At 41.5% G+C, this 97335-nt stretch carries 87 protein-coding genes and 1 pseudogene (1 of these 88 running past the window's edge); 24 read left to right on the forward strand and 64 right to left on the reverse strand.

From position 1 onward, the window contains the following. From M1P97_RS13490 to ppdK, 14 genes and pseudogenes are all read right to left on the reverse strand, one after another. Nucleotides 1–701: the beginning of an NADH-ubiquinone oxidoreductase-F iron-sulfur binding region domain-containing protein gene (locus M1P97_RS13490; RefSeq protein ID WP_249389358.1), read on the reverse strand. The gene continues 1093 nt to the left of window position 1, outside the view; 701 of the gene's 1794 nt are visible here — the first part of the coding sequence; it begins with the start codon at nt 699–701; its stop codon lies beyond the left edge, outside the window. Nucleotides 702–725: 24 nt separating this feature from the next. After that, the gene (locus tag M1P97_RS13495; RefSeq protein ID WP_249389359.1) at nt 726–1124 is read right to left on the reverse strand and encodes a (2Fe-2S) ferredoxin domain-containing protein; all 399 of its coding nucleotides are present in this window, start codon (nt 1122–1124) and stop codon (nt 726–728) included. Nucleotides 1125–1225: 101 nt separating this feature from the next. Further along, a complete protein-coding gene (locus M1P97_RS13500) occupies nt 1226–2113 on the reverse strand; it encodes a serine O-acetyltransferase (protein ID WP_195372844.1) in 888 nt (295 codons plus the stop codon). Between the two features lies 1 nt (nt 2114). Continuing rightward, nucleotides 2115–4292: a Kelch repeat-containing protein gene (locus tag M1P97_RS13505; protein WP_249389360.1), complete on the reverse strand. Its 2178-nt coding sequence runs from the start codon at nt 4290–4292 to the stop codon at nt 2115–2117. A gap of 11 nt (nt 4293–4303) precedes the next feature. After that, on the reverse strand, nt 4304–5245 hold the full coding sequence (locus M1P97_RS13510; RefSeq protein WP_249389361.1) for a hypothetical protein: 942 nt from the start codon (nt 5243–5245) through the stop codon (nt 4304–4306). Between the two features lie 8 nt (nt 5246–5253). Further along, complete coding sequence (locus M1P97_RS13515) at nt 5254–7113, reverse strand: serine/threonine protein kinase (RefSeq protein WP_195372841.1); 1860 nt, start codon at nt 7111–7113, stop codon at nt 5254–5256. A 45-nt stretch (nt 7114–7158) separates the two neighbouring features. Further along, nucleotides 7159–7962, reverse strand: coding sequence for a PP2C family protein-serine/threonine phosphatase (locus M1P97_RS13520; RefSeq protein WP_195372840.1), 804 nt, complete (start codon nt 7960–7962; stop codon nt 7159–7161). Between the two features lie 14 nt (nt 7963–7976). After that, on the reverse strand, nt 7977–8492 hold the full coding sequence (locus tag M1P97_RS13525; RefSeq protein WP_249389362.1) for an FHA domain-containing protein: 516 nt from the start codon (nt 8490–8492) through the stop codon (nt 7977–7979). Further along, the gene (locus M1P97_RS13530) at nt 8489–8731 is read right to left on the reverse strand and encodes a hypothetical protein (protein WP_075557468.1); all 243 of its coding nucleotides are present in this window, start codon (nt 8729–8731) and stop codon (nt 8489–8491) included. The genes M1P97_RS13525 and M1P97_RS13530 overlap by 4 nt, the downstream gene beginning before the upstream one ends. A gap of 132 nt (nt 8732–8863) precedes the next feature. Continuing rightward, on the reverse strand, nt 8864–9517 hold the full coding sequence (locus M1P97_RS13535) for an FHA domain-containing protein (protein WP_075557467.1): 654 nt from the start codon (nt 9515–9517) through the stop codon (nt 8864–8866). Beyond that, on the reverse strand, nt 9507–9905 hold the full coding sequence (locus M1P97_RS13540; RefSeq protein WP_195371279.1) for a LytTR family DNA-binding domain-containing protein: 399 nt from the start codon (nt 9903–9905) through the stop codon (nt 9507–9509). Before M1P97_RS13540 ends, M1P97_RS13535 begins: the two co-directional genes overlap by 11 nt. 212 nt (nt 9906–10117) lie before the next feature. Beyond that, a pseudogene (locus M1P97_RS26450) lies at nt 10118–10512 on the reverse strand (fimbrillin family protein); the annotation flags it as partial. Between the two features lie 87 nt (nt 10513–10599). Then, nucleotides 10600–10818: a hypothetical protein gene (locus M1P97_RS13545; RefSeq protein ID WP_195371281.1), complete on the reverse strand. Its 219-nt coding sequence runs from the start codon at nt 10816–10818 to the stop codon at nt 10600–10602. Between the two features lie 177 nt (nt 10819–10995). Next, nucleotides 10996–13716, reverse strand: a complete 2721-nt coding sequence (gene ppdK, locus M1P97_RS13550) for a pyruvate, phosphate dikinase (protein ID WP_249389364.1) — start codon at nt 13714–13716, stop codon at nt 10996–10998. Nucleotides 13717–13908: 192 nt separating this feature from the next. Between ppdK and rlmD the strand changes: the two genes are divergently transcribed. Both rlmD and M1P97_RS13560 read left to right on the forward strand, forming a co-directional pair. After that, on the forward strand, nt 13909–15324 hold the full coding sequence (gene rlmD / locus M1P97_RS13555; RefSeq protein ID WP_195371285.1) for a 23S rRNA (uracil(1939)-C(5))-methyltransferase RlmD: 1416 nt from the start codon (nt 13909–13911) through the stop codon (nt 15322–15324). Between the two features lie 11 nt (nt 15325–15335). Continuing rightward, a complete protein-coding gene (locus tag M1P97_RS13560; RefSeq protein WP_249389365.1) occupies nt 15336–16727 on the forward strand; it encodes an MltF family protein in 1392 nt (463 codons plus the stop codon). Nucleotides 16728–16733: 6 nt separating this feature from the next. Here M1P97_RS13560 and M1P97_RS13565 read toward each other — a convergent pair whose 3' ends face one another. The 6 genes from M1P97_RS13565 to M1P97_RS13590 are packed head-to-tail and all read right to left on the reverse strand — an operon-like array spanning nt 16734 to nt 20504. Then, nucleotides 16734–17258, reverse strand: coding sequence for an ATP-binding protein (locus M1P97_RS13565; RefSeq protein ID WP_249389366.1), 525 nt, complete (start codon nt 17256–17258; stop codon nt 16734–16736). 3 nt (nt 17259–17261) lie between these two features. Next, on the reverse strand, nt 17262–18011 hold the full coding sequence (locus M1P97_RS13570; protein ID WP_249389367.1) for a PHP domain-containing protein: 750 nt from the start codon (nt 18009–18011) through the stop codon (nt 17262–17264). After that, complete coding sequence (locus M1P97_RS13575) at nt 18008–18346, reverse strand: DRTGG domain-containing protein (RefSeq protein WP_249389368.1); 339 nt, start codon at nt 18344–18346, stop codon at nt 18008–18010. The genes M1P97_RS13570 and M1P97_RS13575 overlap by 4 nt, the downstream gene beginning before the upstream one ends. After that, entirely contained in the window at nt 18333–19712 is a 1380-nt protein-coding gene (locus M1P97_RS13580; RefSeq protein ID WP_195371294.1) for a [Fe-Fe] hydrogenase large subunit C-terminal domain-containing protein, read from the reverse strand. The genes M1P97_RS13575 and M1P97_RS13580 overlap by 14 nt, the downstream gene beginning before the upstream one ends. A gap of 6 nt (nt 19713–19718) precedes the next feature. Beyond that, nucleotides 19719–20141, reverse strand: a complete 423-nt coding sequence (locus M1P97_RS13585) for an ATP-binding protein (RefSeq protein ID WP_195371296.1) — start codon at nt 20139–20141, stop codon at nt 19719–19721. 18 nt (nt 20142–20159) lie between these two features. Next, on the reverse strand, nt 20160–20504 hold the full coding sequence (locus M1P97_RS13590; protein ID WP_195371298.1) for a hypothetical protein: 345 nt from the start codon (nt 20502–20504) through the stop codon (nt 20160–20162). A 113-nt stretch (nt 20505–20617) separates the two neighbouring features. On the opposite strand from M1P97_RS13590, the gene M1P97_RS13595 reads away from it, so the two are divergent. After that, a complete protein-coding gene (locus tag M1P97_RS13595; RefSeq protein WP_195371299.1) occupies nt 20618–21991 on the forward strand; it encodes an aminopeptidase P family protein in 1374 nt (457 codons plus the stop codon). Nucleotides 21992–22479: 488 nt separating this feature from the next. Here the strand turns inward: M1P97_RS13595 and M1P97_RS13600 are convergent, their stop codons facing one another. The 3 genes from M1P97_RS13600 to M1P97_RS13610 all read right to left on the reverse strand — a co-directional run bounded on the left by M1P97_RS13600 (nt 22480) and on the right by M1P97_RS13610 (nt 26330). After that, nucleotides 22480–24783, reverse strand: a complete 2304-nt coding sequence (locus M1P97_RS13600; RefSeq protein WP_195371301.1) for a family 20 glycosylhydrolase — start codon at nt 24781–24783, stop codon at nt 22480–22482. Between the two features lie 103 nt (nt 24784–24886). Continuing rightward, nucleotides 24887–25387: a thioredoxin-like domain-containing protein gene (locus M1P97_RS13605; protein WP_129733669.1), complete on the reverse strand. Its 501-nt coding sequence runs from the start codon at nt 25385–25387 to the stop codon at nt 24887–24889. Nucleotides 25388–25808: 421 nt separating this feature from the next. Then, nucleotides 25809–26330 (reverse strand): hypothetical protein, encoded by a 522-nt coding sequence (locus M1P97_RS13610; RefSeq protein ID WP_195371303.1) that lies wholly within the window; start codon nt 26328–26330, stop codon nt 25809–25811. Between the two features lie 156 nt (nt 26331–26486). On the opposite strand from M1P97_RS13610, the gene serB reads away from it, so the two are divergent. Genes serB through M1P97_RS13625 form a run of 3 tightly spaced genes read left to right on the forward strand, consistent with a single transcriptional unit; the run spans nt 26487 to nt 28516 of the window. After that, on the forward strand, nt 26487–27713 hold the full coding sequence (serB, locus tag M1P97_RS13615) for a phosphoserine phosphatase SerB (protein ID WP_195371304.1): 1227 nt from the start codon (nt 26487–26489) through the stop codon (nt 27711–27713). Between the two features lie 17 nt (nt 27714–27730). Further along, nucleotides 27731–28033, forward strand: coding sequence for a Dabb family protein (locus M1P97_RS13620; protein WP_195371306.1), 303 nt, complete (start codon nt 27731–27733; stop codon nt 28031–28033). A 9-nt stretch (nt 28034–28042) separates the two neighbouring features. Next, the gene (locus tag M1P97_RS13625; protein ID WP_195371308.1) at nt 28043–28516 is read left to right on the forward strand and encodes a C-GCAxxG-C-C family protein; all 474 of its coding nucleotides are present in this window, start codon (nt 28043–28045) and stop codon (nt 28514–28516) included. Nucleotides 28517–28520: 4 nt separating this feature from the next. Here M1P97_RS13625 and M1P97_RS13630 read toward each other — a convergent pair whose 3' ends face one another. Then, nucleotides 28521–29225, reverse strand: a complete 705-nt coding sequence (locus M1P97_RS13630) for an MgtC/SapB family protein (protein WP_195371309.1) — start codon at nt 29223–29225, stop codon at nt 28521–28523. A 143-nt stretch (nt 29226–29368) separates the two neighbouring features. Here M1P97_RS13630 and M1P97_RS13635 point away from each other — a divergent pair, with 143 nt between their 5' ends. Further along, nucleotides 29369–30544: an MFS transporter gene (locus M1P97_RS13635; RefSeq protein ID WP_249389369.1), complete on the forward strand. Its 1176-nt coding sequence runs from the start codon at nt 29369–29371 to the stop codon at nt 30542–30544. Between the two features lie 56 nt (nt 30545–30600). Here M1P97_RS13635 and M1P97_RS13640 read toward each other — a convergent pair whose 3' ends face one another. The 6 genes from M1P97_RS13640 to M1P97_RS13665 form a co-directional block, all read right to left on the reverse strand. Beyond that, a complete protein-coding gene (locus M1P97_RS13640) occupies nt 30601–32760 on the reverse strand; it encodes an alpha-galactosidase (protein ID WP_195371313.1) in 2160 nt (719 codons plus the stop codon). 91 nt (nt 32761–32851) lie between these two features. Then, complete coding sequence (locus M1P97_RS13645; protein WP_195371322.1) at nt 32852–33763, reverse strand: dihydroorotate dehydrogenase; 912 nt, start codon at nt 33761–33763, stop codon at nt 32852–32854. Next, nucleotides 33751–34533 carry a dihydroorotate dehydrogenase electron transfer subunit gene (locus M1P97_RS13650; RefSeq protein ID WP_249389370.1) on the reverse strand — a complete coding sequence of 261 codons (783 nt, stop codon included), beginning with the start codon at nt 34531–34533 and terminating at the stop codon, nt 33751–33753. The genes M1P97_RS13645 and M1P97_RS13650 overlap by 13 nt, the downstream gene beginning before the upstream one ends. Nucleotides 34534–34596: 63 nt before the next feature. Further along, nucleotides 34597–35046 (reverse strand): helix-turn-helix domain-containing protein, encoded by a 450-nt coding sequence (locus M1P97_RS13655; RefSeq protein ID WP_195371326.1) that lies wholly within the window; start codon nt 35044–35046, stop codon nt 34597–34599. A 914-nt stretch (nt 35047–35960) separates the two neighbouring features. Further along, the gene (holA, locus tag M1P97_RS13660; protein ID WP_195371328.1) at nt 35961–36983 is read right to left on the reverse strand and encodes a DNA polymerase III subunit delta; all 1023 of its coding nucleotides are present in this window, start codon (nt 36981–36983) and stop codon (nt 35961–35963) included. A 16-nt stretch (nt 36984–36999) separates the two neighbouring features. Further along, the gene (locus tag M1P97_RS13665; protein ID WP_195371330.1) at nt 37000–37776 is read right to left on the reverse strand and encodes an AMP nucleosidase; all 777 of its coding nucleotides are present in this window, start codon (nt 37774–37776) and stop codon (nt 37000–37002) included. 58 nt (nt 37777–37834) lie between these two features. Between M1P97_RS13665 and M1P97_RS13670 the strand changes: the two genes are divergently transcribed. Next, on the forward strand, nt 37835–38290 hold the full coding sequence (locus tag M1P97_RS13670) for a type I restriction enzyme HsdR N-terminal domain-containing protein (RefSeq protein ID WP_195371332.1): 456 nt from the start codon (nt 37835–37837) through the stop codon (nt 38288–38290). Between the two features lie 820 nt (nt 38291–39110). On the opposite strand, the gene nqrF is transcribed toward M1P97_RS13670, so the two are convergent. Genes nqrF through M1P97_RS13700 form a run of 6 tightly spaced genes read right to left on the reverse strand, consistent with a single transcriptional unit; the run spans nt 39111 to nt 44966 of the window. Further along, nucleotides 39111–40400, reverse strand: coding sequence for an NADH:ubiquinone reductase (Na(+)-transporting) subunit F (gene nqrF, locus M1P97_RS13675; RefSeq protein WP_394803914.1), 1290 nt, complete (start codon nt 40398–40400; stop codon nt 39111–39113). A gap of 27 nt (nt 40401–40427) precedes the next feature. Further along, a complete protein-coding gene (gene nqrE / locus M1P97_RS13680) occupies nt 40428–41045 on the reverse strand; it encodes an NADH:ubiquinone reductase (Na(+)-transporting) subunit E (RefSeq protein WP_122352772.1) in 618 nt (205 codons plus the stop codon). 25 nt (nt 41046–41070) lie between these two features. After that, nucleotides 41071–41700, reverse strand: coding sequence for an NADH:ubiquinone reductase (Na(+)-transporting) subunit D (locus M1P97_RS13685; protein WP_122352771.1), 630 nt, complete (start codon nt 41698–41700; stop codon nt 41071–41073). A gap of 3 nt (nt 41701–41703) precedes the next feature. Beyond that, nucleotides 41704–42369, reverse strand: coding sequence for an NADH:ubiquinone reductase (Na(+)-transporting) subunit C (nqrC, locus tag M1P97_RS13690; RefSeq protein WP_195371334.1), 666 nt, complete (start codon nt 42367–42369; stop codon nt 41704–41706). Between the two features lie 22 nt (nt 42370–42391). Then, nucleotides 42392–43594: an NADH:ubiquinone reductase (Na(+)-transporting) subunit B gene (locus M1P97_RS13695; RefSeq protein ID WP_195371336.1), complete on the reverse strand. Its 1203-nt coding sequence runs from the start codon at nt 43592–43594 to the stop codon at nt 42392–42394. Nucleotides 43595–43616: 22 nt separating this feature from the next. Continuing rightward, nucleotides 43617–44966: a Na(+)-translocating NADH-quinone reductase subunit A gene (locus tag M1P97_RS13700; protein ID WP_195371338.1), complete on the reverse strand. Its 1350-nt coding sequence runs from the start codon at nt 44964–44966 to the stop codon at nt 43617–43619. A gap of 132 nt (nt 44967–45098) precedes the next feature. On the opposite strand from M1P97_RS13700, the gene M1P97_RS13705 reads away from it, so the two are divergent. After that, nucleotides 45099–46367 (forward strand): type IX secretion system plug protein, encoded by a 1269-nt coding sequence (locus tag M1P97_RS13705; RefSeq protein WP_249389371.1) that lies wholly within the window; start codon nt 45099–45101, stop codon nt 46365–46367. 74 nt (nt 46368–46441) lie between these two features. Here M1P97_RS13705 and M1P97_RS13710 read toward each other — a convergent pair whose 3' ends face one another. Then, nucleotides 46442–47278 carry a class I SAM-dependent methyltransferase gene (locus M1P97_RS13710; RefSeq protein ID WP_249389372.1) on the reverse strand — a complete coding sequence of 279 codons (837 nt, stop codon included), beginning with the start codon at nt 47276–47278 and terminating at the stop codon, nt 46442–46444. A 794-nt stretch (nt 47279–48072) separates the two neighbouring features. Between M1P97_RS13710 and M1P97_RS13715 the strand changes: the two genes are divergently transcribed. Further along, nucleotides 48073–48297, forward strand: a complete 225-nt coding sequence (locus tag M1P97_RS13715; protein WP_195371342.1) for a putative signal transducing protein — start codon at nt 48073–48075, stop codon at nt 48295–48297. Between the two features lie 22 nt (nt 48298–48319). Further along, nucleotides 48320–49294 (forward strand): 4Fe-4S binding protein, encoded by a 975-nt coding sequence (locus tag M1P97_RS13720; RefSeq protein ID WP_195371344.1) that lies wholly within the window; start codon nt 48320–48322, stop codon nt 49292–49294. On the opposite strand, the gene guaD is transcribed toward M1P97_RS13720, so the two are convergent. From guaD to M1P97_RS13735, 3 genes are read right to left on the reverse strand one after another with little or no spacing between them, the layout of a single operon-like run. Then, on the reverse strand, nt 49259–50599 hold the full coding sequence (gene guaD, locus M1P97_RS13725) for a guanine deaminase (RefSeq protein ID WP_249389373.1): 1341 nt from the start codon (nt 50597–50599) through the stop codon (nt 49259–49261). The genes M1P97_RS13720 and guaD overlap by 36 nt on opposite strands. 60 nt (nt 50600–50659) lie before the next feature. Continuing rightward, nucleotides 50660–51211, reverse strand: coding sequence for a DJ-1 family glyoxalase III (locus tag M1P97_RS13730; RefSeq protein ID WP_249389374.1), 552 nt, complete (start codon nt 51209–51211; stop codon nt 50660–50662). Next, nucleotides 51208–52860 carry a hybrid sensor histidine kinase/response regulator gene (locus M1P97_RS13735; protein ID WP_249389375.1) on the reverse strand — a complete coding sequence of 551 codons (1653 nt, stop codon included), beginning with the start codon at nt 52858–52860 and terminating at the stop codon, nt 51208–51210. The genes M1P97_RS13730 and M1P97_RS13735 overlap by 4 nt, the downstream gene beginning before the upstream one ends. Nucleotides 52861–53066: 206 nt before the next feature. Between M1P97_RS13735 and M1P97_RS13740 the strand changes: the two genes are divergently transcribed. From M1P97_RS13740 to M1P97_RS13765, 6 genes are all read left to right on the forward strand, one after another. Further along, the gene (locus tag M1P97_RS13740; RefSeq protein ID WP_195371351.1) at nt 53067–54368 is read left to right on the forward strand and encodes a phenylacetate--CoA ligase family protein; all 1302 of its coding nucleotides are present in this window, start codon (nt 53067–53069) and stop codon (nt 54366–54368) included. Between the two features lie 31 nt (nt 54369–54399). Next, on the forward strand, nt 54400–54825 hold the full coding sequence (locus tag M1P97_RS13745; protein ID WP_195371353.1) for an acetolactate synthase: 426 nt from the start codon (nt 54400–54402) through the stop codon (nt 54823–54825). 14 nt (nt 54826–54839) lie between these two features. Next, complete coding sequence (locus tag M1P97_RS13750) at nt 54840–54980, forward strand: symporter small accessory protein (RefSeq protein ID WP_195371355.1); 141 nt, start codon at nt 54840–54842, stop codon at nt 54978–54980. Then, complete coding sequence (locus M1P97_RS13755; RefSeq protein WP_195371357.1) at nt 54977–56536, forward strand: sodium:solute symporter family protein; 1560 nt, start codon at nt 54977–54979, stop codon at nt 56534–56536. Before M1P97_RS13750 ends, M1P97_RS13755 begins: the two co-directional genes overlap by 4 nt. Nucleotides 56537–56754: 218 nt before the next feature. After that, on the forward strand, nt 56755–57672 hold the full coding sequence (locus tag M1P97_RS13760; RefSeq protein ID WP_249389376.1) for a substrate-binding domain-containing protein: 918 nt from the start codon (nt 56755–56757) through the stop codon (nt 57670–57672). Further along, nucleotides 57669–59042, forward strand: a complete 1374-nt coding sequence (locus M1P97_RS13765) for an ATP-binding cassette domain-containing protein (protein ID WP_249389377.1) — start codon at nt 57669–57671, stop codon at nt 59040–59042. Before M1P97_RS13760 ends, M1P97_RS13765 begins: the two co-directional genes overlap by 4 nt. Here the strand turns inward: M1P97_RS13765 and M1P97_RS13770 are convergent. Further along, nucleotides 59035–60543: a PAS domain-containing sensor histidine kinase gene (locus M1P97_RS13770; RefSeq protein WP_195371378.1), complete on the reverse strand. Its 1509-nt coding sequence runs from the start codon at nt 60541–60543 to the stop codon at nt 59035–59037. The genes M1P97_RS13765 and M1P97_RS13770 overlap by 8 nt on opposite strands. Before the next feature lie 285 nt (nt 60544–60828). Then, nucleotides 60829–65166: a leucine-rich repeat domain-containing protein gene (locus M1P97_RS13775; protein WP_249389378.1), complete on the reverse strand. Its 4338-nt coding sequence runs from the start codon at nt 65164–65166 to the stop codon at nt 60829–60831. Between the two features lie 764 nt (nt 65167–65930). Between M1P97_RS13775 and M1P97_RS13780 the strand changes: the two genes are divergently transcribed. Continuing rightward, entirely contained in the window at nt 65931–68057 is a 2127-nt protein-coding gene (locus M1P97_RS13780; RefSeq protein ID WP_249389379.1) for a Tex family protein, read from the forward strand. Nucleotide 68058: 1 nt separating this feature from the next. Continuing rightward, the gene (gene ybaK, locus M1P97_RS13785) at nt 68059–68541 is read left to right on the forward strand and encodes a Cys-tRNA(Pro) deacylase (RefSeq protein ID WP_075557418.1); all 483 of its coding nucleotides are present in this window, start codon (nt 68059–68061) and stop codon (nt 68539–68541) included. A 74-nt stretch (nt 68542–68615) separates the two neighbouring features. On the opposite strand, the gene M1P97_RS13790 is transcribed toward ybaK, so the two are convergent. From M1P97_RS13790 to M1P97_RS13830, 9 genes are all read right to left on the reverse strand, one after another. Then, nucleotides 68616–69014, reverse strand: a complete 399-nt coding sequence (locus M1P97_RS13790; RefSeq protein WP_195371382.1) for a lipocalin-like domain-containing protein — start codon at nt 69012–69014, stop codon at nt 68616–68618. A gap of 9 nt (nt 69015–69023) precedes the next feature. Beyond that, nucleotides 69024–70151 (reverse strand): bifunctional histidinol-phosphatase/imidazoleglycerol-phosphate dehydratase HisB, encoded by a 1128-nt coding sequence (gene hisB / locus M1P97_RS13795; RefSeq protein WP_249389380.1) that lies wholly within the window; start codon nt 70149–70151, stop codon nt 69024–69026. A 2-nt stretch (nt 70152–70153) separates the two neighbouring features. Then, nucleotides 70154–71185, reverse strand: a complete 1032-nt coding sequence (hisC, locus tag M1P97_RS13800; RefSeq protein ID WP_195371386.1) for a histidinol-phosphate transaminase — start codon at nt 71183–71185, stop codon at nt 70154–70156. Further along, nucleotides 71182–72462 carry a histidinol dehydrogenase gene (gene hisD, locus M1P97_RS13805; protein ID WP_249389381.1) on the reverse strand — a complete coding sequence of 427 codons (1281 nt, stop codon included), beginning with the start codon at nt 72460–72462 and terminating at the stop codon, nt 71182–71184. The genes hisC and hisD overlap by 4 nt, the downstream gene beginning before the upstream one ends. Nucleotides 72463–72465: 3 nt before the next feature. Next, nucleotides 72466–73317: an ATP phosphoribosyltransferase gene (hisG, locus tag M1P97_RS13810; RefSeq protein ID WP_249389382.1), complete on the reverse strand. Its 852-nt coding sequence runs from the start codon at nt 73315–73317 to the stop codon at nt 72466–72468. Between the two features lie 249 nt (nt 73318–73566). After that, nucleotides 73567–73884: a DMT family transporter gene (locus tag M1P97_RS13815; RefSeq protein ID WP_075557412.1), complete on the reverse strand. Its 318-nt coding sequence runs from the start codon at nt 73882–73884 to the stop codon at nt 73567–73569. 9 nt (nt 73885–73893) lie between these two features. Further along, nucleotides 73894–76443, reverse strand: a complete 2550-nt coding sequence (locus tag M1P97_RS13820) for a M1 family metallopeptidase (protein WP_249389383.1) — start codon at nt 76441–76443, stop codon at nt 73894–73896. 6 nt (nt 76444–76449) lie between these two features. Then, nucleotides 76450–76905, reverse strand: coding sequence for a DUF4268 domain-containing protein (locus M1P97_RS13825; protein ID WP_195371394.1), 456 nt, complete (start codon nt 76903–76905; stop codon nt 76450–76452). A 2-nt stretch (nt 76906–76907) separates the two neighbouring features. Then, nucleotides 76908–79772, reverse strand: a complete 2865-nt coding sequence (locus M1P97_RS13830; RefSeq protein ID WP_249389396.1) for a M16 family metallopeptidase — start codon at nt 79770–79772, stop codon at nt 76908–76910. A gap of 204 nt (nt 79773–79976) precedes the next feature. Here M1P97_RS13830 and M1P97_RS13835 point away from each other — a divergent pair, with 204 nt between their 5' ends. Both M1P97_RS13835 and M1P97_RS13840 read left to right on the forward strand, forming a co-directional pair. Then, nucleotides 79977–81146 carry a mechanosensitive ion channel family protein gene (locus tag M1P97_RS13835; protein WP_249389384.1) on the forward strand — a complete coding sequence of 390 codons (1170 nt, stop codon included), beginning with the start codon at nt 79977–79979 and terminating at the stop codon, nt 81144–81146. Nucleotides 81147–81234: 88 nt separating this feature from the next. Beyond that, nucleotides 81235–82506 (forward strand): mechanosensitive ion channel family protein, encoded by a 1272-nt coding sequence (locus M1P97_RS13840; protein ID WP_195371398.1) that lies wholly within the window; start codon nt 81235–81237, stop codon nt 82504–82506. A 108-nt stretch (nt 82507–82614) separates the two neighbouring features. On the opposite strand, the gene M1P97_RS13845 is transcribed toward M1P97_RS13840, so the two are convergent. The 5 genes from M1P97_RS13845 to sucC are packed head-to-tail and all read right to left on the reverse strand — an operon-like array spanning nt 82615 to nt 89002. Next, nucleotides 82615–84144, reverse strand: coding sequence for an MBOAT family O-acyltransferase (locus M1P97_RS13845; RefSeq protein WP_195371400.1), 1530 nt, complete (start codon nt 84142–84144; stop codon nt 82615–82617). Continuing rightward, nucleotides 84134–85519, reverse strand: coding sequence for a GDSL-type esterase/lipase family protein (locus M1P97_RS13850; protein ID WP_394803917.1), 1386 nt, complete (start codon nt 85517–85519; stop codon nt 84134–84136). The genes M1P97_RS13845 and M1P97_RS13850 overlap by 11 nt, the downstream gene beginning before the upstream one ends. Next, nucleotides 85494–86942 (reverse strand): SGNH/GDSL hydrolase family protein, encoded by a 1449-nt coding sequence (locus M1P97_RS13855; protein ID WP_195371402.1) that lies wholly within the window; start codon nt 86940–86942, stop codon nt 85494–85496. Before M1P97_RS13855 ends, M1P97_RS13850 begins: the two co-directional genes overlap by 26 nt. 41 nt (nt 86943–86983) lie before the next feature. Further along, entirely contained in the window at nt 86984–87847 is an 864-nt protein-coding gene (sucD, locus tag M1P97_RS13860; protein WP_195371404.1) for a succinate--CoA ligase subunit alpha, read from the reverse strand. Nucleotides 87848–87862: 15 nt separating this feature from the next. Further along, nucleotides 87863–89002, reverse strand: coding sequence for an ADP-forming succinate--CoA ligase subunit beta (sucC, locus tag M1P97_RS13865; protein ID WP_249389386.1), 1140 nt, complete (start codon nt 89000–89002; stop codon nt 87863–87865). Nucleotides 89003–89090: 88 nt separating this feature from the next. Here sucC and M1P97_RS13870 point away from each other — a divergent pair, with 88 nt between their 5' ends. From M1P97_RS13870 to M1P97_RS13880, 3 genes are all read left to right on the forward strand, one after another. Further along, nucleotides 89091–89651 (forward strand): NUDIX hydrolase, encoded by a 561-nt coding sequence (locus tag M1P97_RS13870; RefSeq protein ID WP_195371407.1) that lies wholly within the window; start codon nt 89091–89093, stop codon nt 89649–89651. A 101-nt stretch (nt 89652–89752) separates the two neighbouring features. Next, the gene (locus tag M1P97_RS13875; RefSeq protein WP_249389387.1) at nt 89753–90577 is read left to right on the forward strand and encodes a hypothetical protein; all 825 of its coding nucleotides are present in this window, start codon (nt 89753–89755) and stop codon (nt 90575–90577) included. Between the two features lie 111 nt (nt 90578–90688). Further along, complete coding sequence (locus M1P97_RS13880; RefSeq protein ID WP_249389388.1) at nt 90689–90910, forward strand: hypothetical protein; 222 nt, start codon at nt 90689–90691, stop codon at nt 90908–90910. Between the two features lie 212 nt (nt 90911–91122). Here the strand turns inward: M1P97_RS13880 and M1P97_RS13885 are convergent, their stop codons facing one another. The 8 genes from M1P97_RS13885 to M1P97_RS13920 form a co-directional block, all read right to left on the reverse strand. Then, a complete protein-coding gene (locus M1P97_RS13885) occupies nt 91123–91986 on the reverse strand; it encodes a D-Ala-D-Ala carboxypeptidase family metallohydrolase (RefSeq protein WP_394803915.1) in 864 nt (287 codons plus the stop codon). Then, entirely contained in the window at nt 91970–92176 is a 207-nt protein-coding gene (locus M1P97_RS13890) for a hypothetical protein (RefSeq protein ID WP_028726708.1), read from the reverse strand. Before M1P97_RS13890 ends, M1P97_RS13885 begins: the two co-directional genes overlap by 17 nt. 31 nt (nt 92177–92207) lie before the next feature. Further along, nucleotides 92208–92654: an HU family DNA-binding protein gene (locus M1P97_RS13895; RefSeq protein ID WP_195371417.1), complete on the reverse strand. Its 447-nt coding sequence runs from the start codon at nt 92652–92654 to the stop codon at nt 92208–92210. 168 nt (nt 92655–92822) lie between these two features. Further along, on the reverse strand, nt 92823–93317 hold the full coding sequence (locus M1P97_RS13900; protein ID WP_195371419.1) for a hypothetical protein: 495 nt from the start codon (nt 93315–93317) through the stop codon (nt 92823–92825). Nucleotides 93318–93397: 80 nt separating this feature from the next. Continuing rightward, nucleotides 93398–94537, reverse strand: coding sequence for an OmpA family protein (locus M1P97_RS13905; RefSeq protein ID WP_249389390.1), 1140 nt, complete (start codon nt 94535–94537; stop codon nt 93398–93400). Then, nucleotides 94534–94821 carry an HU family DNA-binding protein gene (locus tag M1P97_RS13910; protein WP_249389391.1) on the reverse strand — a complete coding sequence of 96 codons (288 nt, stop codon included), beginning with the start codon at nt 94819–94821 and terminating at the stop codon, nt 94534–94536. The genes M1P97_RS13905 and M1P97_RS13910 overlap by 4 nt, the downstream gene beginning before the upstream one ends. 198 nt (nt 94822–95019) lie before the next feature. After that, complete coding sequence (locus tag M1P97_RS13915) at nt 95020–95898, reverse strand: Rpn family recombination-promoting nuclease/putative transposase (RefSeq protein ID WP_249389392.1); 879 nt, start codon at nt 95896–95898, stop codon at nt 95020–95022. Between the two features lie 568 nt (nt 95899–96466). Further along, nucleotides 96467–97335, reverse strand: an 869-nt coding sequence (locus M1P97_RS13920; RefSeq protein WP_317242868.1) for a BACON domain-containing protein, incomplete at its 5' end; no start/stop codon positions are given.

Consider the following 97335-nt stretch of genomic DNA (forward strand, 5'->3'; position numbering starts at 1 on the left):
ACCAGCCCTTTGCTGGCTCCGGTACAGTATCCGTTGATAGCCATTGCTTCAACAATGGAGTGCGGATCGCCTTCCAGGATGGAACGATCCATGAATGCACCGGGGTCTCCTTCGTCGGCATTACAGACTACATATTTCTGAGGAGCTTGTACCTTGCGGGTGATCTGCCATTTAAGTCCGGTCGGGAAACCACCGCCGCCCCTGCCACGCAGTCCGCTGGCGATGATCTCTTTGATCACTTCATCGGGTGTCATTTCCGTCAGGGCTTTACCCAGGGCGATATAACCGTCGCGGGCAATGTATTCGTCGATGTTCTCAGGATTGATAAAGCCACAGTTACGCAAGGCAATACGTAATTGTTTTTTATAGAAGTTGATATGTTTGGAATCGAGTATCAGTTCTTTTGTTTCCGGATTTACGTAGAGCAGACGTTCTACTTTTCGCCCTTTTACCAGATGTTCGTTCACGATATCTTCCGCATCTTCCGGTTTGACTTCTACATAGAAAGTGTTATCCGGTATCAGTTTTACGACAGGACCTTTCTCACAAAAACCGAAACAACCGGTCCGGATCACCTGTACGCTCTCCTGTAAACCGTTTTGCCTGACTGCTTCCTTTAAGTTTTCCAGTATAAGTTCGCTTTGCGATGCACGGCAGCCTGTTCCTCCGCACACCAGAATATAGTTGCTAAATTGTGCCATTATGTAAGTATTTGGATAGGTTTGTTATTCGGGACCGACCGAGTTATAATTGACAGGTATGATGTCATCTACTAAAATACCTTGTTTGATATAATTAGTAACGATCTCGTCAACTCTTGTCCTATTGACACGCCCGAAGACGATCGGTTCTTTACCGGGAATAGTAATTTCGACTGTGGGTTCTGCATAGCAATATCCCATACATCCGGTTTGGGTAACCAGTGCATCCACACGTTCACGATCGAGTACTTCAATAAAGTAACTCATCACTTCTTTGGCACCCGCCGCTATTCCGCAGGTGGCCATCGCGACCTTGATCTGAACCATTTGTTCGGGATTATTACTTTTCTCGCGTAAATCGAGGGAGGCGCGTAAGGACTCGCGCATCTTCCGAAGGTCATCTAACGTTTTTACTTTGCTCATCACGTATGCATTTAAGGTATTAGACCCTGTCAGGGTATAACGCAAACATACGTATTTCTCTTTAATTTACGGTAGTGTTTTGACCTAAAAAAAGAAAAAGTTTACTTATCTTCAACGGCTCGTGACTGAAGAACTTTTGAGTTCGGAGGTACACTATGGGTCAGCCAAATGTTACCTCCTATCACTGATCCTTCTCCAATCGTGATGCGTCCAAGTATCGAAGCATTGGAGTAAACAGTTACATAATCTTCAAGAATAGGATGCCGGGGGATATCGAGAGGTAATCCTTCATCGTCCAATGTAAAGTTTTTCGCCCCCAAAGTGACTCCCTGATATAAGCGCACATGATTTCCAATAATGGCAGTCTGGCCGACAACGATACCGGTTCCGTGGTCTATACTGAAATACTCACCGATCTGTGCTCCCGGATGAATATCGATCCCGGTATCTGAATGTGCCATTTCTGTAATGATACGTGGCAGAACAGGCACTCCGAGTTTCAATAATTCGTGGGCTACACGTTGATGCAGGATGGCACGTACTGCCGGATAGCAAAAGATGATTTCGCTAATACTCTTCGCTGCAGGATCACCATCCAGGATTGCTTTAATATCTGTCGAAAGCAAATATTTGATGTGCGGTATCTGATTGATAAAGCTGATCGCGATCTCCGAAGAACGGTCTTTGGAGTCGCAGCAACGATCTACTTCAAAACATAATCCATTGTATATCTGTTCCTGCAACAAATCATATATCTGCTCCAGATATACCCCTGTATAATATTGTATAGAATCGAACTGTGCCTCCTGCTCAGAACCAAAGAACCCCGGGAAGATCACTTTCCGCAGTAACCGCATGATCTCCTGAAGCGAATGAACGGAAGGTGACGGCTTCTGATGCAATGGAATGTATTTATATTCCGGCAAATCGGAAGCCGACAAACGTTCTACGTTTTTTTGTATCTGGTTTAATATATCGGCTCTAGTCATATTAGTTGTCCCATGATGGGTCGTAGGTCATAAATTCATTTGCATAAATGTCTAATCCTAAGATATAGATGGTATCATTCAGAACGAATATATCAAAGTTTCTACTATTTCCTGAACAAGTAGAACGTTGAAACCAAACTTTGTCATCTATACTATATTGCCAGATTACACCAAATTCGTCTACAACATATATGCTTCTGTTATAGATTACTCCAGTAGAGATATTACCCATTTTTCCGGGAAGTTCTTCTACTAATGGTTCCCAAGTAGTAAAATCACCTCCATTAGACTTCCAGAATCCGCGATTCGCCGTCTTTTCGCCTAAACCGATATATACATCATCCTCAAAAATTAAGGCAATGCCATCACTTAGTGGTGTTTTGAAATTACCGAAATCATGCCATTCGTTTTTGTTAATATCATAAGCGCAAATGGTATCAGTAGCTATAGAATTTATTTTTCCGCCAACTAAATAAATATAATCATTATAATAAAAAGCAACCGCCTTATTACGTACATTCCCATTTTCCAATGGAGCCAAAGGAGTCCAAATATTATCCTTATATGAATTACACTTAGTGATATTTTGAGTAAGTGTATTTCCACCAAATACATAAGCTGTATTACCATTTGTACAAACAGCCATATTCATCACTTCAACTTCATAAGGCTCAAGAGGTTTCCATATATTACTGCTAGCTCTATAGCCGTATAATTCATTTGTTCTACTGCTCCCTAAATCTCCTCCAAGAATAAAGACCTGATCATCTAATGTGAAAAGAGAATAATTCGTACGGCCAGTTCGATTATCATCCTTTTTTATAAACTTCTCCAGATTATCTGTAGTGAAAATAGGTGGCGTGATAAACGAAACCGCACTACTTGATCCCGTACCAAATTTATTTTTAGCATAAGCTATTACATAATACTTTTGATTTCCTTTTAGTTTAGGAAATGATACTTCAAATTTATTATCTGCATCTAGTTCATCTCTGTTTAAGGTTATTTTTCCATCACATTTTTCCGGATTTGGAGTAGCTGATAATGAATAGCAGATAACTATTTCTGAAACACTATCCCTACCATCATCCTTTAAAACACCACTCATTGTAACATTTCCATCTTTCATTACATAGTTTGATGCTTCATCCATAAAAATAGTAGGAGCATCACTTTTCGCAGAAAATTCAATGCTATCCGGAGTATAAACAGTACCAAAAGCATTTACTGCATAACTATGTACAAAATATTGCGTCTGTGCTTTCAGGTTAGGTATTACACCTACAAAGAATCCGTCTTTGTCTACAGTACATTTTATGGTTGAATCCTCTTTAATATTAGGCCTGCCAACTGCTTTAACATCACTCCAACAAAAGCCTATAGAGTCTAACTCTCCATCCCCTTTTTTCACTAATTTAGCTCTAACCGTTACCTGCGTATAATCAGTTTCAATTACTGACAGGAAACCAAGTTCAGGATGTCCGTCCAGAGTTTTAAAACTTTGTCTGTCGGTATTGAATTGTCCAAAACTATTTTCCACAATCGCTTCAATAACATACTCTGTTTCAGGATCCAGCTCTGTTAACATATGGATAAATGTAGAATCTGTCGGCATTTCATCCATATCAATCTTGATAATTGAATCTAATTCAGAGTTCTTATATAAATTGAAACCGATCATTTTGATTTCGCCTTCACCTTTATCTTTAATTAAACCTCCCACTACGGCAGAAGTAGCTGTAACATCTGTAACTTCAGAGGTAATGACACTACCAATACCAGCCTTGGTATTAATACCTAATGTATCTCCATAGGTTATACCTTTCTTATTCCTTGCAAATGGACTAATGTAATAAACAGTATCATTCTTTAATCCCTCTATTTCCTGTTTGAATTCTCCTTTCCCATTTTCTACATTAGTCTCTTTTTTAGTCTCAACTTTGTCAGTATTTTTCAACCAATAGATAAAACCACGCTCTGTGACCGGATCACCATTTTCTTTTTTCACTGTAGCTCTTGCAACAATCGTCGTAGCTGTGATATCAACGTTAGCTGGTGTAAATTTCTCTAACTCCGGAGCAAAAGCATTTTGGAGACTCGGATCCATATCCGGTTCTTCCAGACATCCGGATAAACTTATAGCAAACAAGGTGAATAATAGTAAGTATAATTGTTTCATGTTATTATCAGTTAAAAGAATACACCAATACCGGCATTAAGATCAATATATTTAAAATTCAGAGTATTACAACCTGCACTAACAAACACAGGCCCGAACTTTACCATAAAATCCAAATCAACAACGACTCCTTCATAGGAATAGTCTGTGTTCTTAGCCCAGAATATATTTTTATTATTGGAATCGAAATGATCAGTAGTTATATATTCATATAGAAGTTCTCTCTTTCCATATCCTAATCCAACAGAAGAGTATAACCAGGGAGCACATTTAATAACTAACCCGGCCGAAGCTGCTATATTGTTGGATTTCTTCTTATTGGTGAAATTTACGGAAAAATCATCCGGCGGAGGAAGCAATTCACGATCTCCCCGACACTCACCCGTATAATCATCAAACGACATATTCGTCCTGAACCTGGCATACCATCCAAATCTTTCACCTACCCCTCCTACTGTCAGACCATAAGGTGCTTCAATAGAAAAAGCATATCCGGCGAAGAACTTCATTGGTTCTCTCGGCTTTCTCTCTTGTATGGGAACATAGGTTATCGGTTCTACCGGTTTACGAAGTTCTTCCAACCGGTCACTCCAATAGGAAGCCAACTCGTCACTGATAGGAGTTCCTATACCTTCGTTATAGTATATTATTAGTTGAGCAACTGCTATCGAGTCATTGTCTGTTGCTTTTACAGTCAGACAATTCAAACATTTGGTCATTAAACTGCGCATAGAGGCACGCATTTTTTTATTTGTCTTCCATATAGCAGTCAACTGATCGATACTGTATGAATCGCAATTGCTGATCCCTTCTTCGTACCACATCCTTGCATCACTATAATCCTGGCGCTTCATTGCTTCGTCGCCTTTTCTATTGTATTCTGTCCGTTGTTGTGCCAGTAAACATTCCGGAAGCACAATAACTAGTAAGATAAGTATCCAAAGTCTTTTCATAAACACATTTAATAATACGGTACACCTTGATTAATCAACACTCCTTCTGTATTATATATGTCAAACAAACCGTCGGCACGCTCAAATGCCCGTCCATTATCTGCTTTTCCTACATTCTTGTAATTACAAGGAATGTGCTCCATCGCTTCAGCATCAATAGCGCCATAATTCCCCGTTGATTTCTTTCGTACAATTGTATATTTTCCAAAAGACATCTTTTCTTCATATTGGGCTTTTCGCTTTGCCAGATTACTTTCGTTTTCTTTGAGTTTACAATCTCCAATAAGATCGAATAACTCCTGCGTCATTTTGATCTCTGAAGCCTTGGTAAAATCAGCTTTTGCACCAGAGAAATCAGCAGTTGTCATCTTCTCTTTTCCTGAATTGATCAAAGATAGATATTCAGCATTAATTTCTTCCTTTGAGCGTTCCGGTAACCTGGTTACCGGTTGTTCAACATTTCTCACTTCGGGCTTAACCTCCGGTTTTACAGAAGCCGGCTGTTGTGCAACAACCTCAGGCTTAATCTCCGGTTTGGTTTGGACTTCCTGTTGATCTTTATTTGTTTTACCATCGTTTACACTTTCAGTTTTTGTTTTTTCTTCAATAACTTCGGGTGCATTACTTTCTTCCATCATATTCGATATAACCGGATCCTCTACAGGATCTGTCTTCCCTTCCGGGGTCGCATTTACCATCTCTGCTACCGGAAGTGTCGGTTTATGCCGTTGTACAAAGAGAGCTACCGCCGAACCTATACTTGCAAATATAATAATAAGTAAAGATATTAACGTAACTTTTCTTTTTTTCTTTTTAGGCACAACGGGTATATCAACGTTATTCAATACCGTTTCATCGTCTTCCACTCCTTTTGATTGAGGCAGACGAGTTGTAAATAAGATTGTTGTCTCGTCTTCCTCAAAATACTCGGGTGACGATATATTTTTCTTTACTGTCTCGTCTTCAATCTGGGGAAAGTCTAGTTCCGCAAGCATTTCCGATACAGACTGGAAACGGTCTGCCGGAATAATTTGCATCGCTTTGATAATGGCGGCCTCTGTCTTAGCAGAAATGGTCGGATTCAGTTCACTGGGAGCCGGTAAGGGACGTGTTGCCCGCAGAATAGATTCTGTTGGTATCTTTCCGGTCAAGAGATTATACATCGTTGCCCCTAACGAATAAATATCCGGACATGGAGAAAAATTTTGGGTACCTTCATTGTCGTATTGCTCTATAGATGCAAAACCTTTCGATAAGGTTAACATAGTGGTACTTGTTTCCTGCTGTTCGATATCATATCGTTTACTTACACCGAAATCAATCAGTCGGGCTTTCCCATTCTGATCAATCAATATATTACTGGGCTTGATATCCAGGTGAAGAATATTTTTCTCATGAACAAACTGTAGAGCCTCCCCGATCTGATGAACATATCTCAACACTTTAGCTTCAGGCAAAACTCCTTCCTTATCCATCATATATTTAAGGCTATTACCCGAAATATACTCCATAGCAATATAGGCAGTATCATTTTCTTCAAATACTTCCAATACATTAACAATATGGGGATGATGAACTTCAGATAATATCTTCGCTTCTTTGATCAGCTTTTCTTTGAACTTATCAAAAAGAGCCCTTCCCGTTTCAGAATGCACCCTGACAGCATAAGACTCAGGATCTCTGTAACAGTAATCTTTGAAAAAATATTCTTTTACGCATATAGGAACCTCGGTCTTGATAGTTCCCAGCGGTCCTTTAACCTCTGTAAACCAAACGCCTTTGTAAGTTATACCAAAGCCGCCCTGACCAACTATATGGGTAAGCCTATATTTTCCATTTTGAAGAAGATGTCCGTTTGGCAAATTCATAACTTCTCGTGCAATTCTCTTTTTAATCTGCCAAAATTACGTTATTTATATAAAAGAATAAAGGAAAGAGAGAATATTTTGTTTTATTCCGATAGATTCACCAACATTTTGAACTGGTAAAATATAAAAGGAAAAGTTATCCCTGGTTTTTCCGCAACAAGAGGCCATGATAGCATCTTTTATGTCTTCCGGATTACTGTGAGTGGAAAAGATATATGATAAATCCTCATTCTTAAGGCGTTCCAACACACCATCGGTACACATAAAAAAGAAATCGCCAGCTTGTATATCGTTTAATAAGGCTACATCAGCTTCTGTTGGATGTTCTGTTCCCTGTATAGCACGAATAATTACATTTTTCTGAGGATGGGTGACTGCTTCTTCTTTACTAATTTTTCCTAACTTGACGAGGGAATTTACCAATGAATGATCTTCTGTCTGGTAGATAATCTCCCCACGGCGAAACTGATAAATCCGGCTGTCTCCGATATGAGCAAGCGTTATACCTGAAATTCCAACAGACACCATAGTTAATGTTGTGGCCATTCCTTTAGCCTCCGGATGTGAATTTACATAATCGTCAAAACGTGCTTCTGTATACCTGATCGCTTTATTGATAAATTCTTCCGACGGTTCTTCTTCCAGAAAAGTAGAGAAAAAACTTTGAAAAGATTCGCAAGCTAATGAGCTGGCAATCTCTCCTTTTTCCGATCCGCCTACTCCATCGCAGACCAGAAATAACTTTTGATTGGAATTTACCATTTCTGGTAACGGATAGATAGAATCCTCGTTGTTTTGTCTGCCGCCTTTTTCACAAACGGCCCAAGGTTTACCAATCGTTATAATCATAGCACGAACAAATTTTATTCATTAAATCGAAGAACAGTATGGCCGATAATGATCTCGTCATTATTTTTTAGCACTACTACTTCTCCATTCTCCAGGTAATTGCTATTATATAACGTATGGTTCTTACTATTATTGTCAGAAAGATAATGTTTATACCCCCCTTTAGGGTCTTTTTTAACTTCTATTCGTATATGCTCCCGGCTCATTGATTTGTCAGCGGTCACGATTCCTATTGTTGCACTGGATGCATTAGACTTACGACCAACGATTGCAATACCTTCGTAGAGAGGAAAAATTTGCTCGGGAGTTGCCGGATCACTCACAACTGTTAGTTGTCCCGTACTGTTCGATACAGGATTAACAAGAATTGTATCCTGATCAGCATCAATATCATTCTTTCCCAGTTGAAGCAAAGAGACAGGAATCGGCTGTTTGCACTTCGGACATTTAAAGGAGGTAAGATCGAGGGGTAATTTCCCCTCGTCTACCTTTAATCCTACGTGACAATGTGGACATCTTACTGAAATCATAGCATAAATGATAAATCAGCTTCATCGATATCAGTAGAGAAAGTATCATGCATATCAGCATCAGACAACATTATAGTATCATCAGATAATGTAATAAAATCTGAAACATCCATACTATCATTGTCGATAACCACGACATCAGATAAATCATTTTCCCCATCCACATCTACAACTACCGCATCACTAAATACGGAGTCGTCACCGTCGAGTGTAACGAATGTGTATTCCTCCTCTTGCATACTGGTTTGATATTAAATAATCTTTCTGGAAACAAAAGTAGGAAAAGTAATGGATTAATAAATATCTAATTCTCTCTTATAATCAAAGGATTGGGTTTTCTGTACAAACGGTGCCCTTTTGAGATACGAAACTTATTCATTGACCCACTTCGCTTTACAGGAAGAAACAGGACATTGCTTTCTGTTTCTTAGCGATTCCCAAGGTATTTCACCAAGAAAAGTACCACATTTAGGGCAAACATAATCTATTTTGAATTGGTTTGCTATATCTTGCAGCTGCTGTGGGGTCTTGGATGCTTGCTTCGCACCCAGATAGATACCTACTGTCGGTGCACAAATGGTAATGAACAAACTCAATCCAAACAACTCAGGACTCCCCTTACCTAAAAAACCTATTATAACGCCTATTATACCAGGTAAAGCAAAAGGTAACGACTGGAATAGTCTTGTTTTGAATTGGTTAGCAGATTGTATCTTAACTTTTGCTTGAATATAATTATCATATACATTCTTTAATGCTGCAAATTCTTCACTATAATCATTATTAGATTTCGATGCTTCAGACAAGTTCAATATATATCCGGTTCCAAGCACGATCTTATCTGTCGGTGTAACACGCTTTTTGACGATCTGTGAGCCATTGACGAAAGTTCCGTTAGTAGAGCCGAGATCTTCCAACAACCAACAGCCATGATCCTCACGAACCAGACAAGCATGATGTCTACTTACATGAGGATCATTAACTATAAAATCATTATCTTCAGCTTTACCAATTTTAATCTTCATCTTTAATTTCTTTTGGTTCTTCTGATTTACCCATCTCCCTTTCCAACGATTCTTTTAGCACTTTTAAAGGATCTTTGGATATTATAAGTTCACGAGGTTTACCCTCTTCAGTTAATAATAGCAGTTTTTGTTTAGGTAAATTGATCTGCAAAATATGATTTTTATTGATAATATGACTTTTCCCAACTCTCATTAATATCTTGTTACAGCCGGCTACCTGCTTTTCAAGAATTTCTTCTATTTTACCAATATTAATAGCAAACGTAAATTGGATCCCATTGGATAATAGTAATTTAGTATAATTTCTGTCAGCTTCAAAGTAGAGTATCTGCCCTATCTTTATTCGTAACAACTCATCCCTCGTCTTAATTATTAAATACCGCTCCATACGTTGATATTGTTTTTTTATTTCATCAAGTAACAAATATACGGTATTTTATCTTTATACCGGCAATAATTTATAAAGAAATATAAATGGAAAGAGGAACATTTATCTGAAATATTTCTCTTTTATTCTTGAATCTTAAGTCGTTTGACAAAGATTAGTTAACGTTTAAATTTCAATCGCTCTACCCGAAAGAGGCAAACGAAGGAGCTATATTACTTCAAAGTAGGATAAAGAGGGTTTCCCGTTTCATCCACTTCAGTCCAGTTTTTTACATTTACACTTGAAAATGTAACTGTATTACCATCTATTATTGCATTAAACAAATAGGAATCACCAGCTTTTAGCTCTCCTCCCGGAACCGGAACATCCACAGTATAAGATTTTCTCCATTAACCATCACATCCATCGCCCCGGGTACGGAGGAGTAATCATTGCTGAAACCAGTTTATTCAATTTAATTCCATCTCCTTCCGTTACTTCAATAACAACCTGGGTTGCTGGTTGAGAAATTATCAGACACTGCATAAAAATCGAAAGCACAATTTTCCAGATACATTTTGTATCCATTTACTCCCATCAATACTCACGGAGAAGATGTTATATACAATCAAGTGTGGGATATGAGGCTTATTAACACAAAAGAAGGATATTCTGAAATAGAATATCCTTCTTTAACAGGTATAAATACGAAGTTTTATCCTTTTAGTTTTGCTTGAATTACGCGTAATAAACGAGCCTGGATTTTCATTAATGTTGCAACTTCTTCACTTTCGAAGTCGATATCGGATATTTTTATTTTCTGTTCTACCACGACATCTTCATTCTTAGAACCATTCTCAATTTCTACAGATAACTCATCCAGCTGAGCTTTGATTTTCTCGATCTTCTTTGAAAAATTTACTTTACGTGCCATAAGTCTTTACTATATTAATAGATAAAATGAAATATTTAATACAAATGTAATTATAATTTGAAGATAACGAAATAAATACCTTATAATAGTATATATTTTAAAACGAATTAAGAAGGATATTCAAAAAGAATACCCTTCTTAATTTATCGATTTATCACTTATTTATTACAGTAAATCTCAATCTTCTATCGCTGCCTGCGCCGCTGCGATACGTGCAATAGGCACGCGGAAGGGTGAGCAGGAAACATAGTTCAAACCTACTCTGTGGCAGAACTTAACAGAAGAAGGTTCACCTCCATGTTCACCGCAAATACCACATTTCAGATCCGGACGGATAGCACGACCTTTTTCTGTAGCCATTCTTACGAGTTGACCAACACCATTCTGGTCTAACACCTGGAATGGGTCTACCTTCAGGATCTTCTTTTCCAGATAGATAGGAAGGAAAGAGGCGATGTCGTCACGAGAATAACCGAATGTCATCTGAGTCAAGTCGTTTGTACCGAATGAAAAGAATTCGGCAGAAGAAGCGATACGATCGGCAGTCAAAGCAGCACGCGGAATTTCGATCATTGTACCAACTTTAAATTCGATACGATCTCCTGCTTCAGCAAATAACTTTTCTGCGGCGTCACGGATTACTTTTTCCTGTTCTTTAAACTCATACAAGATACCTGTCAGCGGAACCATAATTTCCGGTTTAGCAACAATGCCTTCTTTCTTCAATTCCAGTGCTGCACCTAAGATGGCACGTGTCTGCATTTCTGTGATTTCAGGATATGTATTACCCAAACGGCAACCACGGTGACCCAACATCGGGTTATGTTCACAAAGCGATTCAACACGCTGCTGGATAGTCTTTACAGAAACTCCCATAGCAACAGCCATTTCTTCCTGGCCTTTCAGATCGTGAGGAACAAACTCGTGCAAAGGAGGATCGAGCAGGCGGACAGTGACAGGCAGATCATGCATAGCCTTAAAAATACCCTTGAAGTCAGCTTGCTGATAAGGTAAGATTTTCTTCAATGCATTCTTACGTCCTTCTGCATCTTCTGCCAGGATCATTTCACGCATTGCCTTGATCTTTTCACCTTCAAAGAACATATGTTCCGTACGGCATAATCCGATACCACTGGCACCGAATGCACGGGCTATTTCTGCATCATGAGGAGTATCCGCATTGGTACGAACCTGTAGTTTTGTATATTTGTCAGCCAACTTCATCAATTCTGCAAAGTCATCGGAAAGTTCAGCTGCAGTCGTTTCTATTTTGCCTTCAAATATTTCTCCGGTAGAACCGTTGATAGAAAGGAAATCACCTTCTTTCAGCGTAACACCTCCTACTTCGATTGTCTTTTTCTTATAATCGATATTCAGGCCACCTGCACCGGATACACAGCATTTACCCATACCACGGGCAACTACGGCTGCGTGTGATGTCATACCACCACGGGCTGTCAGGATACCTTCGGCTACAGCCATACCGGCAAGATCTTCAGGAGATGTTTCGATACGAACCAATACAATCTGTTTTCCGGCAGCATGCCATTCGGCAGCATCTTCAGCAAAGAACACGATCTGGCCGGTAGCAGCTCCCGGAGAAGCAGGTAATCCTTTAACCAATACTTTTGCTTTTTTCAGAGCAGCCTTATCAAATACAGGGTGAAGCAGTTCATCCAACTTATTCGGTTCAATACGGGCCAATGCTGTTTTTTCGTCAATCATACCCTGGTGGAGCAGATCCATAGCAATCTTAACCATAGCAGAACCGGTACGTTTACCGTTACGAGTCTGAAGGAACCACAGTTTGCCTTCCTGTACAGTAAATTCCATATCCTGCATGTCACGGTAGTGATTTTCCAGTTTCGTCTGCAAAGCATCCAGTTCCTTATAGATTTCGGGCATAGCCTCTTCCATAGAAGGATACTTAGCGACTCTTTCTGCTTCAGGAATACCTGCACGTTCGGCCCAACGTTGTGAACCGATCTTTGTGATCTGTTGCGGAGTACGGATACCGGCCACAACATCTTCACCCTGCGCATTGATCAGATACTCACCATTAAACAGGTCTTCACCGTTACCGGCATCACGAGAGAAACATACACCCGTAGCAGAAGTTTCACCCATATTACCGAACACCATAGCCTGAACAGTAACCGCTGTTCCCCATTCGGCAGGAATACCTTCCATCTGGCGATAGAGGATAGCACGTTCGTTCATCCATGAGTTGAATACAGCGCAAACAGCACCCCACAATTGTTCATAGGCACATGTCGGGAAGTCTTTTCCGGTTTGTTTCTTAACGGCAGCTTTGAATTTAGCCACCAATACTTTCAAGTCGTCAACGGTCAGTTCGTTATCCAACTTCACGCCTTTGGCCTCTTTTACTTCTTCGATGATGGCTTCAAACGGGTCGATATCCTCCTTACTGGTCGGTTTCATACCCAAAACAACATCACCGTACATTTGAACAAAACGGCGATAAGAGTCCCATGCAAAACGAGCATTACCTGTTTTACGTGTCAACCCTTCTACTACTTCGTCGTTCAATCCCAGGTTAAGGATCGTATCCATCATACCCGGCATAGAAGCGCGTGCTCCTGAACGGACAGAAACCAATAATGGGTTTTCTACATCTCCGAACTTGGAGTTCATCAACGTTTCTACATTAGCGATAGCCTTTTCAACGTCCGACTTCAGTAACTCTACTACTTTTTCCTGGCCCAGTTCATAATATTCCGAGCAGACATCTGTAGTGATTGTAAATCCCGGAGGAACCGGAACACCAATTAAATTCATTTCGGCAAGGTTTGCACCTTTACCACCCAGCAGATTTCTCATATCCGCTTTTCCTTCGGCTTTTCCATTTCCGAATGTGTAAACTCTTTTCTTTTCCATGTGTCAGACAGTTTTTATTTATTAGATTTCAGTTTTGCTATCTCTACATTGCAATGGTGCAAATATATGCTATTTGCGAGTACACAGGATATGGAAAGTTAATTAATTTTATATGTTTTATAACCATTCCTTAGTATTCATATCAGCTAAATATGTACATTTGCGTGGCGAAAATTTTAAACACAGATAAAATTGGCAAGAAATAAGAAGCAGTTACCCTTGTTGGAAAAGGTAACAATTACAGACGTAGCCGCTGAAGGTAAAGCGATTGCACGAGTGAATGACAAAGTGGTTTTTGTTCCTTTCGTCGCTCCCGGCGATGTTGTCGATATCCAACTCACCCGTAAAAAGAATAGTTATGCCGAAGGTAAAGCAGTATACTTTCACGAGTATTCAACGGAACGCAGTACCCCTTTTTGTGAACATTTCGGTGTTTGCGGCGGGTGTAAATGGCAACATCTCCCCTACAAGGAGCAGTTAAAGTATAAGCACAAGCAAGTAATCGACAATCTGACCCGTATCGGAAAGATAAAAATGGAAGAGATTTTCCCTATCCTGGGATCTGAACGCACCACTTTCTACCGGAACAAACTTGAATATACTTTCTCCAATAAGAAGTGGCTGACGGAAGAAGAAGTAAAGTCCGGAGCTACATTCGATTGCATGAACGGTGTCGGTTTCCATATTCCCGGAATGTTCGACAAAGTGCTCGATATCAACAAATGTTGGTTGCAGGATGATATTTCAAACCGTATTCGTCTTTGTATCAAGAACTATTGCCTGACACACGAAGGATATCCTTTCTATGATCTTAGAAATCAGGAAGGTTTCCTGCGTACATTAATGATCCGCACAGCATCGACTGGCGACCTGATGGTTGTCGTTGTATTCTATCATGAAGACAAAGAGCGCCGGGAAGCTTTATTATCCCATGTCGCTGAACAGTTCCCGGAAATCACTTCCTTATTATATGTAATAAATGAAAAGTGTAACGACACGATCACCGATCAGGAGATTTGTGTTTTCCGTGGTAAAGACCATATCATCGAAGAGATGGAAGGCCTTCAATTCAAAGTCGGAGCAAAATCATTCTATCAGACAAACAGCGAACAAGCCTACAACCTATATAAGGTAGCCCGTGAATTTGCCGGACTGACCGGAAACGAAATGGTGTACGACTTATATACAGGAACCGGAACGATCGCTAATTTCGTATCACGCCAGGCAAAGAAAGTCATTGGGATAGAATATGTTCCTGAAGCCATTGAAGATGCAAAAGTAAATTCAGCCCTGAATAAGATTGAAAACACACTTTTCTATGCAGGCGATATGAAAGATATTCTTACTGCCGATTTCATAAACCAACACGGCCGTCCGGATGTTATTATTACTGATCCGCCACGTGCCGGCATGCACGATGATGTAATCAACACCATCCTCTTTGCCGAACCGGAGCGTATCGTCTATGTCAGCTGTAACCCGGCAACACAGGCACGCGACTTAAGCCTGCTCGATGTGAAATATGCCGTAAAAAAGGTACAACCTGTAGATATGTTCCCACATACGCATCATGTGGAAAATGTAGTATTACTGGAAAAGAAAGAATAACATATATAATAATGTATAGGAAAATCGTCTCCCTTTTGTATATCGCTTTGCTTTTGAGTAGCTGTTCCGGCAATAAGCAACAAGAGCAAAAGGAAGACGATTTGGTGTCTATGGACCTTCCCCAATTGAAGGCTGCCGGCGAGATCACCGCCGTCACGCTTTACAGTTCCACCTCTTACTTCCAGTATAAGATGGAACCGATGGGATACGAATACGATCTGATCAAAGACTTTGCACGTTCCGAAGGCTTAAAGTTGAATATCAAAGTGGCGGAAAACGCAACCCGCCTGATCGAAATGCTCGAAGCCGGTGAAGCTGATGTCGTAGCTTATCCTATCCTGGTGAACAATAAATTGAAAGAAAACTATCTTTATTGCGGACGTGAAGAACAAACCAGCCAGGTATTGGTGCAGCGTGCCAACAAAGGCGACACAATCCTCACAGACGTAACACAGCTTATCGGTAAAGACATCTATGTAAGGCCGGCGACCAAATACTACCAACGTTTGAAAAACCTGGATGAAGAATTGGGTGGCGGTATACATATAAAAGATATAGAAAAAGATACGATTACCACCGAAGACCTGATATCGATGGTTTCGCAGGGAGAGATCCCCTACACTATCAGCGACGATAACATCGCCCGCCTGAATAAGACTTATTTCTGGAACATCAACGTTTCACTGAAAGTCAGCTTTATGCAACGCTCTTCCTGGTTGGTTCGTAAAACCAGCCCGAAGCTGGCAGAAGCAATCAATGCCTGGGCCTCCGATAAATCAGGCTCACATGTCTATAAGGCTGCGATGAAGCGATATTTCGAGTTAAGTAAGCAACCGCTGACCACCGATCTGCCCCCCGTAAAGAACGGACATATCTCCCCATACGACGACCTGTTTAAAAAGCATTCCAAGAATATAGGATGGGATTGGCAACTGATCGCTTCCATTTCTTATCAGGAGTCACATTTCAATCCTTCGGTTGTTTCATGGGCAGGCGCCGAAGGTTTGATGGGCATTATGCCGAACACAGCCCGGGCACTTGGTGTTACTCCGCACGAACTGAAAGATCCCGATATCGGTATCCGTACCGGAGTGGACTGTTTGCGAAAGTTTCGTCAGGGCTTTTCAGAAATAACAGACCCACAGGAAAAGATCAAATTTACACTGGCTTCTTACAATGCAGGGATCGGACATGTTTACGATGCACAACGCCTGGCTGAGAAATACGGAAAGAACCCATTAATCTGGGAAGATAATGTGGCAGAATATATTCGTCTGAAAAGCGATCCGGAATACTATAACGATCCGGTCTGCAAACATGGTTACCTGCGTGGATCGGAGACATTCAACTATGTCCGCGAAGTATTACAACGGTTCGACTATTACAAATCAAAGACCAGCTAACATCAATCAGTCCAGATTTTCTGCTATCATTTCTTTTATGGCAAGTATGACTCTCGGATGATTGAGCGGAATGTCCTCAAAAACACTTAGAAGTTCTTCCGTACTCAATTTAAATTCCTGCTCTCCTTTTTTATACATAAAATACACATTGATCCCCGGATTACCGGTTATCAACATAGCCACTGTCCCAGGCAAGTCCCCCCAGGGCGGGCAGTCTATATGGGAGGTATTAAAACATGCCGTAACCTCTGTACCTTCCCCCGGTTGGGATATGATCTTTACACTCCCGCCTGTCTGTTCCGCATTCTGAATAAGGAAAGGTATTCCCAATCCGAATTTACGGGTTGTACGGGTTGTATAAAACGGACTGGTAACACGTGAGACTGTTTCGGCATCCATTCCACAGCCATTATCGGCAATACGGATCGTTTCGGTATCTTCATCGATACTGATCGCCAAAAGAATACGGGTTGCTCCGGCACGTACACTATTGGAAGCTATATCGGTAATATGGAATGTAAGCGTATTCATTTATTATAGCGGATTAGCGGAATATATTGCATGGCCCCGGCTCTTACTGTAAGCCATCTTCAGATTATCGAATAAAGGTTCCGAGGCCTGTATCAAACAAGGTTTAGTTCCTATCTGCTCCGGATAGTGAGCATCGGAAGCCGGATACGACGTATAGTTCGAAAGATACTTCTGTTCGGATCGTAAACGGGCAAAACGTGAAGCATCCGTATATTCTATAGCATCTAAAGGCAATGACGGATCGATAAACCCCAACTGGCTGATCAGGCTAAAGGAAGGCCGCTCCACATGCGCTGCAATAAAGAGCCCTCCCAATTTTTTAACAAAGGCAGCTACCTGATTTACATTTTGGTCGAGTGCAGAGATCAGAAGATATGGGGCCTCTCCCATTATTTCATCGTTCCGGTTCACCCAAACCTGATCACCGAAACGTTCGGGATCATTCAGGACAGTCGGAAGATGCCGGTCGAGATATTCCTGAAAAGCAGACCGGGAATCCTCAGTTCCGAACAGAGCCAGACAATGCGCTTCCTCACGCGTGCAAACTTCCGCCCCGGCAAACACCGTCAGTCCGGCTTCTACCCCCAAGGCCTGTATTTCGCGACATTGCAAAGTACTGTTATGGTCGGTTATGGCAATGATATCCAATCCACGGGCAAGTGCAGTTTCGACAATGACCGTAGGACTCATATCCAGACTTCCGCAAGGCGAAAGACAAGTATGAATGTGTAAATCAGCCCGGTAAAGCGTCATCTGTTTTGTAGGAGTTGATAGATCTTACCGGAAGCGATGAAAGCAGAAAGCGATGTACCCAATACGGGAATCCCTTCATCTCTGCCCTTCTGCAATGTTTCTTCATCCGGTGAAGCACCGTTGACTACCAAAACGGCTGCCGCATCTTTCAGTGTGCCGACAGCTACGATATTCTGATGGGTTTGCATGGTTATCCATAGCATCCCCTCTTCCATATGTCCCATTACGTCACTCAACAGATCACTGGTATAACCACCTTTTATCTCCGTATCCAGATTCTCTTCGCCACAGAAAACAGTAAGTTCCAGTTCTTTTATCAGATCACTGACCTTCATATTTTGCTCCTTTCTTATAACAATCTTTATTTAAACGATCTTTCCCCCAGGTTTTTTCAATCAGACGAAAGGCATGTTCCTGATCCAGTTTACCATGCTTCTCCATGTTACGCTGCATAAAGACACAGTCGCTGAACTGAGCTTCATGGCGTACTATATCTTCAGCCAGGCTCTGGCAGTTCGGATTTCCGCAAGCCCCGCAATCGATACCCGGCAGGTAACACATCAGGCGACGTACCTGTTCCATCTTCTTCAATACTTCTTCGATACTGCCATCATAAAGCAGTTTCGGATTAGGCTGAAGCGGACGGATGGTAATGTGCTGTTTCAAATAAGCCAAGGCACCGAAACGTTCGGAGGCGTAGATAAGCGGAGCTTTGTCGCGCTTCATCGACCGTTTCATGATTCGTTCGGAAGTCAGGAAGCGGTTAGCAACGGCAAGCACACCTCCGGCACAGCTACGGTCGCAGGCTCGAAGCTCGAGAAAGTCAACATTGCGAACCTCGTTGGTGGTTTCCATCCGTTCCAGGAAATCGATCACATTATGTATTTCATCGATGGCAAGACAACGTCCGGAGAAGTGTTTAGCCTCCCCTCCCGTTTGGCTCCACCGCATTTCTTTCTTAGTAAGTGCCGGCGGAAGAACACATTCGGGTTTATAGCCCTTCGGACGGTTTTGCAGGATATGATATACCTTATTATATAATGTATCCATATTAATCACCCCGTTGATCGTGGAAGAATACCCATCTTCCCCTTTCAGGGCTGCAATCTTGGCGGCACAAGGCGTGACGTAAAAGAGGCCGATCTGCTCCGGCTCGTATCCTTCTTCCGTCAATACCTGGTGGTAATAGGTTGCCGTAGCATTCACCGGGGTCTTCACCAGCAGGATATTATCGACCAATGCCGGGAAACGGATCTGTATCAGACGCACAATAGCCGGACAGAAAGAACTGATCACCGGCTTCTCTTCGGCAAGTTCCATTTGCCGGAGCATTTCGCGATGGATCATGTCGGCTGTGAATTCTACCTGATAGACATGAGTAAATCCAAGCTCATACAGCGCACTGAATATCTCTTCTTCTGTCGTATATTTTGAGAACTGACCGATAAAAACCGTAGGAACCAGGGCCACACGGCACTCGTAACCAAATATTTTCTGAAAGTCATCCTGTTCCACAGAGATCGCTTCCGTCGGACAAGCTTTCAGGCATTCACCGCAATCGACACACCAGTCTTTGCGGATCACGGCTTTTCCATCGCGGATACGGACTGCCCGTGTAGGACATTTCGTCATACAATGGGTACAGCCGATGCAACGATCGTTATCGATCTTCAGTGCATGATAAAATTTGGTTTTCTCCATGATGCATTACTCCTTTGTTGCGAACCAGGTAATCATGCGTACGGTCGTTCCTACGCCTACCTTGCTCTCTATTGTTAGTTCGTCCACATTTTTCTTCATATTAGGAAGCCCCATTCCGGCACCGAATCCCATCTCCCGTACAGCCGGTGAAGCAGTAGAAAAACCTTCCTGCATGGCCTGGGATATATCGGGAATACCGGGGCCTTCGTCTTTCAGGACCAGAGTGATCTTGTCGGCATCCAGCGTAGCAGATACATTTCCCCGCCAGGCATGGGCTACCACATTGACTTCGGCCTCATATAAAGCGACAACGATCCTTTTTATGATACGGGAATCGATTGATAATTGCTTTAATACCTTCTTTATCTGGCTGGATGCATATCCGGCTTTCGAGAAGTTTCCCCCTTCGAGTTCAAAACTAAATTGCATGCTGATTTCCTCCTATCTTTAAAACACAGGCAAAAGGCCGCTGCTATACAACTCCCCCACTGTATGATACATGGAATGTTCCGTCTCCAGCAGAATCATATTGTTCTCCGCCGCCACTGTCAACATCTCGTCTGTCGCCCGTTTTCCTCTGACGAAAAGGATACAGGAGACATCTGCCATTTCGGCCGTACGGATCGTTTGCAGATTGCATAGTCCGGTGATGAGAATTACTTCATTACAATCCACCGTCAGCACATCACTCATCAGGTCGCTGGCAAAAGCGCACTGCACTTCATGGTCTAGCTTATCGCTTCCGCATGCTACGGTCGCTTCGGTAAGTTCTTGTATCTGCTGAATCTTCATAATGTATGCAAGGTTTAATTTCGTGACGCCAATGTAAGAAATATTTTTTAATAGATACCTGTTAGTTTATATTAATTACTATCTTTGGTAGCAATAAATAAAATTCTAAAGTTATGTTTAGCAAAGAAACGTATATGGCCCGCAGGGCTAAACTGAAACAGACTATCGGTTCAGGTTTGTTGCTTTTCCTCGGAAATGATGAATCGGGTATGAACTATGCAGATAATACATACCACTTCCGCCAGGATTCCACCTTCTTATATTTCTTCGGACTTTCCTACGCCGGATTGTCTGCCATCATCGATATTGACAACGATAAAGAAATTATTTTCGGCGACGAACTGACCATCGATGCAATCGTATGGATGGGTACGCAGCCTACCCTGAAAGAAAAGAGTGAAGCTGCCGGTATAACCGAAGTTCGTCCGTTTAAAGAAATAGAAACTTATCTGAAAGCTGCACAGCAGAAGAGCCAGCGCGTTCATTACCTGCCTACTTACCGTGCCGAACATCAGATCAAGCTGTTCCAGTGGCTGGGTGTAGTACCGGGCGCAGAACAACCTTCCGTTCCTTTTATCATGGGCGTTGTTAACCAGCGTAATTATAAGACAGCCGAAGAAATCGTTGAAATAGAAAAGGCTTGTACGGTAACAGCCGATATGCATTTGACTGCCATGCGTACCGTTCGTCCGGGAATCCGGGAAAGCGAAGTGGCAGCAGCTGTTGCTGAAGTGGCTTTTGCAAACGACTATCAACTTTCTTTCCCTATTATTGCAACAATCAATGGCCAGACATTGCACAACCACGACCATAGCAATATGATTAAGAGTGGCGATATGCTGTTGTTGGATGCCGGTGCAGAAACGGAAATGGGTTATGCCGGTGATATGTCGTCTACCATTCCTGCCGACTCAAAATTCACTACCCGCCAGAAAGATATTTATGATATCCAGGTAGCTGCACACGAGGCTGCTGTGGCAGCACTGCGTCCGGGCATTCCTTTTGTAGATGTTTACGAGTTGTCTTGTAAAGTGATCATGGAAGGTCTGAAAGATCTTGGTTTCGTTAAAGGTGATCCGATGGAAGCAGTAAAGGCAGGTGCTCACGCTATGTTCATGCCGTGTGGATTGGGTCACATGATGGGATTGGATGTACATGATATGGAAAATCTGGGTGAAGTATATGTAGGTTACGACGGACAGCCGAAGAGTACGGAATTCGGCCGTAAGTCCCTCCGCCTGGGACGTAAACTGGAACCGGGCTTCGTTCTTACTATCGAACCGGGTGTTTACTTTATCCCTGAACTGATGGATTTATGGAGAGGCCAGAATAAATTCACCGAATTTATCAATTACGAAAAACTGGTCACTTATAAAGATTTCAGCGGTATCCGTAACGAAGAAGATTACCTGATTACCGAAGACGGTGCCCGTCTGCTCGGTAAAAAGATACCTTTGCACACGGAAGAAGTGGAAGCACTGAGATAAGCATTATGCAGTTGCCTGGAATAAATGAACTTGTTTTATCACTCGTTCTTTACTCTACATAGTAGAAAACAACGTTCAAACTGTTCACCGTTCACCCATCAGAGGCTAATGCGTTGTAAAACAGTTAATAAAACGTTTAAAATACAGGTGAAGGGGTTCCTGAAAAGGTGAAGGGTTGGCTTAAACCCTTCACTTTCATTTTTTTCATATTACTTATTATTAGTACTTATACTTATGCCCATTAGTCCGTAAGTCAGGACCGATTAAGCCAAACATTATCTCCTATTCGCTTAACGACCTGGGTCGTTAAGCTTACCGAGCACCGTCATCAAGCTTACCGACAATGGTCTTTCAGTTTATAAGTTATAACTAAAGGATTAGTTGGTAGTAGGTTTAAAGATAATAGACAATAAGAGGAATAATAGAAAATCCCCGTAAAGAAGTTATTACCTTTCTTTACGGGGATTTTCTATTACTCCTTATCTTTCTTAATAAGCAAACATATCAGCGTTAACAGGTATTTCTTTACCATCGGCAGTCAGTACCTTCAATTGAAGCAGGCCGCCGTTGCTGTCGAAGTATTTCACCTGGATCGGATGCAAACCTTTCGCTAATGCTTTCTGGCCTACCACTTCACGCGGAGAGTGAGGGCCGTCATTATCGACAACCATTTCCCCGTCGATCGTCAGCGTACTTCCATCGTCGGACATCAGGTTGAAGGTGTAAATGCCATCTTCAGGGGCATTGAAATAACCGGATACAACCAGGCCGATGTTACCTTTTACATCAGCCGGGATAGTTACTTCAGACACTTCATAAGTGCCATTGACCGGAGCCTTTTCAATATCTGCACATTTATTGCCTTTGAACTCATGCCATACGGCCTGCAAACCTTTCTTTGAAGGAGTTGCTTCTACGGCCGGAGCATATTCGCTCTTGATATAACGGGTCTTTACGATATCGCCTTTCTTTCCGTTCGGACGGAAAGTGCGGAAGGTAAAGTCTGTTGTTTCCGTTACTTTGATCGGTTCTGTATACTGCGGAGACTCTAATGTCGGGATACTACCGTCGGTTGTATAATGGATTTCTGCACTCGGATCAAGACAAGTTATCGTTACGGTTCCTTCGCCAATGAAAGCATTCGTATTGTTGAAACCTTCCAGGTCCGGCATACGATAATTCACATTCATGATGTTCAGGCGTGGGAACTGTTTCACCATTCTTTCCTTGAAGCCGTCCCAGTTCTTTACGGAAGGATCGCTCCATGCCAGTTCGGCCATTGCCATCATACGGGGCATAATCATGTACTGTACACGTTCGAACGACGGAATCCATTCACACCACAGATTAGCCTGAATACCCAGGATCAAAGCCTTTTGTGCATCATTCAACGATTCGAGCATCGGATTGAAGTTGTAAACGCCCGGCAGGGAATTTTTATCCTGTTGATAGTCGAAGTAAAAATTAGCGTTCGGTGAAAGGATAGCATGGTTACCTTGTGCCGTTGCATCAGGAACCGATTGCGGATGCCAGGTACGCCACCACATGATTGTTGCCGTCGGAGAAAGTCCGCCTTCCAGGATTTCATCCCAACCGATCATTTCTTTTCCGTTTTCGTTGAAGAATTTCTCCATATTATGAACGAACCAGGCCTGCAACTCTTCTTCTGTTTTCAGTCCGTTATCTTTCATCCGTTTCTGGCAATCCGGGCATTTCTTCCAGTTTGTCTTTTCCACTTCATCCGCACCCAGATGGACATATTTATAAGGGAAAAGAGGGATTATTTCGCTGTAAACATTTTTACAAAATTCAAGGGCCGAGTCTTTACCCGGACAAACCGGAGAAGAGAAAATAGATCCCCACCCTGTTTCATTGAAACAGGAAACACCTGAATAGTTGCTTACAGCAGCCAACATGTGTCCCGGCATATCCACCTCGGGAATTACATCGATACCACGAACGCCGGCATATTCTACGATCTCTTTAATATCATCCTGTGTATAAAAACCTCCATATAAAGTATCGCCCTGTGTTATACGTAACTTCCCGGCCGGTAATTCAAAGTCCGGATTATCCTCCGCTTTAGCCCGTCTCAAGCATTCGCGATCCTGACTGTTAAAGGTACGCCAGGCTCCTTTTTCCGTAAGCAACGGATATTTCTTTATTTCGATACGCCAACCCTGGTCGTCGGTCAGATGCCAGTGGAATTTGTTCAGCTTATAGAGAGCCATCATATCGAGCAATTCTTTCACTTCTTCTTTTGTTGAGAAATGACGTGACACATCCAGCATCATCCCTCTCCACCCGAAACGCGGTGCGTCTGTGATCTGGACGGCCGGAACACCCCAGGTAATATCCGCTACTACTTCCGGTGATTCGATCTCTGCCGGCAGAAGCTGGCGAAGCGATTCGATACCGGAGATTACGCCACCATATGTATTTCCTTTGATCTGAATTTTACCGGAAGACACATCCAAAGTATAGGCTCCTTCGTTTTGCCCTGCAATATCACTGACTGCAAGGGAAATGTCGCCATCTCCTTCGCGTACATTATATATATAGCCGGTTGCACGGGATAACAAGTCGGAAAGATAGTTGGCTGCCGGTAATAATTGTTTGTCGGCAACACCGATATTCATACCGTCTTTCAATGTGAACTCGCCATTGACATTCTTGATCTGTTTGGGGATAGGAATAATAGATACATCATGTGCCACAGGCGTTGTGGGCGAACATGCACTCAGCAATAATGCTCCGGTAAGGGAACAAGCTGCAAAAAATTGTTTATACATTTTTATTGTGTTTATTTGTTTGGTAATAAATTGGAAGCAAAAATACAAAAAAAGAGCTGTTCTTGTTGGGTAGAACAGCTCTTTTTAAATAATAATCTACTGATTAAATCTTATTCATAACTTCAGCCAATTGATCCGGAGTTACATTTGCGGCAATGATCACTCCTTTGTCGTCTATCAGAAAGTTCTTCAAACCCTTTTGCAGGTTAAACTTACCATACAACTCTGACTTTTTTCCCAGTTCTTCACGAAATTGCTTTGTGCCGCTAAGCTTGTCTGCCTTTACCGTCTCGGTAAAGATTGATTCTTTCTCATCGAGAGAAACAGAATACATGGCAATTTTATCCGAACTTAGTTTATTAACTTCATTCCATAATTGAACGTTACGGGCTCGCGATTCAGCATCGTAAGCTGCCCAGAAATTCAGCAACGTGTAACGCCCGGAATGATTTTGGAAACTAATATTACTTTCATTTCCTAAAGACTCTATTCTCGGAGCCAGATCACCAGGATTAGTACCCACGGTAGGTCTCGCTTCTTTTGTAGCGGACGACATTGTTGCCAATGCAACCGTTACAATGAGAACATAAGCTCTTACCTTCATAATGTAATTTTTACGTTAAACTTAATCGGAACATAATCTCCTACGGATAATTACCGGTCTGCAGGCGGTTCTTTGTCAGTTTTCCTTTATGTCCGACTCCTGATTTTCAGGAAAGTAAACAAGTGCTTTTCCTTCGCTAAGGAATTGCGTTCTTGTTTTTAACGGTGGCAAAGATACAGGTAAAGAGTCTCTCCTTCCAAACGATATAACATAAATCGAGTGAAATACAAGGTTTTTTATATGTTTTATTGCATGAAAATCTAGGAAAATAGCTGTTTTATAGCAGGTGGTTAACAATAATTTGCTTTTAAAACAGGGGTAAAATAGATGTTATTTTAACATGAGAAGGAAAAACAAGAACATTAAGTCTGGTTTTAAGGAGATAAAGTCCGACTATAAATCGGACTTTATCTTAGTTTTGTTATTCTTTATAAGGAGAAGGCATAGGCATTCCCTCTTTTATATATTCATCGTAAACGATCGTCGGATGGTCTTGCAGTGATGTCGTATTATATTCCGCTTTGAAATTATCCCGACGGAAATTCTTCAACTTCAGGTTTTCCGTACTGTAAGTACGCAACGTTTCCTTTTTGTTTCCTGTCAATGAACTTTCCACAACTACGGAATCGAGAATGTTCATTTTGGGAGTCAATGTAGGTAGTAACGTCTGCTCCAGCAACCCGCGGTAAGCGCCGATATATTCACACCAGTAAGCGTTGCCTTGCTTAAAAACACGATACGTGTAGTTAGACCATGCTGTTCGGATGTGAATCTCATGTTCCCAGATTTCAATACATGCTTCTGAATCATAGTTAGGATCTTTAATCGTAACTCTTTCCAAGCCATGTGTTTTTTCAACTACTTTGGTTCGCCATTTGTCTGAATGCCGTATTTCGGCAATAATCTCAGGCAGCTTTTCCTTAATTTCAAACTGAATTTTCATCTCGATTTGCCTGCCAGTCAGGACTTATTAAGGTTGCCAGGTTCTAAATTAAATATAACGCGTCTCTAAAAATAACAATTTCATTTGAATTTTTGTTTATTTATATGGCGGAATTTGCATATAACTTGTTTACCTTTGCCTTATAAAACAAAAAACATGGGACTAAAAGACGAAATTATACTGATAAATATAAACGGGGCTGACCGCCCGGGTGTCACCGCCGCCCTTACCGAAATTCTGGCAAAGAATAATGCTGTCATTCTTGACATCGGTCAGGCTGATATTCATAACAACTTATCATTAGGTATTCTTTTCCAGAGTTGTGGAGGAAATTCAGGTGATATTTTGAAAGAATTACTCTTCAAAAGTTATGAATTGGATGTAAATATTCGTTTTAATCCTATTACAGAAGAAGAATATTCCAAATGGGTGAATATGCAGGGAAAGAACCGGTATATTATAACCATTCTGGGACGTATGCTGACGGCAAAGCAAATAGCGGGTGTCACTCGTATTGTTGCCGACCAGGGAATGAACATCGATGACATCAAACGTCTGACAGGACGTATTCCTTTGGATGAAAACTCACGGACTCCGAAGGCGAGTGTGGAATTTTCCGTTCGCGGCACACCGCGTGATAAAGAACTGATGAAGGCTGAGTTCATGAAACTCTCCTCCGAACAGGTAATGGATATCTCTTTCCAGGAGGAAAGTATGTATCGCCGTATGCGCCGTCTTATCTGTTTTGATATGGATTCGACCCTGATCGAAACGGAAGTGATCGACGAGTTGGCTATCCGTGCCGGTGTTGGCGACCAGGTTAAGGCTATTACGGAATCGGCTATGCGCGGAGAGATAGATTTCAGCGAAAGTTTCCGGCAACGTTGTGCCTTATTAAAAGGATTGGATGTCTCTGTTATGCAAGACATTGCAGAAAATCTGCCTATCACAGAAGGGGTTGATCGCCTGATGCGTATTCTTAAAAAGGTGGGCTTCAAGATCGCAATCCTTTCCGGGGGATTTACTTATTTCGGAAACTACCTGAAACAGAAATACAATATAGATTATGTATATGCAAACGAGCTTGAAGTGGTAGACGGTAAGCTGACCGGACGCCATATCGGAGATATCGTCGATGGTAAACGGAAAGCTGAATTGCTTCGTTTGATCGCTCAGGTTGAAAATGTGGATATCCGTCAGACCGTAGCGGTTGGTGACGGTGCCAACGACTTGCCTATGATCAGTATAGCCGGTTTGGGCATTGCTTTCCATGCGAAACCAAAAGTAAAAGCAACCGCCAAACAGTCGATTTCAACGATCGGGCTGGACGGAATATTATATTTCCTGGGATACAAAGATTCATATTTGGAAGAACAAATGTAATTTAAATAAAAGCGTTTATGATAAGACACATTGTAATGTTTAAACTGACAGAGTTTGCAACTCCGGCCGACAAACAGGCTAAAATGCAGGAAATTAAAACAGGTTTGGAAGCTTTGATCGACAAAATCGATGTATTGCGCATGATCCGTGTCGATTTCAACGTAAATCCGGAAGAAACCTGGGACGTTATTCTTACAACGGAACTCGATTCACTGGAGGATGTGAAGACATACGCAAACCACCCCGAACACGTAGCAGTCTCAAAGGGCATTATCGGTCCGGTAAAAGCAGACAGAGCTTGTGTTGACTACGAGTATTAATAAGGCTTTATGAAAGATTTTGATATTGAAGAGCGGGTAAAAAACGCTGTTCAGAACTTTGAATCGGGATACAACTGCGCACAGTCTGTGTTCCTGGCCTATTCGGATGTTTTCGAACTGGATCTGAATATGGCAAAAAAAATGTCTGTCTCTTTTGGCGGCGGTGTAGGCCGGATGCGGGAAGTATGTGGAACGGTAAGTGCTATGGCTATGCTGGCCGGGTTTAAATATCCTGTATTGGACCAGAATGACCAGGAAGCCAGAACAAAGAATTACGCAATGGTGCAGAAAATGTCTAACATGTTTAAGGAAAAGCATGGTACGATTATTTGCCGCAGTCTTTTGCCTGCTGCTGAAGCCAACCAGACTGTTCCTACCCCTTCCGAAAGAACAAAAGAATATTATGCCAAACGTCCTTGCAGCAAATATGTGGCTGATGCAGCCCGGATAGCAGGACGAATGCTGAAAGATGAATTGGATTGATGGCTCAGGCCATCAATCTTATTTGAGAAACATACCCCAGGGTTCTTATTTCACTGAATAAGTTCATGTAAGATGATTGTGCCTTAACATTTACTTTATAGGTGATGATCGCCTTATTCAGCTCATACATAGATTCAAACGAAACACTTACGATATAAATGTTTTTCCCTTCCAGTATTTTACGGACTGCTTTCAGATCCGGAGTCGACGTTGTACAAATAATTGTCAATATTTTATTTACACCGTTCAGGAACATCCTTCTTTCAAGTCTTTCCAGGCTGACTAATATAACGAGTGTCAGTCCCGTACCAATTAATGCCGGAACATACATCCCTGCTCCCACAGCCAGTCCGATAACTGCAACGACCCAGATACAAGCCGCTGTAGTCAGTCCGTGAATACTTCCGTGACTCTGCATAATAGCCCCCGCTCCCAGGAAACCGATTCCGGTAAGTACCTGTGCCGCAATACGTCCCGGATCTCCATTCAGAAAGTCAGGATAACATTGGGGTATCCAGATGGAAATAAGCATGGCTGCCGCTGAACCCATACAAATCAAGGTAAAGGTGCGCATTCCAGCCTCACGACGACGAAACTGGCGTTCTATACCAATAACAGCTCCCAGCAAAAAGCTGACAAATAGTTTTACAGCCGCAGTAGCCGGTGTAATGGTTGTATTTTGGAGTATCTCGTTAATTTGATCAAGCATATTTATTTTCCGTTTTAGTTATTGGCAAATATAGCTAATTATTTGAATATCTCTATATACTTGCCGGGATGGTATATCAGATAAGATAAAGACTTCGGAATTTCAACTATTTGGGGTAAATTTGTCGCATAAAAAAGTGGTATATGAAACAAACATTGAAAGAAAACGGAGGCCTTCCTCCATTGATATTATGGACATTATCTATTGTAGCCGGCATTTCGGTAGCCAACCTTTACTATAATCAGCCACTTCTGAACATGATACGTCAGGATCTTGACGTATCCGAATTTACCACCAATCTGATTGCTATGATTACACAGATTGGTTATGCATTGGGCTTATTGTTCGTTGTGCCATTGGCTGATATGTATAAACGTAAAACGATCATTATTACCAACTTCACTATCCTGACCGTATCATTGCTGAGTATTGCTTTGGCTCCCAATATTCAGATCATTCTTATTGCATCCTTGTTTACAGGAATCTGTTCAATGATACCGCAAATATTTATTCCTATAGCAACTCTTTACTCCAAACCGGAAAATAAGGGACGAAATGTAGGGTTGGTAGTCTCCGGATTGCTTTCCGGGATATTGGTATCGAGGGTAATAAGCGGGCTGGTCGGTGACCTGTTTGGCTGGCGGGAAATGTATTATATTGCAGCTGGCCTGATGGTTGTATGTGGTATTGTCGTAATTACGGTTCTACCTGATATACAGCCTACTTTTAAAGGGAAATACTCGGAACTTATGAAATCCTTGTTTTCGCTGTTGAAAGAATTCCCCTCTCTGAAGATTTATGCAATCCGGTCCGGATTCGCATTCGGTTCTTTTCTGGCCATGTGGTCGTGCCTGGCATTTAAGATGGGACAGGCTCCTTTTTTTGCAAATAGCGATGTTGTCGGGATGTTGGGACTTTGCGGGGTAGCCGGGGCTTTATCGGCTTCACTTGTAGGTAAATATGTGAAAAAAGTGGGTGTCAGGCGTTTTAATTTCTGGGGATGCGGGTTGATCCTGTTTTCCTGGTTATTGCTTTATTGGGGTGGAAACTATTATACTTCTATTATAGCAGGTATAATTATTATCGATATAGGTATGCAATGTATCCAGTTAAGTAACCAATCAAGTATTTTTGAATTATGTCCGTCTGCCTCAAACCGGGTCAATACGATCTTTATGACTACTTATTTTGTAGGAGGTTCGTTAGGCACATTTTTTTCCGGTACGGCTTGGCAGATGTTCGGTTGGGCAGGAACAGCCGGCGTTGGAGTATTACTATGTTGCGCCTCTTTAAGTGTGACTCTGCTGGCGAAGAAATAAAAACGGAGAGGTTTATCTGGGTAAGCCTCTCCGTTTTGTTTATCAACTTATATTGATTACTTTACTTTCGAAATTTCAATAACCCGGCTTGTCAGTTGCTTGCCCGAGAACACTGGAATACCCACTTTCATAAGCAGTTCCCCGGAAAAAGTCTTTCCGTTGCATCTCAGGATAGACTCTGTACCCGGCACCAGGTTGATTTCCTTTACTTCATACTGTGTCTCAGGATTCAATCCCTGCAGACGAACCGGCTGTAAAATCTCACCGTAACGGGGATGAACATCAAATGCAAAAAGAACAGCCTTATCTGTTGTTTCATTAACATACATAACTGCTGAATGATTGCCGTCATAAGGAGAGACCAAACGATACAGGTCACCGTCCATAAGCGCACCACTTAAGCGATTGAAATTCTTAACCGCTCCTCTACAATACTCTTGCTCTGCCGGAGTCATCTCATGAGTGCGGATATCAAATCCGAGTTTACCCATCATGGCCACATCAGTACGGAACTTTATACTGGCACTCTTATTCCAGCTTGTAACATGTGCAGCCATTGTCTTTGAAGGAAAGAAATGAGAATATCCCCATTGGATAAAGATACGTTCAACAGGATCGGTATTATCGCTCGGCCAGAATTCCGTGAAATACTTCAGAGCTTCATAATCGGTACGTCCACCACCACCGGAACAAAGCATCATCGGCAGGTTTGGATATTTGGCCTTAACACGTTCAAGCACATTATAGAATCCTCTTACATGTTCGATATAAAGATGAGATTGTTGATCTTTCAGATACGGAGAATAAATATTAGTGATCGGACTGTTACAATCCCATTTGAAATAGGCGATACCCGGATATTTTGTCATCAGGTTGTCGACAATTCCAAATACATAATCCTGCACTTTCGGATTACTAAGATCCAATACAAGCTGGTGTCTGAAATAATATTCGTCTCTGTTTGGCAAATGAATGACCCAATCTTTATGTTTTTCATACAATTCGCTCTTCGGATTAACCATCTCCGGCTCGATCCACAAACCGAATTTAATGCCTTTATCAGTTGCTTCCTTCACCAGTTTACCGATACCGTTCGGTAATTTTTCTACGGTTTCTCCCCAGTCTCCTAATCCCTGACGATCGCTGCTACGGGGATATTTGTTGGCAAACCAACCATCATCCAATAGGAACATATCGACACCCAACTCCTTCGCTTCATCCATGATATCGACCAGCTTGTCTTCATTAAAATCGAAATAGGTAGCTTCCCAGTTATTCAGTAAAGTAAGACGTGATTTATCTCCATCTTTTACCTGATATTTGCGAGCCCATTTATGAAAATCACGACTGGCTTTACCCTTTCCTTCAGCACTGAAGGTAAAAATAAATTCAGGGGTACGGAATATCTCATTGGGTTTTAGTGAATATTCTGATGCATAGTCATTTATACCGGATAGGATACGTAATTTGTTTTCGTTGTCAACCTCGAATGTAAAACGAAAATTTCCAGTCCAACCGATCGTTCCGAAAAGAACTTCTCCTTCATTTTCCCTGGCATTTTCTTTCAGAGACAATAAAAAGAATGGGGAATTAAACATATTTGCACGGCTTCCAAGCTTTGTATCCAATACTTTTTTCCCAAATGAAAGTTGTTGTTCGGTCATATTTACTTCATGTGCCCAATCCCCAGCAAATTCAGTCAGGAAGTATTTTTCACTATTCATATGGAGAAGTGAAGAAGCATAGTTATATAGTGTAACGGGCTTTTTCTCCTGGTGCGAAATCTCTGTAAAAGATTTGATGATATTTTCTTTTGCATAAGAAACAAAGTGAAGATCGACGGTTACAGGGTATATGTCATCCTTAAGTTTGATGATTGTTTCCGTTACGTCCGGCTGAATTTGTTTAGTCTCATAAGAGATATATTTTAGCAATAAAGAAGGGTTACCATCATTATGCAAAACACGGATAGCCGGTTCAAAATAGTCTTCCATACCATGTGTAAGATAGGCTTCACCACCCAGAGGCAGTTGATCGATATCACTATTGAACCGGAGCTTCTGGCCTAGATACGATTGATATAAACGGCCATTGTTACCAACCTTATATATAAGGCTGATATTATCGGTCGAAATTGGAATAATAACGTTGTCACCTGCTTTTAGCGACATAGATATGACCAGTAGGCATATCAAAGAGAATAGTCTGTTTTTCATGTTCTTTTTTTACTTGATTGTGGTCTATATTTTACTAAAACGAAGAAAAGTGCCTGTTTTGGTTATAACAGACACTTTTCTTATTGAAATATCATATTTCTAAAGCTCCAATAAGTTCTCTCGCGGATTTAAATCCATGTCTGTCGAGATACTCATTCATACCGTCAATCACTTTTATCGATACGGTTGGATCAACAAAATTGTAAGTTCCGATCTGTATCGCCGTGGCCCCGGCCAACATAAATTCCACCGCATCCTTCCAGTTTGAAATACCTCCTAAACCGATGACGGGTATCTTTACCGCCTTGTATGTTTGCCATACCATCCGGAGGGCAACCGGCTTTACACAGGGACCGGACAGACCACCAGTTATTGTAGATAATATAGGTTTACGCTTCTCTGCATCAATAGCCATTCCAAGCATGGTATTGATAAGCGAAACAGAGTCTGCACCTTCGGCTTCGACTGCTTTTGCAATCTCAGTTATATCGGTTACATTAGGAGAAAGTTTTACAATAAGGGTCTTGGGATAAACCTTACGAACCGCCTTCACAACTTCGGCCGCACCGCAGGTCGTTACGCCAAAAGCCATACCGCCTTGCTTCACATTCGGGCATGAAATATTGAGTTCGATAGCCGGAATTTTATCCAGTCCTGCTATCTTTTCTGCACATTCCACGTATGTTTCGACAGACGATCCACTTACATTTACGATCATATTTGTGTCAATATCCTTAATTGAAGGATAAATGTGATCCACGAAATATTGGGCTCCTTTGTTTTGCAGACCTACTGCATTCAACATCCCGGAAGGTGTTTCCGCCATACGGGGATACAGATTTCCTTCGCGTGGTTGGATGGTTGTTCCCTTTACAAAAATACCACCCAGTCTTGAAATATCCATAAAGTCTGAATATTCGACTCCGTATCCAAATGTACCCGAAGCAGTCATTACCGGGTTTTTCAACTGCAAATTACCTATGTTTACATTTAACTCTGCCATGTCAATTTCTCTATATTAAATACAGGACCTTCAGTACAAACACATACATGACCTTCTTTTGTATTCTCCACACAGCATAGGCAAGCACCTATACCACAGGCCATTGTATTTTCAAGCGAGGCTTCGCATGTGATCGATTCAGTAGCGGCATATCTGGCAACAGCTACCATCATCGGCTTCGGTCCACATGTGTAAATTCTATCAAAATGAATGTTTTTCAATACGGAATGGTTTGTTACATAGCCTTTTTCACCGAGAGAACCGTCTTCGGTAGTTATGTGAACAGTTCCTATCTTCGTAAACTCATCCAGTTGTAATACATCATCCTTAGAGCGTGCTCCTAACAGGAATACAGGTTCAAAACCGGCATTCTTTAAGGCTGATCCCAAACATAGCATCGGAGCAGTACCAACACCACCACCAATCAACAGAAACTTCTGATTTTTACTTTCACCGGTAGGAATTGTAAAACTGTTACCCAACGGCAACATAATATTAACAATATCTCCCGGACGGTATTCTGCCATACGACGTGTTCCATCGCCAACCAACTGGATAAGCAACCACAATTCATTGGTTGTTCTATCTATAAAGTTAATTGAAATAGGTCGGCGAAGAAATGTTGTAGGAGAGTTATCCACCAGCACCTGAACGAACTGACCGGGAAGCATTTCCGGCAAAGTATCGTCGCTGGTTAATTTTAGCAGGCAATAATTTTTATGAAGGCGGTTGTTTTCAGTAACCTTCATATCTAACATGTACTTCTTCATATAATATGATTACTCAATTTCTATACAAAGATACATGAATAAGATGTATATAGCAATGCTGACCTAGTCTTTCTTGTTTTTTTCAGGAGTAAAAGTCTCAAATGTATTATCTGAATAGAATATCATTATTTTACTCACATTTCTGGATGGTTGTTCAGGAAGCACAATTTGTTCTATTACAGGCTGTTTAGGCATATTTACAGGTGTCTCAACCCTAATTTCCTTGCGATATTCCGGAGAATCCGATAGAATGGACGGTTTTATCGTCGTATTTGTAAACAAATCGGGCTCAGTTAACACATGTTCGCGCATCATATTGCCTTTGCCGAATAAAAGCCAGTCGGAATCTACATACGTAAACCGTTCCAGAATTTTTACCAGCACATCCAGGCTGGGATTATTTCTACCGGATATAATATGTGACATAGCTGATCGCTGGATACCGATTGCTTCGGCAAATTTGGAAGGAGTTAGTCCTTCATGTTCCATTACTGCTAAAATACGATCTTTCATAATCAAAATATGGATTATATATCAAAAATAGCTGCCAATATGACTGTTTACAAAAATTCAATACAGAATTAAACCATGACACAAATATAACATATTATTTCCAATTGTGCAATTTATATTTATAATCACGAACAGGTAGAATTGTAACTGTAGATAAACATTTGTATCTGATACGTTTGTAAACCTATACAAAATGGCACAAAACAAGGTTAAAGTAGTGTTAATGAATTTATATAATAAATACCTGTTATACAATTGGTTATCACATCATTTATTGTAAAATAAAGAAGCTATTTCACATTTATATACGGAATCATTGACAAGAATTAATGTATACAATTAATATACTGGGGTAATGAGCTGGTTTTTGATATATTATCATATATATTTACTGTAACAGTATTTAAACCTATTTTTATTGATTTATATTAGTAATGTATACTGAAACATTTGTACCATCACGCTATGTGACACAAAAGTAATTATTAAAAGTGTTTAAATGTATACACATCCCTTTGATTACAAATGTACCACCTTAGATATTGTACACATTTATAAATTAGTATCTTTTACTTAGAGGACCCCGCTGTCAATATGTCTTGTTTTTTGTTACAACTCTTTCTCTACGTGATATGCTTTTGTATCCTACACCCTAAAAGCTTATTTTTTCGTGATATTTGTAAACAACTATACGAGAAGATATAAATATTAAATTCTCAAAGGGGTAAAACACAGGTGAAATCATTGAAAAACAAGAAAGGCACCCTGCTTTTTTATGTTCGAAAATCTGACTGTTCTAGAAAAATAAGGACAAAAAGCCGTTGTTAGGACTTGTTACGGCCAGAAAAGAAAAAACTGCACATGGCGAATTCTGAAGTTATCGCCATGTGCAGTTTACACTACTGATTCTATTTTTAATGAAGTATTTTATATAATAATTCTTTGAGTAAATCAGCATCCGAAACAGAAGAATTGTCTACTCCTTTTGATCTGGCATCGGTTGTTCGAATGTCGCTGATCAAATTAAAAACTTTCATGGCCGGATAATTTCTTAATCCAGTCATATAATCCTTCACCTGAAAAGTTCCCCTTAAACCTAAAGCCGTCATTAAACCAGCTTCCGATCTGTCCTTTGTATAATAACAGATCAACAGGTTTGAGAAATAATTAAAAATTACAGGAAGGGTCATCTGTATCGGATTACTTTTCGGATTCTTTTCGAAATACTGAACAATCCGGTTTGCTTTTAATATGTCCTTTACTGCAATCGCTTTTATTAACTCGAAGTTATTGTATTCTTTACTTATTCCAATATTTTGTTCGATCAACTCCGGAGTGACGCGTTTTGAGGCCTTTTCAGGCAAGATCAGTGCCAGCTTGTCCAATTCCTTACTTAGGCGGCTTAAATCGTTACCAAGGAAGTCGGAAAGCATTTGAGCAGCCTTTGGATCAATCCCGATGGAATGCTGTTGCATAAACGAAACGATAAACGCCGGCATTTTATAATCCGGTATTTTTTTCGATTCAAACAAAACGCCTGTTTTTTCAGTCGCTGCAGCCAGTGACTTTCTTCTGTCCAGGTTCTTATATTTGTAATTAACAACCAGTACCGTCGAATTAAGTGGATTTTTGACATAGTTGGTAAGCAATTCTATGTCGCGGACCAGTTGTGCTTCACGTACGACTACCAACTGATATTCCGACATCATCGGAAACCGACGGGCTGCATTTATAATCATAGCCGCATCCGTATCGGCCCCATACATTACCATTTGATTGAAATCCCGCTCAGATTCACCCAACACATTTTCTATGAGCAGATCTGTTATCCTGTCCATAAAAAAAGGTTCTTCGCCCATTAATATATAAACGGGCTGAAACTTTTTAGCAACGATATCCCGGCATATTTCCTCAAACGTATTTTCTTTTTTTGCCATAATAAAGCATTAAATATTACCAACTGAACCGAATATGACGGACTGTTTTTTTATCATCTATAATTTGATGAAGGGCTTCTATCCCTAATTTTACATGTTCCGGAGCAAAATTGCGGGTAACTGCCCGGTCGCTTGCCTCTGTTTTAACCCCATCTTCTTCTAAAGGTTTATCTGATATCATCAATAAAGCCCCCGTTGGAATTTTATTGGCAAAGCCTGCCGTAAGCAAGGTTGCTGTTTCCATATCGATACCGGTGGCATGCGTACGCTTCAGATATTCCTTGAATGAAGTGTCGTATTCCCAAACACGGCGGTTTGTTGTATAAATCGTACCGGTCCAATAATCTTTTCCCTGGTCGCGAACAGCAGAGGAAATAGCACGCAACATTGAAAATGCAGGAAGCGACGGAACTTCTGCCGGCAGATATTCGTTGGAAGTTCCTTCACCACGGATTGCAGCGATCGGCAAAACATAATCACCCAGATTATTGGCTTTCTTTAGTCCACCGCATTTACCGAGAAACAGAACCGCAGTTGGACTAACAGCCGACAACAAATCCATGATCGTTGCCGCATTTGCACTTCCCATTCCAAAGTTAATAATGGTAATGCCTTCGGCCGAAGCATTCGGCATAGAGCTTTTCAACCCAAGTATCGGGACATTAAAATTTTCAGCAAATAGCTCGACATATTTGGTAAAGTTTGTGAGTAAGATATACTTATCAAAATCTTCCAGCCTACGCTCGGTATAACGAGGTAGCCAATTTTCAACGATTTCTTGTTTTGTTTTCATAAATCATTACCTTTGAGGGTAGAATTATAGTGTATAATATAAACGACAAATATAATAAATGCTATCATTAAACCTGCCAACATTCGCAGCGAAAGTAAAGGAAAAAGACGGGAAACCTGTTATATTCGATCCTGTACGCCGCAAATATGTAGCTCTGACGCCCGAAGAATGGGTGCGTCAGCATTTTGTCAATTATCTGATAACAGACAAAGGATATCCGAAAGAACTTCTGGCGAATGAAGTTCCCCTGAAACTGAATGGAACATCCAAGCGATGTGATACAGTTGCATATAACCGTTTTTTAGCTCCTTTAATGATTGTGGAGTATAAAGCCCCCACCATAGAGATAACGAAGGCTGTTTTCGACCAAATAGTACGTTATAACATGGTATTGCGCGTACGTTACCTGACAGTCAGTAATGGCATCAACCATTTTTGCTGCAAAATCGATTATGAAAACCTTACTTATTCTTTTTTGGATGGGCTTCCCGAATATGGGATTCTGGAAGTCTGAAAATTGAAAGGAAAAGGCAATAACATCATTCTTATTTACCTGAAAAGGGTACAGATAAACAAGTATTTAGTTTCTTCCACAAAGCCTCTCCCCTTATCCTTCAGCATATCTCTGTCGGATAAGGGTTCATCCCCCCAATCGGTACCTGGAATTTTTTATCAGATATTTGCTACGTGATGTATGAGGAATAATGATCATTTTATCCCCTGCAAAACTGTCCTGCTTCCCCGCAAAAACAGAATCAGAAATAACCGGAATAATACAAATCACATTATTAATTCGAGGTAGTCGGTTTATCTTACCGGCCAATACCGGCAAACACAAAAAAAACAATACTCCAAGGAGCATAGCTATCCAAAAATCAGAAGTATATATGGTGATAAAAGAATGTAACATTTCCGTATATTAAGAATTATACGGAACAAACATAGCAATATTTATTTAAAAAACAAACTTTTGTCGAATAAATATTGCTATTATGAGTAGTTTTCTTAAAAAAGGTCTATAACGCGTATGCTGTTCTGTCGCGATATATTTCAATAGAGTCAATTCGCTGTGTATCTGTTTTTTGAATATACACGGAATTGTCAACACCATGGATAGGCTGCTGAATCTCTTCTTTTTCATTGAAAAGAAGAGAATAACCTAGTATTACTGCGAAAAAAGATAGAATCAACAACTTCATAATCTTGCTCAATTTTATGTCTATATTAGCTAAGATGTAATAAGAACGGAAAATGCTGCATGATATTACAAAAAAAGGGAAGAAAATATTATTTCTTCCCTTTTTATTTATTGAGGCTTGTAAATACCTACTGTTTTATGCACCAAAATCATCGAAGTGTAACATTTCGCGAGGTACACCCAGGTTGTCAAGCATATTTTCTACCGCTTTCGACATCGGGCCCGGACCACACATGTAATATTCGATATCTTCCGGAGCTTCGTGATCCTTCAGATAAGTATCGTAAATTACTTGGTGAACAAAACCAGCTGTATACTTCACGCCTGCTGCATCAGCTGCTGGATCAGGACGGTCAAGTGCCAAATGGAATTTAAAGTTCGGGAATTCTTTTTCTATTTCCAGGAAGTCCTGCAGATAGAATACTTCATTCAATGCACGAGCACCATAGAAGTAAGACATCTTACGATCTGTAGTCTTCAATGTCTTAGTCATATGCATGATCTGAGCACGCAACGGAGCCATACCGGCACCACCGCCGACCCACATCATTTCTCTCTTAGAGTCGAAGATCGGATGGAAATCACCGTAAGGACCGCTCATTATTACCTTATCACCCGGTTTCAGGGTAAAGATATAAGAAGAAGCGATACCCGGCATGATATCCTGGAAGCCAGGACCCTGATCTTTCGGTTTGAAAGGAGGAGTTGCGATACGCACTGTCAACATGATACGGTCACCTTCTGCAGGATAGTTGGCCATTGAGTAAGCACGGATAGTCGGTTCAGTGTTCTGACATTTCAGACCGAACAAACCGAAGTTCTTCCATGCCGGCAGATAACCTTCACCGATCAGGTCTTTATCGATATCCTTGTCATAATCCATAGAATATGCAGGGATCTTGATCTGTGCATAAGAACCCGGAACGAAGTCCATGTGTTCACCCTTAGGCAGAGCAACAATAAACTCTTTGATAAAGGTAGCCACGTTCTTGTTGCTGATTACTTCGCATTCCCATTCTTTTACACCGAATACTTCATCAGGAACTTTGATCTTGATATCTTCTTTTATCTTGGTCTGGCAACCCAGTCTCCAATGATCTTTTATTTGTTTACGAGAGAAGAAACCAACTTCCGTAGGAAGAATGTTTCCGCCACCTTCCGGCACCTGACAACGGCACTGTCCACAGCTACCGCTACCACCACAAGCAGACGACAGGAAAATACCTTCACTCTGAAGCGTATTCAATACAGTTCCCCCGATGGGAACTTCGTATTCCTTTTCTCCGTTAACAACCATCCTCACATTGCCCGATGGTATTAATTTTGCTTTCGCAAATAAAAGCGAACCAACAAGGATCAGTGTAATCACAAGGAAAACAACAGCTCCGACTGCAATGGTAAGTCCGCCCGACATTAATATAATCATCTTTATTCTTGTTTAATGCGTTAATACTTAGATCTTAAGTCCTGAGAAGCACATAAATGCCATACCCATCAGACCGGTAATGATAAAGGTAATACCCAGACCTTTCAAAGGCTTCGGTATATCCGAATAAGCCAGTTTTTCACGGATAGCAGCCATACCAACGATAGCCAGCATCCAACCGATACCAGAACCTAAGCCGTATACAGTAGCAACTCCTACATTAGGAAATGCCTTTTGTTGCATAAACAGAGAACCACCCAGGATCGCACAGTTCACAGCGATAAGCGGCAAAAAGATACCCAGAGATGCATACAGTGCCGGAGCAAATTTTTCTACGATCATTTCAACCAACTGCGTAAATGAAGCAATGATGGCGATGAAGATGATCAGAGAAAGGAAACTCAGGTTTACTCCTGCATATTCAGCGCCTAACCAACTCATGGCGCCTTCTTTCAATATATAATTTTCGAGCATATAGTTGATCGGTAACGTACATACCAGGATGAACGTTACAGCCATACCCAATCCTAAAGCAGTCTTTACGTTCTTGGAAACAGCCAGGAAAGAACACATACCCAGATAGTATGCGAAAATCATGTTGTCTACGAAGATCGAGCGGACAAACGTGCTTAAATATTCTTCCATTCTATTATTCGTTTAATAGTTTGTATTAATTTTCTTGAAGCTCTTTGTTCTTAGAACGGTGAACCCATATAATCACGGCAATCACGATCAAAGCCATCGGAGGCAGAATCATCAAACCGTTGTTTACATAGCCGAAATCGTAGAATGCCTGCGGGATCACCTGGAATCCAAGTAATGTACCAGAACCCAATAATTCACGGAAGAAACCTACGATCACCAGAATCAAACCATATCCCAGACCATTACCGATACCGTCCAGGAAAGATTCCCATGGGCCGTTACCCAGGGCGAACGCCTCCAGACGTCCCATCAGGATACAGTTGGTAATGATCAGACCAACGAACACAGAAAGCTGCTTATTTACATCATAGGCAAATGCTTTCAATACTTCACTTACAATAGTTACCAATGCGGCAACAACCACCAACTGTACGATAATACGGATACGGTTAGGAATTGTATTACGCAGTAACGAAATAATCACGTTAGCAAAAGCCACAACAGCCGTTACGGAAATACCCATTACGATAGACGGCTCAAGCTTGGATGTTACAGCCAGTGCAGAGCAGATACCCAACATCTGTACGATGACAGGGTTGTTTGTGCTCAACGGGCCTAACAATACTTCTTTATTTTTACTTGACATTAATCCCATCTCTTACTGATTTTGTGAGGTTAAAAACTTAACATAACCGTTCAGGCTATTGAATAACATGTGATCTACCCCCTGGCTGGTAATTGTACCACCGGAAATACCGTCTACATAATCCTGACCGGCAACACTCTTACCCGGCTTAACAATCGCTACGGATTTGAATTCGCCGTTTACAAACAATTTCTTACCCTTAAATTCATTGCTGAAAGCAGGTTTGGCAATTTCAGCACCCAACCCCGGAGTTTCCCCCTGATGGCTGAAGTCTGTACCAAAAATTGTATTTTTGTCATTATCAACGGAAAGATATCCCCACAGAGGTCCCCACAAACCAGCACCTGACAAAGCCATGATGTATTTGTTTTGACCATCTACACTGGCTACGAATACCGGATGTTGTTCAGGTGTTGCAGTAAATGCGTCACCTTCTACCTTTTCTCCATTTTCATTCACAAGGAAAGATTCTTTGATCAATTCATTGTATTTTGCTTCAGCTTCATTGGCCGGAACAGATACGTTGATTGAACGCAGGATCTGTTGTCTCTTGTCGTTATCTTCATTCTTTTTCTGGAAACTTCTCAGCGACTGCGAAGTGAAAGCTAACACAACAGCAACCAGAAGAACCATTACAGAAGCGTATACTACGGTATATACATTACTATCTCTATTCATAATTCTACTTCTTATTATAATGTTACTTCACTGCTCTTTTCAAACGACGTGTGATGTTGCTTTCTACCACATAGTAGTCGATCAGCGGAGCAAATACATTCATTAACAGGATAGCAAGCATCATACCTTCAGGATAACCCGGGTTCAGTGCACGGATAATGATAGCCATCGCTCCCACTAAGAATCCATAAATATATTTACCTGTTTCAGTACGCGCTGATGTTACAGGGTCGGTTGCCATAAACACGGCGCCAAAAGCAAAACCACCCAGGAACAAATGATCGATCGGAGATACACACATTGCAACTGTAGTACCGATCATATTGAAGATAGCCGCCATCAATGCACCACCTACAAATACAGACAGCATTGTCTTCCAGCTTGCGATCTGAGTATACAGAAGGATAACAGCACCGATCAGGATAGCCAATACGGATGTTTCACCGATTGAACCCGGAATCAATCCCAAGAACATATCCCATGTAGACAGTGGGTTACCCAACACGTCAACAGTCTGGAATGAACCGATCATGTCTTTACCGGCAATAGAAACCTGCCCCAGCGGAGTAGCTCCGGAGAAACCGTCTACTACTGTTCCTGCACCCAGTCCGAATGTATCGGCTGTGCGAACGAATACCTGGTCGCCAGACATGGCAGCCGGATAAGCAAAGAACAGGAATGCACGTGTTACCAATGCAACGTTAAATACGTTATAACCTGTACCACCGAACACTTCCTTGGCAAAAACAACTGCAAAAGCAGTAGCTACAGCGATCATCCACAGTGGAGTATCGATAGGAACGATCATCGGGATCAATATACCGGAAACCAGGAAACCTTCCTGAATTTCTTCTTTTTTCACCTGGGCTACAGCAAATTCGATACCCAGACCTACTACGTACGAAACAATAATTTTAGGCAGTACAGCCAGGAAACCGAAGATGAATGTCATCAAAAATCCGGGATCAGCACCAACAGCCAGATTGTGTTGATAGCCGACATTGTACATACCAAAAAGCAAAGCAGGCAACAAAGCGATAATAACCACAGTCATTGTACGCTTAGAATCGATATAGTCGTGAATATGCACGCCTGATTTCGAAGTGGTGCTCGGAACAAATAAGAATGTTTCAACACCTTCGAATACAGAACGGAACATCGCCAGCTTTCCGCCTTCCTCAAAGTTAGGCTTAATCTTGTCGAGGTAATTCCTTAACGCTTTCAATGTATTCTAATTTTTTATGTTATTAATTCATTTCCTTGTATAACAGATCCAATCCCTGACGTACGATCTTCTGGATCTCGATCTTGGAAGTGTCAACAAATTCACAAAGTGCAAAATCTTCCGGGGCAACTTCATAGATACCCAGATTTTCCATTTTATCGATATCGAAAGCGATAATAGCTTTCAGCAGGTATTCGGGATAGATGCTCATCGGGAATACTTTTTCGTATTCGTTCGACATGATCATTGCGCGTTTACCTCCTTTGATACGTGCATCGATTACATATTCTTTGCTCTTAGGAGCCAACCAGGTAAAGAAAGAATGGCTTACACTGTATTTTCCGAATCCCGGAGTTGCCCAACCGAAGAAGTCATAAGTTTTGTCTCCTTCAGGGATTACCGTGATCTGATTATCGTAAGCACCCAGATATTCGTCTTTACGAACTTTCGTTCCGGTCAGCACATTTCCGCTGATGATACGAAGATCTTCCTTGCCCTCCAGGATCTTTCCTGCAACCAGACTGTCGATCGTACAACCGGAAATAGTTTTAACGTATCCTCTTTCTGTTGTTTCAGAACCTGTGATAGCAACCAAACGGCTGAAATCAGCTACACCTTTGTTGAACAGACGACCGATAACGATCACATCTGCAGGGTTTACCACCCAAACTACTTCGAGTTTGTTCACCGGTTTGATATGGTTGATCTGTACCCCTACATTACCTGCAGGATGCGGTCCTTCAAACTCTACAGTTTCAACTCCTTTCACATTTACGGAAGAACCTTTTCTGACGCCGACATACACTTTACCTTTGGTAAGTTTTGCCAGTGCATCCAACCCGGTCTGGAAATCAGCTTCCTGTCCTTTCAAAATGAAATCGAAATTCGGAGCCAACGGTGCAGAATAGAATGCTGACACGAAAATGTCACGCGGTTCATCTGTCGGCGTTGCTACGATATCGTACGGACGCTGTTTGATAAAAGGCCACATACCACCATTGAGCAGGGCTTCTTTTACCTCTTCACTTTTCAGTGAAGACACATTTTTCTTACCGAAATCCTCGTACTCGATCTGCGTGTCCGGCTTAACAACGATGCTAAGCACTTTACGCTTCTCTCCTCGGTTTACGGCAGTTACTTCACCGCTAACGGGTGAAACGAACTTGATCTCCGGGCGGTTCTTGTCTATCATCAATACAGAACCGGCTTTGACTTTTTCTCCTACTTTGGCAACAACTTTGGGGGTAATACCGTTATAATAATCGGGAACGATAGCATAACTGTCGCTTTTCCCGGTGTTTAACAGTACGTCCGAAGCTTTACCCTTCAGATTAATGTCTAAACCCTTTTTAATCTTAATCACATTTGCCATGATACAACTAAAATTGTTTATATGTAATTTTCCCGCAAAAGTACATAAATTTTTATGCTTTAAAGCAGGATTAAAGAAATAATTAGAGAAATAATTCCATAATTTTGTACCGTCAAAGAAAGAGACATGAAAATGAGAGTACATTGTTTATTATTTTTGTTGTTTTGTGCCGCTGTAATGCAGGCCAATGCTCAGCAAACGTACTTTACCGACGTTAATAGCAAGCTGATAAAAACCCTTCAGGTGAAGGTGGCAGGAGAGTTTATTTCCGAGCCTTATATCGAGTTGAATGGCGACCAGCAGATCCAGATCAACTTCGATGCGTTGGAACAGGGTGGTGTCCGCTACTCCTATTCTATCATCCATTGTGATGCCAACTGGCAGAAGTCATTCCTCTCTCCCATTCAATATCTAAATGGTTTTCAGGGACTAACAATAGATGACTTCGCCAATTCCATGAACACGACAACGCAGTACACAAACTACAATCTGCTGTTGCCGAATGACGATGTGCAATTCAAAGTTTCGGGGAATTATGCCGTTCAGATCTACAACGAAGACATCCCTGACCAAATAGTCCTCACCGCTTGTTTTTCAGTTGTGGAACCGATGGTCGGCATTTCGGCTTCCGTGAGTGGAAATACGGACATCGATACGAACCAGACTCACCAGCAGGTTAGTTTCACGATCAATAATAAAAACTTTCCGATACCTTATCCGCAAACAGACCTGAAAATACATGTCTATCAAAACAACCGACGCGATAATGCCGTATCAGGGCTTCAACCGACGACTATTCTTGAAAATCAAATTGGCTATACAAACAACCGCAGTCTGATTTTCTCTGCCGGAAATGAATACCGCCGTATGGAATTCCTGAGTACAAAATATAACGGGATGCACATAGAAAGCATATCGTACCACAATCCCTATTATAATGTAGAGTTGATGACCGACCATAAACGATCCGGCCAAACTTATCAGTACGACCAGGATCAGGACGGTCGTTTCTTCATCCGTTGCAGTAGTTGCGACGATCCGGATACGGAAGCGGATTATTGCATAGTACATTTCGCCCTGGCTTGCGATCCTTTCCTCGATGGAAATGTTTACCTGAACGGAGAATTATTCCATAACGTACTGGATGAAAAGAGCAAAATGGGATATAATTTTGAAACCCATCAATATGAAAAGGCAGTACTGCTTAAACAGGGAAGCTACAATTATCAGTATCTTTATGTACCGAATGGCAGTACCGTGGGCGAAACCGGTCCTATTGAAGGAAACTATTACCAAACGGAAAACGAATATAATATTTATGTTTATTACCGTCCGATGGGGACTCAATATGACCGTTTAATCGGCGTAACGACGGTAAAAAATGCAATGCAGGTATTTTAAAGATATATGAAACAAACATCCCGATATTTCAATGAATAAATATCGGGATATTCTTTTTATGAAAGCCAATGTGATTATTTCTTCCTTATAATAACTACATCCTGAAAATCCAGCGGAGAAGCGCCATGAGACCAACTTCCCTGATGTATTGACTCGGCATATAAACCATTCTTTTCCAACAACGAATTCAGATATGATTCATCAAAAGCGATATTAGCCTCTTTTACCTTTTTATCCATCAAGCTATATCCGTCAAAGGAATGAAGAAACTTAAATTCAATCACATCTTCCTTCATTTGTTGTTTTATCTCCGGAGTTAACAAGAAGAATGTAGCTAAACATTTTCCATCTTGTTTCATTACCTTGGAAATCTGCCCCAGATAATTATCGACGTCATCCGGCATCATATGCGTAAAAACGGAAGTAAGCACGACACAATCAAATGTTTTCTGAGGATAAGGAAATTTAAAGTCCTTAGCCTTATCATCCGTACTTAAATTATAAAGGTCATTTTTTAAGTCTATGTATAAAAAATGGAAGTTGGGGAAACTAACCGTTATTTTCTTTTTGCACCAATCTATTCCTTTTTTTACAATGTCAAAACCATCATACTGCCCATCTGCATTCAGATAACGGGTTAAAGGAACAGCTAAACGTCCGATACCGCAACCCACATCCAGAATTTTGCCAGACGGTTTTAAATCGGCATACTTAATAACCAGATCGAGCAAATGATCCCCTTGCTTCTTAAAATCACCCGATCCGATAAAAATCATTCCACGCATAGGGGTCATTTTATCCCTTTTTCCCGTAAGGCCTTCATAAAAATCAATAGGGAGATAGAACAATCTTCTCACCACAAAACGTAAAGAGGGTGGAAAAGCATAATATAGCTTTCTTGCTATTTTCATAATATCGTCATTTTAATTTTTTTGTTACAATCATTCTTTAGTAAACGAAGAGTCGATACAAAATATTATATAGAGCAACCGAATATTTACCAGAATATCCAATGTGTCAAATTGCTATTTCTGCCTATATATAGATCGGCTGTACCGACCTAGAGACGCAACAGCCAGGTTTTATCAAATCCTTGTAAGGTTGTCACATATCAGGAAGATACATTATACAACCACATCACAACAAACCAATATCAGTATTCCATATATCACGTCCTTTTGTTACATAAAATAGATAATCATTCTATTTGTATCATTTTACTTCATACCTCTTCAAGAGATCATCTGGAGAATAAAACTGCTCAAAAACATACTATTTAAGCAAAACAACGCATCCAGACGCCAGTAAAGAAACAACTTTTAACATGTTTCCCGCTTTAAACAAAACGCCATTTCGTTTAAACGGGGAAAAAACTCGTTTTAAACGAACTGATAATTTCTTTAAAACAAGTTTGAAAAAAGGGTCTGTCGCGATATTTGTTAATTATTGTAACAATAAATCTTTTGGAAGCGTATTTCTAAAGCAACTCATAGATACTCCTCACCGCAAATATCCAGCATATTGACACCAAAACAAAGTAATCAACATTATTTTGATAAAACAACAACACCAATTTAGCAGAGCAACCGGCTTTTAGTACACTCATGGATATACACAATATCGCCCATCATTTCTTTATTCGGTAATAAAAAGATGAAATAAAAAAGTATCTTTGTAAGAATAAGAATCCTAAAACGCAATTATCATGAAAACAGTTTTTTTATCGACATTAGAAAATAGTTTCCAGGCTGGTCTTTTAAAGGATTTACTGATCAATGAAGGTATAGAGTCTTTCTTTAAGAACGAAAACATATCTAATGTATTGGGGAATATCTCCGGTTTTCAGCTAGAGATATATGTTTTTGAAAAGGATTATGAGAGGGCAAAAGAAATTCTGAAAGAAGCTCTTCCACAACTAGTGGGAGAATAAATGTACAATTTTATAATCCTGAATGAACAGACAATCCCTTTATTCTTCTATTATAGCGGCTTTCTCAATAGCAGTTTTACTGATTATTGTACAAGTTGTTCCAGCTAAGCCTTTGCTTTTATTAGAACGATTATTCCCTTTAGGCGGTTGGATACAAATTAATATAGCCATCATTTATGGAGCACTGCTTTGCTATAAAATGCAGGACAGGAAAGAACGCCCGAAATGGAGAACAAGAGCCTGGCTGCTTTTCTCGATAGTCTTTTTCGGACAGTTATTGTTAGGTATACTGGTTAATCCAGTATTCCTCATGACCGGAAAGTTACATTTGCCCGTTCCGGCAGTTATTCTTGCAGGACCATTATACAGGATGGAAGGATTATTTATGCCTATACTTTTTTTGAGTACATTATTGCTTTCCGGACCGGCATGGTGTAGTCAACTTTGTTATTTCGGGGCATTTGATGCCTGGAGTGCAAAAGGAAAGACGGATAAAAAACCTTTTCGTTATCATCGCCAGCTACGTTATAGTGTTTTGTTTCTGGTAATTGCAGGAGCAATTATTTTAAGATTGACCGGGGCTGAAGGTTGGATAGCGACACTTGCAGGAATTGCCGTAGGATTGATCGGACTACTAATTATGCTGTTGTTATCGCGACGATACAGGAAAATGATCCATTGCAGCAGCTATTGCCCTATCGGGACGTTAGTCTCATTTATGAAATACCTCTCTCCTTTCCGGGTAAAACTGAATAAAGATTGCACACATTGTATGGCCTGCTTAAAAGCCTGTAAATATGATGCTTTACATAAAGAAAATATAGAAAAGGGGAAAATCGGTTATACCTGTACGTATTGCGGCGACTGCCTTTCTACCTGTAAACACGGCGGATTGGAGTATCGCTTTTTAAGACTGCGTCCGACCACAGCCGAACGCCTTTGGATCATTATTACAGTCGTTTTACATACCTGTTTCCTGATGATTGCACGCATCTGAAAGAGATACAGGGCGTCCCATCAAATAAGTTGCCGCTATATTACGGTCGTCGCCCAGTGTTTGAAGCCCAAACAGTTTATTTTCAAGAGTCCATTTCCCATTACGTTGAAGATATTCTTTCCGTATTTGCTGAGAAGATGTTGCCGTACAATCCACTACAATAAAATCGGCTTCACGGCCAGGTTCAAAGCTACCTATTTTATCATCCAGCATCAAAGCTTTAGCCGTGCCACGTGTACATTTATATAAAGATTCGAATACAGACATCGAATAACCGTTCAACTGTTGTATCTTATAAGATTCTGCCATTGTTTTCCAAAGAGAAAAAGATGTTCCCCCACCCACGTCTGTGGCAAGCGTTGTTTGTATGTTTATACGATTAGCCTGCTGCATATTAAATAAACCACTTCCAAGAAACAGATTAGATGTCGGACAATGAGCTATGATAGCTCCGGCTTCAGCCATTCGTCGGCATTCGGAGTCGGAAAGATGAATGCAATGTCCGAATACAGAACGATCCGTCACCAATCCTGCACGTTCGTAAACTTCCAGATAATCCTGACATTCAGGTGATAAAGAAAGAGTAGAGTCTATTTCTCCCTTGTTTTCCGAAAGATGTGTTTGAATATAAGTATCAGGATATTCTTCGTGTAAACGGGCGGCAGTGATCAATTGACCATGTGTAGATGTTATTGAAAACCTGGGAGTAATGACATAAAGATTACGCCCTTTCTTATGCCAGGATTCGATAAGTGCACGGCTATCTGTATAACCACTCTCCTTCGTATCTGTTAATGCCTGAGGGGCATTACGGTCCATCATAACTTTTCCGGTAAGCATCCTCATATTATATTCTGAAGCAACAGAAAAGAGCGCATCTACCGAGGTTTTATGAACTGTTGCATAAGCCATACAGCAGGTCGTTCCATTCCTAAATAGTTCGTTAACGAAAAGCCTGGCAACTCTTTCTGCATGCTCTTGTGATGCAAATGCTTCTTCTGTAGGATATGTATATTGGTTCAGCCAGTCAAGTAACTGTTTTCCATACATACCGATCATTTCCGACTGAGGATAATGGATATGCGAATCGATCAATCCGGGCATCAGTAATTTCCCTGAATAATCTGTCAGATATGCGTTATTATATTTATCTTTGAGCCTATCATATGGCCCCGCTTCCATCACTTTTCCTTCCGATACAACCAAGGCTCCGTCCGGATAATAACAATAAAAATCTTCTGTTTTCAGAGGCGAGTCTTTAAAATAAAAGACTTCTCCTTTAAATATCTGTATTGAATCGTTCATTTGTAAAAAGGTGGTGATAGTCCAGGAGTTTCGTTTGAAAACAAAACTCCTGACTATATATTACATGTTAACTTGTAAAGCTGCTGAAACTTCATCTGCGATTTCTTCGTCGCGGAGAGATTTCAGAATGGCTAACCCAAACTCAAAAACAAATCCCGGACCTTTACAGGTTATGATGTTACCATCCTGTTCTACACCGGTATAGGTTGCTGTTGCTCCTATCATGGTAGGTTCGAAATTAGGAAAACAAGTCGCTCTACGGCCTTTTAACAGGCCTAAGCCACCTAAAACCATAGGTCCGGCACAAATAGCAGCCAATATTACGTCTTCCTGATATTTTTTCAGGATAAGTTCCTTCAGGCGTGTACAGGTATTCAGGTGATTACTACCGGGAATACCTCCGGGTAAGATCAAAGCATCCACTGCACTGAAATCTGCTTCTTCAAAAACAAAATCAGCTACGACAGGAATGTTATGTGCCCCCATTACCTTCAATTCTCCCATAATAGAGACAGTTGATACCCTGATACCTCCTCTGCGTAATATATCGACAGTACCTAGTGCTTCTATTTCTTCAAATCCTGTTGCCAGGAATACAAATGCTTGTTTCATATCTTCTCTTTGTTTTTATTTAGGTAATATTTGATTTTATATTTCAATAAAGGTATGTCAACCGGTTTGACCAGGTAATCATCGAATTGACAGTCTTTAGCCTTCTCTTTTTCCTTATCGAATGCAAATGCAGAAAGAGCCAGAATTGGGACATCCGGAGAAAGTCTCCGGATATCGCAGGTTGCAGCAAACCCATCCATTATAGGCATCTTTAAATCCATCAGGATTAAATCGGGTTTATAAATCTTAAACCTCTGTACTGCTACTTCCCCATTCTCCGCATAGATCAGACGATACTGCTGCTTCAGTACAGCCTGTAGCAAAAGGTAATTTTCCAGTACATCTTCTGCAACAAGAATAGTAAACTGCCCCGGCAAAGCGTCAGGAATGATCTCTGTCGGTACCTTATCGTCTTTTTCGTTTAGTGCAGGAGCCGCTGAATCGGCTATAGGCAAAGTGAACCAGAAAGTAGAGCCTTTTCCTAATTCCGACCTGAGCCCTATTTCTCCACCCAGTTTTTCAATGATCATTTTACAAATGGATAAACCTAAGCCTGTCCCCTGTCTGAAATCATCCAGTTTTACAAACCGGTCAAAGACAGAAGCTTGCTTCTCTTTGGCAATTCCGATCCCAGTATCGGTAACAGAAACACGAACAAACTCTCCTTCAACTTCGTATGACAAAGAGACAAAACCCTGATAAGTACATTTTATTGCATTGGAGAGAAGATTGAGCAATACCTGTTCAACACGCTGTGTATCTGTCTGTATTCTAACAGAAGGCAACAAATCTCCATGAAACAATAAAGCGACATCCGATGTCATTTTCAGGGATTGTGAAACATATACTTCATGACAGATATCTTTCAAATCTACCCATGAAATATTATAGTTCAATGTTCCTGATTCTATTTTTGCAAAATCAAGGATATCATTAATCAGCTGGAGCAACAAATCACTATTATTATTGATTATTGTAAGAAATTCTTGCTGCTCACTTGCATTATCCGTTTCTGTAATTAATCTGGAGAAACCGACAATTGCATTCAGAGGCGTCCGTATTTCGTGACTCATATTAGCAATAAAGGCATTCTTCATCTTATCAGCCTCTTGCGCTTTAATCAGGTCCAGTTCGTTTTGACGTTGTTCAGTAATATCCCAAAGCATAGCCAACAATAAAGGGGAAGCTCCCGGGTCCGGATTCGTAATTAAAAGGCGAACCATATTTACAACACGGATCTCACCATTAGGTTTCTCATATTCGATCATCGACTTATCCGATCTTCCATGATTTATGGTAGAATAATCTTCCGTACGAATTTCATGGGCTCTTCGCGGATCGGAGAAAATATCAAAATCTGTTTTCCCGATCACCTCAGAGGCATTCACCCCCATAAAGTCTTCTGCCGCCTGGTTAAAATAGATATATTTGAAGCTATCAAAAACGTCTTTTACTGAAATTGCCACAAAAATATTAGAGAGAATGGTATTCATTAATATGTTCAGAAAGTTTATTTTCCGCTGATTCAGAAGATTTTCGTTCATTTTCTCTATTTCAGCATCTTTCAAAGCATATTGGGCAATATCTGTCTCCAAGACTCTTATTCGATTTATCAACTCTTCCCTGGAAAGGTTTTCGTATGTATCCATATAATATAATTCAAGGTTTGTATAAGATTCACACCAGTGTGTATCCTGATGGCAAATGTAATTATAATTTCTAATGAACGTTGATAAATAAGCATTTAAATAACCGGTTTTTATAATTTTGATATAAAATGCAGCTATAATCCAAAATAAAAGATACATTTGCAGTCTAATTTCATGAATTAAACACAATATAATACGAAAAAGCTATGATGTATTGGCAGAAAGATATTGAGACTATGAGTCGTGAAGAACTGAATAAATTCCAGTTGGAGCGATTAAAAAAGACAATAGAATTAGCCGGACACTCCCCATTCTACAGCAAAGTACTAAAAGATAACGGTATAACAGCCGACAGTATACAATCATTGGATGATTTGCAGAAAATCCCATTTACGACAAAAGACGATTTACGCAGTAATTATCCATTTGGCATGGCCTCTATTCCTATTAAGGATTGCGTGCGGGTTCACTCTTCCAGTGGGACAACCGGTAATCCGACAGTTGTATTACATTCAGCAAAAGACCTGGAACAATGGGCCAATCAAGTAGCCCGTTGTATGTATATGGTCGGTTTACGTGACACCGATGTATTCCAGAATACATCAGGTTATGGCATGTTTACCGGTGGTTTGGGTTTCCAGTACGGGGCAGAAAAGCTAGGAGCCTTAACAGTTCCGGCAGCTGCCGGGAATACCAAACGCCAGATCAAGTTTATTACAGACTTTGGAACAACCTGCCTGCATATCATCCCGAGTTATGCAACCCGTTTGGCAGAAGTGATGTATGAAATAGGAATAGATCCGCGAAAAGATACTAAATTGCATACGGTTTGTATCGGGGCCGAACCTCATTCGGAAGAACAACGTAAACGTATCGAGCAGTTACTGGGAGTAAAAGCTTACAACTGTTTCGGTATGTCGGAAATGAATGGGCCCGGCGTAGCCTTTGAATGTACGGAACAAAACGGTCTGCATATCTGGGAAGATTATACGATTGTAGAGATAGTTGATCCGCAAACATTACAACCTGTTCCGGATGGAGAGATCGGTGAATTGGTCCTGACTACTATTAACCGGGAAGCTATGCCGCTTCTACGTTATCGTACCCGCGACTTGACCTGCATTATTCCTGGCGAATGCCCTTGTGGGAGAACTCATAAACGTCTTGCTCGCTTCAAAGGTCGTAGCGACGATATGATTATCCTGAAAGGTGTGAACCTGTTCCCCATCCAGATCGAAAAGATTTTGATGCAGTTCAAAGAATTAGGCAGCAATTATCTGATCACTATCGAGACGGTAAACAATAGTGATGAAATGTTGATCGAGGTAGAATTAAGTGATCTGTTTACAGACGATTACAGCGTACTGCAACGTCTGGCTAAAGATATCACAAGACAATTGAAAGACGAGTTATTGCTTACTCCCCGCTTAAAACTGGTAGCCAAAGGTTCACTGCCTGTGCAGGAAGGTAAAGCTGTAAGAGTAAAAGACTTACGTAGATTTTCTTAAATGATTGTTCAATAAATAAAAACATACAGCTATGACAGTAAATCAAATTTCTATTTTCCTGGAAAATAAGTACGGAAAGCTAAGTGAAATCCTGGCTCTGCTTGCTGAAGAAAAAATACGGATCATTGCCGCAACAATCGCAGACACCTCTGAATATGGTATTTTGCGTATCATTGTAAGTGATCCTCAAAAAGCATATAAGATATTGAAAAGCAACAATGTGAGTGCCAACCTTACAGAGGTTTTGGCTATTGTTACGAACTCCTGTGCCGGAAGTTTTGCCGAAACACTAAAGCATTTTACAAAAGCAGGCTTGACAATCGAATATATGTATTGCTTCTCTATGAATGAAAAATCGATTCTGATCCTCCGTACTAACAACCGGGAAGTTGCCCGGGAAGTGATTCGCCGTCAGAATCTGGAATACATATGCGAAAGCGACTTAATGAAATTATAAAAAACAAATAACAAATGTTCGGAATAGATGATCCCGGTATCTGGTTAGCCTACTTGTTAGCCTTTGCATGTTTAATTTTTTCTTTATGGTTCGGTATTGCCAATTGGAATAAAGGAGATAAAGAGAGTGATAACCCTAAACAACCCGATAAATGAATACGCTTACCCTTGGAATTGTCGTTATAGTTTACATGTTTGTTATCGCCTGGTTAGGGTATATCGGATATAAACAGACAAAAAATGCCAGTGATTATTTATTAGGGGGACGAAAGGTAAACCCCATTATCATGGCTCTGTCTTACGGAGCAACATTTATTTCAGCTTCAGCCATTGTTGGCTTTGGCGGAGTGGCTGCAACATTTGGTATGGGTATCCAATGGCTATGTCTGCTGAACATGTTTATGGGAGTTGTTGTTGCATTTATCTTTTTCGGAAGACGAACCCGTAAATTAGGAGAAGAACATAATGCACGCACCTTTCCCCAGTTATTGGGATTACATTATAATTCACGCAGTATACAAATATTTATAGCTGCGATCATCTTCATCGGTATGCCTTTATATGCAGCCGTAGTAATGAAAGGCGGTGCTGTATTTATCGAACAGATGTTTCATATCGATTTGCATCTGGCATTATTGATCTTTACCTTGATTGTTGCAGCTTATGTAATTACCGGAGGGATTAAAGGCGTTTTGTATACAGATGCTTTACAAGCTGTGATTATGTTCGTATGCATGCTGTTCCTGCTCGTTTGGTTCTATCATATAATGGATATGGGATTTGTGGAAGCAAACCAGAAGCTATCCGAAATCTCCCCATTGGTTCCCGATCGCTTTAAGGAACTGGGACATCAGGGATGGACTGACATGCCGGTGACAGGTTCTCCACAATGGTATACGTTGGTTACTTCATTGATTATGGGTGTCGGCATAGGATGCCTGGCCCAACCTCAGTTGGTCGTACGATTTATGATGGTGGAAAGTACCAAGCAATTGAATCGTGGTGTATTAATCGGTTGTGTATTCCTGATTGTTACGGTAGGAGCTATTTATCACGTAGGCGCTTTGTCAAATCTGTTTTTTCTTAAAACAGAAGGTGTTGTAGCTTCAGAAGCCGTAAAAGACATGGATAAGATTATACCACTGTTTATCAATCGTGCCATGCCAGAATGGTTTGGTGCTGTCTTCATGTTGTGCATCTTATCAGCCAGTATGTCTACGTTGAGTGCACAATTCCATACAATGGGAGCCGCATTCGGTGCTGATGCCTTTCCTAATTTAGGACGTAATAAAAATAATAACTCAACTATGGGGGTCCGTATTGGTGTTTTATGCTCCATTCTTGTTAGTTATATTATCTGTTACACATTGAGTGCCGGAATTATTGCACGTGGAACAGCTTTGTTTATGGGGATATGTGCAGCTACATTCCTACCTACTTACTTTTGTTCTTTATATTGGAAAAAAGCAACAAAGGAAGGTGCTTTAGCCAGTTTATGGACCGGAGCATTAGCCAGTTTGGTTGCCATGTTGTTTTTTCATAAAGCGGAAGCAAGTGCTGTCGGTCTGTGTAAGACATTGACAGGAAAGGATGTATTAATCGATGTATATCCTTGGTTTGCCATAGATCCTATATTATTTGCACTCCCATTATCCATTATCGCGATTATTGTAGTGAGTCTGTTGACACAAAAGAAATCAGATAACATATAATTTGAACTATGTTAGTTTTTCTTATATGCTAGAAAACATAAATTAGCATTTTAGCTATTGCTATTTATAGAAAAACCACGATATTTGCATCGTGGTTTTTTCATAATAGTATTAGATTTAAGGTTAACAAAGTTGGTTAGGGCTTGTCGTGAGACAGGCTTTAATTGTTTATAGCCCTCTCCTTTTCCGGTAAAATTCCTACCTTTGCAAGAAAAAAGATGATCAAATACTTTTGTTTACTCCTTCTGATTTTATGCAGTTGCAATAATAAACCCAAAGAGAGTGATACTATTCATGTATCTGTTCTTAGAGGTCCTTCTGTTATTGCATTTGCTAAAATAATCGAGGATAGTCCGAAAATAGAAGGAAAGCGATTATCTGTCGATATTGTTGACTCACCGGAACAAATGCAGGCCCTCTTGATAAAAGGGAAAGCAGAAATAGCCGCACTTCCTATGATCAATGCCGCGAACTTATATAATAAAGGCCTGAAATACTCCTTACTAGGTTGTCCGGTTTGGGGAAATCTTTATATCGTCGGTAAAAAAGGAGATCATGTTCAAACATCTGAAAGAAAAACATTACATATTTTCGGAGCCGGCACTACTCCTGACATCTTAACCCGCTACTATTTGAAACAGAAAGGTCTATCCTGCTCTTTGAATTACGCTTTTACTACACCCCTTGAAATAACCCAGGGATTGCTTAGTAATCAAATCCGGAGGGCTGTATTGGCTGAACCATTCTTAAGTATTGCATTGAAAAAAGACAGTACCATATATATTGAATCAAACCTGAATAACCCGGACAGTACCTCACCTGGATTTGCCCAGACCGCTATCGTTTATGCTCCTTCGTTAAGTGATAAAAGAACAGTATTGGACAGTTTATTGAATAAATCCTGTCAATTCGCTATATATCAGCCGGAGGAAGCCATACGTATCCTTGAAAGCCGGAAAATATTTACTCCCGGTGCATTGACTCCGGAAAGTATTGAACGATGCCGCATTAAATATTTATCAATAGGAGAAGCAAAAGAAAGTATTCTTGATTTCCTGCGTTTGATAAAAGAATATGAACCCAAAGCCATAGGAGGAAAACTTCCGGATGACGCTTTTTTATCAGGTAAGCAATGAAAAAAGGGATAATATCATTTATATCAGTTTGCATTTTACTCTTTTTCTGGCAACTGACTGCATCTTATATCAATCAGCCGGAACTGATACCTTCCGTCCCTGATCTTTTAAAAACATTACTCCAGTTATTCGGTAGCGAGACATTTTATCAACACATATGTGCAACGATATTCCGTGGTATATCAGGAATACTCCTGTCATTGGTTATCGCTTTATTATCAGCTTTTTTATTTGCACGCTACGAATTGCTCTATGAACTATTCAGGCCGTTATTAACAATTATGAGATCTGTTCCGGTTATCTCCTTTATTTTGCTGGCTTTGATATTTCTGAATCCGGAAAGTATTCCATTAATGATTGCTTTTTTGACTATGTTTCCTCTGTTGACAGAAAATCTGACAAAAGGTATCTTGAATCTTCGTCCGGGTCTTTCCCTGATGGCTGATCAATTTAAAGTCAACAAAAGAAATAAGTTGATGCAGGTTATTTATCCTCAATTAAAGCCTTTTCTTTTTAGTGGACTGGCATCTGCGGTAGGGTTCGGTTGGCGGGCAATTATAATGGGAGAAGTGCTTTCACAATGTACTTTGGGGATCGGAGGTGAGATGAAACGGGCTCAAAATTTCATTGCTGTCCCGGAATTGATTGCATGGACCATCATTGCGATTCTGATTAGTTTTCTGTTTGATAAAGGAATCAGTAAAATGGCTTCAGTAAAATGGAATATACTATACAACAATACAAGTCATGATGTAAAAAGCAAACTTCCCTCTCCTATAGAGATAACAGATATGACCTTTCAATATGCCGGAACAAAGGTCTTATCCAGTTTCTCTTATACTTTCGAACCTGATATTATTTATGGTATAAAGGCTCCTTCGGGAACAGGAAAAACAACATTGCTGAATTTAATTAACGGTTCATTGAAACCCACAAACGGAATAATTGATCTTAAGGATCAAAATCTCTCCAATGTGTTTCAGGAACCGGAATTACTATCTCATCTGACTATATTACAAAATGTATCTCTTCCTTTGTCCTCTGTTTATAACAAAAACACATCTGAAGCAAAAGCAATGGAAATGTTGCAATTAGTTGAAATGGATATGCTAGCCGAACGATATCCGAATGAACTTAGTTACGGACAACAACAGCGTGTCGCTTTAGCACGCGCACTGGCTTTCCCTTCTACGATTATGCTTCTGGACGAGCCTTTCAAAGGATTGGATAAAACATTGACCTTCCGCATTATCGGGCGGATACTCTCACGACAAGCAACAACCAGACAAATAATTATTTTCACGTCTCATAATCCGGAGGAGTTGACTCTTTTGGCCTCAGTAATAATTCAGTTGCCCATGATCAATTAATCTTCACAGGATTACAAGGGATCGTAAACCAGAAAGTAGAGCCGGAACCTTCTTCTGATTCCACCCCGATTTCACCATTTAACATAGTTATAATCGTTTTGCAGATCGACAGCCCAAGGCCGGTTCCCTGTTTAAATTTATCCAGTTTCACGAACCGGTCGAAAATAGAGGTTTGATCCTTTTTACTGATTCCTGTACCGGTATCGGTTACATAAACATAAATACCATTTTTCGTTAGTTTATACCCAAACCGGATAGAACCGGATGAAGTAAACTTGATGGCGTTGGATAAAAAATTAGTCAATACCTGGGTAAGCCTTGTTTTCTCAGAAATGATGCAATAGTCGTTGCCATCATTTTCAAAAATCACTTTCACTCCGGATTCAGCTCTTAGTGTAAATGCATGTTCTTGCGGTTTGAACAGGTCATTCAAGCTAAAGTTAGTATATATAAACTCCAGTTTGCCCGATTCTATTTTGGAAATATCGAGAATATCATTAATCAGTTGTAACAGAAAATCATTACTGGATTCAATAATCTTAAGATATTCCTGTTTTTCTTCCTGGCTGTCCACCTGTGCCATTAATGTAGAAAAGCCAACAATAGCATTCAACGGAGTACGGATTTCATGACTCATATTGGCAATAAAAGCCGATTTCATTCGGTCACTTTCTTCTGCCAGACGTTTAGCCTGTACATCTGCCTCATGCCGCTTATCTACCGTTATGTCTCTTAAAATGCCGATAGCCTTCAAAGGTTTGCCGTCATCCCCATATTCATAAACTTCACCAATCTTTTCGAGCCAAACATATTCATCAGAGAAATATTTACAACGAAAGCTTAGTTTCAGCGAGTCTATCTCTCCACGGGCAAAAGCATTGACTATATCCCGGTACATCTGTTGATCGGCCGGATGTATCTTTTCCGTAAAACTTTCATGAGAAATATAGGAATGAACCATCTCTCCGTCTTTTACCAGGGATAATTCAGCCGTTTCATTCACCACATCCCATATCCACGGGTATATGCGTCCGGCCATACAGGAAAGAGCCAGTCTCTTATTGTTTTCATGTAATTCATCTTCTATTCTGCGTTGTTTGGTTATATCCCACGACATCCCCAGCAGATAAGGAGCTTTCCCTTCCCGGGGAACAAGCAGTTTCATCGTATCCATCGAACGAAGTTCTCCCCTCGGATCAAGCATTTGTTCAACATAACGTTGCATTTTACCGGAACGAAGCACTTTCTCATCCATGTCACGAAAACTTTGTGCCGCAACCGGATCAATAAACAAATCAAAGTCTGTCTTTCCCACAACATCGTTATGAAAACGGCCGTAAATCTGATTCATCATTGGGCTGGAATATACATAGCGAAAGTCATCCCCCGTATCTTTTACAAAAAAATACATGGGTACCGCATTTACTATATTCGACAACAATCCGGATAGATCTTTATATTTTTGTTCCAATGCATCGGCATCTGAATCAACAGGTATCATACAGCTTTAGGACTTAATGTTTATATACCCACAAAAGTCTTGAAAATAAGCGAGAGTAACAAATAATAAAAGAAAGAATTCAAGATAACGGCAAAATAAAGAGTACGGGCTTCACTATATCAGCGTTTTAGTAGCTAATACATGAAAGCCGTTGTCACGATCAGGCAATCTGTACAGGTAAATGAACTTTTCGAGAAAGTAAAATAAGCGCTCAAAACATATAATTAAAGTTACCCTGCATATATGTTTCGAACGCTTATATAAAGTAAAGATCGGGTTATTCACCTAAAAAGCTATTTTAAAAGTATCTTTATCCACCCTTATAAAATAAATACCTCTGCCTGGTAAATCAATCTTTTCTACACTGCCACTTATCATTGTTTGCCTAACTATACGTCCACCAGCATCATATATAAAGACATGAACTCCTACTTGAAAACCGATTAAAGATAATTGATTGGTACCGGAAAGGTAAACTCGTTTATCGGTATTGATCATTTCGATACCAGTCGTGTTATCTTTTTTGAATTTAACTTCAAGTTTAGAATCAACCAGTAAATAAGGGATAACATATAAATTATTTTCATCCAGCTCATTTGTAATATTCTTTCCATTCAGGTAAACTGATTCTATTAAATATCCTTGATTCGGTGTAATAATTAATTCGATACGTGAAGATGTCAGATACGAACATTCATTCGTTCCTTCATAATAAAAAGTATCATCAAAATATATACCTTTATCTCCTTTTATCTCAACAAATCCTCCTGCTGTAAGAGATAGCTCAAACTGACGATTAGTAGCAACCCCAATCGGCTCTATATTTGCGAATTTGCCCCAAACCGGATGATTACGATAAAATGGAAGCTGATCTGCTGGTACCAATAATTTAGCAACATAATAAGTTAAATCACTAAAACTATTTGCATAAATTTCGGGAGTCGTATTTACCGGAACGAATAATTCAGATATGGCTTTACTATCGATAAAAGCATTTTCTGCAATACGTTCTATACTTTCATTCATTTTCACATATGCCAAAGATGTACAACCTTTAAAAGTTCCTTCCGGAATTTCCTTTACATTCGGAGGAAATGTTACAGAAGCAAGTTTGTTACATCCCTCAAAACAAGGAAGTTCCTTCAAATTATGATAATTATCAAAATTAAACATATATTCTTGACATCCCTTTAGTGCATTTATACCTATATGAGATAATTCAATTTTAGTATCCTCTCCCCTGGGTATTTCAACATTCTTGACATTTTCAAAAGCATAATCACCTATTCGCTCCAAACCACTCTCAAGTGTGATGGATAGGTTTTTACAATTTCTGAATGCTGCTTCTTTTATCTCTTTCAAATTAGTTAAAACAGTAGACAATGTAGTTAGATTGGAGCAATTCTCAAAAGTACCTTTTTCAATAACTGAAATATTATACAGAGATGGTATTTGAGTAAGACATTGGCAATCTTTAAATGATTCTTCTCCTATTTTAGTCAAGTACTTATAGTTTTCAGCGTATTTTTCAATATAAGATATTGCTGAACCTAAAAAGGCTTGTTTCCCTATAGCTTCTATTGAATTAGAAAGATAAATCATTTTTATGGTTTTATTATTATGAAAAGCATTTTCTGGTATTGTATTAGCTGGATAATTTTTATATTCTCCTATTGTTACTCTCAAACTCAATTTATATAAAGATTGCATTTGGTTCAATACAAGAAAATCTCTTTGATCTATTTCTCCACTTATATTGAGATCTGTCACCATTTTCATATCTTCCTCAGAAAGATGCGATGCCAATGTCCCTGGTTCCTCTGATGTCAGAGAGACTTCTCTTTTTTCTCGTAGTTCTGCAATAATAGTTAATTTCTTATCACTATCCATACTTATTTCGATATAACTACCAGATCCTTCATTTATGATTTTATTATCTAGCAAGACTTGTTTTATTAAATAATATTCAGAAGATATATCAATGCGATTATATCCGGAGTTTATGATAATTGAACTTCCATTTGTAACATCTTTTCCATTGATTTTTATTTTGTCTGTACCTTGAATATCTATTAATAGTGCATATTGTTTTCGGATATACTCTATTTTCAATGTAAGATTAGACTTCATCGATTCTATCGTATAAGAACCATTCTGTATTTGATCCGTTATATCTTTATCTTCAAGAATAATACTCTTTATATTGTAATATTTACTTGGTTGAAAATTGATACAAATTGAACTTTCTTCTTTGATATCTGAAATAAGAGTAGATTCCGTTATAACCTTATCACCTATTTTTATACTGCCAGCCTCTCCCGTCATGCTTATATTTAATTTGTAAGTCGGAATCTGTTCAAAAGAAATAGATAATTCCACATTAGCTGAAATGGCAGAAATCGTCAAAATATTATTGCTTAATTGATTGGTTACATCCTCACTTCCTAACTTAATCTGTCGGATACGATAACCACTCTGAGGGGTTAACGTTACTTTTACATCAGTTGAAGCTGCGACAGTGAATGACTGACCAGACATGAGGGATTGATCATTTACCTTCACACTTCCGCCAGACGAATAAGCAAGCTTAATGGTATGATTTATAGGAGCGTCTTTTTCAAAAGTAATTATAAGCTCTTTGTTTGCTGTAATTGAAGAAAGAGTTAATACATTATTATTTAATTGACTAAATACATCCTTGTTATCCAATAGAACTTGCTTGATATGATAACCGGTTTGAGGGGTTATCATAATTTTCACATTACTAAGAGCATTGACTTTAACTGATTGCTCGGATACAACAGACAGTCCATCCACTTGTACAGTGCCACTTTCGTTATAAGTAACATTTATTGTATGAATATTCAACTCAAAAGCAACTGTAATCTCTTCGTTATCTAATATGGATGAAATAGTCAATACATTATTCTCTAACTGATTAGTAACATCTTTAGTTCCTAACCTAACTTGCTTGATATGATAGCCTATTTGGGAGGTTATAGTTACTTTCACATCAGTTGAGGCAGTTACAGTAGCTGATTGGCCGGAAGTGACAGACTGATTATTCACCTTCACACTTCCACCTGCCGAATAAGTAACCTTTACGCTATGAGTTATCGAAGCATCTTTTTCAAATATGACTTTTATATCTTTATCGGTAGAAATAGATGAGATAGTGAGTATATTATTATTTAATTGACCGGTTACATCATCGTTTCCTAACTGAACCTGCTTGATATGATAGCCTACTAGAGGGGTTATCGTTATTTTTACATCAGTTGAAGCAGTTACAGTAGTTGATTGGTTGGAAGAAATAGACTGATTATTCACCTTCACACTTCCTCCAGACGAATAAGTAATTTTTATTGTATAAGTTTTCGGTACATCCTCTTCAAACTTAACGTCTATTTCCTGATCGGCTGATATTGATGATATAGTTAGTACATTATTACTTAACTGATTGGTTACATCTGTTGCCCCCTGTTTTATGTACTTAATATGATAATCATTTTGAGGCATTATAGCAATTTTCACATTCGAAGCAGCAACAACTGTTACTGATTGACCCGTAGTGACAAACTGGTCATTGACTCTTACACTTCCACCTTCTGAACAAGTAATTTTCACTGTATAAGTCTTTGGTACATCCTTTTCAAACTTAACATCTATTTCTTGATCGGCTGATATTGATAATATAGTCAATACATTATTATTTACTCGATCAGTCACATCTTCATTTCCTAACTTAACTTGTTGAATATGATAATCTGTATAAGGTATTATTGTTATTTTCACATCAGCATCTGCGGATACTGTGACCGATTGACCGGTATAAGTAATGGATTGATCATCTACTTTTACATTTCCACCATCCAAATAAGTAACCTTTACAGTATAAGTTTCTGGCTTCTTCTCCCAGATAGGTTCTATTTGATAGTTTTTGCCAATGCTTGCAACATAAGATGTGATTTTTCCTTTACTAACTCCATTTATTTTCACATCTTTAAGACGATAACCTTTTTTTGTCCAAAAAGAGAATGTAATATTTTTACAATTGTCATCCAATGGATATCCAGGAGGGAAAGAGCCGCCTGCGCTGCAAGAAACAGTACCCATTGTTTCATCGTAATGTAAAACTCTAGCGAAAAAAAGTCCCTTTTGCTCAAATTTAAGCTGAATAGACTGACTTACATACTGGTATTCATCGTTACTTTCTTGTTCTATTTTTATCTCTGATTGTCCTGTAAAATTGTTTTGTTCCCATATCGCTCCATCATAAACTAATTCAATGTCATACTTATAACCTTCTTCTACTTTGGTTTTATTGATTGCTCTAACTGAAAGAAGAGAGTTGTCACTACTATTACCAGTTAACTTCAACGGAACGGGTGATTTTGTTCGAATAAATCCTGGCATTTTAATGGTCTGTTGCCAACCATCGCCAACACTTTTTAGAGCTGCTTCTCCTGAAATACCTGTAGGGGATACAAGAGATAAATCCCGAAAAAGAAGTTCTGAACTTAATACACTCAAATCTGGATGAAGTAATTCACATTTAGCCTTATTGGTACTGCATAAACAAGTTAATAGGATAGCCAATAGAATGTAAGATACTTTTTTCATGAATATACTTTCTGCCTCCCTGTTCCCCTCGTTCGGCATACTTTTAAGATTATCAAATAAGAAAAGCGCAGGAACTGTCATTTCATTATCCAACTCAGAGGTATCGCCAAACACCCATCACCGAAGATAATAAAACAACAGCCTGCGCTCTATACTGTATTTGCTTAATGACAAAAAGAAACAGCAGAACGCAAGCATTTGTTGTCTATTATTCCTTCGGGATTGAAAATTGGCGATTTTCTGAATTAGGAATAATATCGTAAACGCTTTTCGCTTTCTAATAAGTCCTTCTGTTCAAGGCCTCGCTAGGTCTTTAATTAGAATTACTGCAAACATACGTAAAAATTCATAATTAGCATATCAATAACATAAAAAACAGACAAAAGCCTGCTAAAATCATCCGACGAACCTACTTATTAAGTAGCCTTCGGTCTACTCGATAAGTAAGGTACACAGTTACTTAGTAAGTAGACTCACGCTTACTTATCGAGTAGATTTCACCTTACTTACTAAGTAAGTTTTACCCTTGTCGGGCACTGTCTCCCAGGTTCTATTCACAAAAACATCTTAAACGGGAGTAACCTTTTAAATTTAATACCTATTTTTGCATAAACAGGTATTATAATATGATAATTGTGCAAACAGAAGAAGAATTACGAACAATATTCGTATCGTCATGTATCGAATCGGCAGCACGGGCAAGAGGATGCTTACATCGTTGATGAAATCATGATGGAACTGTACCAATCATAAAATAAATAAATATGACAACATCATTTCATACACTCATCTCCCATTCTTTAAATATTCCGGTCGGACAAGTGGAACGGACAATCGGATTGTTGGGAGAAGGAGCGACAATTCCTTTTATCAGCCGGTACAGAAAAGAGGTTACCGGAGGACTCGATGAAGTCCAGATAGGAAATATCAAAGATCAGCTGGATAAACTGACCGAACTGAAAAAACGTAAAGAAACGATAGTAAACTCCATTGAGGAACAGGGAAAACTGACTCCCGAGTTGAAAAAACGCATAGAAGACTCATGGGATAGTACGGAGATAGAAGACATCTACCTTCCTTATAAACCAAAACGAGTTACAAAAGCTGAAATAGCCCGAAAAAAAGGGCTGGAACCACTTGCAAAGATCATCATGATACAAAACGAACATGATCTGTTAGGCCGGGTGAAAAGCTTTATCAAAGGAGAAGTAAAAAATGCAGCAGAAGCCCTGCAAGGTGCACGTGACATCATTGCCGAGTGGGTGAATGAAAATGAAGGAGCTCGTAATGCTGTACGCAATTCTTTTGCCCACACAGGCGTTATCTCCGCAAAAGTAATTAAAGGGAAAGAGGAAGAAGGTGCTAAATACCGTGACTATTTTGATTTCAGCGAACCGTTGAACCGATGCAGTTCCCACCGCCTGCTGGCTCTCCGTCGCGGAGAAGCAGAAGGTATCCTCAGAGTCAGTATATCCCCTGATACAGATACGACCCTCGATCGTCTGAAAAGACGTTTTGTAAAAGGGAATAGTGAAGTTTCCGACCAGGTTGCCAACGCTGTCGACGATTCTTTCAAGCGATTGCTCAAGCCTTCCATCGAAACGGAATATGCAAACCTCAGTAAAGCCAAAGCGGATGAAGAAGCAATCCGCGTATTTGCGGAGAACCTGCGACAACTTCTACTGGCTCCGCCATTGGGGCAAAAACGTGTACTGGGAGTCGATCCGGGATATCGGACCGGTTGCAAGCTTGTTTGTCTGGATGCACAAGGCAACCTGCTTCATAATGAAGCAATCTATCCCCATCCGCCGCAGAACGAGAAAAGCAAAGCGGCTGCCAAGGTTTCCCAGTTGGTATCGACTTATGCAATCGATGCCATTGCGATAGGTAACGGAACGGCCAGTCGTGAAACGGAACAGTTCATTACCAATATCCGCTATGACAGGAAGGTACAGGTATTCGTTGTCAGCGAGAACGGAGCGTCTATCTATTCTGCGTCTAAAATTGCACGGGATGAATTTCCTGAATATGATGTAACAGTACGTGGTGCCGTAAGTATCGGACGCCGGTTGATGGACCCACTAGCCGAACTGGTTAAAATCGATCCGAAAAGCATTGGAGTCGGCCAGTACCAACATGATGTCGAGCAAGGAGCTTTAAAGAAAAGCCTGGACCAGACAGTCGAAAGTTGCGTAAATATGGTTGGAGTGAATGTCAATACGGCCAGCAAACATCTGCTCACTTATATTTCTGGTCTGGGCCCTACCCTGGCACAAAATATTGTGGATTACCGTGCCGAACACGGTCCTTTCCAGTCGAGACGCGAGTTAATGAAAGTGCCCCGCATGGGAGAAAAAGCTTTTGAACAAAGTGCCGGATTCTTGCGTATCCAGAACGGGAAGACGCCTTTGGATAATTCAGCCGTCCATCCGGAAAGTTATCCGATCGTAGAACAGATGGCGAAGGACTTGAAATGCACGGTAGAAGAGCTGATCACCAATAAGGAGTTGAAGAAAAAGCTGGATCTTACCAAATATATCACAGAAAAAGTCGGCATGCCGACCCTACTCGATATTATGGAAGAACTGGATAAACCGGGAAGAGATCCTCGTCAGGCGATACAGGTCTTTTCTTTCGATCCTACCGTCAAAACGATAGAAAACTTAAAAGAAGGCATGGTATTGCCGGGAATCGTAACGAATATTACGAACTTCGGATGTTTTGTCGACGTCGGTATCAAGGAGAACGGACTGGTTCATATTTCAGAACTGGCCGATCGTTTCATCAGCGATCCGACACAGGTTGTGTCCATACACCAGCACGTCAAGGTGAAAGTTATGAGTGTAGACCTGGCCCGTAAGCGGGTTCAACTATCTATGAAAGGGTTATGATATGAAAATTAATAAGACAAATGTAGCCAGGCTGTTGGATAAAGCTAAAATAGTTTATCAGCTGGTGCCTTACGAAGTGGATGAAAACGATTTAAGCGCCACCCATGTTGCAGAGCAACTAGGAGAAAATGTAGAACAGGTATTCAAAACGTTGATCTTGCATGGCGACAAAAGCGGATATTTCGTTTGCGTCATTCCCGGAGCGGATGAAGTGGATTTAAAGAAAGCTGCCAAAGTGTCGGGAAACAAAAAATGCGAAATGATCCCCGTTAAAGAGTTGTTGCCTTTGACCGGTTACATCCGGGGAGGATGTTCTCCTATCGGGATGAAGAAACATTTTCCCACTTATATCCATCTCAGTGCAGAGAATTTCGAAAATATCTATGTCAGTGCCGGACAACGCGGTTTGCAGGTTTTACTGGCTCCGGCCGACCTTATTCGCGAAACGAATGCTTCGCTGGCCGATCTGGTAAGCGGCGACTAGCTGCACAAACTCATTTTGACCGAAAAAACGATAGAATCACCTGACAATATCGTTTTTTCGATCAAAAAGTATTTTCAGAACTTTCTGAAAGTATATCTTTTCCCTTCGCTATTAAGGATCAAATGTTTTCTGTTGGATTCTTCGATGGTGAATGTGCGTATTTTCGATTTCCAATCCGTATAAGGTAAAAACCTCTCAGCCTGACGAGGAACATCCGATAATTCGAGTGTCAGTTGATTATCTTCTCCCAAAGTATTAAAACCATGTTGTAACACATACATATTTGAATCCGGTATAAACACCTGATACATAAACAGCACATTCTGGAAATTATAAAACACTGTATCAGCCTGTATCACTTCTCCGTCAGCTTCCACCTGCTGTAACTGCCATTTGCCTTCCAGCTTATGTTCGATATCATCATTACATGCTGCCATTATGATTGCGACAGCGGCTATTAACCAGTATTTCATATCACTTTTTTATAAGACGCCCTTTGTGCTGGGCAATTCATATTTATAAATATCACGGCGTATCGCCATTTTTACAGATCGTGCCAAAGCTTTGAAGATTCCTTCTATCTTATGATGTTCGTTTGCTCCCTCCGCTTTAACGTTCAGATTCATGCGCGCTGCATCACTCAGACTTTTAAAGAAATGGAGGAACATTTCAGTAGGCATATCACCTACCTTTTCACGACGAAATTCGGCGTCCCAAACCAACCAGGGACGTCCTCCGAAGTCGAGAGCCACACTACACAGGCAATCGTCCATCGGAAGAGAATAACCGTATCGCTCAATACCTCGTTTGTCGCCAAGAGCCTTCAACAAGGCTTCTCCGAGGGCTATTGCGGTATCCTCTATCGTATGATGTTCGTCTACATCCAAATCTCCTTTTACACGTATAACCAAATCTACTCCGGAATGTTTTCCTATCTGATCCAACATATGGTCAAAAAAACCTAATCCGGTCGAGATTTCGGTTTTTCCGTTTCCGTCTAAATTGATTTCTACATAGATATCTGTTTCTTTTGTTGTACGTTGTACGACTGCACGACGCTCACCGGCAAAAAGATATTCCGTTACTTTATCCCAATCATCAGTGATCAAAACCGGTGAAATAGCGGGATGTTCGGCCAGTAACCTGTCAGCCTCTTCGTCGGCAGGACGTAACCAGATTGCTTTAGAACCAAGGTTCACGGCCAGTTCCATATCAGTCAGACGATCGCCGATCACGTAACTGTTTTCCAGGTCGTATTCTCCACTCAGATAATTCCCCATCATACCGGTGCGCGGTTTACGATTGGGCGAATTATCTTCCGGGAAAGAACGATCGATCAGGATGTCATCAAAGACAATCCCCTCACCTTCCAGCGCTTTGAGCATTTTATTATGAGCTGGCCAGAAAGTGTCTTCCGGGAAAGAATCCGTACCCAGTCCATCCTGATTTGTCACCATGACAAATTCAAAATCCAACTGTTTACGTATGAAATATAAGTTACGGAACATTTTGGGGTAGAACTCCAGCTTTTCCAGACTATCCAGCTGATAATCTACCGGCGGCTCTATTACCAACGTCCCGTCCCTATCTATAAAGAGGGCTCTTTTCATCCTTATATACTTTTTAATGCTTTAAGTAATGCGTCGTTTTCTTCAGGTGTACCAACAGTAATACGCAGGCAACCATGACACAAAGTTACATTATTTCTGTTACGTACAATAACGCCTTTCTTAACTAATTTATTATAGACAGAGTCAGCTTTACCAACATAAACAAGAATAAAGTTGGCATCGGTCGGATACATTTTATGTACAATGGGAAGTTCCGGTAACGCCGCTTGCAAACGAATACGTTCCGACATGATACGACGTAGCTGTCCTAACATTTCGCTTTCGTTATTCAAGATAGCCAAAGCACGTTCCTGCGTCAGAATATTAACATTGTACGGATACTTGATCTTATTCAGAATCGCAACGATCTCAGGAGAAGCAAACGCCATCCCCAAACGGATACCTGCGGCTCCCCATGCTTTGGAAAGCGTTTGCAAAACGACCAGGTTCGGGAACTTCTTCAGTTCAGGAACAAAGGATGGTTCCGTTGAAAAATCGATATAAGCCTCATCCAATACGACAATCCCTTCAAAATTATTCAGGATTTTATAAATCTCATCCCGGTCAAGGCTATTTCCTGTCGGATTATTTGGAGAGCAAAGGAAAATAATTTTCACCCATTCGTCCACCTCTCCCAGTAATTTGTCGGCATCCAATTCAAAATCTGCCGTCAATTCGACTCTTCTGAATTCCACATCGTTTACATTAGCGGCCACTTCATACATTCCGTACGAAGGAGTTATACTGACTATGCAGTCTACCGCCGGTTCGCAAAATGCGCGTATCAGAAGATCGATCGGTTCATCGCTTCCATTTCCCAGAAAGATCGAATTACGGTCTACATCTTTCAATTCAGCAATACGGTCTTTCAGTTCCCATTGCAATGGGTCGGGATAACGATTATAAGGTTCGTTATAGGGATTTTCATTGGCATCCAGAAAAACAGATGCACTTCCGTGAAACTCGTCTCTTGCTGAAGAATACGGTTTCAATTCCCAGATATTGGGTCTTACCAGGCTTTTTAAATCCATCATATTGTATTCAATCTAATAGTTACTGCATTACGGTGAGCATCCAGTTGTTCGTTTCCGGCCATGATCTGAATGGTTTCACCTAAGTTTTTAATACCTTCGGCTGTGATCTCCTGGAAAGTAATCTTCTTGATAAAGCTGTCCAGGTTTACACCGCTATATGCCTTGGCATATCCGTTGGTCGGTAAAGTATGATTTGTTCCGGATGCATAATCGCCTGCACTTTCCGGAGTATAAGGACCCATAAAGACACTACCGGCGTTCTCTACCTGTCCGGCGATATGAGTATAGTTTGCTGTTTGTATAATCAAATGTTCCGGAGCATACATGTTTGTGAAGTCGATCACTTCCTGTTCATCCTTCAACACGATTATGCGACTATGATCCAAGGCCTTTTCTGTAATCTCTTTGCGGGATAATTTCGACAATTGCTCTTGAATGGCCTCGATCACAGGAACAACAATCTCTTCAGACGAGGTCACCAATATAGCCTGACTGTCAGCTCCATGTTCCGCCTGTGAAAGGAAATCGGCTGCGATAAAATCAGGATTGGCAGTCTTATCGGCGATTACTTCTACTTCGGAAGGGCCGGCAGGCATATCGATAGCGACATCTTTCAGGCTTACAAGTTGTTTGGCTGCCGTCACATACTGATTTCCGGGACCGAATATTTTATAGACTTTTGGTACCGACTCTGTTCCATACGCCATAGCAGCAATAGCCTGTATTCCACCCGCTTTGAATATCTTGCTGACACCTGCAGTCTTTGCAGCAAACAGGATAGCCGGATGTACCTTACCTTCTTTATCCGGAGGAGTGCACAATACGATTTCTTTACATCCTGCGATATGTGCCGGGACTGCCAGCATTAACACCGTTGAAAACAAAGGTGCCGTTCCTCCCGGAATATACAATCCGACTTTTTCGATAGCAACAGCTTTCTGCCAGCAAGTTACACCTGGTGTCGTTTCTATCTTTTGTCCGGAGAAACGTTGCGAAGCATGAAATTTTTCGATGTTATCTTTAGCCGTACGGATAGCCTGTTTCAAATCGTCGGAAACGAGTCCGTAAGCCTCTTGCATTTCGGCCTCCGACACTTGAAGAGCCGATAGTTTCACCTTATCGAACTTCTCTTCATAACGCTTAACGGCCACATCCCCTTCGTTACGCACTTCATTCAAAACGGTACGGACCGTATCAAACAATGTCGTTACATCCAATGACGGCCGTTTGACCAGAGAGAACCAGTCTTCTTTTGACGGATATTTAATCACTTCCATAATTTAAAGTATCATTTTTTCAATCGGAATAACCAGAATACCTTCAGCACCCAGCGATTTCAGTTTGCCAATGATTTCCCAAAAATGTTTCTCGTCGATAACAGACTGAACAGAAACCCAGTCGCCGTTAGCCAACGGTGTTACTGTCGGGCTTTTCATACCGGGTAAAACCTGGATAATATCATCCAATTTATCTTTGGGGGCATTCAGTAAGACATATTTTTTACCTTCGGCGACTTGTATAGCTTCGAAACGGAACAATAATTCGTCGAGGATTGCCAGCTTTTCTTCAGGAAGTTCATTGTTTGCAATCAAAAGAGCTTCACTCTGCATAACGACTTCTACTTCTTTCAGACGATTGCTAACCAGCGTACTGCCGGAACTTACAATATCAAAGATAGCATCTGCCAGACCGATACCCGGAGCTATTTCTACAGAACCGCTGATCACATGCAGGTCGGCCTTTACTCCTTTTTCTTTCAGGTAGGTTTTCAATATTTCAGGATATGAAGTAGCAATCGTTTTTCCTTCAAACCATTCCACCCCCTTATAATCTTCATCTTTCGGAATAGCCAAAGATACACGGCATCTACTGAATCCTAACCGTTTAACCAAACGGGCTTCTCCCCCTTTTTCTACATATTCGTTTTCACCGACAATACCTACATCCGCCACACCGTTGGCCACAGACTGAGGAATATCATCATCGCGGAGAAATAAAACTTCTACAGGAAACCCTTTTGCCGATAAAAGCAAAATACGTTTGCCTCTGTTCAGTTTGATACCCGCTTCTTCCAATAATAGCATTGTTTCGTCGTATAAACGACCTTTCGATTGTACTGCAATTCGTAACATGTTTATCTTTATTTTAAAATTATATTCTCCAAAAACAAATAAGGCTTACCGAATGACGGCAAGCCTTATTTTATTTCTTATGCGTATCTACACACCTCACAGCCCACCGAACTATTGCCCGTTGTGATGATGGTGATGATGAGATACTCTTGTTTTCATTTTTTATTTTATTGATGCCGCAAAGTTACAATAATAATTGAAATTGCAAATAAATCTATCAAAAGATTAGCAAATAAGCTTACTTTTTTTCTACGAGGCCAGTTTTATTCCGATAATTCCACATATAACCAACATAGCTGAAAGGATACGCCATATACCTGCCGAGTCTCCAAAAAAGAAAATTCCTATCAATAAGGTTCCCACTGCACCTATTCCCGTCCACACTACATAAGCAGTGCCGATCGGAATTGTCCGTTGTGCCAGATATAAAAAGTATCCGCTTAATGCCATCGAAATAACAGCAACTGAAAGATAAAGAAAACGCGATCCCGTTGTTTGTGCCAGTTTCATACCTACAGGCCAGCCCATTTCAAAAAGGCCTCCCAGCAACAAATAAATCCATCCCATAATTTATTCTTATTTAATTCTATATAAATGATCGGCTTGTTGCCGTATTTTATTTGCCAGCATCGGCGGATAATCCGGATGAGTAGCGAAGAATGCATCGACTTCAGCTCTAGCTTCGGGCGAAATATGCCCGGATAGCAACGCACGCGCCCAAGCTGTCGGGAAAAATATATCACCGGTACGTTGTATCTCCTGCATTTCCTCCAAAGCCGGACGAATATATGCAATAGCTTCTTTTTGTCGTAATTGATTATTCAGGTTTGCCAACACGATAGAAGCCCAGGGTTCGACACGACGGTTCTCCGCTATCAACAAAGAGGCAAAGACACTGTCGCGCACCTCTTTGTGGGGAGAAACTGATGGTGAAATAAATGCATATTCGCGCTTCCGATCAGGGTTTGTTATACGCGATTGCTGAGTATTGACAATAGTATCAGCCTGTTCCGGTAAATGAAGTGCCAACACATAAGATAGACTGATATAATCATTCTCACTTAAAATACAACCAGCCGGAGCTTGCTCTTTTTTCCATATATTATATAATGTAGTAATCGCTTCCGGAGATTTAGCCAAAGAACGATATGAACGGAAAGCCTGCAGGCGATGCTGTGGGACAGAGGATGTTGTTACGATCTGCCACAAAGTCTTTTCTAAAGCTTCCGTCTCCGCCGGATACAGACGTTGACAATTCCCGATATAACTCAAAGCTGCGGAAAAGAGTAATGAGTTATCTTCTTTCGGTAAATAGTTCAACATCGTTTCCATAAATAATACCGGAGTAATAGCCTGGTTTAACAGATTCTCATACAGAGTGATCAGTATGGAACCTCTCAACAGCTCATTTTTACAGCCAGGCAGATAAGCTGCACATGCTTGGGCATCTGTTTCATTCAGATGGAAAAAACCATACCCTTTTCCATCTATATTAGGAATAATGAAACCACCTTCTTCCGGGAGCATTTTTAGTTTCTCTCGGATGAAATTTGAATTTCTCTCGAGAGAAACTGAAATTTCATCCGGATCCCCGTTTTTGGGAACAATCAGAAAGGACAGATCCTGCGGCCAGTTAAGGCCACGGTTAAAAGGATCTTTCTGAGTCACGATCAGACTATCGCCAACGAGCGAAGCTGTGATTTCCGGCATTCCTTTTTCATTCACCCAGATATGACTCCAGGAGGCCAGATCATCATCAGTATATTTATCCAGAATACTGATAAGCCCGTCCCAGGTAGCATTCCCATAAGCGTAAGTTTTCAGATACTCCTGAATACCTTGACGAAAAGCATCCTTCCCCATTTTCTTGATCAGCATTTCAAGGACTACCGGCGACTTATCATAGATAATGTTGCCATAAACCAAACCTGCATTACGAAGATTATCCAGGTTTTGTTTGATAGGATTAGCTCCGGCAGTACGGTCTTCTGAATATGCCGGTGGAATGTAATCCTGCATAAAGCTCAGTGCATGATTCACATTCGGATACAAAGGTGTCACGATCTGTGAAGCAAAATAGTTGGCAAAAACCTCTTTCGTCCACACATCATCAAACCATTGCATGGTGACATAATCGCCAAACCACATGTGAGCCGTTTCGTGGGCAATCAGTGCGCTACGGCTTAATTGCTCGTTCAACGTCGGACTTTCGTTAAGAAACATTCTCCGATCCGTATAAAAGGTAGCTCCTGTATGCTCCATGCCGCCAAACTGAAATCCGGGAAGGATGATCAGATCATATTTGGCAAAAGGATACGGGACATCCGTATATTCTTCCATCCAAGCTAATGCATCGAATACTTCTGATGCGATTGCCGGACACTGGGCTATCTTTTTCGGATCAGTTTCCCGGTGATATAGAGAGATATCTCTTCCGTCCCGCGTATATGTTTCGCAAATAAACTTTCCGGCAGTGAAAGCAAACAAATAAGTGCTTAACGGCTCCGTTTCCTTAAAAGAAATGATCTTACGACCAGGAGCAGACACTGTATCCGTACGCTCGATTGCCCCGTTTGCCACCGCCTGCCACTCTTCCGGCATTTCCAGTGTCAGGGTAAACAGAGACTTCATATCCGGCTGATCGAAACAGGGAAAAGCAGTCCGTGCCCGGTCAGGAACCAATAATGTATAAAGGAACTCGTCCCTCCTGTTCAAAGACTGGTCGGCGGGAATAAAATCAACGGTCACTTTATTTATTCCGACAACACTTCTTTCTGCCGGTATAAGAATATGCTCATTCTTGACTTCATAAGGAACAGGTTGTCCATTCAACAATACCAACGCGACTTGCGAAGATTCTCCACGAAAATCTATGATAATCGGCTGTTTTTTCTGTAAGGACAATTGAATTTCGGCATTTCCTTTGACAGGTTCCTGTTTCGTCTCCGGAATGGAGAAAAATAGATTATACTTGACCTGCCCGAAATGCTCTTTTCTGAACTGTGCCAGTTCACGACTTACTCCGGCTTCCTGCAACGCAGCATCTCTTTGTTGTGTTCCACAGGCTGTTAACAAGCCAATGGCTGCTATTCCGGCAATACGGCATATCGTGTGAATGTGTTCCATATATTTTTACTCTCTCAAATATTCAGCGATCGACATAAAATTACGTTCCAGAATGTACATCTGCGACGCCATAAAAGTAAAGAATTCTCCCCAATCTTGTTTACGATGGAAATCGATTCCTTCTTTAGCTATATAAATACGGGCAACTTCTTTGCCAGTTTCCCTTACAAAACAAATATCCCAGATCAAACCTTCCGGAAAATCCTGCTCAAGCGTATCCTTATACCATGAAAGGCGCTCGAACATTTCCAACCGGAGATCTTCCCTTTTATGATTCACTTCAAGGATTACATAAGCGCCTGTACGGTTTGCGTCAAACTTCAGTTCCACTCCTTTCACCTTGGTATCATATAGTGTCCATATCTTCTTACGTCCTCTCAGGTTTGGCTGAACTTCGCAAAAGGCGGCAAAACTTTCCCAGAATTCCAGTTTCAGGTTCTTTAATTCGTCTTTACTATACATTATTATTTATAAATATCTTTCTTTCTCAATCTGATAATCTCTCCATACTCAGCCAGCTTCTTCATATCTATACGCCTAGAATTGCCTACAATAACATAAACAATGGGTTTCAGTCGGATATTATGACGGTAGAAGCGGACAATATCTTTCATATCCATATCCGAGATGCCGGCCAATAGAGCTTCATTCGGATCACTTTCAAAGCCATTCCTTTTATATCCTGCCACCTTTTCCGACAACTCTCTGAAGGATGGGTAATCGTTGTTCACCTGATTTGTGATCAATTGCTTGACCGTCGATATTCTATCCGGCTTCTCCGGCATGTCACTGATCAGAGAGCTCATCACTTCCATCGCATCCAATGTCTTATCGCTTTGGGTAGACAACATGGTAACAAACTCACCGGCTTTTCCTTCCAGTTTATGAGGCGGCAATAAATAACGCCCGCTAACACGGTAGGCTAACGAACGGAATTCCCTTATCTCCTGAAACATCAACGACGACATATCTCCACCGAAATAAACAGAGAACAAACGGGAGGCATGACGCGACCATAAATCGTCCGTCACCTCTCCTTTCGCAAAACCGTACACAATACTTTGCGACGCTGTCGGCATATCCATAAAATAAACGACGGACTTGTCATACACTTCCGGATCTCGGTAATAATCGGAATCGGCAGCAATCGTTATCTCTTTTAACGGTATAGAGGCTTTTAACTGCTCTTCCACCTGATCGGAAGATAACGTTCCGCAATAATGCAGGTCGCACTCCGTCTGGCAGACGTTTGCAAAAATAACTAGCAGGTCCTTTCCTTTCAGTTTCTTTATCTCTGAAAGAGATAGTTTGCGGAGATAACGCGACCGTTCACCATACTTCACTTTCTCGAGTAAAGCATTTGCAATATTATCACTGGATTCGAAAAAAGCTTTTTCGGTTACTTTCGCATCATTAACAACCTGGCGGATCTGCTTATCGTCGGCCTTGACATGTGTAATGAAATCGCCGGCCAAAAGAACAGTTTCTTTAAAATGATTATCAAAGCCTGTAATACGAATAACAAACTGCTTGTCGTTTGCCTCGAAAGACATGGTACTGCCTAACACCTGCAACCGGGTTCTGAAGTCCTGGAACGACAAAGAGTCTGTCCCTAGAAACTGGAGATAATTAGCCAGATAGCTTAACTGTGGCTGCTCCAATGTCCCGACCTGATAGATCAGGTTAAGCGAAAATATATCGGTGACCGGATTAGTAGTCGTATATAAAGTTGCCAGCGGATTAAGCTTTGTTATTTGTACGTCTTTCTCAAAGTCAATAAAACGAGGTTCCACTGTCTGGGTCGGCATTTGTTCCAATTGTTTTGCATATTCGGAACTGGCCTCCGAGTTCTTCGGCACAACAGGAGTAAAATCCGGTTTCATCAAATTATCCTTCGGATATTTGCCGGTCTTTTTCGTCACACAAAGATAATTCTCGCTAAAATACTTGCGAGCAACCTGCATGATATCCTCCTTTGTCAGAGCATCGATCTTTGTCACTTCCTGCAAATAATCCTCCCAACTTTTACCCTGCGAATAAAGGGACATCATGATCCGGGCACGCGAATCGATATTTTCAAGGCTGGATGCATATTGACGTCGCTGTTCCTGCTTCAGGCTATTAAATACTTCGTCGGTGAAATCGCCTTCTTTGATCCGGTTGATCTCACGCCAGACAAGCTTTTCAGCCCCACTATAAGTTTGAAGCATCAGTTTGGGTACAACGGCGACAGCCAATATTCCGGCTTCATTCATACTTTCGTTCATAGCCATGCAGGCCATTATTTTCCGGTCGACCATCAGTTTGTCAAGAAATCCGGTACCGTTAGCATTATTCAGCATATTAACAGCAATGGCGAGCGCCGCCTGATCTTCATGGTTAGCCGGAACACCCCGGAACCCCAATCCCATAACCTTTACTAACGGAACAGGGAATTTGACCTTCATCTTTTCCTTTCCTTTGAAGGATGGTAAAGCCACAATATCTTTCTTTGGAGCTTCTCCCGGACGGATACGCGAAAAAGTACGTTCCAGAATGGGCAACACAGCTTCTGTATCAAAATCGCCACTCAGAACCAATGCCATATTGGATGCGACATAATATTCTTCAAAGAAATTCCGCATCTCCGTCAGGCGCGGATTCTTCAGGTTCTTTGTGCTACCGATGATCGGATACGCATAAGGATGTGGAGCAAAATATCGGGCAAGCAGACGATCCATTACCGGACCACCGATAAAATCGCCATACATATTCTTTTCTTCATAAACCGTTTCCAACTCACTTTGAAACAAACGGAAAACTGGATTCAATAAACGTTCGCTGTTTATCTCCGCCCATTGGGTCATATATTGAGGAGAAAAGGTATTGAAATAGATCGTAGCATCGTAGGATGTAGCCGCATTCAACCCCGAACCTCCGTATTTAGAGATTAAACGGTTGAATTCGTTCGGTATTACATAATCGGAGGATTGAATACTTAATTCGTTTATTTCCTGCTGTATGCGGGTGCGGACTTCTTCATCTTCAGTAACAGCCAGTTCGTCGTATTTCGCAGAGATAGAGTCGAGCAGAATTTTTTCAGCTTCATAGTCGATGGTTCCGATTTTATCAGTTCCCTTAAACATCATATGCTCGAAATAATGAGCGATCCCTGTATCCGGACAATCTTTTGCTCCCGCTTTTACAACCACAGCTCCAAACACTTTCGGCTGGCTGTGATCTTCGTTCAGCCAGACGGTCAGTCCATTTTCCAGTTTATATTCTTTTACTTCAAGTGCTTTTGAATTCTGAGCAGCCAACAGATTCGTTGTATTTGCAAATAACATCATCATCAATAATGCTTTCATGGATATTTTACCACCACTAATTATATATGGTTTACAAAGATACCGGATTCCTTTCTGTTATCAGGGATTATTAGGCTTTTTTATTTTAATTATCCGCTGACAAACCCTGTCCGAACGAATCTATTTACTAAATTACTCAACCAAATGCCTAGTTAAATGTTTTCAATATAAAAAACGATACAAATTATGGTGAACTTAGGTAGTTGGATGAACAAGCTCCTTATTGGTTGGGGCGTAGATCCGAAGATTGCTGATACATTCGATGAATTTATTATTGCCGTGTTATTGATTGCGGTAGCAATCGGGGTCGATTATTTATGTCAATACATTTTTGTAGGTAGTGTTAGAAAATTGTCGGAGAAAAGCCATTATTTCTGGGATACATTGCTGATCAAGCGTAAAGTTGTACATAACCTGGTACATGCCATTCCCGGTATTATTGTGTATGCGTTGCTTCCGATGGCCTTTATCCGGGGAAAAGAATTGCTACTGATTTCACAGAAAATCTGTGCTGTTTATATCGTATTTGTATTACTATTGGCCATTAACGGTTTTCTCCTGGTTATCATGGATATCTATAATCACCGGGAAGTAAACAAGAACCGGTCGATAAAAGGTTTCATACAGGTCTTCCAGGTGTTGGCTTTCTTTATTGGTGCTATTGTTATTATTGCAATCCTGATGGGGAAATCACCGGCCACCTTATTTGCCGGGCTGGGTGCTTCGGCCGCTATCCTGATGCTGGTATTCAAGGATACGATATTAGGGTTCGTAGCAGGTATACAACTTTCAGCCAACGATATGCTGCGACCGGGCGACTGGATCACGGTACCGGGATCGAATGCCAACGGTGTGGTACAGGAAATTACGCTGAACACAGTCAAGATACAGAACTTCGATAATACAATTTCCACTATTCCGCCTTATACGCTGGTCAATAACTCCTTCCAGAACTGGCGGGGAATGGTCGAATCAGGCGGACGGCGGGTTATGAAATCGATTTTCCTCGATCTGAATACGATTAAGTTCTGCACACCTGAAATGCTGGATACTTTCCGTAAAGAAATACCCTTGCTGGCTGACTATCAACCGGACGAAGGCGTAACACCGACCAATTCGCAAATGTTCCGTGTGTATGTCGAAAAGTATCTGACCAGCCTGCCGGTAGTCAATACGGATCTGGACTTAATCATCAGCCAGTTACAATCGACAGAATATGGTGTACCCATTCAAATCTACTTCTTCTCCCGCAATAAAGTATGGAAAGAGTACGAACGCATTCAATCGGATATATTCGATCATTTCTTTGCGATGGTTCCCAAGTTCGAATTGAAGGTCTATCAGTATTCGGATTAACATTAGTACCGGGAGACTTTTGATATCACCTTTTGGGAGGCTCTGATTTTTTCCATATATTTGTATTCATAACTTTAAAGACATATTTATGAGTGAATTACAACAATGGATTAACAGTTATCTGGTTAAATGGGGTTTAGTACACGATTCGGCAAACATATGGGATAACCTGATCGTGCTGCTTCTTGTTATAATAGTAACCGTCGCGATCGATTATACTTGCCGCTACCTCTTTCTCGGATTATTTAAACGCTTTGCCAAAAGGACCCGGAACCAATGGGACGATCTGATTGTGGAACGCAAGATCATCAATAAGCTGATGCACCTGATACCGGCCATTTTGGTGTATATCATGCTACCGCTTGCGCTTCCGAGAGAAGAAATGCCCACATTGCTGGGAATTCTTCAAATGATCTGCAGTATCTATATTGTAGCTGTCATATTACGTTTCATCAATGCAGCATTAAATCTGCTCCTCGAAATATACAACCGGAAAGAAGCCTTCAAGAATAAACCGTTGAAAGGGTTTGTGCAGATCATTCAGGTACTTGTGTTCTTTGTCGGGTTTATCATTATCATCAGTATCCTGATCGGGAAATCACCCGCTACATTGTTTGCCGGATTGGGTGCATCCGCAGCTATCCTTATGTTGGTATTCAAAGACACGATACTCGGATTTGTGGCCGGTATCCAACTGTCGGCCAACGACATGCTCCGTCCGGGCGACTGGATCACAATGACTAAATACGGCGCAGACGGAACTGTGATCGAAGTGACACTGAACTCGATCAAAGTACGGAATTTCGATAACACAATCACCATGATACCGCCTTACGCTCTTGTCAGCGACTCTTTCCAAAACTGGCGAGGCATGCAGGAATCAGGCGGTCGACGCGTTAAACGCTCGATCAATATCGACATGAACAGTGTACGTTTTTGTACACCGGAAATGCTTGCCAAATTCCGCAAGATATCCTTATTAACCGAATATATCGACACAAAGCAAAAGGAACTGGAAAGATATAATGAAGAGCATAATATAGATGATTCTATCAAAGTGAACGGACGCCGCCAAACCAACCTCGGTGTTTTTCGTGCTTACCTGGTGAATTACCTAAAAAGTAATCCTGACGTAAACAAGGATCTTACGTGCATGGTACGCCAACTGCAACCGACAGAAAAAGGGATACCGATGGAGTTATATTTCTTTGCCGCAACAACCGTTTGGATACCTTACGAAGGCATTCAATCCGACGTATTCGATCATATCCTGGCTGTGTTACCGGAGTTCGGGTTGCAGGTTTTCCAGGAGGTGTCAGGCTCCGATCTGCATCATTTAAGAATCCAAGCTTCAAACTAATAAAAAATAAATAGACTGTCTTTACTCCTGATATTCCGCAGGCAAAAACACTCAGGAGCAGAAACAGTAGCGTGGTCGCTTTATAATTATAGAAATATTTAGTTTACATCAGAACTGGAAATAGATAAACGGCTGCACACCGGCACTCTTGAATTGTACGACAACGAAAACCATGACAGCCAGAATAACCGCCTGCACCAACAGTGGAGACCGGGTTACCACACCCTGCAGAGCATTCTCTGCCGACTTAGGCATAAAGTGCAACACATAACCTATTATCATCAATATAAAAACTCCCTTATAACCGGTTACAAACTGGGTAAACACTTCCGGATGGAAGTTCGTACAGATTTGCGTAAGCATCTCTTTTACCGTTTGCAGTGAGTCGGCGCGGAAGAATATCCAACCGAAACAAACCAGATGGAAAGTGATAAATATACCCAACACCCTGCGCCAGGGTTTCATCTCCGAACCTAATTGTTTGAAACTACCGAATCGCCCCATGATAAACTTATGGATAGCCAGTGCCACTCCATGTATAGCGCCCCAAATGATAAAACTCATAGAAGCTCCATGCCATAAACCACCCAGCAACATCGTAATCAACAGATTTATATACGTGCGAACCTTCCCTTTCCGGTTTCCTCCCAACGAGATATACAAATAATCCTTCAACCAGGAAGAAAGAGAAATATGCCAGCGCCGCCAAAACTCTGTAATAGTGGCCGATTGATAGGGCGAGTCAAAGTTCATATTGAAACGGAATCCCAGCAATAAAGCAATACCGATCGCCATATCCGAATACCCGGAGAAATCGCAATAGATCTGCAATGCGTAGCCATAAACACCCAAGAGATTCTCTACTCCCGTATAGAGCAACGGGGCATCAAATACACGATCTACGAAATTCATGCTGATATAATCGGAAATCACCGTTTTCTTAAACAGACCGCACAATACCAAAAACAAACCTTCTCCAAACTCTGAGCGTGTAACAATCGGATTCTTATAAATCTGTGGGATAAAATCGCGGGCACGAACGATCGGACCGGCCACCAACTGCGGAAAGAACGATACATAAAACACATAATCGATCCAACGGGTTAATGGTGTTATCTTTCCACGGTATACATCAATGACATAACTGATCGTTTGGAAAGTGAAAAAAGAAATACCGACAGGCAGGAAAATATCCATCGGCTGATAAGTGACGCTTTGCATGGAAGTATTCCCAAACTGATAGCCGAACTCCCGTGTAACAGTCGCAATAATCTCCAACAGGAAGTTGAAGTATTTAAAATATCCCAACAAACCGAGATTTATACATAAACTAACTACTACCAACAACTTACGTTTCCACTGGGCTGAAGTATGGAATATCCCCTGTGCAATACAAAAGTCGGACGTGGCGGTAAACAACAACAGGAAGAACCAAAGCCCGCTACTCTTATAATAGAAATAAAGGGAGAACAGCGTTACATATATAATACGGGCCAACAAATGCTTCCTGAGTGACATGTAAATGATCAGGAAGCCTATAAATAAAAAGAAGAACAGCCCGCTGCTGAACAGTATCGGTGAAAGACGGTGATAGGTAAGTATCTCGCCCAGTTTTGAGAAATCCAGATTATCGAACATCGTTGCCTGTAATATATCGGTTATATGTTTGCATCAGGGCGCGATACAATAAAAGTCCCTGCTCCTGATAGCCTTCTTTAGTAAAATGAACACGGTCGCGCCCCATCAGTCCGGCCTTATGCCATTTGGAACTCGAAGTTTTTCCACCTGTGGCAGCAAATAAGTCCCAACAGGCAAGGCCTTCACGACGGGCTACTTCTATAATAGCTTTTGCCGCGCGTTCTGTATTTTCATTGCGCACATAGGTACGTTTCTTGTTTACAGTCACCCGTTTATAGCATTCGGGCGGCGTAGTAAGCAGGATAGCCGTATGTGGCATCTGTTTTTTTACCAAAGAGATAAAGTCTTCGATCTGTCCGGCGAACTCATTACGGGTAAAACGTCTGCCGAAAGTCTCGTTCGTCCCCAGCGATATAATCAATAACGATGGGTTCAATAAAGCCAGCTGACGGACATAATTTTCGTCTGTATAATTAACAAACATGGCTCCGTTCACTCCTACCGAATGATATAATATACCCGGTTGGCCATTGGTCAGATTGAAGCCATAATAAACATTCTTAAAAGAAGAGGCAGGCAACAGATTATCCGTCCCTTGCTTCCGGCGGGTACTGTGCAACTGCAATGTATCAGCCAGGCACGAGATACGGAATGTATCGGCCACAACACCCGGTGCACACGAGGCCGTGCTTAGAGAAGTCCTGATCGAATCTTTCAATTTACCGGCAGGAAGCATCGGCATAGACTTTTCTCCCCGGTAAATAACAGCCTGGTTAAAAGAGTATCCGGCCCCATTGTTCGGAGCCATACTGATATCGAAGTTAATAGAAGGCGATACGGACTGGATACCGATTCCACCGGGCCCGATCGGAGCCTTCCTGTTATTCTGTATACAACGTCCGGCAACCCATTCTTTGGCAACAGATGAAATGAAATAATCGTCCGGTTCATTGGTCTTGCTCAATTTAAAAGGAGCCACCCAGCCACGTCCTGCATTACCGAACTGTTGCTGTAAAAGACGCATCATACGTCCGCTGTAATGACCGGCCTGAATATGTGAATCGCCCAGCTGAACGATTGTGACGACTGTATCTTTTCCGGCACGTAATGAATCGAGCGCGGCAAAGAAGCCCATTAAAGGAGCATATTCATTTACGCTATCCGATGCAGGCAACAGGATAGAATCGACAGCAACACCTATCTTATAAGAGGCGGAAGGCAATGCAACAGTGTCCGGTGAGGCCAGTGTATCCTGCAAAACCATTCCTGTATCCCGAACAGACGAACGGGCTGGCGAAAGATTCGTCGCCCCTATGGTGATCGCAATCAGCACCATTAAAACCGACAGGTTAATTAACCACTTTGTCTGCTTCATCATAAAATTCCTTTTCTAACAATAATGCTTTCATTAACGCCGTAGCTATTTCGCGTCCTCCACGAAAACTGAGGTGCGTATAATCCTTGCTCGCCCAGTTATTTTCGACGAAGCGTACCATACTGTTTTCTCCACCCATTCCCCCAAACGTGTTCCAGAACGGGATACCGGTCTTACGGGCAATCTGTCGCTGTGTATGAAGTAAAGCCAATACGGCAGGCATGGTTTCAAATGCGCCGTCCTCCTGATGACTGCGGTCGGAAACACCGAGCAGCAATATATCTGCTTCCGGGAAACAAACCTGAACACGCCGAACAGCCTCCGTCATACGGCTGTTGTACCATCCGTAATGCAGGACACTGTCGCTCACTACATTCAAACCATATTGGAGAATGATCAGATCATACGGCCGCACCTTACTCAAGCTCCGGCAGCGGGCACTGTCCAGACGGGCAAGAATTATTCCGGAATTTCCCCGTAAAGAATAATTGTCTACCACAATACCCGAATTATCTTCCATCGCAACACCTAATGCCCGGAAACCATCCGTCTCTGTAAACGAGAACGAAGCTTCGGTAAATGTTCCTTTCTTTTCGTATTGGGTTATTTCAGTCGTTGCCGGCAACAGTTCGCTGATTGTATCCGGTTCACCGTTACAAAGCAGTTTCATACGGGTTACCGTATTTTGTTCATACAGGAATTTCAGGGAAGAAACAGTCTGCAACTCCGGATAACGGTTTGTTGTCTTAACAGAAACCGAAGCTTTTTCTCCCTTCGGTTCAAACATCATACCCGAAAGCGTATAACCATGATCACGATCAGTCAGCATCGACCAGGTATGCCATCCTTCCGAGCGCTGTTCGACAGTCGGACGAAATTGCGAAGCGACTGATGCAATCGGTACAAAGCCGACTCCACGGCCACCAAACTCTTTCTGCAAAGCCGAACGCAGGTCTGCAACAACAATATCCCCTTCGATAAACGAGTCGCCAAGAAAGGCAACGCGAACCGGACGTTTTAGTTCTTTACCCTTTTTGAGTGCGGCAAAGAAACGCTTCAACCCGATATGACCGACCGAATAATCTTCGATATGCGTACCGAGCGAATCGGCTCCCTGAACGGAATACATCACATTGTACAATGAATCGCGCAAAGCCAATGCCGCCGAATCGATCCCCGTAGAACGGATAATCGAATCACGCAAAGCAACCGAGTCTATTTGCAACGTATCCGGCTGTTCAAGCTGCTTACGCAGTGAATCCATTGATAGTGATTGCGTCTTTACCCGTAAATCCGAAAGTAAGTCAACCTTTTTTATTTTCTGTCCGAACAACTGGTCCGGCAGATAATATAGCCCCAGACAGATACATAGCGTGATTAATAGCAACGCCAGCAATCTGCCGAAATTATCATCTCTATTCATTTACTCATTCTTACGAAGGTGCAAAGATAGGGATAAAGTTGCTATTTATTACTTAAAAGCTCCGGTATTTCAGATGGTTCGCTGGCAACTCGTATGCCTGCCTCTTCCATCGCCCGTATTTTTTCAACGGCTGTACCGGTTCCTCCGGAGATAATTGCCCCGGCATGTCCCATTTGTTTACCCGGCGGGGCAGATTGTCCGGCAATGAATCCAACGACAGGCTTGGTCACATGCTTGCGTATATATTCTGCCGCCAGCTCTTCCGCATTACCACCGATCTCTCCGATCATCACGATTGAATGCGTATCAGGATCATTTTCAAACATTTCCAGTAATTCACGGAAGTAAAGTCCCACAACAGGATCACCCCCCATTCCTACGGCTGTAGATTGTCCCATTCCATTGGCTGTAAGATGATAAACGACTTCATAAGTGAGTGTTCCGCTTCTGCTTAACACACCTGTATGTCCTTTCATAAACACTTTTCCGGGAAGAATGCCGACAAGGCTCTCTCCCGGCGAGATCAGACCGGGACAATTCGGTCCGATCAGTTTCGCTCCTTTCATCTGTACAAAACAATAGGCTCTGATCACATCTATCGTAGGTATTCCTTCTGTGATACAAATAATTAATCCTATACCCGCATCGGCGGCCTCCATGATCGCATCGGCAGCAAAACGGGCGGGAACAAATATGATAGATGTGTTCGCCTGTGTTTGCTGAACGGCATCATACATCGTATTGAATACCGGAATATGTTCTATCTCGGTTCCACCTTTACCCGGTGAAGTACCTCCTACCACATTCGTTCCGTATTCTTTCATTTTCAGCGCATGGAAAAGGCCGTCGCGTCCGGTAATACCCTGCACGATCAAGCGGGTTGATTTATTAATAAGTATGCTCATGATGATTATCCTTTCTTACTGGTTTTTTGATAATTCTACGGCCATCCGGGTTGCTTCACCCATTGTTTCAGCCACTTTAAAACGCGTATTGCGCAACAGGTCGCGCCCTTCCTTTTCGTTAGTTCCGGTCAGGCGGACAATAACGGGAATATCATTCTCTATCTGTTCGAAAGCTTTCAGTAAACCGTAAGCAACATCATCGCAACGGGTTATTCCCCCGAATATATTGATTAATACCACTTTTACATTGGGATCTTTCAACAACAACTTCATGGCCTCAATCACTTTTTCCGGATTAGAACTTCCTCCGATATCAAGGAAATTGGCCGGATCGCCACCATAAAGCTTAATCATATCCATTGTCGCCATTGCCAAACCGGCACCGTTCACCATACAGCCGATCTCACCGCCCATATACACATAACTGAAACCACTTTCTTTTGCCCTGACTTCTATCTTTTCTTCCTCCGTTGGTTCGAAAAGAGACAATACGCCAGGTTGGCGATACAACGCATTATCATCGAAAGTCATCTTGGCATCGATGGCGATCAAGACTCCTTCACGGGTCATTACCAGCGGGTTTATCTCCACCAGGGAAGCATCTTTCTCAATAAACAAACGATACATATTTTGTATGATACCTGCTAATTGATTCACCTGCGACAACTTATCGAACAAAGTAAAAGCATAACGCCGGGCCAGATAATCCGGAATTCCGATCATCGGATCGATCCGGAAATGAAAGATCTTTTCAGGGGCGCGATGAGCGACATCTTCTATATCCATGCCACCTTCGGCACTCATCATCAGGACGACCGAGCGGGAATTACGGTCGATCACAAAACTGATATAATATTCCAGATGGATATTCACGGCTTCACTGACAATCACCCGGGTAACGGGATAATCTTTGATCGTCATACCTAGAATGTTTTCTGCATACTGAAGGGCTTCTTCTGCATTACCTGCCAGTTTCACACCGCCGGCTTTGCCCCTGCCTCCGGTCAGTACTTGTGCCTTGATGGCAACCTTTTCTTCTCCCAACTGGCTAAAAGCAGCCACGGCTTCATCCGGTGTACTACATAAAATATGCCGTTCGACCGGTATTCCATAATCAGAAAAGAGTTTTTTCGCCTGATATTCGTGTATCTTCATCGAATAATAAATTTAGTGGTTCCTACTTTTATAATAAACAATCCGGCTGTCCGTTAGTTTAAGTAACAAAAAAACTTGATACAAATATATGAAAAACTTGAATGATAGAAAATGGAAAGTGCTTGAAAGCACCTATCTTCACCGTAAGCCTTGGTTGACAGTTCGTAGCGAGCATGTAGAACTTCCCAACGGCAACCAGATACCGGAATATTATGTTTTTGAATACCCGGACTGGATCAATGTCATAGCAATTACCAAAGAGCATAAATTTGTCTTCGTGCGGCAGTATCGTCATGGATTAGGCGAAACCTCTTTCGAATTATGCGCGGGAGTCTGTGAAAAAGAAGACCCTTCCCCACTCGTTTCCGCCCAACGTGAGCTATTGGAAGAAACAGGTTTTGGCAACGGAGAATGGACTGAATATATGACAGTTTCCGCCAATCCGGGAACACATACCAATCTGACTCACTGCTTTCTGGCTACCGATGTCGAACAAGTCACCACCCAGCACCTGGAGGATACGGAAGACCTGACCGTCCATATCCTTACGCTCGACGAAGTAAAGGAGCTACTGGAAACAGATCAGATCAAACAGGCCATACACGCTGCCCCGCTTTGGAAATACTTTGCGGAGAACCGTTTGATATAATCGAAAAGGGGCTACTTCCCTGTTATAATCACGATTTTATTAGGATAATTCATCCTCTTTTCATATATTTGTTAGGGAAGAATATGAGGAGGATGAGTTTTATGAGTAACATTTCAGACTATATCGAACAATTTGTCCTGGATAAACTGAAAGAGTTTAACGAAGGAAGAAATGCTGACAAAGGCGTGTACTATATTCTTTTGCCTAATGAAAAGACCGCTTATTATACGCTTTGGTTCTATAATCCGGGTGCTGAATATCATCCGAATGTTTTCCTTTCTACATTGGAGGTCAATGCGATCAACTCAGTAGAAAAAGCAATGAAGGCCGTAGCCAACTCCTTCGCCAGGCTGAACATTACTCCCCGTATCGACTCCATATCCCACAATGCCGACGACGTTATCACTTTCGGCAAATATCGCGGATACCGTTTATATCAGATCGTAACGATCGACCCTAAGTATGTGGCATGGATTGCCAATAAATATGACGCGCGTGTACAAAGCGAAAGGCGTTTTAAGGAACTGGCGGCAACCTATGCATGGGTTCATCAGGATCTATATACTTCCCGTATGCACAAAGTACCCGTTAGTCGATTTGTCGGAGTAATAGACGAAAAACTTAGTGAGCTGCATCTTTCCATCCTGCGGGTCAAAGTGGAAGATAATCCATATAAGACCCGTACTATCCGGGGAACCCCCCATTTTTACGTCGACCAGAAAATCGTTGCTTCGGACGAAGCAGGCAACCTGTTTTTCTTCACCATTCGTGCAACCGACCGCAGCTTGGAAAGCGGTAAGTTAAGTAATACCGACCATGCTTATCAGGCCGGAGAGAAAATGCATATCCGCTCGGCTAAGGTGATCAAACATTATACCTCCCGGAATATACGGTATACAAAATTAGGGTATATAAAACTGCACTGACGTTAAAGAAGGCCTGTTACATAATTTATTTCAAAGAAATATTTAGTTATCTCCTTTTAGTTACAAGGAATTCATTACATTTGCAGTATAACTTAAAAAGAATAACCAACCATGACAAAAAAAGAATATCCATTACCGGAAGAAACTTCACAAAGCGTAAATGAGCCTCAGGCTGCATACGGATTCAATACAGAGATCCAACGTCCACCCTGTCAATATACTCTTGAAGAACTGAATAAACGACTGGATCAGGCTGAAGAAGAAGCTCGTCAAGGTTTAGGATTGACTACAGAGGAACTCCGTAAAAAATATAATCGATGGAATATATCGTAAAATGGATGCCCATTGCACAACTCGACCTGGAGGATATCTACCATTTGCATATGCAGGACCGGTAGAACCTTTTTTAGCCAATAGAGAAAAAGAATATCATTCGCTGGTCGTTGAGAAACACTTCAAACTTATATATTATATAGAAGGAAACAATGTATGTATCACAGCGGTTTGGGATATACGAAGGGATCCTGAATATCTAAAATATTCCATCAAGTAAGTTCTACTCTTTTCCTTTTAATATAGATCATCCCTCCTATAAAGAAGCAAAGCCCAGCTACGGTTAAGATCAGAATACGGTAGTTACTGGTGTGACGTACTTCCTGTTTTTGTATTTCTTCCACTGTTCTCGCGGTATAGGATTGTTGCGTAGCAGAAACAGAGGCCAGGCTGTCGATACTGCTGCTAACCTGTTGCAGGCGGGCTACGGTAAGGCTTTGCAGGGGTTGCCTGCCCGAACTGTCTGGTGGAAGGAAAATGACCTGCTTTAGTTCCCACGATAAGGAGTCGTTCAGGATAGAGCGACTTTGTAATAACAAGCTGTCGTTGCGGTCTATTCTGACCGACTCGTTCCGATTTGCATTTTCCTGCCGGCGCACAGTTTTTTTCATACCACAGCTAAAGAATAAACAGGCAATACAGAGCATATAAACAAGTACTTGCATCCGGTTCTTTCCGAATTGCTTCAACGAAAGATGCAGGAAACGGCGGCGTTTGTATAAGATAGCCTGGTCGAAAGGTAAGCCCGATCGCATCAACAGTTCCAGCAACTTCTCCGGGCCTTCGGGAGTATAACAATCGGCTGCCTCCCCCTTCACATGCTGGCTCGTAGCCACACCGCCCACCAGACGGTTCACCTCTTTATTCCGGTAACCGCTCAGAATGGCGATCGGCTTCTTATACAATTGCCGCAACGGTTCCAGCAAACAACCGACCAGATGCTGCAACGATGCTCTTACCTGAGCAGGCGGTTCATTGGCTATCGCATTCTCTACTGCGGTACGGCTATACGTAAGCTCTTCCAACGTGAAATGTTCACTTAACCCGGTCTTTTTACTTCTACTTTCCATTGTCATTGATTTTAAATTTATAGGTATAATCAACCCCGAAAAGGGCACCCGCAAACGTACTGATCTCACCGAAAGCCACCAATACGCTGTTATCGATCAATCCCTGCGGATCGATCCAGAATCCGCTGAAGAGAAGAACAATCCCGCTCAATGTGAGCAGGATTGCAATAATCAACTGAACCGTTAACCGTTTCATAATCTCCGTCTTTTAACTGTCAACTGTCAACTCACTCGATCACCGGTCTGTCGTCTTCACCACCACCTTCGCCTTCGTCTTTTTTCTCCAACGACATCTTTTCGAAACTCGTACGGCTTTTAGCGACACGCAACTCTTTGCCCGGGAAGAAACGAACTTTCGGTTCGCGGATCATACTCGTAGTAAAACTCTTTTCATCTGTCACGCCCTCCGAACCGAAGTTATACCGGAAATGACCGAGATCCCCGAAATGTACCCTTCGTCCATGCTGCAAATGGCGAACCAGGATAACCACCGAACGGTCGATCACCGCTTTTACCCCGGCACTGCCTACACCCGAACTATCGGCTATTTCCTCAATAAACTCTTCAAAAGGAACATAATCGCCACACACCATCTGTGCATAGATTTTCTCCGGTACTTCTTCCTTGTCCGGCCCCATGTTCTTTCTTGTTACCAACTTAAACTTCATTGCCATAATTAATAATGTATTAGTTAATACCCGTTATCGAAACACAAAACAAATATAGGATAAGCGAAGTAGGAACTCTCTGCGATAATAAGGGGAGAGAAGAGGGTCTCAAGCACGACAACGAGACATTCATCCTCTCTATCACCGAACCTGTTCTCCCCCCGGGTTTTATACTTATTTCACACGCGGTCCGATATACCCAGGTTCATTGGTGACGGGGGTCTTGTCTTTCAGCATATTGAGATCGGTGGCTGTGAGAATTATCGAACGCAATTTGTCTCCGAAATACTCGATGTCGTAATCATAGGTGAAGGATAGACGAAGCGAGAAAGCCAGATGGACAAAGGAAGCCTCATGCCCGAATGCCCTCCCTTCCGTCAGGCCGATAAAACGCTGGATGATGTCAGGCTCCTGCAGGTCGAACCGCAGCTCCCCCAGCGCGGTATGCTCCAGCAGGTAATCGACCGACCGCTGCCAGTCGCGTGTGATAAAATTCGTAAGGAACGTTTTGTAATCTACCGTCAGGTAATCCCATTCGCAAAGAGCTACTTTATAAGCCAGCTGCCGGTAATACAAACGCCTGACAGGGGGTAATTCACTCAGGATGATTTCAAACTTACTTACCGACGGCTTCTTTCTGCCGAACAACGATTTCAATGTATCGTACATAATATAAAAAATTAGCCGGAAAGAGTGAATTCTCTTTCCGGCCAACAAGCATGTACAACGAAACCGAGACGATTTTACGCTTACATGCCGGACAATGCCATCATTTTCAATGCCACCGATAAGTTCTCCCTTGCCAGGCGGGGATTCTGGGGCATTGCTTTGCGGAAGTATCCGCAAGCAGCCTCCCCGTCACCCTCCATCAATAATAAGACACCCCGGTTGATATACGAACGGGGATCGTCGTCGCACCGTTGCAGGAAATAGCGGGCCGCCTCCTTATCCCCGAGCGCCAGCGAGGCCGCCGAAGCATTCAATTGTGCTACTCCGCAAGCGGGAAAGCGATAAGCTGCGAGCTCATATATCTCGCGATACTGCTCCGTTCCCGGACGGTACAGCGAAGCCACCTGCAAGAACTCTGCGAGCGACATCTTTTCCGGTGACGAATACACCCGGTCGACTAATACATCCATATCGGCCGTCTTCTTTTCTTCACTCTCCACCTCCCCGCTTATTTCCAGTTCAATGCGTCGCAGACGGGCAAAAAAGGTTCTCTCCAACTCTTTATATACGGCACCCTTATCCAGGCGGCGTAATTGCCTGCGCCTGGTATCGGCATCCGGGATACTGTCGAGCAACGCCAGTACACGGGAGGCATAGCTCTTTACCGGAGTTGTTTCCAGCAGGCGGGCCAGCCCCCGCCAATCCTCACCTACCCAATCGATGGTGACCTGGCTGTTGTCAGGCAGGTAACGTTTATCCTGCAGGTACTTCTTTAATGCCAATACCCGTCCGGCAGACAGACGTTCGTTGGCCGACGTATTACCGTCGGGCGAAGCATAGCCTGTCAGACGAATGTTCCTTACAGGGTTTCCATCCCGTAACAGGACGTCCAGTTCTCCGCAGAGCTTCTCCAGTTCCGCCCGGTTATTGCCATAACGGGGGTCGACGGCGGTACCGCCGGCAGGATAAGCGATATAAGCCGTCAGCTTTCGGGTGACGGTATGGGGAGCGGTAACACAGACTTCGGGAGTAACATAACTCACCATCCGCCCGTACACAGCAGCCGCATCTATCTGTATCTGCGGGATTTCGGCGTGGCGCACCGGCGTAATGCCCCCTCTATTACCGCCCGTTTCCGGCCGGAAAGTCCCGCAGGAAAAGAGAGTAGCAGCCAGCGCCAACAGCCCGGCTGTCTCTTTCACTTTTTCGTAGCGTATCATTTATCCGGGGCCGAATTAAGGGTCTGCAGCAATTGCTTTCCCGGTTTAAACTTCACGCTGGTACGCGGCCGGATCACACAGGTAGTACCTGCCCGGGGGTTACGCCCCACCCGCTCGGTCTGTTTCCACGGAGAAAAAGTACCGAATCCTTGCAGCATAAGGGAATTATCACCTCTGATCGCATCTGCCAGCACTGCTTCGAACGTATTGATAAATTTAAGCGATTGATATCGCGGTACGCCCATCTTAAAGGCGACTTCGTTGATTAAGTCTGTTTTGTTCATGTTTGTTGTTGTTTATATTGTAACATAATCTCTGTTTTCCTATCTTGTTTTATTCTATTTCTGTTTATCTCCGAACGCGAAGCCCAACTGTCAACTGTCACTTGTCACCTGTCACTTCCGTGAGGGCATAAAAAAACCCTCGATATCTCTTTGTTCGAGATATTGAGGGTTTGAAGAAAAAGGGTCTTATACGGTATATTACAGCTTCGCTATTTCTTCGGCAGTCAAACCGGTTGCCTGCGAGATAAGCTGAATATCCAGACCCAACTGTTTCATATCGGTTGCAATTTCCTTTTGTTTTAAGAGCTCACCTTCCTGGCGGCCTTCCGCGAAACCTTCCTGGCGACCTTCCAGCCTGGTTCCTTCCAACGTATCATTTTGGATCATAATTTCACTCAAGTGATTATCATAGGCACGGCGTTCCGCGTCACTCATATTATGATAGATCAGCTTTTCACGCGCCTCCTTCAAACCGGGAGCGGTCGTGTCGGGACGGATCGTGCCGTCTTTCAGATAGGCTATCCATTCCTCCAACGGAGTGACGGCTACCTGGTTGAACTCGTTCACACGGATCAGAAAGTACTCGGGAAAAATCTCTGCCGGTAGTTTATGCACCAGGGCATCTTTCTCCTTTACGCTCACTTCCAGACGATCGCCGGTATGTACGCCGGTGAAGATATTCTGGCCGTGGTACAGGTAATCGTTTCCCTTGCCGATATCGAAGTAAAGAATATTTACGGAGTAGATTTTCTTCACCTCATAATAACTCGTCCCTAAAGAGATATGCTCGGTGATGGCTTTCGCCACACCATAGAGGATACGTTCCAGAAAAGCCAGTTCACGTGTGTTCTGTACTTCCACGATGATGATCTCCCCCTTGCTGTTTTTAGCCTTGATGTCTACCCGGTTGAATTTGTCGTCAAAGGATTGCTGGTTGCCTTCGCTTTCCAGCAGTTCGATGATCTCCACCTTTTCATCCAACAACACGGTAAGCAGCCCTTCCAGCACGCCGAAATTGGCTTTCTGCCGCAGAAGCCTCTTTATGGCCCAATCGAATCGAATGTAACTATCTTTCATAAGACGATACAATTATACATTATTATATATACAAATATATACATGCAAATGTAATCAATTCAAGGCAATATACCCCGTAACCGCCTTACTATTTTTCTTCAAACCCTCAATATGTCAAAGATCGCTTTTTATCAGATATGAATGTTTCAATTATTGTCAAATATGAATGTAGTGCGTTGGTAGGGGCGGTTCGCGAACCGCCCTTACAGGCGCCGTCACAATGGAACAGGCAGGTTCGGCCGTAGGGGCGGGGTCTGCCCGCCCTTCTTCACCGGTTGTTATATTCTTGTCGCAAAGGGTGGGCAAACCCTACCCCTACAAAACCTGTCATTTTGGTTCACCTTTTTCTATATATTCACCTGACACGGTTCTCTCACCGCTGCCTTTTCGCTCTTCCGTTCAATACCTTACCCGTTGGAGTAAAGCACCGGAGCGTGGTTTGGTAAATGCTCTTGATCGCTCTTTACCGATGGACCAGTCTCTGTTTTCTCTGTTACAAGGGTATTCTAACGCCCTCCAAACCTCGGATTACAGACCATCATCATTTATTAAGTTAGCTGGACACACCTTATATGTCGCGGACACAACGTACTCGACATGTATACATCGTAGCATCTTTCCCGATTAAGCCATTACCCATCGCAATGCTGACACGGTACTTGTTATTTCCTTGGCTCACCGAACTGCTCCAGTATGGGTAGAAAATAAACTTTGCCCCAAGTGCGCTCGATGCGGCCTCGCTATCCGACGCATCTTCATTCGCACCTTTACACTTTGTATACATAGCGAACAACTCTATCGCGGTAGGCACTCGCCAACCCGTTCCCTTTGACCTACAATATTTCAATACACCCGTCTCGCTATATCTATAACTATTGGCGGATTGCGTACTCTCAACCTCAACTGTATAAGGTATACTTATTGTATAATCACTTGAATTTCCTTTATAATCGCTACCACTTCCATTTGTATCTTCATGATCATAATTAAATGGAGGATAGTCGCTGCTAGGGTACGCCTCCTTGTAAGCTGTTACTAACGCCTGATCAATCATCACTGCATTAGTCAATCCATCCTTCTGTTTAACCTTTACTGTTTTAGAATGATTACCTCCTGGTACAGCAACAGTAAACGTTGCTTCACGAGCCCCCCCCGTATTGGCAGTAGCGTTAAATGTTAGCGTCTGGTCAGCTCCGGTGGCAGTGGAAGAGCTAGTTGCTGGTGTTATTCCATTAGTTTGCTCAGACGGACTTACCGTCCATGGCAAACCATCAGTTCCTTTTACTGTTACAGAACCGGAAGTTACCGTATTTTCTAACTCAATCTCTGTTTTGGAAACACTAAACGTTGAACCTGACTGCTTGATAGCAACCGGCTTGGTTATATTCCCGGCTTTCACTGATATATTAGCTGCTGTACGCTCCGTACTGTTCAAAT

The organism is Parabacteroides leei (assembly GCF_023369805.1).
Lineage (GTDB): Bacteria > Bacteroidota > Bacteroidia > Bacteroidales > Tannerellaceae > Parabacteroides > Parabacteroides leei.

What these genes read in the sequence shown, in the direction of transcription:
- M1P97_RS13510 (WP_249389361.1), bottom strand. Translation starts at nt 5,245, where the DNA reads ATGAAAAGACTTTGGATACTTATCTTACTAGTTATTGTGCTTCCGGAA.
- M1P97_RS13530 (WP_075557468.1), bottom strand. Translation starts at nt 8,731, where the DNA reads ATGCAAGAGGAGGAATACACATTCGTTACACTCGACGGTGACGACTCC.
- nqrC (WP_195371334.1), bottom strand. Translation starts at nt 42,369, where the DNA reads ATGAATAGAGATAGTAATGTATATACCGTAGTATACGCTTCTGTAATG.
- M1P97_RS13525 (WP_249389362.1), bottom strand. Translation starts at nt 8,492, where the DNA reads ATGATTTCAGTAAGATGTCCACATTGTCACGTAGGATTAAAGGTAGAC.
- M1P97_RS13665 (WP_195371330.1), bottom strand. Translation starts at nt 37,776, where the DNA reads ATGAAAACAAAACAAGAAATCGTTGAAAATTGGCTACCTCGTTATACC.
- M1P97_RS13845 (WP_195371400.1), bottom strand. Translation starts at nt 84,144, where the DNA reads ATGTTCGATAATCTGGATTTCTCAAAACTGGGCGAGATACTTACCTAT.
- M1P97_RS13890 (WP_028726708.1), bottom strand. Translation starts at nt 92,176, where the DNA reads ATGAAACGGTTAACGGTTCAGTTGATTATTGCAATCCTGCTCACATTG.
- ppdK (WP_249389364.1), bottom strand. Translation starts at nt 13,716, where the DNA reads ATGGAAAAGAAAAGAGTTTACACATTCGGAAATGGAAAAGCCGAAGGA.
- M1P97_RS13900 (WP_195371419.1), bottom strand. Translation starts at nt 93,317, where the DNA reads ATGTACGATACATTGAAATCGTTGTTCGGCAGAAAGAAGCCGTCGGTA.
- M1P97_RS13735 (WP_249389375.1), bottom strand. Translation starts at nt 52,860, where the DNA reads ATGGATACATACGAAAACCTTTCCAGGGAAGAGTTGATAAATCGAATA.
- sucC (WP_249389386.1), bottom strand. Translation starts at nt 89,002, where the DNA reads ATGAAGATACACGAATATCAGGCGAAAAAACTCTTTTCTGATTATGGA.
- M1P97_RS13570 (WP_249389367.1), bottom strand. Translation starts at nt 18,011, where the DNA reads ATGACGCTTTACCGGGCTGATTTACACATTCATACTTGTCTTTCGCCT.
- M1P97_RS13610 (WP_195371303.1), bottom strand. Translation starts at nt 26,330, where the DNA reads ATGAAAATTCAGTTTGAAATTAAGGAAAAGCTGCCTGAGATTATTGCC.
- hisB (WP_249389380.1), bottom strand. Translation starts at nt 70,151, where the DNA reads ATGAAAAGAGCCCTCTTTATAGATAGGGACGGGACGTTGGTAATAGAG.
- M1P97_RS13545 (WP_195371281.1), bottom strand. Translation starts at nt 10,818, where the DNA reads ATGGCACGTAAAGTAAATTTTTCAAAGAAGATCGAGAAAATCAAAGCT.
- serB (WP_195371304.1), top strand. Translation starts at nt 26,487, where the DNA reads ATGGGACTAAAAGACGAAATTATACTGATAAATATAAACGGGGCTGAC.
- M1P97_RS13595 (WP_195371299.1), top strand. Translation starts at nt 20,618, where the DNA reads ATGTTTAGCAAAGAAACGTATATGGCCCGCAGGGCTAAACTGAAACAG.
- M1P97_RS13625 (WP_195371308.1), top strand. Translation starts at nt 28,043, where the DNA reads ATGAAAGATTTTGATATTGAAGAGCGGGTAAAAAACGCTGTTCAGAAC.
- M1P97_RS13645 (WP_195371322.1), bottom strand. Translation starts at nt 33,763, where the DNA reads ATGGCAGAGTTAAATGTAAACATAGGTAATTTGCAGTTGAAAAACCCG.
- M1P97_RS13730 (WP_249389374.1), bottom strand. Translation starts at nt 51,211, where the DNA reads ATGAAACAAGCATTTGTATTCCTGGCAACAGGATTTGAAGAAATAGAA.
- M1P97_RS13710 (WP_249389372.1), bottom strand. Translation starts at nt 47,278, where the DNA reads ATGAAAATAGCAAGAAAGCTATATTATGCTTTTCCACCCTCTTTACGT.
- M1P97_RS13880 (WP_249389388.1), top strand. Translation starts at nt 90,689, where the DNA reads ATGACAAAAAAAGAATATCCATTACCGGAAGAAACTTCACAAAGCGTA.
- M1P97_RS13870 (WP_195371407.1), top strand. Translation starts at nt 89,091, where the DNA reads ATGAAAAACTTGAATGATAGAAAATGGAAAGTGCTTGAAAGCACCTAT.
- sucD (WP_195371404.1), bottom strand. Translation starts at nt 87,847, where the DNA reads ATGAGCATACTTATTAATAAATCAACCCGCTTGATCGTGCAGGGTATT.
- M1P97_RS13905 (WP_249389390.1), bottom strand. Translation starts at nt 94,537, where the DNA reads ATGATACGCTACGAAAAAGTGAAAGAGACAGCCGGGCTGTTGGCGCTG.
- M1P97_RS13705 (WP_249389371.1), top strand. Translation starts at nt 45,099, where the DNA reads ATGAGAGTACATTGTTTATTATTTTTGTTGTTTTGTGCCGCTGTAATG.
- M1P97_RS13650 (WP_249389370.1), bottom strand. Translation starts at nt 34,533, where the DNA reads ATGAAGAAGTACATGTTAGATATGAAGGTTACTGAAAACAACCGCCTT.
- M1P97_RS13790 (WP_195371382.1), bottom strand. Translation starts at nt 69,014, where the DNA reads ATGAAATACTGGTTAATAGCCGCTGTCGCAATCATAATGGCAGCATGT.
- M1P97_RS13910 (WP_249389391.1), bottom strand. Translation starts at nt 94,821, where the DNA reads ATGAACAAAACAGACTTAATCAACGAAGTCGCCTTTAAGATGGGCGTA.
- nqrE (WP_122352772.1), bottom strand. Translation starts at nt 41,045, where the DNA reads ATGGAAGAATATTTAAGCACGTTTGTCCGCTCGATCTTCGTAGACAAC.
- M1P97_RS13670 (WP_195371332.1), top strand. Translation starts at nt 37,835, where the DNA reads ATGCTATCATTAAACCTGCCAACATTCGCAGCGAAAGTAAAGGAAAAA.
- M1P97_RS13640 (WP_195371313.1), bottom strand. Translation starts at nt 32,760, where the DNA reads ATGAAAAACAGACTATTCTCTTTGATATGCCTACTGGTCATATCTATG.
- M1P97_RS13825 (WP_195371394.1), bottom strand. Translation starts at nt 76,905, where the DNA reads ATGTATAGTAAAGACGAATTAAAGAACCTGAAACTGGAATTCTGGGAA.
- M1P97_RS13565 (WP_249389366.1), bottom strand. Translation starts at nt 17,258, where the DNA reads ATGAATACGCTTACATTCCATATTACCGATATAGCTTCCAATAGTGTA.
- M1P97_RS13815 (WP_075557412.1), bottom strand. Translation starts at nt 73,884, where the DNA reads ATGGGATGGATTTATTTGTTGCTGGGAGGCCTTTTTGAAATGGGCTGG.
- M1P97_RS13535 (WP_075557467.1), bottom strand. Translation starts at nt 9,517, where the DNA reads ATGAAGATTAAAATTGGTAAAGCTGAAGATAATGATTTTATAGTTAAT.
- M1P97_RS13750 (WP_195371355.1), top strand. Translation starts at nt 54,840, where the DNA reads ATGTTCGGAATAGATGATCCCGGTATCTGGTTAGCCTACTTGTTAGCC.
- M1P97_RS13685 (WP_122352771.1), bottom strand. Translation starts at nt 41,700, where the DNA reads ATGGGATTAATGTCAAGTAAAAATAAAGAAGTATTGTTAGGCCCGTTG.
- M1P97_RS13605 (WP_129733669.1), bottom strand. Translation starts at nt 25,387, where the DNA reads ATGAAGGTAAGAGCTTATGTTCTCATTGTAACGGTTGCATTGGCAACA.
- M1P97_RS13620 (WP_195371306.1), top strand. Translation starts at nt 27,731, where the DNA reads ATGATAAGACACATTGTAATGTTTAAACTGACAGAGTTTGCAACTCCG.
- M1P97_RS13775 (WP_249389378.1), bottom strand. Translation starts at nt 65,166, where the DNA reads ATGAAAAAAGTATCTTACATTCTATTGGCTATCCTATTAACTTGTTTA.
- M1P97_RS13630 (WP_195371309.1), bottom strand. Translation starts at nt 29,225, where the DNA reads ATGCTTGATCAAATTAACGAGATACTCCAAAATACAACCATTACACCG.
- M1P97_RS13895 (WP_195371417.1), bottom strand. Translation starts at nt 92,654, where the DNA reads ATGGCAATGAAGTTTAAGTTGGTAACAAGAAAGAACATGGGGCCGGAC.
- M1P97_RS13755 (WP_195371357.1), top strand. Translation starts at nt 54,977, where the DNA reads ATGAATACGCTTACCCTTGGAATTGTCGTTATAGTTTACATGTTTGTT.
- ybaK (WP_075557418.1), top strand. Translation starts at nt 68,059, where the DNA reads ATGAAAATTAATAAGACAAATGTAGCCAGGCTGTTGGATAAAGCTAAA.
- M1P97_RS13875 (WP_249389387.1), top strand. Translation starts at nt 89,753, where the DNA reads ATGAGTAACATTTCAGACTATATCGAACAATTTGTCCTGGATAAACTG.
- M1P97_RS13505 (WP_249389360.1), bottom strand. Translation starts at nt 4,292, where the DNA reads ATGAAACAATTATACTTACTATTATTCACCTTGTTTGCTATAAGTTTA.
- M1P97_RS13700 (WP_195371338.1), bottom strand. Translation starts at nt 44,966, where the DNA reads ATGGCAAATGTGATTAAGATTAAAAAGGGTTTAGACATTAATCTGAAG.
- M1P97_RS13515 (WP_195372841.1), bottom strand. Translation starts at nt 7,113, where the DNA reads ATGAATTTGCCAAACGGACATCTTCTTCAAAATGGAAAATATAGGCTT.
- M1P97_RS13560 (WP_249389365.1), top strand. Translation starts at nt 15,336, where the DNA reads ATGTATAGGAAAATCGTCTCCCTTTTGTATATCGCTTTGCTTTTGAGT.
- M1P97_RS13575 (WP_249389368.1), bottom strand. Translation starts at nt 18,346, where the DNA reads ATGAAGGTCAGTGATCTGATAAAAGAACTGGAACTTACTGTTTTCTGT.
- M1P97_RS13500 (WP_195372844.1), bottom strand. Translation starts at nt 2,113, where the DNA reads ATGACTAGAGCCGATATATTAAACCAGATACAAAAAAACGTAGAACGT.
- M1P97_RS13760 (WP_249389376.1), top strand. Translation starts at nt 56,755, where the DNA reads ATGATCAAATACTTTTGTTTACTCCTTCTGATTTTATGCAGTTGCAAT.
- M1P97_RS13765 (WP_249389377.1), top strand. Translation starts at nt 57,669, where the DNA reads ATGAAAAAAGGGATAATATCATTTATATCAGTTTGCATTTTACTCTTT.
- M1P97_RS13780 (WP_249389379.1), top strand. Translation starts at nt 65,931, where the DNA reads ATGACAACATCATTTCATACACTCATCTCCCATTCTTTAAATATTCCG.
- hisG (WP_249389382.1), bottom strand. Translation starts at nt 73,317, where the DNA reads ATGTTACGAATTGCAGTACAATCGAAAGGTCGTTTATACGACGAAACA.
- M1P97_RS13720 (WP_195371344.1), top strand. Translation starts at nt 48,320, where the DNA reads ATGAACAGACAATCCCTTTATTCTTCTATTATAGCGGCTTTCTCAATA.
- M1P97_RS13590 (WP_195371298.1), bottom strand. Translation starts at nt 20,504, where the DNA reads ATGAAGATTCAGCAGATACAAGAACTTACCGAAGCGACCGTAGCATGC.
- M1P97_RS13855 (WP_195371402.1), bottom strand. Translation starts at nt 86,942, where the DNA reads ATGAATAGAGATGATAATTTCGGCAGATTGCTGGCGTTGCTATTAATC.
- M1P97_RS13495 (WP_249389359.1), bottom strand. Translation starts at nt 1,124, where the DNA reads ATGAGCAAAGTAAAAACGTTAGATGACCTTCGGAAGATGCGCGAGTCC.
- M1P97_RS13540 (WP_195371279.1), bottom strand. Translation starts at nt 9,905, where the DNA reads ATGGAGCGGTATTTAATAATTAAGACGAGGGATGAGTTGTTACGAATA.
- M1P97_RS13580 (WP_195371294.1), bottom strand. Translation starts at nt 19,712, where the DNA reads ATGGAGAAAACCAAATTTTATCATGCACTGAAGATCGATAACGATCGT.
- M1P97_RS13840 (WP_195371398.1), top strand. Translation starts at nt 81,235, where the DNA reads ATGAGTGAATTACAACAATGGATTAACAGTTATCTGGTTAAATGGGGT.
- M1P97_RS13830 (WP_249389396.1), bottom strand. Translation starts at nt 79,772, where the DNA reads ATGATGTTATTTGCAAATACAACGAATCTGTTGGCTGCTCAGAATTCA.
- M1P97_RS13585 (WP_195371296.1), bottom strand. Translation starts at nt 20,141, where the DNA reads ATGCAATTTAGTTTTGAACTCGAAGGGGGAAACTTCTCGAAAGCCGGA.
- M1P97_RS13820 (WP_249389383.1), bottom strand. Translation starts at nt 76,443, where the DNA reads ATGGAACACATTCACACGATATGCCGTATTGCCGGAATAGCAGCCATT.
- M1P97_RS13655 (WP_195371326.1), bottom strand. Translation starts at nt 35,046, where the DNA reads ATGAAAGATCGTATTTTAGCAGTAATGGAACATGAAGGACTAACTCCT.
- M1P97_RS13885 (WP_394803915.1), bottom strand. Translation starts at nt 91,986, where the DNA reads ATGACAATGGAAAGTAGAAGTAAAAAGACCGGGTTAAGTGAACATTTC.
- guaD (WP_249389373.1), bottom strand. Translation starts at nt 50,599, where the DNA reads ATGAACGATTCAATACAGATATTTAAAGGAGAAGTCTTTTATTTTAAA.
- M1P97_RS13520 (WP_195372840.1), bottom strand. Translation starts at nt 7,962, where the DNA reads ATGATTATAACGATTGGTAAACCTTGGGCCGTTTGTGAAAAAGGCGGC.
- M1P97_RS13635 (WP_249389369.1), top strand. Translation starts at nt 29,369, where the DNA reads ATGAAACAAACATTGAAAGAAAACGGAGGCCTTCCTCCATTGATATTA.
- M1P97_RS13745 (WP_195371353.1), top strand. Translation starts at nt 54,400, where the DNA reads ATGACAGTAAATCAAATTTCTATTTTCCTGGAAAATAAGTACGGAAAG.
- M1P97_RS13850 (WP_394803917.1), bottom strand. Translation starts at nt 85,519, where the DNA reads ATGAAGCAGACAAAGTGGTTAATTAACCTGTCGGTTTTAATGGTGCTG.
- M1P97_RS13915 (WP_249389392.1), bottom strand. Translation starts at nt 95,898, where the DNA reads ATGAAAGATAGTTACATTCGATTCGATTGGGCCATAAAGAGGCTTCTG.
- M1P97_RS13600 (WP_195371301.1), bottom strand. Translation starts at nt 24,783, where the DNA reads ATGTATAAACAATTTTTTGCAGCTTGTTCCCTTACCGGAGCATTATTG.
- nqrF (WP_394803914.1), bottom strand. Translation starts at nt 40,400, where the DNA reads ATGATTATATTAATGTCGGGCGGACTTACCATTGCAGTCGGAGCTGTT.
- M1P97_RS13715 (WP_195371342.1), top strand. Translation starts at nt 48,073, where the DNA reads ATGAAAACAGTTTTTTTATCGACATTAGAAAATAGTTTCCAGGCTGGT.
- M1P97_RS13740 (WP_195371351.1), top strand. Translation starts at nt 53,067, where the DNA reads ATGATGTATTGGCAGAAAGATATTGAGACTATGAGTCGTGAAGAACTG.
- hisC (WP_195371386.1), bottom strand. Translation starts at nt 71,185, where the DNA reads ATGATGGATTTAAAAAGCCTGGTAAGACCCAATATCTGGGAATTGAAA.
- holA (WP_195371328.1), bottom strand. Translation starts at nt 36,983, where the DNA reads ATGGCAAAAAAAGAAAATACGTTTGAGGAAATATGCCGGGATATCGTT.
- M1P97_RS13770 (WP_195371378.1), bottom strand. Translation starts at nt 60,543, where the DNA reads ATGATACCTGTTGATTCAGATGCCGATGCATTGGAACAAAAATATAAA.
- M1P97_RS13835 (WP_249389384.1), top strand. Translation starts at nt 79,977, where the DNA reads ATGGTGAACTTAGGTAGTTGGATGAACAAGCTCCTTATTGGTTGGGGC.
- hisD (WP_249389381.1), bottom strand. Translation starts at nt 72,462, where the DNA reads ATGGAAGTGATTAAATATCCGTCAAAAGAAGACTGGTTCTCTCTGGTC.